This is a genomic window from Pseudarthrobacter sp. NPDC092439, from assembly GCF_044754945.1.
Lineage (GTDB): Bacteria > Actinomycetota > Actinomycetes > Actinomycetales > Micrococcaceae > Arthrobacter.
On record NZ_JBIVQB010000001.1, the window covers coordinates 1 to 115,343 of the forward strand.

99 protein-coding genes, 7 tRNA genes, 1 pseudogene and 1 riboswitch (1 of these 108 running past the window's edge) are annotated in these 115,343 nt (G+C 66.9%); of the genes and pseudogenes, 64 read left to right on the forward strand and 43 right to left on the reverse strand.

Annotated features, from left to right (window positions below):
• Positions 1-92 precede the first annotated feature (92 nt).
• Positions 93-761 (reverse strand): lipoyl(octanoyl) transferase LipB, encoded by a 669-nt coding sequence (lipB, locus tag ACIQCM_RS00005; RefSeq protein WP_400604228.1) that lies wholly within the window; start codon positions 759-761, stop codon positions 93-95.
• A gap of 138 nt (positions 762-899) precedes the next feature.
• On the opposite strand from lipB, the gene ACIQCM_RS00010 reads away from it, so the two are divergent.
• Positions 900-2,597, forward strand: coding sequence for a serine/threonine protein kinase (locus tag ACIQCM_RS00010; protein ID WP_400604226.1), 1,698 nt, complete (start codon positions 900-902; stop codon positions 2,595-2,597).
• A 68-nt stretch (positions 2,598-2,665) separates the two neighbouring features.
• On the opposite strand, the gene ACIQCM_RS00015 is transcribed toward ACIQCM_RS00010, so the two are convergent.
• Positions 2,666-3,562 carry a TIGR01777 family oxidoreductase gene (locus ACIQCM_RS00015; RefSeq protein WP_400604225.1) on the reverse strand — a complete coding sequence of 299 codons (897 nt, stop codon included), beginning with the start codon at positions 3,560-3,562 and terminating at the stop codon, positions 2,666-2,668.
• A 72-nt stretch (positions 3,563-3,634) separates the two neighbouring features.
• Here ACIQCM_RS00015 and ACIQCM_RS00020 point away from each other — a divergent pair, with 72 nt between their 5' ends.
• Complete coding sequence (locus ACIQCM_RS00020; RefSeq protein ID WP_400604223.1) at positions 3,635-7,093, forward strand: S41 family peptidase; 3,459 nt, start codon at positions 3,635-3,637, stop codon at positions 7,091-7,093.
• Between the two features lie 96 nt (positions 7,094-7,189).
• Here the strand turns inward: ACIQCM_RS00020 and ACIQCM_RS00025 are convergent, their stop codons facing one another.
• The 5 genes from ACIQCM_RS00025 to ACIQCM_RS00045 all read right to left on the reverse strand — a co-directional run bounded on the left by ACIQCM_RS00025 (position 7,190) and on the right by ACIQCM_RS00045 (position 13,199).
• Positions 7,190-7,618, reverse strand: a complete 429-nt coding sequence (locus tag ACIQCM_RS00025) for an OsmC family protein (RefSeq protein WP_400604221.1) — start codon at positions 7,616-7,618, stop codon at positions 7,190-7,192.
• A gap of 70 nt (positions 7,619-7,688) precedes the next feature.
• Positions 7,689-8,039 carry a hypothetical protein gene (locus ACIQCM_RS00030; protein ID WP_400604220.1) on the reverse strand — a complete coding sequence of 117 codons (351 nt, stop codon included), beginning with the start codon at positions 8,037-8,039 and terminating at the stop codon, positions 7,689-7,691.
• Positions 8,040-8,191: 152 nt separating this feature from the next.
• Positions 8,192-9,928 (reverse strand): 2-oxoglutarate dehydrogenase, E2 component, dihydrolipoamide succinyltransferase, encoded by a 1,737-nt coding sequence (sucB, locus tag ACIQCM_RS00035; RefSeq protein ID WP_400604218.1) that lies wholly within the window; start codon positions 9,926-9,928, stop codon positions 8,192-8,194.
• Between the two features lie 115 nt (positions 9,929-10,043).
• Complete coding sequence (lpdA, locus tag ACIQCM_RS00040) at positions 10,044-11,426, reverse strand: dihydrolipoyl dehydrogenase (protein WP_400604216.1); 1,383 nt, start codon at positions 11,424-11,426, stop codon at positions 10,044-10,046.
• A gap of 249 nt (positions 11,427-11,675) precedes the next feature.
• Complete coding sequence (locus ACIQCM_RS00045; RefSeq protein ID WP_400604214.1) at positions 11,676-13,199, reverse strand: leucyl aminopeptidase; 1,524 nt, start codon at positions 13,197-13,199, stop codon at positions 11,676-11,678.
• 251 nt (positions 13,200-13,450) lie between these two features.
• On the opposite strand from ACIQCM_RS00045, the gene ACIQCM_RS00050 reads away from it, so the two are divergent.
• From ACIQCM_RS00050 to ACIQCM_RS00065, 4 genes are all read left to right on the forward strand, one after another.
• Entirely contained in the window at positions 13,451-14,389 is a 939-nt protein-coding gene (locus ACIQCM_RS00050) for a proteasome assembly chaperone family protein (RefSeq protein WP_400604212.1), read from the forward strand.
• Between the two features lie 60 nt (positions 14,390-14,449).
• Positions 14,450-15,796 carry a nitrate/nitrite transporter gene (locus ACIQCM_RS00055; protein ID WP_400604210.1) on the forward strand — a complete coding sequence of 449 codons (1,347 nt, stop codon included), beginning with the start codon at positions 14,450-14,452 and terminating at the stop codon, positions 15,794-15,796.
• Between the two features lie 94 nt (positions 15,797-15,890).
• Positions 15,891-17,096: a DUF4192 domain-containing protein gene (locus ACIQCM_RS00060; RefSeq protein WP_400604208.1), complete on the forward strand. Its 1,206-nt coding sequence runs from the start codon at positions 15,891-15,893 to the stop codon at positions 17,094-17,096.
• A gap of 293 nt (positions 17,097-17,389) precedes the next feature.
• Positions 17,390-18,697 carry an RNA polymerase sigma factor gene (locus ACIQCM_RS00065; protein ID WP_400604206.1) on the forward strand — a complete coding sequence of 436 codons (1,308 nt, stop codon included), beginning with the start codon at positions 17,390-17,392 and terminating at the stop codon, positions 18,695-18,697.
• A gap of 175 nt (positions 18,698-18,872) precedes the next feature.
• Here the strand turns inward: ACIQCM_RS00065 and ACIQCM_RS00070 are convergent, their stop codons facing one another.
• On the reverse strand, positions 18,873-19,094 hold the full coding sequence (locus ACIQCM_RS00070) for a hypothetical protein (protein WP_377215535.1): 222 nt from the start codon (positions 19,092-19,094) through the stop codon (positions 18,873-18,875).
• A 191-nt stretch (positions 19,095-19,285) separates the two neighbouring features.
• Between ACIQCM_RS00070 and ACIQCM_RS00075 the strand changes: the two genes are divergently transcribed.
• Entirely contained in the window at positions 19,286-21,394 is a 2,109-nt protein-coding gene (locus ACIQCM_RS00075) for a type IIA DNA topoisomerase subunit B (protein WP_400604204.1), read from the forward strand.
• A 9-nt stretch (positions 21,395-21,403) separates the two neighbouring features.
• Here the strand turns inward: ACIQCM_RS00075 and ACIQCM_RS00080 are convergent, their stop codons facing one another.
• Positions 21,404-22,381, reverse strand: coding sequence for a M56 family metallopeptidase (locus tag ACIQCM_RS00080; RefSeq protein ID WP_400604202.1), 978 nt, complete (start codon positions 22,379-22,381; stop codon positions 21,404-21,406).
• 6 nt (positions 22,382-22,387) lie between these two features.
• A complete protein-coding gene (locus ACIQCM_RS00085; RefSeq protein WP_400604200.1) occupies positions 22,388-22,771 on the reverse strand; it encodes a BlaI/MecI/CopY family transcriptional regulator in 384 nt (127 codons plus the stop codon).
• A 207-nt stretch (positions 22,772-22,978) separates the two neighbouring features.
• On the opposite strand from ACIQCM_RS00085, the gene ACIQCM_RS00090 reads away from it, so the two are divergent.
• Genes ACIQCM_RS00090 through cydD form a run of 3 tightly spaced genes read left to right on the forward strand, consistent with a single transcriptional unit; the run spans position 22,979 to position 29,200 of the window.
• A complete protein-coding gene (locus ACIQCM_RS00090) occupies positions 22,979-24,583 on the forward strand; it encodes a cytochrome ubiquinol oxidase subunit I (RefSeq protein ID WP_400604198.1) in 1,605 nt (534 codons plus the stop codon).
• A 32-nt stretch (positions 24,584-24,615) separates the two neighbouring features.
• A complete protein-coding gene (gene cydB / locus ACIQCM_RS00095) occupies positions 24,616-25,665 on the forward strand; it encodes a cytochrome d ubiquinol oxidase subunit II (protein ID WP_400604197.1) in 1,050 nt (349 codons plus the stop codon).
• Position 25,666: 1 nt separating this feature from the next.
• Positions 25,667-29,200, forward strand: coding sequence for a thiol reductant ABC exporter subunit CydD (gene cydD / locus ACIQCM_RS00100; RefSeq protein WP_400604195.1), 3,534 nt, complete (start codon positions 25,667-25,669; stop codon positions 29,198-29,200).
• Here the strand turns inward: cydD and ACIQCM_RS00105 are convergent, their stop codons facing one another.
• On the reverse strand, positions 29,201-29,719 hold the full coding sequence (locus ACIQCM_RS00105) for a DinB family protein (protein ID WP_400604193.1): 519 nt from the start codon (positions 29,717-29,719) through the stop codon (positions 29,201-29,203). It abuts the gene before it with no gap.
• A gap of 9 nt (positions 29,720-29,728) precedes the next feature.
• Positions 29,729-32,230, reverse strand: coding sequence for a DNA topoisomerase (ATP-hydrolyzing) subunit A (locus ACIQCM_RS00110; RefSeq protein WP_400604191.1), 2,502 nt, complete (start codon positions 32,228-32,230; stop codon positions 29,729-29,731).
• Between the two features lie 76 nt (positions 32,231-32,306).
• On the opposite strand from ACIQCM_RS00110, the gene ACIQCM_RS00115 reads away from it, so the two are divergent.
• The 4 genes from ACIQCM_RS00115 to ACIQCM_RS00130 are packed head-to-tail and all read left to right on the forward strand — an operon-like array spanning position 32,307 to position 37,713.
• A complete protein-coding gene (locus ACIQCM_RS00115) occupies positions 32,307-34,991 on the forward strand; it encodes a GNAT family N-acetyltransferase (protein WP_400604189.1) in 2,685 nt (894 codons plus the stop codon).
• 41 nt (positions 34,992-35,032) lie between these two features.
• Positions 35,033-35,776: a DUF5998 family protein gene (locus ACIQCM_RS00120; protein WP_400604188.1), complete on the forward strand. Its 744-nt coding sequence runs from the start codon at positions 35,033-35,035 to the stop codon at positions 35,774-35,776.
• Between the two features lies 1 nt (position 35,777).
• On the forward strand, positions 35,778-37,010 hold the full coding sequence (locus tag ACIQCM_RS00125) for an alkaline phosphatase family protein (RefSeq protein ID WP_400604187.1): 1,233 nt from the start codon (positions 35,778-35,780) through the stop codon (positions 37,008-37,010).
• A complete protein-coding gene (locus ACIQCM_RS00130) occupies positions 37,003-37,713 on the forward strand; it encodes a thymidine kinase (RefSeq protein ID WP_400604185.1) in 711 nt (236 codons plus the stop codon). Before ACIQCM_RS00125 ends, ACIQCM_RS00130 begins: the two co-directional genes overlap by 8 nt.
• Before the next feature lie 13 nt (positions 37,714-37,726).
• Here ACIQCM_RS00130 and sepH read toward each other — a convergent pair whose 3' ends face one another.
• Both sepH and ACIQCM_RS00140 read right to left on the reverse strand, forming a co-directional pair.
• Complete coding sequence (gene sepH / locus ACIQCM_RS00135) at positions 37,727-39,070, reverse strand: septation protein SepH (protein WP_400604183.1); 1,344 nt, start codon at positions 39,068-39,070, stop codon at positions 37,727-37,729.
• 114 nt (positions 39,071-39,184) lie between these two features.
• On the reverse strand, positions 39,185-39,673 hold the full coding sequence (locus ACIQCM_RS00140; protein ID WP_400604182.1) for a DUF3093 domain-containing protein: 489 nt from the start codon (positions 39,671-39,673) through the stop codon (positions 39,185-39,187).
• 114 nt (positions 39,674-39,787) lie between these two features.
• On the opposite strand from ACIQCM_RS00140, the gene dut reads away from it, so the two are divergent.
• The 4 genes from dut (at position 39,788) to ACIQCM_RS00160 (ending at position 42,236) form a co-directional block, all read left to right on the forward strand.
• On the forward strand, positions 39,788-40,312 hold the full coding sequence (gene dut / locus ACIQCM_RS00145; RefSeq protein ID WP_400604180.1) for a dUTP diphosphatase: 525 nt from the start codon (positions 39,788-39,790) through the stop codon (positions 40,310-40,312).
• 91 nt (positions 40,313-40,403) lie between these two features.
• Positions 40,404-41,117 carry a DUF3710 domain-containing protein gene (locus ACIQCM_RS00150; RefSeq protein WP_400604178.1) on the forward strand — a complete coding sequence of 238 codons (714 nt, stop codon included), beginning with the start codon at positions 40,404-40,406 and terminating at the stop codon, positions 41,115-41,117.
• A 4-nt stretch (positions 41,118-41,121) separates the two neighbouring features.
• Positions 41,122-41,487 carry a hypothetical protein gene (locus tag ACIQCM_RS00155; RefSeq protein ID WP_400604176.1) on the forward strand — a complete coding sequence of 122 codons (366 nt, stop codon included), beginning with the start codon at positions 41,122-41,124 and terminating at the stop codon, positions 41,485-41,487.
• A gap of 95 nt (positions 41,488-41,582) precedes the next feature.
• Positions 41,583-42,236, forward strand: coding sequence for a DUF3159 domain-containing protein (locus tag ACIQCM_RS00160; protein ID WP_400604313.1), 654 nt, complete (start codon positions 41,583-41,585; stop codon positions 42,234-42,236).
• Here ACIQCM_RS00160 and ACIQCM_RS00165 read toward each other — a convergent pair.
• Positions 42,233-42,970, reverse strand: a complete 738-nt coding sequence (locus ACIQCM_RS00165) for a potassium channel family protein (protein WP_400604175.1) — start codon at positions 42,968-42,970, stop codon at positions 42,233-42,235. The two genes, ACIQCM_RS00160 and ACIQCM_RS00165, sit on opposite strands and share 4 nt — an antisense overlap.
• Positions 42,967-43,641, reverse strand: a complete 675-nt coding sequence (locus ACIQCM_RS00170) for a potassium channel family protein (protein ID WP_400604173.1) — start codon at positions 43,639-43,641, stop codon at positions 42,967-42,969. The genes ACIQCM_RS00165 and ACIQCM_RS00170 overlap by 4 nt, the downstream gene beginning before the upstream one ends.
• A 119-nt stretch (positions 43,642-43,760) precedes the next feature.
• Between ACIQCM_RS00170 and ACIQCM_RS00175 the strand changes: the two genes are divergently transcribed.
• The 11 genes from ACIQCM_RS00175 (at position 43,761) to ACIQCM_RS00225 (ending at position 58,672) form a co-directional block, all read left to right on the forward strand.
• Positions 43,761-45,737, forward strand: coding sequence for an APC family permease (locus ACIQCM_RS00175; RefSeq protein WP_400604171.1), 1,977 nt, complete (start codon positions 43,761-43,763; stop codon positions 45,735-45,737).
• Positions 45,734-47,158: a class I SAM-dependent RNA methyltransferase gene (locus ACIQCM_RS00180; protein ID WP_400604170.1), complete on the forward strand. Its 1,425-nt coding sequence runs from the start codon at positions 45,734-45,736 to the stop codon at positions 47,156-47,158. Before ACIQCM_RS00175 ends, ACIQCM_RS00180 begins: the two co-directional genes overlap by 4 nt.
• 163 nt (positions 47,159-47,321) lie before the next feature.
• Positions 47,322-50,147, forward strand: a complete 2,826-nt coding sequence (locus tag ACIQCM_RS00185; RefSeq protein WP_400604168.1) for an aconitate hydratase — start codon at positions 47,322-47,324, stop codon at positions 50,145-50,147.
• A gap of 128 nt (positions 50,148-50,275) precedes the next feature.
• Entirely contained in the window at positions 50,276-52,249 is a 1,974-nt protein-coding gene (gene dxs / locus ACIQCM_RS00190) for a 1-deoxy-D-xylulose-5-phosphate synthase (RefSeq protein ID WP_400604166.1), read from the forward strand.
• Positions 52,246-52,863 carry a DUF402 domain-containing protein gene (locus tag ACIQCM_RS00195; RefSeq protein WP_400604164.1) on the forward strand — a complete coding sequence of 206 codons (618 nt, stop codon included), beginning with the start codon at positions 52,246-52,248 and terminating at the stop codon, positions 52,861-52,863. Before dxs ends, ACIQCM_RS00195 begins: the two co-directional genes overlap by 4 nt.
• Positions 52,860-53,420: a hypothetical protein gene (locus ACIQCM_RS00200; RefSeq protein ID WP_400604162.1), complete on the forward strand. Its 561-nt coding sequence runs from the start codon at positions 52,860-52,862 to the stop codon at positions 53,418-53,420. Before ACIQCM_RS00195 ends, ACIQCM_RS00200 begins: the two co-directional genes overlap by 4 nt.
• A gap of 9 nt (positions 53,421-53,429) precedes the next feature.
• Positions 53,430-54,407, forward strand: coding sequence for an aldo/keto reductase (locus ACIQCM_RS00205; protein ID WP_400604160.1), 978 nt, complete (start codon positions 53,430-53,432; stop codon positions 54,405-54,407).
• A 4-nt stretch (positions 54,408-54,411) separates the two neighbouring features.
• Positions 54,412-55,437 (forward strand): nucleoside hydrolase, encoded by a 1,026-nt coding sequence (locus ACIQCM_RS00210; protein ID WP_400604159.1) that lies wholly within the window; start codon positions 54,412-54,414, stop codon positions 55,435-55,437.
• A gap of 141 nt (positions 55,438-55,578) precedes the next feature.
• Complete coding sequence (locus ACIQCM_RS00215) at positions 55,579-56,397, forward strand: ECF transporter S component (protein ID WP_400604158.1); 819 nt, start codon at positions 55,579-55,581, stop codon at positions 56,395-56,397.
• Between the two features lie 9 nt (positions 56,398-56,406).
• A complete protein-coding gene (locus tag ACIQCM_RS00220) occupies positions 56,407-57,150 on the forward strand; it encodes an energy-coupling factor transporter transmembrane component T (protein WP_400604156.1) in 744 nt (247 codons plus the stop codon).
• 1 nt (position 57,151) lies between these two features.
• Positions 57,152-58,672, forward strand: coding sequence for an ABC transporter ATP-binding protein (locus ACIQCM_RS00225; protein WP_400604154.1), 1,521 nt, complete (start codon positions 57,152-57,154; stop codon positions 58,670-58,672).
• Positions 58,673-58,719: 47 nt separating this feature from the next.
• Here the strand turns inward: ACIQCM_RS00225 and ACIQCM_RS00230 are convergent, their stop codons facing one another.
• The 9 genes from ACIQCM_RS00230 to ACIQCM_RS00270 all read right to left on the reverse strand — a co-directional run bounded on the left by ACIQCM_RS00230 (position 58,720) and on the right by ACIQCM_RS00270 (position 68,680).
• Positions 58,720-60,873, reverse strand: coding sequence for a 3-hydroxyacyl-CoA dehydrogenase NAD-binding domain-containing protein (locus ACIQCM_RS00230; RefSeq protein WP_400604152.1), 2,154 nt, complete (start codon positions 60,871-60,873; stop codon positions 58,720-58,722).
• On the reverse strand, positions 60,870-62,123 hold the full coding sequence (locus tag ACIQCM_RS00235; protein ID WP_400604150.1) for a thiolase family protein: 1,254 nt from the start codon (positions 62,121-62,123) through the stop codon (positions 60,870-60,872). Before ACIQCM_RS00235 ends, ACIQCM_RS00230 begins: the two co-directional genes overlap by 4 nt.
• 126 nt (positions 62,124-62,249) lie before the next feature.
• Positions 62,250-63,584, reverse strand: a complete 1,335-nt coding sequence (locus tag ACIQCM_RS00240; RefSeq protein WP_400604149.1) for an HRDC domain-containing protein — start codon at positions 63,582-63,584, stop codon at positions 62,250-62,252.
• 50 nt (positions 63,585-63,634) lie between these two features.
• The gene (locus ACIQCM_RS00245) at positions 63,635-64,306 is read right to left on the reverse strand and encodes a DUF3000 domain-containing protein (protein ID WP_400604147.1); all 672 of its coding nucleotides are present in this window, start codon (positions 64,304-64,306) and stop codon (positions 63,635-63,637) included.
• A gap of 49 nt (positions 64,307-64,355) precedes the next feature.
• Positions 64,356-65,471 carry a threonine aldolase family protein gene (locus ACIQCM_RS00250; protein WP_400604311.1) on the reverse strand — a complete coding sequence of 372 codons (1,116 nt, stop codon included), beginning with the start codon at positions 65,469-65,471 and terminating at the stop codon, positions 64,356-64,358.
• A gap of 16 nt (positions 65,472-65,487) precedes the next feature.
• Complete coding sequence (locus tag ACIQCM_RS00255; protein WP_400604145.1) at positions 65,488-66,273, reverse strand: SDR family oxidoreductase; 786 nt, start codon at positions 66,271-66,273, stop codon at positions 65,488-65,490.
• Entirely contained in the window at positions 66,270-67,637 is a 1,368-nt protein-coding gene (locus tag ACIQCM_RS00260) for a DUF6421 family protein (RefSeq protein ID WP_400604143.1), read from the reverse strand. The genes ACIQCM_RS00255 and ACIQCM_RS00260 overlap by 4 nt, the downstream gene beginning before the upstream one ends.
• A gap of 138 nt (positions 67,638-67,775) precedes the next feature.
• Positions 67,776-68,174 (reverse strand): peptide-methionine (R)-S-oxide reductase MsrB, encoded by a 399-nt coding sequence (gene msrB, locus ACIQCM_RS00265; RefSeq protein ID WP_400604141.1) that lies wholly within the window; start codon positions 68,172-68,174, stop codon positions 67,776-67,778.
• A 14-nt stretch (positions 68,175-68,188) separates the two neighbouring features.
• Positions 68,189-68,680: a hypothetical protein gene (locus tag ACIQCM_RS00270; RefSeq protein WP_400604139.1), complete on the reverse strand. Its 492-nt coding sequence runs from the start codon at positions 68,678-68,680 to the stop codon at positions 68,189-68,191.
• Positions 68,681-68,755: 75 nt separating this feature from the next.
• On the opposite strand from ACIQCM_RS00270, the gene ACIQCM_RS00275 reads away from it, so the two are divergent.
• Positions 68,756-70,048: an alpha/beta hydrolase family protein gene (locus tag ACIQCM_RS00275; protein ID WP_400604137.1), complete on the forward strand. Its 1,293-nt coding sequence runs from the start codon at positions 68,756-68,758 to the stop codon at positions 70,046-70,048.
• 4 nt (positions 70,049-70,052) lie between these two features.
• On the opposite strand, the gene ybaK is transcribed toward ACIQCM_RS00275, so the two are convergent.
• From ybaK to ACIQCM_RS00290, 3 genes are read right to left on the reverse strand one after another with little or no spacing between them, the layout of a single operon-like run.
• The gene (ybaK, locus tag ACIQCM_RS00280; protein WP_400604135.1) at positions 70,053-70,559 is read right to left on the reverse strand and encodes a Cys-tRNA(Pro) deacylase; all 507 of its coding nucleotides are present in this window, start codon (positions 70,557-70,559) and stop codon (positions 70,053-70,055) included.
• 7 nt (positions 70,560-70,566) lie between these two features.
• Positions 70,567-71,028, reverse strand: a complete 462-nt coding sequence (locus ACIQCM_RS00285) for a SufE family protein (protein WP_400604134.1) — start codon at positions 71,026-71,028, stop codon at positions 70,567-70,569.
• A 43-nt stretch (positions 71,029-71,071) separates the two neighbouring features.
• Entirely contained in the window at positions 71,072-71,989 is a 918-nt protein-coding gene (locus ACIQCM_RS00290) for a sulfurtransferase (protein WP_400604309.1), read from the reverse strand.
• A 214-nt stretch (positions 71,990-72,203) separates the two neighbouring features.
• Between ACIQCM_RS00290 and zapE the strand changes: the two genes are divergently transcribed.
• A complete protein-coding gene (gene zapE / locus ACIQCM_RS00295; protein ID WP_400604132.1) occupies positions 72,204-73,247 on the forward strand; it encodes a cell division protein ZapE in 1,044 nt (347 codons plus the stop codon).
• A gap of 120 nt (positions 73,248-73,367) precedes the next feature.
• On the opposite strand, the gene ACIQCM_RS00300 is transcribed toward zapE, so the two are convergent.
• The 6 genes from ACIQCM_RS00300 to ACIQCM_RS00325 form a co-directional block, all read right to left on the reverse strand.
• A complete protein-coding gene (locus tag ACIQCM_RS00300) occupies positions 73,368-73,622 on the reverse strand; it encodes an antitoxin (RefSeq protein ID WP_400604130.1) in 255 nt (84 codons plus the stop codon).
• Between the two features lie 125 nt (positions 73,623-73,747).
• A tRNA-Val gene (locus ACIQCM_RS00305) sits at positions 73,748-73,819 on the reverse strand.
• 36 nt (positions 73,820-73,855) lie between these two features.
• Positions 73,856-73,928: transfer RNA gene (locus ACIQCM_RS00310), tRNA-Gly, on the reverse strand.
• Positions 73,929-73,983: 55 nt separating this feature from the next.
• A tRNA-Val gene (locus ACIQCM_RS00315) sits at positions 73,984-74,055 on the reverse strand.
• Positions 74,056-74,097: 42 nt separating this feature from the next.
• Positions 74,098-74,168 (reverse strand) — tRNA-Cys (locus tag ACIQCM_RS00320).
• A gap of 48 nt (positions 74,169-74,216) precedes the next feature.
• A tRNA-Gly gene (locus ACIQCM_RS00325) sits at positions 74,217-74,289 on the reverse strand.
• Positions 74,290-74,595: 306 nt separating this feature from the next.
• Between ACIQCM_RS00325 and ACIQCM_RS00330 the strand changes: the two genes are divergently transcribed.
• The 14 genes from ACIQCM_RS00330 to hisF all read left to right on the forward strand — a co-directional run bounded on the left by ACIQCM_RS00330 (position 74,596) and on the right by hisF (position 85,557).
• Positions 74,596-74,667, forward strand: a tRNA-Val gene (locus ACIQCM_RS00330).
• Positions 74,668-74,784: 117 nt separating this feature from the next.
• Positions 74,785-75,645: a cytochrome gene (locus ACIQCM_RS00335; protein WP_400604128.1), complete on the forward strand. Its 861-nt coding sequence runs from the start codon at positions 74,785-74,787 to the stop codon at positions 75,643-75,645.
• Between the two features lie 48 nt (positions 75,646-75,693).
• Positions 75,694-76,299, forward strand: coding sequence for a peptide deformylase (gene def, locus ACIQCM_RS00340; RefSeq protein ID WP_400604126.1), 606 nt, complete (start codon positions 75,694-75,696; stop codon positions 76,297-76,299).
• Positions 76,296-77,216 (forward strand): methionyl-tRNA formyltransferase, encoded by a 921-nt coding sequence (fmt, locus tag ACIQCM_RS00345; RefSeq protein ID WP_400604124.1) that lies wholly within the window; start codon positions 76,296-76,298, stop codon positions 77,214-77,216. Before def ends, fmt begins: the two co-directional genes overlap by 4 nt.
• Entirely contained in the window at positions 77,213-78,727 is a 1,515-nt protein-coding gene (locus ACIQCM_RS00350; protein WP_400604123.1) for an RsmB/NOP family class I SAM-dependent RNA methyltransferase, read from the forward strand. The genes fmt and ACIQCM_RS00350 overlap by 4 nt, the downstream gene beginning before the upstream one ends.
• A 41-nt stretch (positions 78,728-78,768) precedes the next feature.
• On the forward strand, positions 78,769-79,449 hold the full coding sequence (gene rpe / locus ACIQCM_RS00355; RefSeq protein WP_400604121.1) for a ribulose-phosphate 3-epimerase: 681 nt from the start codon (positions 78,769-78,771) through the stop codon (positions 79,447-79,449).
• Positions 79,450-79,488: 39 nt separating this feature from the next.
• Positions 79,489-79,638: riboswitch (FMN riboswitch) on the forward strand.
• 93 nt (positions 79,639-79,731) lie between these two features.
• A complete protein-coding gene (ribD, locus tag ACIQCM_RS00360) occupies positions 79,732-80,883 on the forward strand; it encodes a bifunctional diaminohydroxyphosphoribosylaminopyrimidine deaminase/5-amino-6-(5-phosphoribosylamino)uracil reductase RibD (protein ID WP_400604119.1) in 1,152 nt (383 codons plus the stop codon).
• On the forward strand, positions 80,883-81,512 hold the full coding sequence (locus ACIQCM_RS00365) for a riboflavin synthase (RefSeq protein ID WP_400604117.1): 630 nt from the start codon (positions 80,883-80,885) through the stop codon (positions 81,510-81,512). The genes ribD and ACIQCM_RS00365 overlap by 1 nt, the downstream gene beginning before the upstream one ends.
• Positions 81,509-82,228 carry a 3,4-dihydroxy-2-butanone-4-phosphate synthase gene (gene ribB / locus ACIQCM_RS00370; RefSeq protein ID WP_400604115.1) on the forward strand — a complete coding sequence of 240 codons (720 nt, stop codon included), beginning with the start codon at positions 81,509-81,511 and terminating at the stop codon, positions 82,226-82,228. Before ACIQCM_RS00365 ends, ribB begins: the two co-directional genes overlap by 4 nt.
• Positions 82,225-82,923: a GTP cyclohydrolase II gene (gene ribA, locus ACIQCM_RS00375; RefSeq protein WP_400604113.1), complete on the forward strand. Its 699-nt coding sequence runs from the start codon at positions 82,225-82,227 to the stop codon at positions 82,921-82,923. Before ribB ends, ribA begins: the two co-directional genes overlap by 4 nt.
• Before the next feature lie 16 nt (positions 82,924-82,939).
• Complete coding sequence (gene ribH, locus ACIQCM_RS00380) at positions 82,940-83,422, forward strand: 6,7-dimethyl-8-ribityllumazine synthase (RefSeq protein ID WP_400604111.1); 483 nt, start codon at positions 82,940-82,942, stop codon at positions 83,420-83,422.
• A gap of 105 nt (positions 83,423-83,527) precedes the next feature.
• On the forward strand, positions 83,528-83,791 hold the full coding sequence (locus ACIQCM_RS00385) for a phosphoribosyl-ATP diphosphatase (RefSeq protein ID WP_400604109.1): 264 nt from the start codon (positions 83,528-83,530) through the stop codon (positions 83,789-83,791).
• Positions 83,792-83,880: 89 nt separating this feature from the next.
• The gene (gene hisG, locus ACIQCM_RS00390; RefSeq protein ID WP_400604108.1) at positions 83,881-84,738 is read left to right on the forward strand and encodes an ATP phosphoribosyltransferase; all 858 of its coding nucleotides are present in this window, start codon (positions 83,881-83,883) and stop codon (positions 84,736-84,738) included.
• Positions 84,739-84,780: 42 nt separating this feature from the next.
• A complete protein-coding gene (gene hisF, locus ACIQCM_RS00395) occupies positions 84,781-85,557 on the forward strand; it encodes an imidazole glycerol phosphate synthase subunit HisF (RefSeq protein WP_400604106.1) in 777 nt (258 codons plus the stop codon).
• 89 nt (positions 85,558-85,646) lie between these two features.
• Here the strand turns inward: hisF and ACIQCM_RS00400 are convergent, their stop codons facing one another.
• Complete coding sequence (locus tag ACIQCM_RS00400) at positions 85,647-86,291, reverse strand: TIGR03085 family metal-binding protein (protein ID WP_400604105.1); 645 nt, start codon at positions 86,289-86,291, stop codon at positions 85,647-85,649.
• A 111-nt stretch (positions 86,292-86,402) separates the two neighbouring features.
• Between ACIQCM_RS00400 and hisI the strand changes: the two genes are divergently transcribed.
• From hisI to pyk, 11 genes are all read left to right on the forward strand, one after another.
• Entirely contained in the window at positions 86,403-86,822 is a 420-nt protein-coding gene (gene hisI, locus ACIQCM_RS00405) for a phosphoribosyl-AMP cyclohydrolase (RefSeq protein WP_400604103.1), read from the forward strand.
• 2 nt (positions 86,823-86,824) lie between these two features.
• On the forward strand, positions 86,825-88,387 hold the full coding sequence (locus ACIQCM_RS00410; RefSeq protein WP_400604101.1) for an anthranilate synthase component I: 1,563 nt from the start codon (positions 86,825-86,827) through the stop codon (positions 88,385-88,387).
• Positions 88,387-88,965: a Trp biosynthesis-associated membrane protein gene (locus tag ACIQCM_RS00415; RefSeq protein ID WP_400604099.1), complete on the forward strand. Its 579-nt coding sequence runs from the start codon at positions 88,387-88,389 to the stop codon at positions 88,963-88,965. The genes ACIQCM_RS00410 and ACIQCM_RS00415 overlap by 1 nt, the downstream gene beginning before the upstream one ends.
• 103 nt (positions 88,966-89,068) lie before the next feature.
• Entirely contained in the window at positions 89,069-89,356 is a 288-nt protein-coding gene (locus ACIQCM_RS00420; RefSeq protein ID WP_400604098.1) for an HGxxPAAW family protein, read from the forward strand.
• Positions 89,356-90,177: an indole-3-glycerol phosphate synthase TrpC gene (gene trpC / locus ACIQCM_RS00425; RefSeq protein ID WP_400604096.1), complete on the forward strand. Its 822-nt coding sequence runs from the start codon at positions 89,356-89,358 to the stop codon at positions 90,175-90,177. Before ACIQCM_RS00420 ends, trpC begins: the two co-directional genes overlap by 1 nt.
• Positions 90,178-90,282: 105 nt before the next feature.
• A complete protein-coding gene (gene trpB, locus ACIQCM_RS00430) occupies positions 90,283-91,614 on the forward strand; it encodes a tryptophan synthase subunit beta (protein WP_400604094.1) in 1,332 nt (443 codons plus the stop codon).
• Positions 91,615-91,643: 29 nt separating this feature from the next.
• Positions 91,644-92,441, forward strand: a complete 798-nt coding sequence (trpA, locus tag ACIQCM_RS00435) for a tryptophan synthase subunit alpha (RefSeq protein WP_400604307.1) — start codon at positions 91,644-91,646, stop codon at positions 92,439-92,441.
• Between the two features lie 2 nt (positions 92,442-92,443).
• Positions 92,444-93,598 carry a prolipoprotein diacylglyceryl transferase gene (gene lgt / locus ACIQCM_RS00440; RefSeq protein ID WP_400604092.1) on the forward strand — a complete coding sequence of 385 codons (1,155 nt, stop codon included), beginning with the start codon at positions 92,444-92,446 and terminating at the stop codon, positions 93,596-93,598.
• A gap of 256 nt (positions 93,599-93,854) precedes the next feature.
• The gene (gene gltB, locus ACIQCM_RS00445) at positions 93,855-98,468 is read left to right on the forward strand and encodes a glutamate synthase large subunit (protein WP_400604091.1); all 4,614 of its coding nucleotides are present in this window, start codon (positions 93,855-93,857) and stop codon (positions 98,466-98,468) included.
• On the forward strand, positions 98,461-99,918 hold the full coding sequence (locus tag ACIQCM_RS00450) for a glutamate synthase subunit beta (protein ID WP_400604089.1): 1,458 nt from the start codon (positions 98,461-98,463) through the stop codon (positions 99,916-99,918). The genes gltB and ACIQCM_RS00450 overlap by 8 nt, the downstream gene beginning before the upstream one ends.
• Positions 99,919-99,982: 64 nt before the next feature.
• Complete coding sequence (gene pyk, locus ACIQCM_RS00455; RefSeq protein WP_400604087.1) at positions 99,983-101,467, forward strand: pyruvate kinase; 1,485 nt, start codon at positions 99,983-99,985, stop codon at positions 101,465-101,467.
• 72 nt (positions 101,468-101,539) lie between these two features.
• Here the strand turns inward: pyk and ACIQCM_RS00460 are convergent, their stop codons facing one another.
• Entirely contained in the window at positions 101,540-102,145 is a 606-nt protein-coding gene (locus ACIQCM_RS00460) for an ANTAR domain-containing response regulator (RefSeq protein ID WP_131134321.1), read from the reverse strand.
• Positions 102,146-102,350: 205 nt separating this feature from the next.
• Between ACIQCM_RS00460 and ACIQCM_RS00465 the strand changes: the two genes are divergently transcribed.
• Positions 102,351-102,432 (forward strand) — tRNA-Leu (locus tag ACIQCM_RS00465).
• A gap of 647 nt (positions 102,433-103,079) precedes the next feature.
• Here ACIQCM_RS00465 and ACIQCM_RS00470 read toward each other — a convergent pair.
• The 4 genes from ACIQCM_RS00470 to ACIQCM_RS00485 all read right to left on the reverse strand — a co-directional run bounded on the left by ACIQCM_RS00470 (position 103,080) and on the right by ACIQCM_RS00485 (position 108,112).
• Entirely contained in the window at positions 103,080-104,198 is a 1,119-nt protein-coding gene (locus ACIQCM_RS00470; RefSeq protein ID WP_400604085.1) for a hypothetical protein, read from the reverse strand.
• 56 nt (positions 104,199-104,254) lie between these two features.
• A complete protein-coding gene (locus tag ACIQCM_RS00475; RefSeq protein WP_400604084.1) occupies positions 104,255-105,265 on the reverse strand; it encodes a nucleotide kinase domain-containing protein in 1,011 nt (336 codons plus the stop codon).
• Between the two features lie 82 nt (positions 105,266-105,347).
• Complete coding sequence (locus ACIQCM_RS00480) at positions 105,348-106,850, reverse strand: thymidylate synthase (protein WP_400604082.1); 1,503 nt, start codon at positions 106,848-106,850, stop codon at positions 105,348-105,350.
• A gap of 239 nt (positions 106,851-107,089) precedes the next feature.
• A complete protein-coding gene (locus tag ACIQCM_RS00485) occupies positions 107,090-108,112 on the reverse strand; it encodes a hypothetical protein (RefSeq protein WP_400604080.1) in 1,023 nt (340 codons plus the stop codon).
• 368 nt (positions 108,113-108,480) lie between these two features.
• Here ACIQCM_RS00485 and ACIQCM_RS00490 point away from each other — a divergent pair, with 368 nt between their 5' ends.
• From ACIQCM_RS00490 to ACIQCM_RS00520, 7 genes are all read left to right on the forward strand, one after another.
• Positions 108,481-109,077, forward strand: a complete 597-nt coding sequence (locus tag ACIQCM_RS00490; RefSeq protein WP_400604079.1) for a dTMP kinase — start codon at positions 108,481-108,483, stop codon at positions 109,075-109,077.
• Between the two features lie 78 nt (positions 109,078-109,155).
• Entirely contained in the window at positions 109,156-109,491 is a 336-nt protein-coding gene (locus ACIQCM_RS00495; protein WP_400604077.1) for a hypothetical protein, read from the forward strand.
• Positions 109,484-110,341: a hypothetical protein gene (locus ACIQCM_RS00500; protein WP_400604075.1), complete on the forward strand. Its 858-nt coding sequence runs from the start codon at positions 109,484-109,486 to the stop codon at positions 110,339-110,341. Before ACIQCM_RS00495 ends, ACIQCM_RS00500 begins: the two co-directional genes overlap by 8 nt.
• Positions 110,338-110,718: a holo-ACP synthase gene (gene acpS, locus ACIQCM_RS00505; protein WP_400604073.1), complete on the forward strand. Its 381-nt coding sequence runs from the start codon at positions 110,338-110,340 to the stop codon at positions 110,716-110,718. The genes ACIQCM_RS00500 and acpS overlap by 4 nt, the downstream gene beginning before the upstream one ends.
• Positions 110,711-111,106, forward strand: a complete 396-nt coding sequence (locus ACIQCM_RS00510) for a helix-turn-helix domain-containing protein (protein ID WP_400604072.1) — start codon at positions 110,711-110,713, stop codon at positions 111,104-111,106. Before acpS ends, ACIQCM_RS00510 begins: the two co-directional genes overlap by 8 nt.
• A complete protein-coding gene (locus tag ACIQCM_RS00515; RefSeq protein ID WP_400604070.1) occupies positions 111,096-112,172 on the forward strand; it encodes an ImmA/IrrE family metallo-endopeptidase in 1,077 nt (358 codons plus the stop codon). The genes ACIQCM_RS00510 and ACIQCM_RS00515 overlap by 11 nt, the downstream gene beginning before the upstream one ends.
• Positions 112,169-112,852, forward strand: coding sequence for a C1 family peptidase (locus ACIQCM_RS00520; protein WP_400604068.1), 684 nt, complete (start codon positions 112,169-112,171; stop codon positions 112,850-112,852). Before ACIQCM_RS00515 ends, ACIQCM_RS00520 begins: the two co-directional genes overlap by 4 nt.
• A 59-nt stretch (positions 112,853-112,911) precedes the next feature.
• Here the strand turns inward: ACIQCM_RS00520 and ACIQCM_RS00525 are convergent, their stop codons facing one another.
• The 3 genes and pseudogenes from ACIQCM_RS00525 to ACIQCM_RS00535 form a co-directional block, all read right to left on the reverse strand.
• A complete protein-coding gene (locus tag ACIQCM_RS00525; RefSeq protein ID WP_400604067.1) occupies positions 112,912-113,184 on the reverse strand; it encodes a DUF4031 domain-containing protein in 273 nt (90 codons plus the stop codon).
• A 949-nt stretch (positions 113,185-114,133) separates the two neighbouring features.
• A pseudogene (locus tag ACIQCM_RS00530) lies at positions 114,134-114,229 on the reverse strand (recombinase family protein); the annotation flags it as partial.
• A 332-nt stretch (positions 114,230-114,561) separates the two neighbouring features.
• Positions 114,562-115,343 carry the 3' portion of a hypothetical protein gene (locus tag ACIQCM_RS00535; RefSeq protein WP_400604065.1) on the reverse strand. Its footprint extends 64 nt past the window's final position, so 782 of the gene's 846 nt are visible here — the last part of the coding sequence; its start codon lies beyond the right edge, outside the window; the stop codon is at positions 114,562-114,564.

A 115,343-nucleotide genomic window follows, 5' to 3' on the forward strand; every position in this document is an offset into this window, starting at 1 on the left:
CTTCGCCTTGATCCACTCCGGCTTCCGCTCCACCGGGACAGCCGCGTTACGCTGCTCAATCCGCAGCATCTTCCGGCCCTCAGGTGCCAATGTCACTGTAAAACTCCTTCAGGGGCGGCCACCAGGGCTTCTTCGTGCTTCTTCAATTCCTCGGCGATCCTGTCGACGAGGTCTGCGGGGGCCACATCCCTGCCCGTTTCGCGGGCAATGGTAGTAACACCTGCGTCGGTGATTCCGCACGCGATGATCTGACCATAGGGGGCAAGATCGTTATTGCAGTTAATGGCAAATCCGTGCATGGTGACGCTCTCGTGGACACGGATCCCGATCGCAGCGATCTTGCGGTCCGGACCATTGGCATCAGCCTTGATCCACACTCCGGCCCGGCCCTTGATCCGGTCCGCCTTGATGCCACAGTCCGCCAGGACGGCGATGATCACCGCTTCGAGTCGCTCCACATAGTCACGGATCCCGGCGCGGTTCTTAAGTTTGATGATCGGGTAGCCCACCAGCTGGCCGGGGCCGTGCCAGGTGAGTTTGCCGCCGCGGTCCACGGGGACCACGGGTGTGCCGTCAAAAGGCCGTTCATGGTCCTCTGTCCGTTTGCCGGCTGTATACACGGCTGCGTGTTCCAGGAGGAGGACTGTGCTCGGGGCTTCGCCAGCCACCACTTTGGCGTGGAGTTCGCTTTGGATTTCCCAACCACGGGTGTAGTCGATGAAATCAGGGGCAAGACCGAGCTGTGAAAACTCAAGAGTCATGACTTCAAGCTTAGACCCCCCAGCGTATGGCGCCCGGTTTAGTGCTTAAACTCACCGTGGCCGCGCACTTTACTACGCCGGTCCTGCAGCCTGTGGATAACTTCTGCAGGCGGCCGGGAATTCCGCTAGACATAAGGCATGGATGATGCAAAGGCTCCGGAGGTTCCCGGATTCAGCGTTGACCGGTTGCTGGGGCGGGGCAGCAGCGCCACTGTATGGCTGGTGCGCCAGGAGCAGACAGGACTCAGGTTCGCCATGAAGTGCTTTGACGGCGGTGCCCCGCTTCAGGGTGCCGGGGAAGCTCTTCCGGAGTCATTAACCGCGGACGGGATCCGGCGCGAAATCCGTATACTCTCTGTCCTGGAACACCCTCACCTGGTACGGGCTCACGAGGCGGTCACGGTGATGGATTCCTGCGGTGAACGCCAGGCGCTGCTGATGGATTACGCCTCCGGCGGTTCGCTGGCCTCGCTCGTGTCCGCCCGCGGACAGCTGACCGTGGGGGAGGTGGTCACCGTCCTCACGCCACTCGCGCAGGTCCTTGGCTACCTGCACGGGAAGGGCATGACCCATTCGGACGTCTCACCGGGGAACGTACTGTTCACCGGGCAGGGCAAACCGTTGCTTGCCGATCTCGGTATTGCGCGCATGGTGGGGGAGCCCGGCGGGGGCGCAGGGCACGGCACACCTGGGTTTACGGATCCGGTGCCGGTGGATGCGGTGCGGGCGGGCCTTCACCCCGAGGGCGATGTCTACGCGGCTGCTGCCGTGGGCTGGTTTTGCCTGACCGGCAGCGCACCTCCGCGATCCGCGGTGCGCCCGCCGCTCAGCCTGCTGCGTCCTGAGGTGCCCAGGGAACTGGCCGTGGCCCTGGAATCGGGGTTGAACGAAGACCGCCGGTCACGGCCCTCAGCGACGGAACTTGCCACGGCCATCTTCCGGAGCGCCTCGCCGTTGCCGCTGGACCTCGCTCCGGCGGTCCACCCCACCGTGATCCCCGAGTTGCTGACGCGCCGGCATGTCCCGGCTAGGCGAACCAGCGTGCTGCGGGGGCGATTCGAAGGAATGACCAGGACGTTCACCGCGAGGTTTCCCGGGCAGGACCGCCGTCCGCCGCGAATGCCATTTCCCGCAGCAGGACCTGCCACAGCACCCGTCCGAGGAAGGCACGCCGCGGAACAGCAGGCCCCCCGGGAGCGTGGCCGCGGCGCGGGACGTGCGTCAGGGCTCACCGGCGTGCGGCCATGGGTTGTGGGCATGCTTGGGTTGACGGCCGCCGCCGGCTGGTGGCTCTCCGGCGGAGCGGCGGCGCCACAAGGCGCCCCGGCATCGATCCCCGGCGCCGTGCCGTCGCCGGGGACGGGAATGCCGGAGGAACCAAAGAGGGCCGCAGGCGCCGCGGAAGATAAGGCCATCGCGGAACTGGAGGCGGCCAGGAAGCTTGCGTCAGCGTCGGATCCCTCGGAAGCTGTCCTTGGGCTGGCAGCACTCCGCAGCCTGGCCTTCAGCCTGGGCCGGCCTGAACTGCTGGACGAAGTCAACCGGGCCGGTTCACCCGCGGACGCTGCGGACCGGAAGACGGCACATCGGCTGATGGCCTTGGACACGGCCCTTACGGGCTTTACGACAGCTCTTTCCGCGGTCAGCACCGAAGCCGGCGCCACCGGGACGCGGGCCATAGTCCAGGTGAAGTCCAGAACAACGGCTTACGAGGAACGGGATGCCGCCGGAGCGGTGGTGGGCGTGGGCCCGGCAGGCCGGCCGCAGTCACTGAGGCTGGTGCTGGTCTCCGACGCCGGAAGCTGGCGGGTCAGCGAGGTCCTTTCCGGCCCTTGACCCCGGGACGCAGCTGACTTGCAACCGCGCCCAATCCCGCCGCGGGCACACAGCGCACCTGGCTCCCGTCATCCCTTCCGATTGGCAACCCACGCGGCTGCGGATTCCACGTCCGGGTGCTCCCACTGGAATCCTTGCCTGGCGAGTACGCCCGGCTCCATGCGTTGGCTGGCCAGCAGGAGTTCTTCGGCGAGGTCGCGCATGAGCAGCCGCAGTACCGGAGCGGGGACGCGCAGCGCGGCCGGCCGGTGGAGTGCCCGTCCCAAGGCGCGGACCAGCGTGTTGACGTCGGCCTGTTCCGGGGCGCAGAGGTTTACGGGGCCGCTCACGGGTGCGGTGAGCAGGAACAGGAACGCCGCGGAGACATCCGGCAGCGTCACCCACGGCCAGTATTGCCGGCCGTTCCCCAACGGTCCTCCTACTCCTGCCCGCAGCAGGGGCATCAGCCGGCCCAGCGCTCCGCCGGAACGGCTGAGTACCACGCCGGTCCTGGGGGTCACCACGCGGACTCCAACGGGAGCGGACGCTGCCGCCGCTTCCCACTCGCGGCAGATCCGGGCCAGGGTCCCGGTTCCCGGCGGCGAGGTTTCGCGCAGGACCGTAGATCCGCCGTCGCCGTAGTATCCGGAGCCCGACTGGCTGAGGAACACCGGCGGGGGCGAATCAAGGCGGTGCATCGCCGCCGCCAGGGTCCGGGTGGGTCCAATGCGCGAGTTGAACAGCTCGGCCACCCGCTTGCGCGTCCACGGCCAGTCCCCGATGCCCGCACCGGAGAGGTTCACGACGGCGTCCGCGCCCTGGAGGGCCGTAGCGTCGAGCCGCCCTGCCGCCGGGTCCCACTCAATTTCCGCCGGGCCGGCCGGCTTCCCGCGGACGAGTCGGACGACGTCGTGTCCTGCGTCCCGGAAGGTATGGGACATGTGGGTGCCGAGAAGGCCGGAGGCGCCGGCAATGACGATGCGCATGGTCCATCCCATCACGTTGGGGGCGCAGCCGCGGACGCCGCCGGGCCCGGAGCGGTTGACTATGATCGTACGATGACCTCTTCGAGCTACTTCCGTTTCCCGCATCTGCACGGCGATCTGGTCACCTTCGTGGCCGAGGACGACGTGTGGACCGCGCCCCTGGACGGGGGACGTGCATGGCGTGTCTCCGCGCTGCAGCTTCCCGCACGCAACCCCCGTTTCACCCCGGACGGCAAGCGGCTGGTGTGGACGGTCGTCCAGGGCGCCGCTCCCGAGGTTGTTTCCGCCGAGGTCGACGGCGGCGGGTACCGCCAGCTGACCTATTTCGGCCATGCCACCACCCGGGTGAAGGGCTTCACTGCGAAAGGCGACGTGGTGGTGACCAGCGCCTTTCGCCAAGCGGAAAGCCGGCACACCCATGCGTACAGCGTCCCTGTCGACGGAGGCTCGGCAGAGGAACTGCCGTTCGGGCCCGTCGAGTCCGTGGCCTTCGGCCCGGAATTAGGGGACGAACGCCCGGTGGTGCTGGCCAGCGTGCTCTCGCGCGAGCCGGCCTGGTGGAAGCGCTACCGCGGCGGCACCGCCGGGAAGCTCTGGCTTGATGCGGACGGAAACGGGGAATTCGAGCGGCTCCTCCCTGAGCTGGAGGGGAACCTCACTGATCCCCTCTGGGTGGACGGCCGCATCGGGTTCCTCTCCGACCACGAAGGGTACGGGAACCTGTATTCGGTGCTGCCGAACGGGCAGGACCTGCGCCGGCACACGGACCACCAGGATTTCTACGTCCGCCATGCGTCCACGGACGGAAAGCGCGTGATCTTCGAGTCCGCAGGCGAACTCTGGGTTTTGCCCCACTTGGACGCTGAAGCTGTCCGCCTCGACATTACCCTGGGATCTGCTTCGCAGTCCCGGCGCCCGGCGCTGCTCGACGCCGCACGGCACCTGGGCGACGTCGTCCCGGACACGGCGGGACTGGCCAGTGCCGTCGAATCCCACGGCACGGTCCACTGGGTGCGGCACAAGGACGGCCCCTCCCGGATTATTGAGGCCAGCCCGGGCGTGCGCGCCCGCCTGCCGCGCCCCCTGGGCGATGGCCGGATTGCTTACATAGCGGACCACGGCGGCGAGGAAGCGCTGTACATCAAGGACATTGCGCCCGATCTTCCGTCGGCGGCAACGGCCGTCCGTGCGGCAGCGGCGCCGGCGCCGGCAGGGGATGCGGTGCCGCTGCCGCGGCCCGTCCCGGCTGCCGGATCCGCCGTCACCGCGGCCCCCGTCGTTCCCGTGCCAGATGAGCAACGGGCCGACGTGGCGCCCGGCGACTCCGCTGGCGCAGCGGCAGCCCAGCAGAGCCCATCCCGGGGCCAGCGGATTGCGTTCCCAGGGCCCTCGCGTGCCAGCGCACTGGAGGCCAGCCCCGACGGCCAGTGGATTGCCGTAGGAACCACCTTTGGTGAGGTCTTCCTGGCCAACACCGGAACCGGCGAACTCGGCCTGCGGGCCAGCATCGGTGAGGGGACGGTGTCCGACCTTGCCTGGTCCGCCGATTCGCGCTGGCTGGCGTGGTCGGAGCCGGTGACTTCCTTCGGCTCGCGCAGCCGGCTGCGGCTGGTGGACGCCACCGCCCCGGACAGCGCACCCGTGGATGTTACGGACGGGCGCTTCCGGGACGCCTCCCCGGCGTTCACCCCGGACGGCAAGTTCCTGGCGTTCCTGTCCAACCGGAGCTTCGACCCCGTGTACGACGGGCACTCGTTCGATCTCTCTTTCCCCACTCCCATCAAGCCCTACCTCGTGGCGCTGGCCGCGGACACGCCCTCGCCCTTTGGCCCGGACGTGGACCCCGCCGGGGTAGCGCACCCGGAGAAGGCAACGGAGGAGGCCGACGGCGGTGTGGCGCCGGCCGTGCGGGTCGATGCCGAGGGACTGGCGCACCGGGTCATCACGGTCCCCGTGCCCCAGGGCAACTACACGGCCCTGACGGCCACTGCCGGCGCGCTCCTGTGGCTCGACTGGGCTCTTGCCGGCGTGACCGGCGACGGCAAGGCCAGCCAGGAGGACAAGGATGCCCGCCCGTCGCTGGCGCGCTTCGACCTCGCCCGCCGGAAGCAGACCACCCTGGTGGAGGCGCTGGACAGTTACCGGATCTCCGGCGACGGCGCCACTGTAGTCTTCATCAAGGACAGGCAGGTGACGGCGGTTCCGGCGGACGCGAAGGCGGACGAGGAATCAGGGAAGCTGGTGAAGGTGGACCTTGGCCGCATCCGGGTGATGATGGACCCGGTCAGCGTCTGGGGCCAGGCCTTTGACGAGGCCTGGCGGCTCCAGCGTGACTTCTTCTGGGCTGAGGACATGGCCGGGCAGGACTGGGAGTCGGTCCGGATGCGCTACCGCCCGCTGGTGGACCGGCTGGGTTCCCACGACGACCTGGTGGACCTGCTGTGGGAGCTGCACGGTGAGCTGGGCACGTCCCACGCCTACGTCCGGCCCGCACCCGTGACGGAGAAGGGCAGCCGCGGACAGGGCCGGCTGGGCGCCGACCTGACCCTGACGGCGTCCGGGTGGGAAATCACCCGGATCCTGGCCGGAGAGTCGTCGGATCCCCTCGCAACGTCGCCGCTGACCCGGCCCGGGGTCGGTGCGAAGGCCCGGGACATCCTGCTGGCGATCGACGGCGTCCCGCTCTCCGCAGACGTGACACCGGCCATGCAGCTGGTGGGGGCCGCGGGGCGCGCCGTGGAACTGACCCTGCTCAATGGCCCCTCGCATGGCGATGCTGCAGGCACCCAACGCCGTGTCGCCGTCGTCCCCGTCAAGGACGAAGAACGCCTGCGCTACCAGGAGTGGGTGGCCGGCAACCGCCGGACCGTGCGGGAAGCTTCAGGAGGTACGTTCGGATACCTGCACATCCCGGACATGATGGCCAACGGCTGGGCACAGCTGCACCGCGACCTGGACACCGAGACCGCCCTGGACGGGCTGATCGTGGACGTGCGCCGCAACCGCGGCGGCCACACCTCGCAGCTGGTGGCGGAGCTGATCGGCCGCAAGGTCACCGGGTGGAGCATGCCGCGTGGCGAGAAGCCGCGCACGTACCCGCACCACGCGCCACGTGGGCCAGTGATCATCCTGGCCGATGAGTTTGCCGGTTCGGACGGGGACATCATCACCCAGGTGTCCAAGCTTCGCGGTATCGGTCCCGTCATTGGAACGCGCACCTGGGGCGGTGTGGTGGGCATCGACAACCGGTTTTCCCTCGCCGACGGAACAGGCGTCACCCAGCCGCGCTACGCCACCTGGTTCGGCGGCGGAGTGGGCTGGAGCGTGGAGAACTACGGCGTTGATCCGGACATCGAGGTCATCTTCCCGCCGCATGCCTACGCGGCCGGGCGCGATCCGCAACTGGAGTATGGCATCGGCGCCCTGAAGGAAATGATCCAGGAACTGCCCACGGACCGGCCGCCGGCCCGTGAAGGCTACCGCCTGGTGCGCCCGGCCCCGCTGCCGGCAAGGCCGCACGCGGAGGCATAGCCCCGGGAACGGCAAAGGCCCTGCGGGAACCGGGAGATCCGGTTTCCGCAGGGCCTTTGCCAAACGCAGGAGACGCTGCCGGCGCGGGCACGAAACCTAGGACTGCAGCGTGGCATCCAGCGTGATGTCGATGCTGGCCAACGCGCCGGAAACCGGGCATCCCACCTTGGCGTCCGCGGCGATCTTCTGGAATTCGTCCTCCGAGATGCCGGGGATCCGTGCCGTCATTGTCAGGTGGCTGCCGGTGATGCCGGTGCCGGGGACGAACGTGACGTCAGCTTTGGTGTGGACTTCCTCCGGCGTGTGTCCGGCCTGTGCCAGTGCGTGGCTGAACGCCATGGAGAAGCAGGCCGAGTGGGCGGCCGCGATCAGCTCTTCGGGGCTGGTCTTGCCGCCCGCAGCTTCGGTGCGGGCCTTCCACGTGACGTCGAACGTGCCCAGTCCGGAGCTGTCCAGTGTGGTGCTGCCGGCGCCGTCCATCAGGTTGCCGTTCCAGACCGTGTGTGCGGTACGTACTGCTGCCATGTCCACTCCTTGAATCGATATCCACCGGGCCCCGGCTGGTGCCGGGCCCGCCGCATCCCATCCTAGGCGGTTACTGCCAGATGGTGGCGATCGCGATGTTGAGGAGTGCGAGGCCGCCTACCCCGTGCGCCAGGGCCGCGCTGACCGGTTCGTCCTTCTTGTACTTGCGGCGCCCGATAAAGGCGAGAACGCCTACGGCCAGGGCAATGGCGAACTTGATGCCGAGCTTGAAGTAGTTTGCGTCCATGTCCAAGGCCGGTATCAGGCCCATGAGCACGATCCCCGTGAGCAGCTGGAGCATGGCCCCGTCGAACTGGCGCGGGTGCACGGTCGGCTTCTTCATCTGGCCGATCCAGATGCCGACAATCATGGCCGCGCCGACGATGTGCAGGAAAACCACAATGTTATAGACGATATCCATGGGACCAGTGTAGCCAGTGCTTCTACGCCCGGTAGTAGGCCACGCCCACCGCTACGGGCGCGGTGCCTTCCCAACGCGTTAAGAGCGACGGCGGCCGGGCACCTGGCGGGTTTCCCCGCCAGGCGCCGGACCGCCGTCGTGCAATCAGCCTGTTACAGCCCCAGGTCGGCTTCGAAGGCGCCCTCTTCGAGGCGTGCCTTCAGCGTCTGCAGGAAACGGCCGGCGTCGGCGCCGTCCACCAGGCGGTGGTCGTACGTCAGCGACAGGTACATCATGGACCGGATGGCGATGGAGTCATCGCCGTTTTCGTCAGCAACCACGACGGGGCGCTTGACGATCGCGCCGGTGCCCAGGATGCCCACCTGCGGCTGGTTGATGATCGGGGTGTCGAACAGCGCGCCAACCGAACCGATGTTGGTGATGCTGAACGTGCCGCCTGACAGCTCGTCCGGGCCGATCTTGCCGTCGCGGGTGCGGGAGGCTACGTCGGCGATCTTGCCGGCCAGGCCGGCGAGGTTCAGGCTGCCGGCGTCGGAAATAACCGGCACCAGGAGGCCCTTGTCCGTGTCCACCGCGATCGCCAGGTGCTCGGCGTTGTGGTAGGTGATCTCCTGCTTGTCCTCGTCGTAGGCAGCGTTGAGCTTGGGGTGCTGCTTGAGGGCCTCGGCAACAGCCTTGGCGATGAACGGCAGGAACGTCAGCTTGGTTCCGTTCTGGGCCTGGAAGGAGTTCTTTGCCCGGGCCCGGAGCTTGGCCACCTTGGTCATGTCCACTTCGTGCACCTGGGTCAGCTGCGTGGAGATTTCCAGGGACTCGCGCATGCGGCGGGCGATGACCTGGCGGATGCGGGGTGCCTTCTGGGTGGTACCGCGCAGGGATGACGCTGCGGCGCCGGCTGCTGCCGGCGCGGATGCTGCGGCTGCCGGTGCTGCTGCGGGAGCGGCCTTGGCCTCGGCCGCGGCAATGACGTCCTGCTTGCGGATGCGGCCGCCCACGCCCGTGCCGGAGAGTCCGGCGATATCCACGCCGTGCTGGTTGGCCAGCTTGCGGACCAAGGGAGTAACGTAGCTGGACTCGGTGCCGCCTTCAGCAGCGGCGGCGGGTGCCGGAGCGGCTTTCGGTGCCTCCGCCTTCGGTGCCTCCGCCTTGGGTGCTTCAGGTGCCGGAGCGGGCTTCGGTGCCTCCGTTTGGGGAGCTTCTTCCTTCGGCGCTTCCTCTGCCTTCGGAGCTTCCGTCTTCGGCGCTTCGGCCTTGGGTGCGGCCCCGGAACCGATGACGGCCAGGACGGAGCCCACCTCTGCGGTCTCGTCCTCGTTCACGCGGATTTCCTGAAGGGTGCCGGCCACGGGGGACGGGATCTCGGTGTCAACCTTGTCTGTGGAAACTTCCAGCAGCGGCTCGTCAACCTCTACGGTGTCGCCGACGGCCTTGAGCCAGCGGGTGACGGTGCCTTCGGTGACGCTCTCGCCCAGGGCGGGAAGGGTAACCTCGTGGCTTTCGCCGGACGCTGCCGGGGACTCCTGGGCCGGTGCTTCTTCGGCCGGAGCTTCCTGGGCAGGCGCCTCCTCGGCGGCTGCTTCCGGTGCGGGGGCTTCAGCAGGGGCTTCCTCGACCGGTGCTTCGTCGGCGGGCGCGGCGGAACCACTGCCGGAGCCGTCGCCAATGCGGACCAGGGGAGCGCCCACTTCGGCGGTCTCGTCCTCGGCGACCAGGATTTCCTCGATCACGCCAGCGACAGGAGAGGGGATTTCGGTGTCGACTTTGTCGGTGGAGACCTCGAGCAGCGGCTCGTCCACCTCTACCCGGTCACCTACCTGCTTCAGCCAGCGGGTGACGGTTCCTTCGGTGACGCTCTCACCGAGGGCGGGCAAGTTAACGGATTCAGACATGTCGTCCCCGTTCTCCTTATTGATCTTTAGTGCGGATGGTTGCTGCTTAGGTGGAAGCCTAGTGCACCCGGCATATCGCGCCGGGTGCACCAGGCCCTTTTACTGCTGGGGGATGTCAGCCGTGGAGGGGCTTGCCCGCGAGTGCCAGGTGGGCTTCACCGAGCGACTCGTTCTGGGTGGGGTGGGCGTGCAGCAGCTGTGCCACATCCTCGGGGTAGGCTTCCCAGTTGACGATCAGCTGGGCCTCGCCCACCTGCTCGCCCATGCGGGCGCCGATCATGTGGACGCCCACTACGGGGCCGTTCTTCTGGCGGACCAGCTTGACCAGGCCGGCGGTGCCCAGGATGGAGCTCTTGCCGTTGCCGGCCAGGTTGTATTCCTGCGTCTGGACCTGGTCCTCGCCGAACTTTTCCTTGGCGGCCTTTTCGGTGTAGCCGACGGTGGCGATTTCAGGCTCAGAGTAGGTGACCTTGGGGATGTTGATGTCCTCAACGATGACCGGCTTCAGGCCGGCGATTTCCTCGGCCACGAAGATGCCCTGCTGGTACCCGCGGTGTGCCAGCTGCACGCCGGGCACGATGTCGCCCACGGCGTAGATGTTGCCGACGCCGGTGTGCAGGCGTTCGTTGGTGATGACGAAACCGCGGTCGATCGTGATGCCGGCTTCCTCGTAGCCCAGGTTGGCGGTGACGGGGCCGCGTCCGACGGCGACCAGGAGAAGGTCTGCCTCGAACGTCTTGCCGTCCACCAGGGTGACCTTGACGCCGTCGTCGTTCTGCTCGACGCCCTGGAAGAACACGCCGGTGGAGAACTTGATGCCGCGCTTCTTGAACGCACGCTCGAAGTTCTTGACGATGGTGGCGTCCTCGTTGGGGACCAGGGACGGCAGGCCCTCAACGATGGTGACGTCCACGCCGAACGACTTCCAGACCGAAGCGAATTCGACGCCGATGACGCCGCCGCCCAGGATGATGGCGCTCTTGGGGATGGACTCCATCTTCAGGGCTTCGTCGGAGGTGATGACCTTGCCGCCGATTTCCAGGCCGGGGAGGGTGCGGGAGTAGGAACCCGTGGCCAGGATGATGTTCTTGCCCTTGTAGGCGGTGCCGTCGACCACGATGGTGTCGGTCCCCTGGAGCTTGCCTTCACCTTCGATGACGGTGATGCCCTTGGACTTGATGAGTCCCTGCAGGCCCTTGTACTTGCCGGCGATGATGCCGTCCTTGTATGCATTGACCGCGTTGATGTCGATGCCGTCCAGGGTGACGTTGACGCCGTACTTGGCGGAGTCGCGGGCGTGGTCTGCCAGCTCGGCGGAGTGGAGCAGCGCCTTGGTGGGGATGCAGCCGTTGTGGAGGCAGGTGCCGCCCAGCTTTGCCTTCTCCACGAGGCCGACGGTGAGGCCGAGCTGTACGGCCCGCAGCGCCGCAGCATATCCGCCGCTGCCGCCGCCGAGTACCAGGATGTCGAATTCTTGCGCAGTTGCCTGATCGGCCACTTAGACGCTCCCTCGCGTGAACGATGACGCGGTCCTGCGCATCATCTGGTCTTGGAACCTGAACTGCCGCGATTATGCCAGCAGGCGGGTTTTCTTGCATTTGTGACTACCGTGGTTCACCTTAGCGAACCACTTGTCTATGCTCCACCTTGGCGCCGCTTTTGTGGAGCGCTTGTGTCGAGTGTCACGCGGCGCCGGGGCCGGGAAACCGGGCGGAAGTGCCGCCGGGCTTCCCGGCCCGCGCCGGCGTCAGGCCGCAGTTGCGGCAAGGTCCTCAACGTAGGCCAGCAGCGTGCGGACCGTGCAGCCGGTGCCCTGCTTGTGTGTGTAGCCATAGGGGCTGCCGTTGTTGAAGGACGGGCCCGCGATGTCGATGTGGGCCCAGGGGATCTGTCCGCCCGCTTTGTCCTTGCCAACGAACTCCCGCAGGAAGACCGCAGCGGTCATCATGCCGCCGTGACGTTCGCCGATGTTGGCAAGGTCCGCCACCTGCGAATCCAGGCTGGGCCGCAGTTCTTCCGGCAGCGGCATCGGCCACACGAGTTCGCCCGCGCGGTCCGCGGCGGCCTTGAGGGCTCCGGTGACCTTGTCCGAACCCATGATGCCGGCCGTCCGGTTGCCCAGGGCGATCAGCTGGGCACCCGTGAGGGTTGCGACGTCGATGATGGCGTCCGGGTATTCCTGGCTCGCGGCGACGATGCCGTCCGCCATCACGAGGCGTCCTTCGGCGTCCGTATTAAGGACCTCGACGGTCTTGCCACCGAACATGGTGAGGACGTCGGCGGGGCGCGATGCGGCGCCGGACGGCATGTTCTCTGCGATGCAGAGCCATGCGGTCGCCTTGACCGGCACGCGGAGCCGGGCCAGGGCCAGGACCGTATTGAGGACGACGGCGGCGCCCGCCATGTCGCTCTTCATGTCACCCATGCCCTGGGCCGGCTTGATGGAGATACCGCCGGTGTCGAAGGTGATGCCCTTGCCGACGAACGCCACCTTGGATGCTGCCTTGGCGGGGGAGTATTCCACCTTGACCAGGCGGGGCTGGCGGGCCGAACCCTTGCCCACGCCCATGATGCCGCCGAAGCCTTCCTTTTCAAGCCGTTTTTCGTCCCAGACCGTGACCTTGACGGGCAGCCCCTTCGCGAGCTCACGGGCAGCCTCGGCGAAGGACTCGGGGTACAGGTGGCTCGGCGGCTGGTTGACCAGCGAACGGGTGGCGTTGACCGCCGCGCCCACGACTGCGGCGCGCTCCAGTGCCGCGTCCACCTCTCGGCCGGACAGTTCGGTGAAGATGATCGCGTTGCGGACCGGGTCCTTCAGGCCCTCCCGGGAAGAGCGGAACTCGGTGTAGGCGTAAGCGCCGAGCGCGGCACCTTCGGCAACTGCCGCGACGTCGGCGACGGACGCCGTCGGGAATGTCAGCGTTACGGTGGGCAGGCCGGCCAGTTGCCGGATGGCCGACCCCGCGGCGCGGCGGAGCGCCTCGCCGGTGGCCGCCTCGCCGGCCTCGAGCTTGCCCACGCCGGCGAGGACGAGGATGCCGGCGCCGGTCTCCGGAAGGCCGGGAAGCCGCACCACCTGGTCCGCGGCGCCGGTGACGCCGAGGGCCTTGAGGGAATCGGCCAGGGCCTCGGCGGACTTGGCCGTCAGCGGGTTGTCCAGGAGGACAGGTCCGCCGGCCCCCTGCGCCACCCCGATGACCACTGCGTCGCTGGGCGCCTTCTTCGGGTCCCGCGAGAGGGTACTAAGGTTGATTTCAGTATTTTTGACCACAGGGATGAGTCCTCAATTCTCGACTTCGGTTGGCAGGGAGGCATTTTCGGCTCTCTGCGCAGTGCCCGGATCCTGCCGGTCGGGCACAGTCCGGGGGAGTGCAGGCCGTCGGGCAGCCAATTCCGATCGTAGCCCGTCCGCCCGGCAGGCGCCGGGATTTTTGAGACACGCGACACACGGTGCCCCGGAATGGGCAGCGCCGGATCCGCGTTAAAGACGATGTCCGACTGCGTCCATGAAAGGAACAAGCCGTGCTTGAACGAATTTCCGGCTCCCTGCTGGACCCCGAAGCGCTGTACGCGCGTGACACCGAACTGTTCTACGACCCGTCCCTGCGCGGCCTGGACCTTGTGATGGGCTTTACTGGATTCGCCGACGCCGGGCACGTTGTCAGGCAGATCAATGCCGAGCTGCTCGATTCCCTGGATGCCCGGCCCGTTGCCGTCTTCGATGCTGACCAGCTGATCGACTACCGGTCGCGCCGGCCGCACCTGACGTTCGTCGAGGACCACCTGCAGGACTACCAGGAACCGCGGCTGGCGCTGTACCGGCTGGTGGACGGGCTGGGCAAGCCGTTCCTGCTCCTGGCGGGGTTCGAGCCGGACCTGCAGTGGGAACGGTTTGCCCGGGCGGTGGCCGGCATCGTGGAGCACCTCGACGTCAATCTCGTGGCGTGGATCCATTCCATTCCCATGCCCGTCCCGCACACCCGGCCGGTGGGCGTGACGGTCCACGGCAACCGGCCGGACCTCATCGAGGGAATATCGGTGTGGAAGCCTACCGTGGAGGTTCCCGCCGCCGTGGGCCACATCCTGGAGCTGCGTCTGGCAGAGGCCGGTCGCAGCGTTGCCGGCTACGTCATCCACGTGCCGCATTACCTGGCCGAGGCCGAATACCCCACCGCTGCTGTCGCCGGGCTGGAATACCTGGGCGCGGCGACGTCCCTCATGCTTCCGTCGGACCGGCTCCGCGAAACGGGCCGGGACGTCACCCGGCAGATCGATGAGCAGATGGACGCGTCCGACGACGTCCGCCAGGTGGTCTCGCGACTTGAGGAGCGATACGACGAGAAAGCGGAAGGAACCGTGCGCCGTTCCCTCCTGGCCGACGAGAACGATGAATTGCCCGACGCCGACGTGCTGGGCGCCGCCGTGGAGGCCTATCTGGCGAGGGAAAACCCGCCTGCGTAGCAGGACGCAATAAGCCGTGGCACTGCCGTTCCCGCACCATGGCGCGGGCATAATGAACTGATGACTGCACCCCGCGCCTGGCTCATTTGGACCATCGGCATTTTCGGGTACCTGGTTGCGGTGGCCCAGCGCACCTCCTTCGGCGTGGTGGGTCTCGAAGCCACGGAAAGGTTCCAGGCCGGCGCCTCTGCCATTTCATTCTTCACTGTCCTCCAGCTGCTGGTATACGCCGGGCTGCAGATCCCGGTCGGCCTGCTCGTGGACCGGTTTGGCTCCCGTGCCATGATCGCCGGCGGCGCCGTGCTCATGGGCCTGGGCCAGCTCCAGCTCGCCTTCGCGGACACCGTTCCGGGGGGCGTTGCCGGGCGGGTCCTGGTGGGCGCAGGCGATGCCATGACCTTCATTTCCGTCATCCGGCTGGTCCCCCTGTGGTTCGCTCCCGCCAGGGTTCCGCTGGTGACCCAGCTGACCGGCATGTCCGGCCAGCTGGGCCAGTTGTTCAGCGTCATCCCGTTCGCCTACGTCCTCCATCTGGCGGGGTGGACCGCAGCGTTCCTGATGCTTGCCGGGATGTCCGCGGCCGCCGTCGTGCTTGTCCTGGTGCTCCTGCAGGATGTCCCGCCCGGCACCGCGCGCCCGCAGTCAGGGCAGGGGCTCAAGGCAACCGGCGTTTCGCTGGCCAGGGCATGGGCCCAGCCAGGGACCAGGCTGGGCCTGTGGAGCCACTTCACCATCCAGTTCAGCGGGACGGTGTTTGCCATGACATGGGGGTACCCCTTCCTGATTTCGGGGCAGGGGCTCGACGGCGGAACGGTCGCTGCGCTGATGGCTCTCTATGTGGGGGCCGCCCTCGCCGTGGGGCCGTTCATTGGCCGCTTTGTCTCGCGGCATCCGCTGCGCCGTTCCACGATGGTTCTCCTCATTGCCGGCGGTACGGCCGCTGCCTGGGCGGCTGTCCTGGCGCTGCCGGGGCCGGCGCCCCTCTGGCTGCTGGCCGCGCTGGTGGTGGTGCTGGCCGTGGGCGGCCCGGGTTCCATGATCGGCTTCGACTTTGCCAGGACGTTCAATCCCGCGCACCGCATCGGAACCGCGACCGGAATCGTCAACGTCGGCGGGTTCATCGCCGCCTTGGTAGCCATCTTCCTGATCGGACTGGTGCTGGACATCCTGTATGCCACCGGCTTTTCCGGCGGCATCCTGTATGGGCTGGACCCTTTCCGGATCGCGTTGAGTACCCAGTTCGTCCTCCTGGGATCCGGTGCAGCCGCCATCATTGCATGCCGGCGGAAGGTCCGCAGGCAAATGGCGGAGCAGGGCATTGTGGTCCCGCCCCTGCGCAGCGCCCTGGCCCGGCAGCGCCGCGGGATCCTGGCCCGCCGGCGGCAGGCAGCCCGGTTCGAGGACTGACCGTCCGCGCCTGGCCTGTCCTCCACTGGGCCTTTTGTCCACATAGCCACGGTGCCCCCTCCCGCCGGCTTTGAGCAGCGCGAAAGCTAATGCCATGACAAAGCCCCAGCACCTGAAAGTACGCGGTCCGGAAGACATCCTTGGGTTCATACCCCACTCGCTCGGTTATTGGCCGGCCTCAAGCCTGGTGGCCATGACCATGCAGGGCAGATCCCTGGGCGCGACGCTGCGCGTGGATCTGCCCGGACCGGACGTCCTGGCAGATCCCACCGGTTTCGCCGGTTCCGTCTGCTCCTACCTGCGGGCGGACCGGGATGCCACCGGGACGCTCCTGGCAGTTTTCACGCCCCGGAGCCGGAATTCTGCACCGTGCGGGTACGACGGTCTGCTGGCCCTGCTGCGGGATGTCCTTGGCGATGCGGGGATGCCGGTCCTTGAAGCGTGGTACGTCGGCGAGACGTTCTGGCGGGACGCCCTCTGCCAGGACCTCTCCTGCTGTCCATTGCCCGGACATCCCGTGCAGCAGATCAAGGACAGCACCCTCAATGCCGAGATGGTCTACCTGGGAAGCAGTATCGGCGTGCCTCCGGGAGAGTTGCCGGGTACGGCGCTGCAGGTTCCCGCGGAGTACCGCGAGGAGGTGCTTCAGGCCGAGGCGGCGTGGTCGGCCGACCTGGAACCGCGCCGGGAAAGCAGGGCGCAGTTCCGGGCCGTGCTCCGTACCTGGCTCGAGGTCCTCGCCCGTCCGGCGGGGCCGCCGCTGCGCCAGGTCCCGCAGCGCGACGCCTTCCTGCGGGCCACGCTGCTGGTCCCGGCCTGGCGCGATGCGGTGCTGGTGATGGCAGCGGCCGGAACGGAGGCAGCCGAGGCCGGGGCGGAGCGCTTCGGCTTATTCAGCCGCGGCCAAGACGCGGACGCCGTGGCGCCCGGCGCCGGCGCCGACGCGCTGGACGACTGGCCCGCGGCCGGCAGCGAGACTCCCGGTTACGGCGAGGTGCTGCTGGGTATCGAACCGGCCGTACCGCACTGGGGGCGCATGGAGGCACTCGACGCGGTCCTGGAACAGCTGGCGGCATTCGGCGGGCCCGCGGCCGCCGCCTCCCTGACCGGGCGCGGCTGGATCGCCTGGTGCCGGGGCCGGGGGTCCTACGCCGCCGCCTACTTCAAACAGTCCCTGGAGATCGCTCCCGGGTACAGGCTGGCCGGGCTCCTGCTGGAAATGGCAGGGCGCGGGACGCTCTGCGGCTGGGCGGGGCGGCGGGAGGCGGCATGGCGCAGGTTCGGACCGGACGCTGCCTGACGCCTGCGGGCTGCAGGCGCATGCGCTGGTGCCGGCCGGTGCGGCAGACTTCTTAGCGGCGGGGGAGGCCCCAAGCGGCGAAATCATGAGACAATGGATGCCGAGACCCGGTTGGGTCCGTGTATTGAGTGCCTGGTGGTGTTCCGCAATGGGAACATTATCGCCGCTCCGTCAGTTGTCTCGAGTGACTCTGCCGGGCCGTGGTGGCGCTTGGTTTCCACCACGGACTTGACAGGGTCATAGTGGTGTTGCCCGTATGGTGATTCCACAGACCGCCGCTAGAAAGGTTTTCTGTGACCCCGTCTTCCACGAAGAAGGACCCCGCCGCAAAGGACGAACTGTCCGCTGAGGAGAAGCAGGCTGCTGCCAACGCAAAGCGTGCAGCCACGCGTGCAGCCAATAAGGCTTCCGCCGGACAGGGAGCGGACGAGGGCAAGCGCGAACCGAAGAAGCGCGGGCCCAAGCCCGGAGCCAAGGCTGCCGCCGCAAAGGCCGCCGCCGGGGAAACCGAACCGGATGAGGTCGAGGACGTTGAGGCGGACCTCGACGACATGCCCGTAGACGGCCCCGACGCGGCCGACGACACCGAAGCCGAGGCCGTCAAGGGCGCAGTCGGCAGCGGCAAGGGCTTTGTCTACTCCGACGCCGACGACGACGACGCCCCGGTCCAGCAGGTCATGTCCGCAGGCGCCACCGCGGACCCGGTCAAGGACTACCTGAAGCAGATCGGCAAGGTGGCCCTGCTCAACGCCGAGCAGGAAGTGGACCTGGCGCTGCGCATCGAGGCCGGGCTGTTCGCCGAAGAGAAGATCAACGCTGACGACGGATCCATGGATCCGAAGTACAAGCGCGAGCTGGAATTCATCATCCACGACGGCAAGCGGGCCAAGAACCACCTGCTCGAGGCCAACCTCCGCCTGGTGGTGTCGCTGGCCAAGCGTTACACCGGACGCGGAATGCTGTTCCTGGACCTGATCCAGGAAGGCAACCTCGGCCTGATCCGTGCAGTGGAGAAGTTCGACTACACCAAGGGCTTCAAGTTCTCCACGTACGCCACCTGGTGGATCCGCCAGGCGATCACCCGCGCCATGGCCGATCAGGCCCGCACCATCCGCATCCCGGTGCACATGGTGGAGGTCATCAACAAGCTGGCCCGCGTGCAGCGCCAGATGCTGCAGGACCTGGGCCGCGAACCCACGCCGGAAGAACTGGCTCTCGAACTGGACATGACCCCCGAAAAGGTGGTTGAGGTCCAGAAGTACGGCCGCGAGCCCATCTCGCTGCACACGCCGCTTGGCGAGGACGGCGACTCCGAGTTCGGTGACCTGATCGAGGACTCCGAGGCCGTGGTTCCCGCTGACGCCGTAAGCTTCACGCTGCTGCAGGAGCAGCTGCACTCCGTTCTGGACACCCTGTCCGAGCGCGAAGCCGGCGTGGTGGCCATGCGTTTTGGCCTCACCGACGGACAGCCGAAGACTTTAGACGAAATCGGAAAGGTCTATGGCGTCACCCGCGAGCGGATCCGCCAGATCGAATCGAAGACCATGTCCAAGCTGCGCCACCCGTCGCGTTCACAGGTGCTGCGCGACTACCTGGACTAAGCCGGACGTACCGCAATGCGGGGTCAGTTCCTGCCCGGAAAACCCTTCGGGGAGGGCCGGAGGTGGCCCCGTGTTCGGTTTTAAAGGGAGAGCCGGGACCTGAAGCAGGACAGGCACCCGGCACAGAGAGAAAGGGACCCCGCCGTTTCCGGCAGGGTCCCTTTTCCTGGATAAGCTAGTCGATCTCGACGGTGGCTTTCTCATGCAGCCGGCCCGTCTCGTCGTGCCAGTCGGAGCTCAGCGGCTTGAGCGTGGGCTCCACGGCACGCGCGTGGTGGCCGCAGAAGAGCAGCTCACCCCCGGAGGACTCGAGTACTACCCGGACATATGCCTGGGCCCCGCAACGGTCGCACCGGTCGAGTGCATCAAGTGTGCGGTCTGCCACTGCTGTAGTCATGTCGGCCTCCTTAGTAGATCTGTACGTCTATATAACCAGTATTCGTAACAGATCCATCGCAAGGATGGGGCAAGTTCGCTGTGCGCGTATCTGCAAAGTTTGCTCAAGTTCGGCGCACCCTGCGGGCCGACTATCCTAGAGAAGGCGCTCCCGGCGCCCGCAGTTCCGTCCCCTGAAGGAGTTCATTACCGGTGGCACCCAGCTCTGAGTACACTGCCCGGCACCTGTCCGTTCTGGAGGGACTCGAAGCAGTCCGCAAGCGCCCGGGCATGTACATCGGTTCCACCGACTCCCGCGGCCTCATGCACTGCCTGTGGGAAATCATCGACAACTCCGTGGACGAGGCACTGGCCGGCTTCGGGCATGACATCAAGATCATCCTCCACGCAGACAACTCCGTGGAGATACATGACGACGGCCGCGGCATCCCCATCGACAAGGAACCAAAGACGGGACTCACCGGCGTCGAGGTGGTGTTTACCAAGCTTCACGCCGGTGGAAAGTTCGGCGGCGGGTCCTATACCGCTTCCGGCGGCCTGCACGGCGTGGGTGCCTCCGTGGTGAACGCCCTGTCCGCCCGCCTTGATGTGGAGGTTGACCGAGGCGGCAAGACCTACCGGATGTCTTTCCGGCGAGGGGAGCCCGGCCGATTCAAGGACACCGGTTCTCGGCCCGACCCCGCCGCGCCCTTCACGCCGTTTGTGGACGATTCCGTGCTGGACGTTGTGGGCAAGGCCAAGCGCGGCGTCACCGGCACCCGGATCCGTTACTGGTCTGACCGGCAGATATTCACCCCGGACGCCAGGTTTTCCTACGAAGAGCTCGCCGCCCGTGCCCGCCAGACGTCTTTCCTGGTGCCCGGGCTGAAGCTCACGGTCCGGGACGAGCGCAAGCTGCCGGGGACACCCGGCGAGGCCGGTCCCCACGAGGAAGTCTTCCACCACGACGGAGGCATCTCCGAGTTCGTTGAATTCCTCGCCGCGGATCCCGCCGTCACCGATGTGTGGCGGCTGCACGGCTCCGGAAAGTTCAAGGAGACAGTCCCCGTCCTGGACGAGCGCGGACACAGCCAGCTCGCCGAGGTGGAGCGCGACTGCGAGGTGGACGTGGCACTCCGCTGGGGGATCGGCTACGACAGCGCCGTCCGCAGCTTCGTCAACATCATCTCCACGCCCAAGGGCGGCACCCACCAGTCCGGCTTCGAGCAGGCGCTGGTGAAGACCTTCCGCAAAGCCGTGGAAACCAATGCGCGCAAGCTCAAGGCCGGCAACGACAAGATCGAAAAGGACGATATCTTCGCCGGCCTCACCGCCGTGCTGACCGTGCGGCTGGCCGAGCCGCAGTTCGAGGGCCAGACCAAGGAGATCCTGGGCACCTCTGCCGTGCGTGCCATCGTCGCCAAGGTGGTGGAACGGGAGATCTCGGCCAAGCTGACCTCGTCCAACCGGAATGACAAAGCCCAGTCCGCCCTGCTGCTGGAAAAAATCGTCAGCGAGATGAAGTCCCGCATCTCTGCCAGGGTCCACAAGGAGACCCAGCGGCGCAAGAATGCGCTGGAAACCTCGTCCATGCCCACCAAGCTGGCCGACTGCCGGACGGACGACGTCGAACGTTCTGAGCTGTTCATCGTGGAAGGCGACTCAGCGCTGGGGACGGCCAAGCTGGCCCGGTCCTCGGACTTCCAGGCGCTGCTGCCCATCCGCGGCAAGATCCTCAACGTGCAGAAGGCATCCGTGGGGGACATGCTCTCCAACGCGGAGTGTGCCGCCCTGATCCAGGTGGTGGGCGCAGGCTCCGGCCGCAGTTTTGACATTTCGGCCGCCCGGTACGGCAAGGTGATCCTGATGACCGACGCCGACGTCGACGGCGCCCATATCCGCACCCTGCTGCTGACGCTGTTTTTCCGCTACATGCGTCCCATGATCGACGAGGGCCGGGTCTTCGCCGCGGTTCCTCCGCTGCACCGCGTGGAAGTCATCAACCCTGGCCAGAAGGCCAACGAGATGATTTACACGTACTCCGAGGCGGAGCTGCATACGCTGCTGGCGCGCCTGGTGAAGGAGGGCAAGCGCTACAAAGAGCCGATCCAGCGCTACAAGGGCCTGGGGGAGATGGATGCGGAGCAGCTCGCGGAGACCACCATGGATCCGCGGCACCGTACCCTGCGCAAGGTGGGAATCGACAACGCCAAACAGGCGGAGGAGATTTTCGACCTCCTGATGGGGTCCGACGTGGCCCCGCGCAAGGACTTCATCATCGCCGGAGCCTCCAGCCTGGACCGGGAACGGATCGACGCCTGACGGCCGGGCTCAGGACAAAAGTCCCGGCACCACCAGCAGTGCGGTGGGAAGCGCCAGGAGCAGCAGCGAACCGGACAGGACGAGTCCGCGGACCGGCGCCGGAAGTTCCGGTTCCGAGGAGAGCAGCCGGCTGACCCGGGACGCGGTAGTGCGGGCGGAGTCCGCCCCGGAGGTGCCGGACAGCGCATCGGGCCCGGCAGCTGCCTCCTGGAACCCCTGGTCCTTTGGGCCGGGCCGGGAGCCGCTGGCCACGATGGCGATTGCCTTGATCAGCGTTGCTTTTCCCTCGGTCTTCAAGGCGGCGTCGTCCGCGAGCATCTCGATCAGCGAGCTCACCGATTCCTGGGCCAGCCGGGTGGTGGGGAGCCACGGGAGGGCTTGGCGCCACGCGGCAAACGCCCACAGCAGCAGATGGTGCCGCTGGCTGAGGTGTGCGTTCTCGTGGATCACGACGGCCCGGAGCTCGGCGGGTTCCAGGGCGGCCATCAGTCCGTCCGAAAGCACCGTGACCGAGCGGGCGCCGCCGGGAAGGCAGTAGGCCACCGGGGAATCGTGGTTGATCACCAGGGTTCCGGCATTCTGCCCTGACGGGGAGGCCAGGAGCGCCAGGAGCTCACGGTGCCGCCGGCGCTGGCGCTCAATCCGGTAGTAGGTCAGCAGCAGCGTGAACACCAGGTGCGCGGTGAGCAATGCGGCAGTGGACAGCGCGAAGATGTGCCAGAAGCCCAGGGCGGTGGTGGGCGCGTTGAAAAGGACCATGCCGGTCAGGGCCCGAAGGCCGGCTATGAGGTTCTCGCCTATGGGCTCCAGTCCGTACACCAGCATGGCCCCGATCATGGAGAGCCCGCCCGCGAGCGCGATGGCCTGCCACAGGACCATGGCAGTGAAGGGGGAGCGGGCCGGCCACCGGGCCCGCGACAGCAGGACCGGCACCGGCCACGCCAGGATGATCGCCAGGAGCGCCAGGAGGTACGAGGCCCAGAACATGGGCTGCTAGGAGTGGCCCAGCAGCTTGCGCAGCGTCGCTGCTTCACCCTCGGAGACGGAACCGATGAAGCGGGCCAGCACGGCCTCGCGGTCCGGGGCTGACCCCAGGACCTCGTGCATCAGTTCAGCAGTGTGCTCTTCGCGGCTGGAGACGGCCTGATAGCGGTGCGGGCGTGTGCCGCGTTCGCGCTCCACGAGCCCCTTCTTTTCCAGCCGGGACAGGACGGTCAGCACCGTGGTGACCGCCAGCTCCTTGCCCTCGTGCCCGGCGCCGTCCTGTGCGCCCGAGGTCCGGGCCAACTGGTCCCGAAGGGTGTTGGCCGTGGCTGCTTCCTGGCCCGCCCAGAGCAGGTCCATCACTGCCCGTTCCAGTTCACCAAGACTCGCCATTGCACTTTTCCTTTGTCGTTTTCCCGCGTTACCCGCCATAGAGCCGGTTTACGTGCGGTGCTGCTTCAACTACGCCTACCAATTTACCCCGAAAACGCGCGAGTTTCTACGTCAGGTAGAACACGTGGCGCGTCGTGTTCTACACTCGGTAGAAGTTACTGTTCTACCGCACGTAGAAAAACCCTTCGGCCAACAGTAGGGACCGCCTTGGACGCCTTGGAAATCGCACGCTGGCAATTCGGCATCACCACCGTCTACCACTTCATGATGGTCCCGCTGACCATCGGGCTGGGTCTGGTGGTGGCCGTCATGCAGACCGTCTGGCACCGCACCGGTAACCCGGAGTACCTCCGGATGACCAAATTCTGGGGAAAGCTGTTCCTGATCAACTTCATCATGGGGGTGGCCACCGGCATCGTCCAGGAGTTCCAGTTCGGCATGGCCTGGAGCGAGTACAGCCGGTTTGTGGGGGACGTGTTCGGCGCCCCGTTGGCGCTGGAGGCGCTCCTTGCCTTCTTCGTTGAATCCACGTTCCTGGGGCTGTGGATCTTCGGGTGGAAGCAACTCAAGCCGCAGATCCACCTGGCCTGCCTGTGGGTGGCGGTGGCGGGGTCGATGTTCTCCGCGTACTTCATCATCGTGGCCAACAGCTGGATGCAGCACCCCGTCGGCGTGGAAATGGTGGACGGGCGCCCGGTGATGACCGATGCGTGGGCCGTGTTCACCAACAACACCGCGCTGGTGGCGGTCCCGCACACCCTGTTCGGCGCTCTGGCCGTCGCCGGCGGCTTCCTCCTGGGCATCGCCTGGTACCACCTGTGGCGGAGGCGGCGCGACGGCATCGACACCGTGGATCCGGACGGCATGGTGGTTCCCGGGGCCGCACCACACATCCCTGGCCGCGACCGCACGGACCACCGCGTGTGGATCCGCTCCCTGCGCATCGGCGCCGCGGTGGCGATGATCTCGTTCGCCGGCACCGCCGTCACCGGAGACATCCAAGGCAAGCTGATGTTCGAACAGCAGCCCATGAAGATGGCGGCAGCGGAGGCAGCGTGCCACGACGGCACCGGGTTCTCCGTCCTGAGCATCGGCAACCTGGGCTCGCAGGACTGCGATGACATCGTTGCCGTGGTGGAAGTGCCGGGCATCCTCTCCTTCCTCGCCAAGGGCGACTTCAGCACCGAAGTCCCGGGTGTGAACACGCTCCTGCCGCAGTACCAGGAGAAGTACGGCACGCACCTGCCGGACAACCCCATCTACGGCGATCGCGCCGGCCAGGAAATCGAATACCTGCCGGTCATGGAGGTCACGTACTGGGGCTTCCGGATGATGATCGGGTTTGGAGCCCTCGCGGCCCTGGCCGCACTGGTGGCACTGTGGCTGACGCGGAAGGGCACCGTGCCGCGGTCCCGCTGGCTCATGCGCCTGGCCGTCTTCGGGATCCTGGCACCCTTCGGAGCCAATGCAGCAGGCTGGATCTTCACGGAGATGGGCCGCCAGCCGTTCGTGGTGGCCCCGAACCCGGACCCCAACGGCATCGACCAGGTCTTCATGTTCACGGCCGCGGCAGTATCCCCCGGGGTCTCGGCAGGGGAGCTGCTGGGTTCCCTGGTCACCCTGACCGCCGTCTACGCTGTCCTGCTGGTGGTGGAAGTCAGGCTCCTGGTGAAGTACATCCGCGGCGGAGTTGCCTCGGCCATGCCTGAACTTGCCCACGCCCCCGTGGACGAGAAAGAAGACGCGACACCCGGCGATGACGGACCAGGCGGCACGACGCACGCCGACGACGTCCTGGCCTTCGCCTACTAGGCGCACAGAACAAAAAGCAGAGGAATCGAAAAATGGAACTGCTGCCAACCATCTGGTTCGTCGCCATCGCGGTGCTGTGGACGGGGTACCTCTTCCTGGAGGGTTTCGACCTCGGCGTGGGAATGCTCATGAAGGCCTTCGCCCGCAATAACACCGAACGCCGCGTCCTGCTGAACACCATCGGCCCGGTGTGGGACGGCAACGAAGTGTGGCTGCTGACGGCCGGCGGCGCTACCTTTGCGGCCTTTCCGCTGTGGTACGCCTCCCTCTTCTCCGCCCTCTACCTTCCGCTGCTGGTGGTCCTGGTGGCGCTGATCTTCCGCGCCGTGGCCTTCGAATACCGCGGCAAGGTGGACACGGACAGGTGGCGCTCCACCTGGGACTGGGCCATCGGCCTGGGCTCCTTCTTCGCAGCCTTCGGGGTAGGCGCCGCGCTGGCGCTGACCACGACGGGCCTGCCCCTGAACGCCAACGGCGACCGCGTGGGCGGGCCGATGTCCTGGTTCAGCGGCTATGCCGTGCTGGGCGGGCTGGCAGTGGTGGGCTTCTCCCTGCTCCACGCGCTCGCCTTCATCGCCCTGAAGACCGACGGCGGCATCCGCCACCGGGCGCGGCGCTGGTTCGTGCAGCTGCTTCCGGTGTTGCTGTTGCCGATCGCCGCCTGGGCGCTCGCCATCCAGTGGCAGGCGGGCAAGACCTGGACCTGGGCAGCGGTGATCCTGGCCGTTGCTGCCGCCGCGGCTGCCTGGCTGCTGGCGCGTGCCGGTGCGGAAGGGCGGGCATTCCTGGCGCTGGGGACCTTCCTGGTACTGGGGACCACTGCCATCTTCGGCGCCGTGTTTCCCGTGGTGCTGCCCTCCACCATCGACACGGCCTTCAACCTTACGGTCACCAACGCCTCCTCCTCGGACTACACCCTGGGCCTCATGAGCGTCGTGGCCGCCATGGGACTGCCGTTGGTCATCGCCTACCAGGCCTGGACGTACTGGGTGTTCCGGCGCAGGGTCAGCGCAGCCCACATTCCGGATGCGCACAGCTTCCTGCCCGCGGTGGCCGCCAGGGCCCTGACCACGAGGGGCTGACATGCGCCCCGAGTTCCCCTCCGGCCCGTCGACCCGCGCCGCCCTGTACCTGCTGGGTCTCCTCGCCGCGCTTAAGGCCCTGTCCCTGGTACTGATCGGAGGGGCGCTCGCATCCGTGCTGGCCGGCCTCTCCGCCGGGGACCCCGCCTGGGGCGAGGGCATTGCGGCAGGCGCTGCCGGCGTCGTCCTCCGTTCCCTCACGGTGTGGGGGCAGGCGGTGGCCGCCCGGCGTGCGGCGCTGGGGGTCAAGGAGGAACTGCGCTCCCAACTGCTGGAGCGGGCGCTGCGCAACGGTGTCCGCAGCGCGGGACCGGCGGACGGCGGGCTGGCCGTACTGGCCACCCGTGGACTGGACGCGCTGGACAGCTACTACACCCAGTTCCTGCCGGCCTTGGTGAACTGCGCGGTGGTTCCGCTGCTGCTCGGCGCCAGGATCCTGTTCGCGGACTGGGTAAGCGCCTTGGTGGTGGTGCTCACCGTACCGCTGGTGCCGCTGTTCATGGTCCTCATCGGCCGGTACACCGAGGACCGCGTCCGCGAGGCCCAGGGGGCGCTGGCAAGGCTGTCCGCGCACATGCTGGAGCTGGCCAGGGGCCTGCCGGTCCTGGTGGGGCTGGGCCGTGCCGTTGCCCAGCGGAAGGCCCTGGAGGAGATCTCCGGGGAATACCGCTCGCGCACCATGGGAACACTGCGGACCGCCTTCCTGTCCGCGCTGGCGCTGGAACTCATCGCCACCATCTCCGTGGCCGTCGTGGCCGTGTTCATTGGCGTCCGGCTGGTGCACGGCGACATGCCGCTGGAAGCCGGACTGCTGGCCCTGATCCTGGCGCCGGACTGCTACCTTCCGCTGCGTGAGCTCGGCACGGCCCACCACGCGAGCGACGACGGACGGGTGGCGCTCGCCGAAGCGAACGCCGTGCTGGACGCCCCGGAGCCGGCTCCGCTGGCCGTATCAAGGGCCACCGCAGCAACGTGCGACGGCGGCACGCCGGCCGGGACGGTCCGTGTCAGCGGCCTTACGGTCACCTACGGAGGGAGGGCCGCCGTCGGCCCGCTCTCCTTCGTGGCGCCCGCCGGCAGGATCACCGCCCTGGCCGGACCCAGCGGAGCGGGCAAGAGCACCGTGCTGGGTGTCCTTGCCGGGACCGTGGGCGACGGGGGAGGCGCCACTGTCACCGGCGCCATCACCGGCCTGGACCGGAACGCGCTGGCGTGGGTGCCGCAGCATCCGGCAACGGTGGCCGACTCAGTGCTCGGCGAGGTTGAGCTCTACTGCCCGGCGGCACCTGAAGGTCCGGACCAGGATGCGGCGGTGCGGCCGGCTGCCGACGTCGCACGGGAATGCCTGGAACAAGCGGCGGCAGGGCACCTTGCAGGCAGGCGCCCCGCCGAACTGAGCCCCGGAGAACTGCGCCGGGTTGCCCTGGCGCGGGGCCTCGCGCGGGTGGCGGCCGGAGCCACCGTCCTGCTGCTCGACGAACCCACAGCCCACCTGGACCAGGCCTCCGCCGTCGTCGTCGAAGAGGCAGTGGCGCGGCTGCGGGGCCGGGTCACCGTGATCCTGGTGGCCCACGAGGACTGCACCCGCGCGCTCGCCGACCACATCGTTACGGTGACCCAGGCTGCGCCGGGGACCGCCGCGGCCCCGCTCACGGCAGGCAAGTCCGGGACGGCCGGGGGACTGCCGACGCCGGTGGCCCCTGAAACCCCCGGGACTGCGGGGGCCCCGGCCACGACCGGCGCAAGCGGCGGACAGGACATGCCCGTCCCGCCTGCACCGGGCCGCCTGCTGGCAGGCATCCTGTCCCCGGTCCGGGGCACGTTCCTGGCCGCAGCGGTGGCGGGGACACTGGCCGCGGTGTTCGCCGTGGCACTGTCCGGACTGTCCGGCTGGCTCATCATCCGGGCCAGCGAACAGCCGCCCATCCTGTACCTGCTGACCGCGATCGTTGGCGTCCGCTTCTTCGGCATCGGCCGTGCGGTGCTGCGCTACCGGGAACGGCTCCTGCTCCACGATGCCGTCTTCGCCGCCCTGACCCGGCTGCGCGGGCGCCTCTGGGAATCGCTGAGCCGCAGGGCCCTCGCCGTGCGGCGCCTGCTGCAGGGCGGGAACGTCCTGGGAACCGTCATCGACGACGTTGATACCGTGCGCGACCTGCTGCCCCGGGTGCTCCTGCCCCCGGTTACGGCTGTTGCAGTGACCGCACTGGCCCTGGGCGCCACCGGAGTCCTCGTCCCGGCCGCACTGCCGGCCGTCGTCGCCGCAGGAGCCGCCAGCCTGTTGCTGGCCCCGTTGCTGGCGCTGTGGGCCGACCGTGCGTCCGCTTCCGCCGAACAGGCACTGCGCCGGGACGTCCTGGGACGCGCTGCGGCAGCACTTGAATCCCGGGCGGACCTCCACGCCAACGGTGTGGCGGCCCGGGTGCTGGCCGGCCTTCGGCGGCGCGACCGCCAGGCCACCGCAGCGTCCCGCCGCTCCGCCTGGGCGGACGGGCTGGGCCATGCAGCAGCCACGGCCGCCTGCGGCACTGCGGCCCTCGCTGCTGCCTGCCTCGCGGCTCCCGGCATCCTCTCCGGAGCGACGGCACCCGCCACGGCGGCCGTCGTCGTCCTTTTCCTGCTGGCGCTGGTGGAACCTTACGCAGCGATGACGACGGCGGTGCGCCAGTTCCCGGCGCTCCGCACCGTGATGGGGCGGATAGGGGAGTCCGGAGTGCTCGGCAGCACCGAAGACGGCGGCGCGGAAGAACCGCCCGCGCGCCGGAAAAGTGCCGGGTCCGAATCGGCCTGTGACGGCCGCTTCCCCGTGCCGGAGCGCGCGGGCGGCCGGGCCGGCGTCGAACTGGTTGGCCTCGCCGCTGCGTGGCCAGGTGGACCGGAAGTCTTTTCCGCACTGGATGCGGCTGGGGAGCCGGGACGCTGGCTCGCCGTGACCGGGCCGTCCGGCTCCGGAAAGTCCACGCTCCTGTCCGTCCTGCTGGGCTTCCTGCCCGCCGCCCGAGGCGAGGTCCGGGCCACCGGCAATGTGGCGTGGTGCCCGCAGGAGGCGCACCTGTTCGATTCAACCATCCGGGGAAACCTGCTCTTGGGAAGGCCGCAGGATGGAAGGGCACGGGCAGGACAGGCGCAGGGCGGAAATGCGCCCGGGGACATGGACATGCGCCAGGCCCTCGCCGCCGTCGGACTCGCCCCGCTGGTGGACCGGCTGCCGGCCGGGCTGGACACGCGTATCGGCCCCGGCGGGGCATTCCTCAGCGGCGGGGAACGCCAGCGCCTGGCCGTGGCCCGGACCCTGATGACGGGCGCTGAGGTGATCCTGCTCGATGAGCCCACCGCGCACCTGGACAACGAATCCGCTGCGGCCATGATGGCGGACCTGCGGGCGGGCCTCCGGGACCGGACCGTGGTCCTGGTGACCCACCACGCGGCGGACATCAGGCCGGAGGACGCCCGGCTGGCCCTTGAGTCCGGTGCTGAGGATACGGCCGCAGAAAACACGGGCGTCCGCGGCTGGGCGGGAGCCGCTGCGGGATAGTCAGCCGTCCACGTCGTGCAGGTGGTGGACCACGTCGTGCAGGAAATAGCGGGCAAGGGTGAGCACCGTGAACTCTGAACCGTTGCTGCGCAGGCCGGTGCGGCCCCAGTCGGACTCCCGCACGGCGGCAAAGGAGTCCGCCACCTGCTGGCCTTCTGCGGTGAGCTCGGCGCTGACCACAGCGGGATCGGCAGAGGCGTAGTCCTTCTCCACCGCGGTGCGGTCCTGGTCCCAGTCAGCGAACCGTGCGTCGTCCTGTTCCAGCATCAGGTTCAGCCGCTGGTCGAAAAGGCTGAACACATCCCGGACATGGCAGGCGTATTCCAGCGGCGACCAGGTACGGTCATCCGGGCGTTCAGTGGCCCCCGGGCGGCGCAGGACCGCCCGCCAGCGCGGCAGCATGTTCGCAATGGTGCCGGGAACGGTGGACGGTGTGGCCGTGCCGGAATCAAACGAGCATTCGGGGCAGGGCCGCGTCAGGACCCAGGTCCAGTCCTTCTCATCAGGAACGATAGGCATGCCAGCAGTCTAGGCCTGATCGGGCCACGCCATGGCGGGCCCCACCGCATCCACCGCCTGCGAGAGCGGTACGCCCGAACCGTCCCGCCGGCCGTGCTCCTGGGGCAGCGAGCGGGCCACCCCGGCGGCCGAGGACGCCTTGGCAGGACCGTGTCCGGCCCAGGCCAGCAGGAGGGTGTCCTCGCCCTTTAGGAACCGGTGCGCGCGGACCCCGGCCGTGGCACGGCCCTTGGCCGGATACTCCGCGAACGCGGTCGCCTTGGCGGTTCCCGGGGCGGTACCCGGCAGGGCGCCCACGGTGCCGGCGATGGTGACCACGACGGCGGTCCCGTCATTGGCCGCCACCACACCGAAGGAGATGACGCGGTCACCGGCGGCGAGCTTGATGCCGGCCATGCCCCCGGCGGTGCGGCCCTGCGGACGGACGGCGGCGGCCGGGAACTTCAGCAGCTGCGCCTGGGCGGTGACGAACACGAGTTCCGCATCATCCGCCCCGGCCGGAGCCACGCCCACCACGAAGTCCTTGTCCTTCAAGGAGATGATCTCCCAGTCCTCGCGGTTCAGCGGATAGTCGGGCTGGACGCGCTTCACCACGCCCTGGGCCGTGCCGATGGCCAGCACCTCATCCAGCGGAACGAACGCCACCAGCGACTCGCCCTTGAGCAGCGTCAGGAACTCCTTGGCCGGAACGCCCCCGGCCAGGTTGGGCAGCCCGGCCACCGGCGGCAGGACCGGCATGTCCATGACCTGCAGGCGCAGCATCCGGCCCAGGGAGGTGACGGCCGCGATTTCGCCGCGCGCCGTAGTCTTCACCACGGAGGCATAGACGTCATGCTTGCCGCGCGGGCCGGCCTCAGCCAGCGGTTCCCGGTTGCTGGTGCGGGCCACCTGGCCCGAAGCGGTGAGGATTGCCCAGCAGGGATCGTCGGCGATCTCCAGGGCCAGCGGCGTGGCCTTGCCCTTCTTGGCACCGGCAACCTCGGCAGCGACGGTGGGGGAGACAGCTTCGGACTCCAGCAGCACGGTGCGCCGCGGGCTGCCGTGGGCTTCGGCGATGGCGGCGAGCTCGTCGGACACCAGGGTCCGCAGCCGTTCATCGGAGCCCAGGATCGCCTCAAGTTCAGCGATTTCCCGCCGCAGTTCGTCCTGTTCCTTCTCCAGCTCGATCCGGGAGTATTTGGTCAGCTGCCGGAGCCGCAGCTCCAGGATGTAGTTCGCCTGGACCTCGGACAGGTCGTAGATGGACATCAGCCGCTCGCGGGCGGCGGCGGCCTCGTCCGAGGACCGGATGATCTGGATGACCTCGTCGATGTCCACGATGGCAATGAGGAGGCCCTCCACCAGGTGCAGGCGGTCCTTCTTCTTCCCCAGCCGGAACACGGTGCGGCGGCGGACCACGTCAAGGCGGTGGTTGACGTAGACGGTGAGCAGCTGGACCAGCCCCAGGGTCTGCGGCTGCCCGTCCACCAGCGTGACGTTGTTGATGCCGAACGAGTCTTCCATCGGCGAGTACCGGTACAGCTGCTGCAGGACCGCGTTCGGGTTGAAGCCGTTCTTCAGCTCGATGACCAGGCGCAGGCCGTGCTTGCGGTCGGTCAGGTCCACGATGTCGCTGATGCCGGTCAGTTTCTTGGCGTTGACGGCGTCCTTGATCTTCTCGATCACCTTCTCCGGACCCACCATGTAGGGGAGTTCGGTGACCACCAGGCCGGTGCGGCGGGCCGAGAGCTGCTCGATCTCCACCTTGGCGCGGGTCTTGAACGAGCCCCGGCCGGTTGCGTACGCGTCGCGGATCCCGTCGAGGCCGACAATCCGGCCGCCGCTGGGCAGGTCCGGCCCCGGCACGAAGCGCATGATGTCGTCCAGCGTGGCATCCGGGTGGGCGATCAGGTGCCGGGCGGCATTGATCACTTCCACGAGGTTGTGCGGTGCCATGTTGGTGGCCATGCCAACGGCAATGCCGGTGGCCCCGTTGACCAGCAGGTTGGGGAATGCCGCCGGGAGGACATCCGGCTGGGTCAGCTGGTTGTCGTAGTTGGGGACAAAGTCCACCACGTCCTCGTCGAGGTGGTCCGTCAGCGTCAGCGCGGCAGCCGCAAGCCTTGCCTCGGTGTACCGGGGAGCCGCCGGGCCGTCGTCGAGCGACCCGAAGTTGCCGTGCCCGTCGATCAGCGGGAGGCGGAGGGAGAAGTCCTGGGCCATCCGGACCATGGCGTCGTAGATGGCGGTGTCGCCGTGCGGGTGCAGCTTGCCCATGACCTCGCCCACCACGCGGGCGCTCTTGACGTGCCCGCGGTCAGGCCGCAGCCCCATGTCGCTCATCATGTAGAGGATGCGCCGCTGCACCGGCTTCAGGCCGTCCCGGGCATCCGGCAGCGCCCGGGAGTAGATCACCGAGTAGGCGTACTCCAGGAAGGAGCCTTCCATTTCGGAGGTGACATCGATGTCCACGATGTTCTCCGTGTAGGGAGTGCTGTCCACGGGAGGGGCTGAAGATTGGCGGCGTGCCATGGGGCTGGTAAATCCTTCTTGGGGGAGCTGTGCAGGCCACGGGTGCGCTGCGGAAGTTTTTGGCTAGGCTAAGCCTATGGTGGATCGGCCCGGGGACGGCGAATATCCGGAACATTGGGAGGCCGATGTCGTCCTGCGTGACGGCGGCACGGCCCACTTGCGGCCCATCCATCCATCGGACGCGGACGCCGTCCAGGCATTCCACGCCGGGCAGTCGCAGAACTCAATCTACATGCGGTTCTTCGCCTTCAAGGCCCGGCTGTCCAGCAAGGAGCTCAAACGCTTCACGGAAGTGGACTACAGGGACCGGGTGGCGTTCGTCATCACCATCGGCAGCGCCATCATCGGCATCGGCCGCTACGACCGCCTCGACGATCCAACCGAGGCGGAGGTGGCCTTCAACATCGCCGACGCCCATCAGGGCCGCGGAATAGGCTCCATCCTGCTGGAACACCTGGCCGCGGCGGCGCACGAGAACGGGATCCGGAGGTTCAGCGCGGAGGTGCTGCCGGAAAACCGCAAGATGCTGATGGTCTTCGCCGATGCCGGCTACGACGTCAAGCGCCATTTCGACGACGGCGTCGTCAGCCTGGAGTTCAACATCGACCCCACGGAGAAATCCCGGGCCGTCATGGAGGCACGCGAGCACCGCGCCGAGGCCAGGAGCGTACGGGACCTGCTGACGCCGTCGTCCGTCGCAGTAATCGGTGCCAGCCGCAAATGGGGCACTGTGGGGTACCAGCTGCTCGAGCACATCATCGAAGGGCACTTCCCCGGCCGGATCTACGCCATCAATCCCGAAGCGCTGGAACTGGCCGGCATGCTCTCCTTCGGCAAGCTGGCAGAGGTTCCCGAACCGGTCCAGCTGGCCGTGATTGCGGTGCCCTACGAAGAGGTCGCCCAGGTGGTGGCCGAGTGCGCGGCGGCCGGCGTGAAGGGGCTGGTCATCGCCTCCGCCGGTTTTGCCGAGGACGGCGAACGGGGCCTCGCCCGGCAGCGGGACCTGGTACGGCAGGCGCGGGCCAGCGGCATGCGGGTGATCGGTCCGGCGTCGCTGGGCATCGTCAACACCCATCCCGACGTCTCGCTGAACGCGTCCATGGCCCCGGCACTGCCCGCCCGCGGCGGCCTGGGACTGTTCAGCCAGTCCGCTGCCATCGGGGTGTCGCTGTACGCGGCCTCCAGCCGCCGGCAGCTGGGGCTGTCCACGTTGCTCTCCGCGGGTAACCGGGCGGACGTCTCCGGCAACGACATGATGCAGTACTGGGAGGACGACGCCGATACCACCGCCGTGGGGCTCTATCTGGAGTCGATCGGGAACCCGCGTAAATTCTCCCGGCTGGCCCGCCGCCTGGCCCGCACAAAGCCGGTCATCGTGGCCAAGTCCGATGCCATGGGCCTGCGTCTGCCGCCCGGACATGCCGTGCGCACCACGCAGGCACCGGCCGGCGCCCTGGACGCCATGCTCCGGCAGTCCGGCGTGATCCGGGTGGAAACCATTGAACAGCTCGTGGACGTTGCACAGGTGGTCTCCGGGCAGCCGCTGCCGGCGGGCCCCGGTCTGGCGCTCTTCAGCAACTCGGACGCTCTGGGCAAGGTGGTGGCGGACAGTGCGGCCGCGCACGGGCTCACCGTGGCCCGGCTGCTCGCGGGCATCGACCTCGACGCCGGCCAGTCAGTGGCGCTGCCTGCGCTGCGCGCGGCGCTCAGCGGCGCCCTGGCGGATCCAGCCGTGCACGCGGTAGTGGCCGCGCTGCTGCCTGCCCGCGGCCTCACCGTGGACAGCATTGCCGGGGTCCTTGCCGAATGTTCCAAGGCCGCCGGCAAGCCTGTCCTGGCGGCCTTCACCGGCATCCTTGACCCGTCCGTATACGTGGAAGGCATGGTGGGTCCGGCGGGCAACGCCATCCCGTGCTTCTCCAACCCCGGCGCGGCCGTGGCCGCGCTGGCATCCGTGGTGCGGTACGCGGAGTGGTCCGCCCGGGACCACGGACACTTCGTGGAACCGGCCGGCTGCGACCCCGCCGCCGCGTGGGACGAACTGCAGGTGCTGCTGCGGGACGTCAGGGGCGAGCAGCTCAAGCAGCTGGACCCCGCGGCGGCGGCCTCCCTCCTTGGCCACTACGGCATCACCGTGCTGCCCTCCAAAGGCTTCACCACCCCGGATGAAGCGGTGGAAGCCGCCAACGCGCTCGGCTGGCCGGTAGCGCTCAAGACCACGGAACCGGCCCTGCGGCACCGGCTGGACCTGGGTGGCGTCCGCCTGGACATCCAGGATGCCGGCTCGTTGCGGCAGAACGTGGTGCAGATGCGCCGCGCGCTGGCGTCCTACGGGGAGGCTGCGCTGGAAGTCCAAAGCATGGCGCCGGTGGGACAGGCCTGCACCTTCCGGGCCATCGAGGACCCGCTGCTGGGGCCGGTGATCTCCTTCGGGCTCGCCGGGGACGCCGTCAACCTGCTGGACGACTGGGCGCACCGGGTGCCGCCGCTGTCCGCGGCCGATGTCCACGACTTTGTCCGGGCACCGCGGGCCGCCCGGAAGCTTTTTGGTTACCAGGGGCTGCCCGCGGTGGACATCGCGGCGCTGGAGGACCTGGCAGGCCGGCTGGCCTGGCTCAAGGACAACCATCCGGAGATCGCCCTGGTGGAATTCAACCCGGTACTGTGCGGCACCTCGGGGGCCACCATCCTGGCCGCAGACGTCCGGATCGGCAATGCCGCCCAGCGGACGGACAGTGCCAGGCGTGCCATGCTGGGCTGAAGCGGTTAGCAAGTCCCCGGCCGATCTGTGAAAATGGGGGAATGAGCTCCCAGCCTCCAGCATCGGCGCCGCAAACGCCCGGCCACGAAAACCAGGCAGTCCGCCACCACAGCTCACACAGCCACAGTGAACAGGGCCAAAGCCTGGACGGCGCCCTCCAGAAGGCAGGCTTCTACCCGCGCCTGGTGGCCGACGTCGTGGATGATGCGCTGGACGGCCGGGACTGCGTGGCTCACCTGGTCCACCTGGAAACACACTTCGACCGCGCCGAGGTGCGCCGCCACATCACCGTCCTGGTCCTTACCGCCGACATGCTGGTGATCACGCACGTGGACGACCAGCAGCTCGACGAGGCAGGCGAGCAGATCGTCGCCCAGATCTCCACCGAATCGGTGCCGGTGGCGCAGATCCGCTCCGTTGTCCTGAGCTACATGTACGCCCAGCCCCAGGACTACAAGCCGTCCGATCCCGTGCGGGAGATGACCCTTTCCATCGCATGGTCGGGCGGGCAGCGCCTGGACATGGGCCCTGCCACCTGCGGCGACCCGCAGTGCGAGGCGGACCACGGCTACAGCGGCACCATCAGCCAGGAGGACATCGTCCTGCGGATCAGCGCCGAAGCGGACGGCCTGCAGGCTGTCCAGGACGCCAAGCTGTTTGCCCGGGCCCTCCGTGCAGTCAACACCGGGTCGGCCGCACCGGCACCGCGGCCGCAGTCCCTGCCGCCGCGGCCCCGCGCCGGAGTATTCGGCAACCGCCTGAGCCGCGGCCACCAGCAGCGCTGAGATGCCCGCAGACCAACACGTTGCCGGCGGCGCCACTGCTGCGGCGAAAAACCATACTCCGGCCCTGCCTCCCGCCCCCGCCTACGGACGGCGCTCGGTCGCCGAGGTTCTCTCCAGCTCCGCCGCCAGCGTGGGCGTGCCCGGGTTCGCCAACGTCCTGGGCCTGCCCGCCGCCGCCCGGGTGTGCGTTGTGGTGGCGGACGGGCTGGGGCGGAACCTCCTAAAGCAAAAGACCGCCCATACCCCGTTCCTGCGCTCCATCATGCAGGGCGGCCAGGGGGAGGTTCCCGTCTGGCTCGATTCGGCCTTTCCCACCACTACGGCGGCGGCGCTGGCCAGCCTGGGCACCGGGCTTCCCCCCGGGCAGCACGGCATGGTGGGCTATGACGTCCTTGACCCGGCCCAGGACAAGGTGGTCAACCTCCTGGGCAACTGGGACCCCGGCGTGGACCCCTTGGACTGGCAGCCGTTTCCCACCGTCCTGGAACGGGCCGCTGAACACGTGGCCGTTACCACGGTCAGCCTTCCCCAGTTCGGGGACTCTCCCATGACCCGCGCCGTCCTGCGCGGGGGCGCCTTCGTGCCAGGGACCACCGCCCATGCCAGGACAGCAGCCGCCGCCGAAACGATGGCGGCTCCGGGTCCATCACTGATGTACTTCTACGTGAACGAGCTGGACAAGGCGGGGCACCGCTACGGCTGTCAGTCCGCCCAGTGGGAACACCAGCTGGAGGAGCTTGATGCCACCCTCAAGCGGCTCCACGCCACCCTGCCCGCCGGTACCACGGTCCTCCTCACCGCGGATCACGGGATGCTGGACGTGCCGGAGCAGCAGCGGCTGGACTACTCCACCGACCCCGCCCTGATCGAAGGCGTCCGGCACACGGCAGGGGAGCCGCGCATGGTGCACCTCTACCTGGAACCGGGCGCCCGCCCGGGCGCGGCCGCCCGCCTCGCGGAGGCATGGCGTGCCCGCTTCAGAGACCGGATCTGGGCGTTCACCCGGGCCGATGCCCTGGCCGCGGGCCTCTTTGGACCAGTGCGTCCGGAAGCCGCCGGCAGGATCGGCGACGTCCTGGTGGCGGCCCGGGACGCGTTGGCCTTCTACGACACCCGACGCGTCCGGCCCGCCGCCATGGAAGTGGTGGGCCAGCACGGCTCGCTGACCAAGGCTGAACGCGAGGTCCCCCTGCTCTGTTTCCAGGTCCCGGGCAGGACTGCGCGGCGTGGCTGAACTGGTTTTCTTCTCTGGAACGATGGACTGCGGCAAGTCCACGCTGGCACTGCAGATGGACCACAACCACCGTGCCCGCGGGCGCGGCGGCGTGCGGTTCACCCGCAACGACCGCGCAGGCGAATCACGGATTTCCAGCCGGCTGGGCCTGCAGACGGACGCGGTGGAGGTCCTGGACGGCACCGATTTCTGGGATGAGGTCATGCGCCGCCGCACCCAGGGACAGCGGGTGGACTACCTCATCTGCGACGAGGCGCAGTTCTACTCGCCGGCGCAGATTGAACAGCTGGCCAAGGTGGTGGACGAAATCGACGTTGATGTCTTCGCGTTCGGGATCACTGCCGATTTCCGCACCCGGCTGTTTCCCGGCTCCCAGAGGCTCGTCGAACTGGCGGACCGGGTGCAGGTGCTCCAGGTGGAGGCGCTGTGCTGGTGCGGCCGCCGGGCCACGCACAACGCCAGGACGGTCGACGGCGTCATGGTCACCGAAGGAGCCCAGGTGGTGGTGGGCGATGTGGACATGGACGGCCCCGCGGCGCGGACAGCCGCGGAGCACGTTCCGGTGGTGGGATACGAAACGCTGTGCCGCCGGCATTACATGCGCCGCGTGACCGCGCACGGCGCCACGCTCATGGCCGGGCAGGACCAGTTGCTGCCATTCGACGTCGACGCGTGCCTGTGGCGGGGCTCCGGCGCGCTTTAAGGCGAAAGCAGGCCTAGTCGCTGCGGGTACCGAAGACGATCTCGTCCCAGGACGGGACGCTGGACCGCTTGGGCCGGGCCGGCTGCCGCTCCGGCACCTCAGGGTCAAGCGGGGACGGTGCGCCGGAGGAATCGTCGTCGTTTCGTGGAGCCGGCCTGCGCTGGCTGCCGCCGAGCAGCTCATCCAGCCCCGCGCCGCCGGAACTGCGGCCCGTGCCTCCCGGGGAACCCTTTTGGGGGGACGCCACGATGGTGATCTCGCGCGTGGCGGTGCTGACGCCGTCGTGCAGCCGCAGCGAATCGTCCAGCCCGTCGTCCTCCGCCGTGTCGCGCAGCGGCGGGATGAGGCTCAACCGGGACAGCATGGACGGCCGCGCGTCGCGGCGGCGAATGAAGGATTCGCCGCGGCCCGCCGGAACTTCTTCCGGTTCTTCCGGAAGGTCCGGCTCCTCTTCCTCTTCTTCCTCAGCCACCACTTCGGAGGGCCGCGGGTGGGCGGCGGGAACCCCGTGGGTCAGGAGGAGCGCCAGGGCGTCGTCCGAATCTTCGTCGACACCCAGCCGTTGGCCGCGGCGTGAGCGCAGCATATCCAGCAGCTCATCCGGTTCCGCTCCGGCTGCCGGCTCCTCCCCGGCTGCGGGGACAGGGTGCGGGCCTCGGGCAGGACGGGCGGCGTCTGCGTCCGTCTCGAAATCGAAGGGCCGGTCCGAGACGGCGGACAGCCGGCGGGCCGGAAGCGGTCCGTCCAGCGGCTCCAGCTCGCTCAGCTGCTGCGCCCAGCGGTTGGCATTCTGCAGGGATTTACGGGAAGGGATGAAGGTCCACAGGGCCGGCGGCTCTTCGCCGATTCCGGCGGTGCCGGTGCCGGCTTCGAAGCTGGCGGACACGGTCCAGGTTCCGTCCTGGCGGCGCCAGGAGTCCCACTCCACGCCGGAGGGGTCGATGCCGTGGGCGGAAAGGCGGTGCCCCACCATGTCGGCCAGCGTGGCGGGGCTGTCGCCGAACGCCGCACGGTAGGCATCATGTCCGGGAGCGGGAGCCGCCACCTCGACCTTGCGGGCCTGCTGGGCCACGTACTCCCGTTCGGCCAGCACCGGCCCCTCGTAGCGTTCCACCTTGGACAGCGGCAGCCCGGAAAGTTCCGCAACGTCCGCTGCCGTGGCACCGGCCCGGATCCGGGCCTGGATGTCACGCGGAGACATCGGGACGGACGGCCGCTCGGCCGCCTTCCTGGCAGGAGCGCGGCTCGCCGCCCGGAGTGCTTCGTCGATCGGCAGCTGGAACATCTCGCCGCCGGCACCGCTCAACAGGAGGTGCGTCCCGTCGTCGTGTACGCCTACAAGCCGTAGATCCTGCATGCAAATCCTCCACCCTGGCATTACTATCAATCGAAACTCTGCCACCCTCGCGCCGGGAATTGGCTCAAGGTACAGGGCGCGCCGCGAATTAGCGGCAGTCCGGGCGGGGAGGTGCTAGCGGCGCGAGAGTGCGGCGGTCAGCCGCTCAGGGTGCCGCGTGGACGTGAGCCAGTAGGGCGTGCGGTCGGCGGGGTCCGTGATCCGGATCCTGACCACCGGATCGATCCAGCCACGGATGCAGAGGTAGGCAAGCCCGTTGAGCCGGGTCCCGCGTTCGGCTGTTGCTTCGGAACCACGGAAGGCCTCCGCCTCGCCTACGAAGCGGCGTTCGATGGTGGCCCGCCCTACCGTCAGCGTGTCCCCGGTGACCTCGATGGCGGGTGTGGACGTCAGCAGGAGCACGCTGATGATGGCGAACAGCACTCCGGCGGCGGTAAAGCCTGCCGCCATGCTGATGGGGGCAAACACCAGGATCCCTGCCCCGGAGATGCCGGCCGCGATGATCCAGATCCACACGCCGGGCCACAGCTTCTCCCGGTAGATCACCCGGGTGCCGGCTGGCGGAGTGCTGGGAACGGGCGCGGCAGGGCTGGATTCGGGCATGGGGACAGCTTTTCATCTTTGGCCCGCTATTTCATCCCGGCTCCCGCCTGACCGATCCGATGGCCGCCCCCGCGCCTAGGTCAGGCGCAGGGGCGCGGGTTAGAGTGAGTGACTGTGACTGACCTTTCCGCCGCACCAGGCACCGTTATCAACGCAACCCCCGCCGGAGACGAAGCATGGGCGCCTACCCTTCAGGTCGGGCTGAAAATGCTGGATCCCGGGTTGGAAGCGCCCTCCTATGCGCATCCCGGTGACGCCGGAGCCGACCTCCGCGCCCGCGAGGACGTCGTCCTCCAGCCGGGGGAGCGCAGGATGGTCCCCACGGGTGTTTCGATCGCCCTTCCTTTTGGCTACGTGGCGCTCATCCACCCCCGCTCCGGCCTGGCCACCAAGCACGGCCTCACCATCGTCAACGCCCCGGGAACAGTGGATGCCGGATACCGCGGCGAAATCGCGGTCACCCTCCTTAACACGGACGCCTCGCAGGCCATAGAACTCCGCCGCGGCGATAGAATTGCCCAAATGGTCATTCAGCGCGTGGAGTACGCACAGTTTGTTCCCGTGGATGAATTAAGCGGATCGGTGCGCGGCACCGGCGGATTCGGCTCCACGGGCGGATTCATCCAGCCCGGGACCTGACTATCCCGGTTTTCGTTACGGCGGCAGCAACGCACGACGGCGGCACCCGCCACGGGCGGGCCCGCGCACCTCACACTAAGGAGACAGCCCCATGGTCTTTGGGCTCGGCAGGAAAACCAAGAAGGAACAGGTCACTGAGCCGGAGGAGTCCCTGACTGCCGCGGAGCTTTCGGACACGGCGGCCGAAGGCGACCACCGGCGGGCCGGCGGCCCGTTCGACGAGTCCGAGGTGACGGGCCGGGATGGCTACGTGGACCTGGGCGCACTGCTGGTTGCACCCTCCGAAGGCCTGCAGCTGCGCCTCGAAGTCGAGGAAGCAACCCAGCGCGTGGTGGCCGTGACCCTTGACCTCAATGGCTCCAGCCTCCAGCTGCAGGCCTTCGCCGCGCCCAAGACCGAGGGGCTCTGGGATGAGATCCGTGGCCAGATCGGCCAGTCCGTCGGCGCGCAGGGCGGACAGGTCGAAGAAATCGAGGGGCCATTCGGCACCGAGCTCATCGCCAGGCTGCCCGCAGCGGCCGCCGACGGCAGCCAGGGCTACCGCGTGGCCCGCTTCGTCGGCGTAGACGGCCCCCGCTGGTTCCTCCGCGGTGTCCTGGGCGGTGCCGCTGCACTGGAACGCCCCGCTGCGGAACCGCTCGAGGCGCTGTTCCGCCAAGTGGTGGTAGTCCGGGGCGACAACCCCATGCCGCCGCGTGACCTGCTGCAGCTTCGGCTTCCCAAGGACGCAACCGCAACACCTCCGGCCGCCGCTCCTTCCCTGCAGGAGCCCGAGCGCGGTCCGGAAACCACACAGATTGGCTGACCCGATGGACACCGGACGGGGAGCCGCGCCGCCGGACGGCGACGCCGGCTGCCTGTCCCCGAACCGGCTGCCGGCCAAGGGCCGGGTGCTGTGCCGCGGCCGGATCGAGTCGGTGACGTACGTTCCGTCGGGGGAAGCCCCGGCGTTCACCGCCATCGTGACGGACACCGCAGCCGGCAGGACCGGCAGGCCAGCCCGGCCGGGCGGGGAGCACGGCCGGCTTCGGGTCGTGTGGCTGGGCCGCCGCCGGGTCGCCGGGATCGGGCCCGGCACGGAACTGCGGCTCGAGGGCATGCTCTCCCACAGCCGCGGCCTGCCCACCATGTTCAATCCGCGCTACGAAATACTGTCCCGCCAGGAGAATGAATGACACCGTCCCAGCCCGGGCCGACGCCCGGCGAACGCCGCAATGCCGCATCGGGAGGCAACCACACGGGCGCCGGTGACCAGCAGGAAGGGACTCCCATGGCGGACATTGCCGCAGGCTACGCAGCCAAGGCCGGCCTGCACCGCACCCACGATGGCCGCGTGGATGTGCTGCGCAGCGCCGGCGGTGTCCAGGGCATCGCCGAGAGCATCCTGCCTGGCCTGGTGTTCCTGGTGGTCTTCACGGTCACCCGGGAGCTGACCCCCTCACTGGTGGCGGCCCTGGCAGGCGCCGCGGTGTTCACCGTGGTGCGCCTCATCCAGCGGCGACCCCTGACCCAGGCCCTGGCCGGTGTGCTGGGCGTGGGAATTTCGGCGTGGCTGGCCAACACCACGGGCAAGGCCGAGGACTTCTACCTGCCCGGCTTCTTTACGAACGCCGGCTACATCGTGGCGATGGTCATTTCGATCCTGGCCAAGTGGCCGGTCGCAGGGCTGCTTTTCGGCTTCATCCGGAACGAAGGCCTCGACTGGCGGAAGGACCCGGCGCGGCTCAAGGCCTACCGGCTGGGCACCTGGATCATCGTTGCCGTCCTGGCGCTGCGGCTCGCTGTGCAGGTGCCGCTTTACCTGATGGGCCCGGACGGACTCACCGCCCTGGCCACGACGCGGCTCATCATGGGCGCGCCGCTGTACATCCTGGGCGTGTGGGTGGCCTGGCTGGTCACCAAGCCGGCACCTGCCGCCGCCTAACCGTCGAAACCGTCATCCTCCAGGGCCTGCTGCGGCGCCGCCTGAACCGCCGTGCCGGGAGCTGCGGCTTCAGCCGGTTCCGCTGACAACAGCGCCCGCAGCTCGTCTTCCGCAGCGATGGTGGTCACGAAGAACAGCTCGTCGCCGCCGTCGATGACGTCGTCCCGGCTGGGGGTGATGGGCGCATGGTCGCGGAGGATGGCCACCAGGGTGGAATCCTCCGGCCAGCGGATGTCGCCTACCGTCTTGCCGATCACGTGCGAATCGTGCGGGACGGTGAACTCCACCAGCGATGACACGCCGGTTTGCAAAGTGAGGAGGCGGACAAGGTCGCCGATCTCGACGGCCTCCTCCACCAGTGCGGTCATGAGCTGCGGCGTGTTGACTGCGACGTCGACACCCCAGGAGTCGTTGAACATCCAGTCATTCTTGGGGTTGTTCACCCGCCCCACGGTCCTGCCCACGCCGAACTCCGTCTTGGCCAGCAGCGAGACCACCAGGTTGACCTTGTCGTCACCGGTGGCGGAAACCACTACGTCCGCTTCCTCGACCTTGGCGCCCTGCAGGGTGCTCAGTTCGCAGGCATCACCAACCAGCCAGTGTGCGCCGCGCAGCCCGCTGCGGCCGATGACCTCCGGTTTTTGGTCGATCAGCAGGATCTCGTGGCGGTGGGCCAGCAGTTCCCTGGCGATGGACGAGCCGACGCTGCCGGCGCCAACAATCACGACTTTCACTGGAACTCCTTGGCGGGTGCTTTGGCCAGGACCTGGGCAACCTGGGCGCTGCGGTCCACATGCAGCATGGCATGGACGGTGTCGCCGTCCTGGTAGGCGGTTCCGGCGTCCGGCAGCATGCCCTCGCCAAAACGGGTCAGATACGCCACCCGGATACCCGCGGCCGCCTCGATGCTGCTGATCCGGTGCCCCACCCAGGCGGCGTCCAGGTCCAGTTCGGCCAGGACCAGCCGGCCGGACGGTTCGCGGAAGTCGCCGGCCAGGTGCTGTTCGGGCAGGATCCGGCGCAGGACCTGGTCTGCGCTCCAGCGGACTGCCGCGACCGTGGGAATGCCCAGCCGCTGGTAGATTTCGGCCCGGCCGGGATCATAGATCCGGGCCACCACGTGCGGGACGTGGAAGGTTTCGCGCGCCACCCTGGTGGCCAGGATGTTCGAGTTGTCGCCGCTGGAAACGGCGGCGAAGGCGTAGGCCTCGTCAACGCCGGCCTGCCGCAGAGTATCGCGGTCGAAGCCCACGCCGGTCACCTTGCGGCCCGTGAAGCCCTGCCGGAGCCGGCGGAAGGCCCGGTCGTCCTGGTCGATGATGGCCACGGAATGGCCGGCATCTTCGAGCGTGTGCGCCAGGGTTGCACCCACCCGGCCGCATCCCATGATCACGAAGTGCGCCACCGTTTCTCCTCTTCATCACCGACAACGTGCTGCAGCACGAAACTCTACCGGCCCGTCCCCTCATCGCGCCCGGGGCGGGCCGTCATGACATCCCCCGGGAATCAGACTAGCTTTGTGGGGTGCTGACAATATTCAATGCCGCCAAGCGGGTGCTGGTGGGCAGGCCGTTCAGGAATGACCGCCTGACCCACACGTTGCTGCCCAAGCGGATCGCACTCCCGGTGTTCTCCTCCGACGCCTGGTCCTCCGTAGCCTACGCCCCGGATGAAATCCTCCTGACCCTGGCACTCTCCGGCGTCAGCGCTGTCGCTTTCTCGCCCTGGGTGGGCCTGGCCGTCATGGTGGTGCTGCTCACGGTGGTGGCCTCCTACCGCCAAAACGTCCACGCCTACCCCTCCGGGGGAGGCGATTACCAGATTGCCAACGAGAACCTGGGCAGGTACGCCGGCCTGACGGTGGCGTCCGCGCTGCTGGTGGACTACGTCATGACAGTGGCGGTATCCATGGCCTCGGCCGCCTCCTACGTGACAACCGCAATTCCGGCGCTCCACGGCCAGCAGGCTCTCGTGGCGGCAGCCGGCGTGGCGGGCCTGGCGCTGGTAAACCTGCGCGGCGTCAAGGAAGCCGGCACGCTCTTCGCGGCCCCGTCCTACATCTTCATGGTGGCCATCCTGGGCATGACGGCGGTAGGGCTTTTCCAGGCCTCCACCGGCACGCTGGGGGAGGCGCCGTCCGCCGCCTTCACCATTGTTCCCGCCCCAGGCTTTGACGAGGGGCTGGTGGGCCTGGCGGGGGCCTTCCTGCTTCTGCGCGCCTTTTCGTCGGGCGCCGCGGCGCTGACGGGAGTGGAAGCGATCAGCAACGGGGTGCCCAACTTCCGTCCGCCCAAGAGCAGGAACGCCGCCACCACCCTGCTGCTGCTGGGACTGCTGAGCGCCGCCATGTTCGCCGGTGTCATCTACCTGGCCAACGCCACCAAGGTCCACATCGTCCTGGATCCTGCCACGGAGTTCCTGCTGGACGGCAAACCCCTGCCCGAGGGGTATATCCAGAATCCGGCCATCAGCCAGATCGCGCAGACCATTTTCGGCGCGGGGTCCCTCCCGTTCTACCTGGTGGTTGCCGCCACCGGCCTCATCCTGGTTTTCGCATCCAATACTGCCTTCAACGGTTTCCCGGTCCTGGCCTCCATCCTGGCCCAGGACGGCTACCTGCCCCGCCAGCTCCGCACCCGCGGCGACCGCCTGGCTTTCAGCAACGGCGTGCTTGCCCTTGCCGCCGGAGCGCTGCTCCTGATCCTGGTGTTCAACGCCGACGTCACCAAGCTCATCCAGCTGTACATCGTGGGAGTCTTCATTTCCTTCACAGCCAGCCAGCTGGGCATGATCCGGCACTGGGGCAGGGAGCTCAAGCTGGCCCGGGACAAGGCCGCCCGGCTGCGCATGGCAAAGTCGCGGGCGATTAACAGCGTGGGCTTCGGCATGACTGCGCTGGTCCTGGTGATCGTCGTTGTCACCAAGTTCGAGCAGGGCGCGTGGATTGCGCTGATCGTCATGCTGGGCCTGTTCCTGGTGATGTGGAGCATCCGGGCGCACTATGACAACGTGGCCAAGGAACTGGCCGTGGACGAGGATTCCTCCCCGCGGGCCCTGCCTACCCGGGTGCATGCGGTGCTGCTCGTCTCGCACGTGCGCAAGCCTGTGCTGCGCGCCCTCGCTTACGCCCGCGCCTCGCGGCCCTCAAGGCTGGACGCAATCACGGTGGACATTGATGCGGAGGAAACAGCCGGCACCGTGGCTGACTGGGAAAAGCTGGAGATTCCCGTGCCTCTGACGGTACTCGCCAGCCCGTACCGGGAAACGGTGACGCCCATCATGGAGTACATCAAACAGATGCGGCGCGATTCGCCCCGCGACCTGATCGTGGTCTATATCCCCGAGTATGTCGTGGGCAAGTGGTGGGAGCAGCTGGTCCACAACCAGACTGCACTGCGCATCAAGACCCGGCTGCACTTTGAACCCGGCGTCATGGTGGCCAGCGTTCCCTGGCAGCTCAAATCATCCGAAGAAGCCAAGAACATGCAGGACGTGCAATGACCTCCCACAGCCCACAGCCCGCCGGCGCCCGGCCGGAATCTCCCGCCCGGGAACACCGTGAAGCCATCCTGGACATCGGGCCCGTGGCCCACGGCGGGCACTGCGTCGCCCGCGAGGGCGGCCGGGTGGTGTTCGTCCGGCACGGCATCCCGGGCGAAAAGGCCAGAGTCCGGTTCACGGACGCCGCGGAGAACGCCAAATTCTGGCGCGCCGACGTCGTGGAAGTCCTGGAGGGCTCGCCGGACCGCGTGGAGCACTTCTGGCATCCCGCGGACTCCGGGCGCGCCTGGTCCCACGGGCATCCGCCGGTAGGCGGCGCCGAATTCGGCCATATCGCCCTGCCCCGGCAGCGGCGCCTGAAAGCCGAGGTGCTGGCCGAGCAGCTGCGGCGGCTGGCCGGCGTGGACCGCCTGCCATCCGGCGCGGACCTTTCCGCCGACGGCGGGATCGCCGTGGAGGCCGTGGGAGGGGCACACCGGGAGGAAGGGATGTCCGACGCCGGCGCCGGACTCGGGTGGCGCACGCGCGCCAGCTTCTCGGTGACCCCGTCCGGGCGGCTTGGCATGCATGCCCACCGCTCCGACCACATAGTTCCCGTGCGGGAGATGCCGCTGGCCGGCAGTGCCATCAACGCGCTGCGGCTGTGGGACGTAGACCTGCAGGGCATCGAACGGGTCGAGGTGGCGGCGCCCGCCAACGGGAGCCGGCCGCTGGTCCTGCTGGCACCTGCCCAAGGCACCAGGGGCAAGCGGCTCAGCGCCGTCGCCGCGTCCCTTCCGCAGGACGTGTCCGTGGCAACGTTCGATCCAGCCACCGAGGAGGTGCGCCAGGTCAGGGGCCGCACATGGGTGCAGGAATCCGCGGCAGGACACGACTACCGGGTCACCGGCGCAGGGTTCTGGCAGATCCACCGCGACGCGCCCGGGACACTTGTGGGTGCGGTCACAGATTTCCTCGGCAGCGGCGGCTTCCTGCACCCCGGCTCGGTGGTGGCGGACCTCTACGCCGGCGCCGGGCTGTTCACCGCCGTGCTGGCGGACGCAGTAGGGGAAACCGGCTCCGTCCTTTCCGTTGAAGGGTCACCCGGAACCAGCCGCGACGCGCGGAAAAACCTCCACGCCGCACCCCAGGTGGATATCGTCCAGGGCCGCGTGGAGCGGGTCCTCCGCCAGAAACCGCGGAACTTTGACGCCCTCGTCCTGGATCCGCCCCGGGCGGGAGCGGGCAAGGCCGTGGTGGGGCAGCTGGTGGCCTCGCAGCCGCGGGCCATCGCCTACGTGTCCTGCGACCCGGCCTCATTTGCCCGGGACGTCGGATACTTCCGGCAGGCGGGCTGGGAGCTGCGTGGACTGCGCGCCTTTGACCTGTACCCGCACACCCACCACCTGGAGACCGTGGCGCTGCTGACTCCGGCGCCATGATGCCGGGATGGTTTTCGACTACGATGGCCCTAGTAGTCCCACGTCGCGCCCGTAATCACGGCCGGCCGTGTGCAATTTTCGGGCCCGAACTAATTAGGGCGTCCTAACTAGCAGGCGGTCAACCGCGCGACAAAGATGAAACTGTTGCGAGAGGAGTCCTGCGATGAGCACTGTGGACAGCTTCGGTTCAAAAGGCAAACTTAATGTAGCCGGAACCGAATACGAAATTTTCCGGTTGAACTCCGTTGAAGGTGCAGAAAACCTTCCGTTCAGCCTCAAGGTATTGCTTGAAAACCTGTTGAGGACCGAGGACGGCGCGAACATCACTGCCGATCACGTCCGCGCCTTGGCAGGCTGGGATCCCAACGCCCAGCCCGATACAGAAATCCAGTTCACGCCGGCCCGCGTGATCATGCAGGACTTCACCGGCGTTCCCTGCGTGGTGGACCTGGCGACCATGCGTGAAGCGGTCAAGGAACTGGGCGGCGACCCCAAGCGGGTCAACCCGCTGGCACCGGCCGAGATGGTTATCGACCACTCGGTCCAGATCGACGCCTTCGGCAACTCCGGCGCACTGGAGCGCAACATGGAGATCGAATACCAGCGCAACGGGGAGCGCTACCAGTTCCTGCGCTGGGGACAGACCGCGTTCGACGACTTCAAGGTGGTTCCCCCGGGAACCGGCATCGTCCACCAGGTCAACATCGAATACCTGGCCCGCACCGTCATGACGCGTGAAGTGGACGGCGCCCTCCGCGCCTACCCCGACACCTGCGTGGGCACCGACTCGCACACCACCATGGTCAACGGCCTGGGCGTGCTCGGCTGGGGCGTCGGCGGCATCGAAGCCGAGGCGGCCATGCTCGGCCAGCCCGTCTCCATGCTGATCCCGCGCGTCGTGGGCTTCAAGCTCAGCGGCAGCATCCCCGCAGGCGCCACCGCAACCGACGTAGTGCTGACCATCACCGAAATGCTGCGCAAGCACGGTGTGGTGGGCAAGTTCGTGGAGTTCTACGGCGAAGGCGTCGCCGCTGTGCCGCTGGCCAACCGCGCCACCATCGGCAACATGAGCCCGGAATTCGGTTCCACCGCTGCCATGTTCCCGATCGACGACGTCACCCTGGACTACCTGCGCCTCACCGGCCGGTCCGAGCAGAACGTCGCCCTCGTCGAGGCCTACGCCAAGGAACAGGGCCTCTGGCACGATCCTTCCCGCGACATCAAGTTCTCCGAGTACCTCGAGCTGGACCTGTCCACGGTTGTTCCGTCCATCGCCGGCCCCAAGCGCCCGCAGGACCGCATCGAACTGACCGAGGCCAAGGACGAGTTCCGCCACGACCTCAAGAACTACGTTTCCCACGAAGCGGACGCCGGCACCCTGGACGAGTCACTTGAGGAATCGTTCCCCGCTTCCGATGCACCGTCCTTCACCGCCGGAGCCACCCATATCTCCGACACCGACCGTGAACCGCCGAAGTATTCGGCAGCGCACGGCGGCGCGGGACGCATCTCCAAGCCCGTGCCGGTCAAGATGGCGGACGGGCGCGAGTTCGAGCTGGACCACGGAGCGGTAACCATCGCCTCCATCACGTCCTGCACCAACACGTCCAACCCCTCTGTCATGCTGGCCGCCGCAGTGCTGGCCCGCAACGCCGTCGAGAAGGGCCTGACCGCCAAGCCGTGGGTCAAAACTTCCGTCGCCCCGGGCTCGAAGGTTGTCACCGACTACTACGAGAAGTCCGGCCTGACCCCCTACCTGGAGAAGCTGGGCTTCTACATCGTGGGCTACGGCTGCGCCACCTGCATCGGCAACTCCGGGCCGCTGGAAGCCGAGATCTCCGAGGCCATCCAGGCCAACGACCTTGCCGTTTCGGCCGTCCTCTCGGGCAACCGCAACTTCGAAGGCCGCATCAACCCGGACATCAAGATGAACTACCTGGCCTCCCCGCCGCTGGTCATCGCCTACGCCCTGGCCGGATCCATGGACTTCGACTTCGAGACCGATGCGCTCGGTAAGGACGAGGCCGGCAACGACGTCTTCCTGAAGGACATCTGGCCCAACCCGGTTGAGGTCCAGCAGGTCATCGACTCCTCGATCGACAAGGACATGTTCACCAGGGGTTACGAGGGCGTTTTCGAGGGTGACGAGCGCTGGAAGGCGCTGGACACCCCTGCCGGTGACACCTTCGCCTGGGATCCGAACTCCACCTACGTCCGGAAGCCCCCGTACTTCGAGGGCATGCAGGCGCAGCCCGAACCGGTCAAGGACATTACCGGTGCCCGCGTCCTGCTGAAGCTCGGCGATTCTGTCACCACCGACCACATCTCCCCGGCCGGTTCGTTCAAGTCCGACACCCCCGCCGGGCAGTACCTGCTGGCCAACGGTGTGGAGCGCAAGGACTTCAACTCCTACGGTTCCCGCCGCGGCAACCACGAGGTGATGATCCGCGGAACGTTCGCGAACATCCGCATTAAGAACCAGATCCTGGACGGCGTCGAAGGTGGCTACACCCGCGACTTCACCCAGGAAGGCGGCCCGCAGGCGTTCGTCTACGACGCCGCGCAAAACTACCAGGCAGCCGGCACCCCGCTGGTGGTCCTGGCCGGCAAGGAGTACGGTTCCGGATCGTCCCGTGACTGGGCCGCCAAGGGCACCGCGCTCCTGGGCGTCAAGGCCGTCATCGCCGAGAGCTACGAGCGCATCCACCGCTCCAACCTCATCGGCATGGGCGTCCTGCCGCTGCAGTTCCCGGCCGGCGAGTCCGCAGCCAGCCTCGGCCTGAGCGGCACGGAGACGTTCTCCGTTGAGGGCGTCACCGCCCTGAACGAAGGCACCACCCCGAAGACGCTCAAGGTCACGGCAACCGCCGAAGACGGTTCCGCCACCTCGTTCGACGCCGTCCTGCGCATCGACACCCCGGGTGAAGCGGACTACTACCGCAACGGCGGCATCCTGCAGTACGTGCTCCGGCAGATCTCCGCCAACTAGCGGGTCCTGCCAGCAGGCACCATTTCACCGAAGCCCCGGCCGGTCAGTGACCAGCCGGGGCTTCGGCTTTGCACCCAGACCAACGCGTTAGAGTTAAACGGCACGTCTACCACCCGAAGGAGGGGTCATTGGGAATCTTGGACACCATCCGGAATCCGCAGGACCTGAACGAGTTGACCGAAGAACAGCTGTCGCAGCTGGCTTCGGAGATCAGGGAGTTCCTGATCACGAACGTCTCCCAGACGGGCGGGCACCTCGGACCCAACCTGGGCGTGGTGGAACTGACGCTGGCCGTGCACCGCATATTCGACTCCCCGCGGGACAGCATCGTCTTTGATACCGGGCACCAGTCCTATGTGCACAAACTGCTGACCGGACGCCAGGATTTCAGCACCCTCCGCCAGGAAGGCGGCCTTTCGGGCTACCCCTCGCGCGCCGAGTCGGAGCACGACATCGTGGAAAGCTCGCACGCCTCCTCCTCTCTCTCCTGGGCAGACGGCATCTCCCGCGCCCGCCAGCTCACCGGCCAGGGCGACCGGCACGTGGTGGCAGTTGTGGGCGACGGCGCCCTCACCGGCGGCATGGCCTGGGAAGCGATCAACAACATCGCGGCGGACAAGAAGCGCCGCGTAGTGATCGTGGTCAATGACAACGGCCGCTCCTACGCTCCCACCGTGGGCGGCTTCGCCGACTACCTCGCGTCGCTGCGCCCCACCATTGATTCGTTCCGTGCCGCTCCGGCGTACGAGGTGGCCCTGGACTGGTGGAAGAAGAAACTCCAGAACGGCGGCCCCGTCGGCCAGTTCACCTACCGCAGCCTGCATGCCATGAAGAAGGGCATCAAGGACTGGTGGGCTCCCCAGGGCATGTTCGAGGACCTCGGCATGAAGTACATTGGCCCCGTGGACGGGCACAACCTCCAGGCCATGGAGCATGCCCTGTCCACGGCCCGGAACTACAACGGTCCGGTCATCGTGCACGCGATGACCGAGAAGGGCCACGGCTACGCTCCGGCCCGCGCCCATGAGGCTGACCAGTTCCATGCCGTCGGCATCATCGACCCCGAAACCGGGGAACCCACGGGCAGCGGCGGCGCCCAGTCCTGGACGTCCGTCTTCGCAGACGAAATCGCGGACATCGCAGATGAGCGCGAAGACGTCGTCGGCATCACCGGTGCCATGCTCATCCCGGTGGGCCTGCACAAGTTCGCCGCCCGCCACCCGGACCGGGTGATCGACGTCGGCATCGCCGAACAGCATGCCCTCACCTCAGCTGCCGGCATGGCATTTGGCGGACTGCACCCCGTGGTGGCCGTCTACGCCACCTTCCTGAACCGGGCCTTCGACCAGCTGCTCATGGACGTCGCGCTGCACAAGGCCGGCGTGACCATCGTCCTGGACCGGGCCGGCGTCACAGGACCGGACGGGGCCAGCCACCACGGCATGTGGGACATGGCCATGGTCCAGATCGTGCCCGGCCTGCACCTCGCCGCGCCCCGTGACGCCAGCCGGCTTCGGGAAGAGCTCCGCGAGGCGATGGCCATCAACGACGCCCCCACCGTGGTCCGCTTCTCCAAAGGATCGGTCGGCGCAGAAGTCGAAGCGCTCGAGCGGCTCAGCGACGGCGTGGACGTGCTGGCCCGCCGTCCCGCCGGCTCCACCGACAACGACGTCCTGATCGTCAGCGTGGGCGCCATGTCCGAGCTGGCGCTGGATGTCTCCAACCGGCTGGGCGCTCAGGGCATCAGCACCACCGTCGTCGACCCCCGCTGGGTCCTGCCCGTGCGGCGTTCCATCGTGGCGCTGGCCTCGCACCACCGCCTGGTGGTCTGCATTGAGGACGGCGTGCGTGCCGGTGGAGTGGGGTCGCGCATCCGGCAGGAAATGCGTGCCGCCGGGGTGGACACCGCCCTGAACGAGGTGGGCCTCCCCGTCGAGTTCCTGGACCACGGCACGCGCAGCCAGGTCCTGGAGCGCGTCGGCGTCACCGCACAGCAGATTACGCACGACGTCGTTGCACAGGTTTTGGGAACAAAGGTCCCCTTTGCGCGTCCCCTGCCCGGCCAGCAGCACCCCACCACCGGCAGCCTTCCCATCCTGTGAGGGGCGAGGCGGAACTCAAATACCCCGGGGTGCTGGGCGAGCCCGCCGGCCCCGGGCACCCCGGCGCCACGCGGGTTCCGGAGGGCCTGCGGCCCGGCCAGCTGGTGGTGGCACGGAACCGCAAGTGGAACGGCAAGGCGCACTGGGTGGTACCGGGCCGCTACCTGGGGGAGGACCGGCACGGCTGGTGGATCTTCCAGGGCACCAACGAGTTCTGTTCCCGACCGGGTGCCGCGTTCTACACGCGGTCAGATGCCGTGCTGCTGATCCCGCGCGAGGGCCAATGGGTGGCGACGTTCTACGATGACGCCCACCCCGGCGGAGTCCGCGTCTACATCGACCTTGCAGTCGCCCACGAATGGCACCCCATCCGGCGGGACGTCACGGAATTCCACGTGATCGACATGGACCTTGACGTGGTGCGCACTGCGGACCGCGGCGTCTTCATCGACGATGAGGACGAATTCGCCGAGCACCGGGTGGCCATGGATTACCCGCAGGCGCTGGCCGGACAGCTCGAGGCCGCAGCAGACCAGCTTTTACACGCCGTCAAGGCACAACACGCACCGTTCGACGGCAGTGACGCCGAATGGTTTACCAAAGGACGCACATGAGCGGCATCATCAGGGTTTACCGGCGCGACGACGAAGGTGTCCTCCACTTCCGGGAGGCCTGGTTCGATGAGGACTACAGCCAGTTCGTGATGAACTATGGCGTGGTGGGCCACCAGAGCAAGACCGAAGAGACCGACGTGCCCGATTCCGGCGCCGCGGAGGGCCTGCTGGACGCATTCGCGGCACAGTGCGCGGAGGACGGCTATGCCGAGATCCCGGACGAGGAGCAGTCCTGGGTGGTTGCCCAGTTCGCCCTGAAGACCCGGGAGGGCACGGACCGCGACCGCTACCTCCAGGAAAAGGCCACCGATGCGCTTATCAGCCACCTGGCCTGGCGTGGCCTGGGCACCGTGGAACGTTCGGAATTCACGGACTACAAGCTGAACATCTTTTGCCTGTCTCCGGAAGTGAACAAGGCCGTGAACGCCATCAAGGTGTGCATCCGCGGCGAGGACCTGGATTTCACCAAGCTCAGCATCGGCGCCGCACCGTTCGGGCAGCCGGACCGGTTCAAGCTCAAGCACTCGGCCAAACCGGCAAACAGCTTCAGCCTTTAGGAGGGTTCCGTGACCTCGTACCGACGCGTCGGCAAATCCGGACTTACTGTTTCCGCGGTGGGCCTGGGCTGCAACAACCTGGGCCGTGCCAACACGGCCACCGAATCCCAGGCCGGCACTGATGCGGTGGTCCACGCAGCCCTGGACGCCGGCATTACACTTTTCGACGTCGCTGACACCTACGGCCGCGAGCCTGGCCTGAGCGAAACGATGCTGGGCAGGGCCCTGGGCGGACGCCGGGCCGAAGCGGTGCTGGCCACCAAGTTCGGCATGGACATGAAGGGGGCCAACGGCGCCGACTACGGCGCGCGGGGTTCGCGGCGGTACATCATCCAGGCCGTGGAGTCCTCCCTCCGCAGGCTGGCGACAGACTGGATCGACCTTTACCAGTTCCATACGCCGGATCCGCTCACGCCCATCGACGAGACCCTCGCAGCCCTGGACGGCCTGGTCCGCAGCGGCAAGGTCCGCTACATCGGCCACTCCAACCGGGCCGGCTGGCAGATCGCGCAGGCCGAATACGTTGCCCGCGAACTCGGCACCACCCGCTTCATCTCCACGCAGAACCACTACAACCTCCTGGACCGGCGCGCCGAACTGGAGGTCACACCGGCCGCGGAGGAATTCGGCCTCGGGGTGTTGCCGTACTTCCCGCTGGCCAACGGGCTGCTGACCGGGAAATACGCTCCGGGCCGGGCTCCGGAGGGATCCCGCCTCAGCCACACCCGGACCCACATGGTGGAAGACGCCGACTGGGACCAGCTTGGCAGGTTCAGCCTGTTCGCACGGGAACGAGGGCTGACCGAGGTGCAGGTGGCCTTCGCCTGGCTCGCGGCCCGGCCGTCCGTGGCCAGCGTCATCGCCGGCGCCACGAGCCCCGGGCAGGTACGGGAGAACGCGGCCGCCGCAGGGTGGACACCGTCGGCGGAGGACCTCGCGGAACTGGACACGATCTTCCCGGCCGTTCCCAAAGTGGCCCCCTTCTAGCCCGGTGGCCGCCTTCCTGCTGGACGTGGACACGGGCATCGATGATGCCCTGGCCTTGGTGTACCTGGCCGCGCTGCCGGACACCGAATTCGCCGCCGTCACGGCCTCGCCCGGCAACGTGGACGCGGACCAGGTGGCCCGCAACACCCTTGCCCTGCTGGAGCTTTGCGGGCGGCCGGACGTGGAGGTGGCCATCGGGGCCCGCGCCCCCCTGTCCATCCCGTTGCTCACCACCCCCGAAACCCATGGGCCGCAGGGCATCGGCCATGCCGTCCTGCCGGAACCGCAGGGAAGGCTCTCGCCGCGAAACGCCGTCGACCTTTGGATTGAAAAGGCCCGGGCGCGCCCGGGGGAGCTGACGGCGCTCATCACCGCGCCGATGACCAACTTCGCCCTGGCCCTGCGGCAGGAGCCGGACCTGCCGGAACTGCTCGCGGGGGTGGTCATCATGGGCGGATCCTTCTACTACCAGGGCAACACCACGCCCACAGCGGAATGGAACACCCACGTGGACCCGCACGCGGCCAAGGAAGTCTACGCCGCGTACCGCGGCCGGCCCGTGGACAGGCTGCCCGTCGTCTGCTCCCTGGACACCACGGAGCGCATGGAACTTCGCCCGGAACACCTCCGGCTGCTGGCCGAAGCCGCGGGCGCCTCGGTACCTGAGCTGGTCCTGCCGGAGCAACCCGAAGGGCAGCGCAGCACCTCGGACAACATGGTTATCCGCCACCTGTCGGACGCCCTTCGGTTTTACTTCGAGTTCCACCGGCTCTACGACCAGGGATACCTGGCCCATGTCCACGACTTCTTCGCTGCGGGTGTGGCAGCCGGCACCCTGGAGTATTCTGCCCGGCCCGCGACGGTGGATGTGGAGGCGGATTCGCCGCTCCTGGCCGGCACCACGGTGGCTGACTTCCGCGGCCTGTGGGGAATCCCGCCGAACGCCCGGATCGTAACGGGCAACAATCCCCGCCAGGCCTTCGCTGAACTGGTGTCAACGGTCGGCCGCCTGGCGCGGGAACGCGGCTGAGCGGCGGCCGGAGCCGGCGGTAGAATGGGGGCGGTCCGGCCAGGCACTGCTGCCCGGCCGCCGCTGCCGAGGTGACATAGGCGGCGTTCCCCAGGGCCCGGAACCTCCGGGCCTCCCGCGCCTGCACCCAAAGGAAACCGCATGTCATCGCCCTCCCTGACGTTGCCGTCCCCGGCACCCGCCGCCGCCCGCCGGCGCCGCCTGCTCGAGATCCTCGGCGCCGTGGCCATCGCCGGCACCTACATCTACCTCGTCCTGAACCAGCCGGCAGATATCACAGGGGGCCCCGGCAGCGCCTCGGCGCTGATTGCGCTCTCCGGTTTCCTGGCCGGGGCCGTCCTGCTGATCATCGCCGTCCTGCCCACCCTGCCCACCTCCACGCTGGTGCTGATCCCGGTTGCGCTGGTCCTGAACATCGTGCTGGGCCAGTTCGTGGGCAGCACCCTGGTGCCGTTCTACCTCGACGCGATAGGCACCGTGCTCATCGCGGTCCTCGCCGGCCCCGCCGCCGGTGCTGCCACGGGTGTGCTCAGCAGCATCGTCTGGTCCTTCTTCAACCCCACGGTCCTGCCCTTCGCCGCCGGCGCCGCGCTGATCGGCTGCCTGGCCGGGCTGGCCGCCCGCTACGGACTCTTCCGCCGCTTCTACCTGGCCCCCGTGGCCGGCTTCGTCACCGGCATCCTGGCCGGCGTGGTCTCGGCCCCGGTAGCCGCCTTCGTATTCGGCGGCACCTCCGGCGTTGCCACCGGTGCCATCGTCAGTGCCTTCCGCGCCATGGGCGATTCGCTGCTGACCGCCATCACCAAGCAGGCCCTGATTTCGGACCCGATGGACAAGGCGATCGTGTTCACCGTCGTGGCAGTCCTGGCATACGCGCTGCCACGCCGGGCCCGCCTGCAGTTCCCGTTCGTGCGCCGCCACCGCGTGCTGGCCGGCAAGGTGCCCGGACAGGACGCCTAGGCCACCTGCATGCGCCTTCACCCGCTGACCTCACTGGCAGCGGCCGGCAGCACCGCGGCCATTACGACGGCGGCGGCGAGCCTGCCGCTCTCACTGGCCGTGACCGCCGGCTGCGCTGCCCTTGCCCTGCGGGGCGGGACAGCGCGCCGGGTCCTTCCCGCGGCGGCAGCCGTCCTGCTGCCGCTGGCGGTGTCGCTGCTGATGGTGCACGGGCTCTTTTTCCCGCAAGGACGTACCGTTTTGGCGCACTGGGGACCTGTGCTCATCACCGCCGAGGGCCTGGCCTTCGCGCTGGAGCGGACTGCCCTGCTGGGCGCCGTCGTGGTGTGCCTGCTGTTGTTTTCCTTCACCGTCAAAATGCCGGACCTTGTGGCTGCCCTGTCCGCCCGGGGCGTCCGGGGCCGGGTTGCTTTTGTCCTGGCCTCCACGCTGACACTGCTGCCGGCCATTACGGCCAGGACCGCAGTGATCCGGCAGGCCCAGGAGGCCCGGGGCCTGGTGATCCGCCGGGGGCTGCTGCACCGGGTGCCGGCGTTCCGGCTGCAGGCGGTACCACTGGTTCTGTCGCTCATCGAGGAAGCCGGCGTCCGCGCCGCAGCCCTGGACGCCCGCGGCTTCAGCAGCACCGGCCCGCGCACCAGCTACCGGGAAGTGCCGGACTCCAACGGGCAGCGAATCCTGCGCGCCGGCCTGGTTCTGGCGGCGGCGGCCGCCGTGGCCGCCCGGCTCTGGACTACCGCGGCTGGAGGCTAGCATGCATGCCACTCCCGTCCCGGCCCTTGCCGCCGGGATCCGGTCCTTTGCCTTCCATGGGGAGGGCACGCCCGCGCTGAACGGGGTGGACGTTTCCTTTGCGCCAGGCTCCTGCACGGCGATCATCGGGGCCTCCGGCAGCGGCAAATCCACCCTGGGCCGGCTCCTTGCCGGCTGGCTCAGCCCCGGCAGCCACGGCACGTTGCACGGCCACCTGGCCGCGGCAGGCACCGTGCTGGAATTCGACGGCGGCCCCGAAGACCCGCGGATCGACCCCGCCGCGTGGGGCCGGCTGGTGGGCTTCGTTCCGCAGGACGCCGCCGCGGCCGTGTCCACCGTCCGCGCCACCGTGGCGGAGGAACTGGCCTTCGGGCTCGAGAACGCCGGCGTGGAGCGGGCAGCAATGGCCGCGGCCGTGGACCGCACGGCGGCGCTGGTGGGCCTGGATGCCCTCCTGGAACAGGACCCTGCCACCCTCTCCGGCGGACAACTCCGCCGCCTGGCCATCGGCTGCGCAGTGATCAGCGGACCGCCCGTGCTGGTGCTGGACGAGCCGGCCGCCTCGCTGGACAGCGAGGGCCTTGCAGAACTGGTGCGGCTGGTAGGGGACCTGTCAGCGGCGGGCACCGCCGTCGTGATCCTCAGCCAGGCGGTGGACGAACTGGTCCTGGCCGCCCCCGACTGGGTTGTCCTGTCGGCGGGCACGGCCGCCGCGCGCGGGCACCGGGATGAATTCCTGCAGGGGGAGGCGTTGCTGCCCGCCGCGGTCCGCAGGCCGCTGTTTGGCAGGCCCGGCTCTGCGCCCCGTGCAGTCCCCGCTGCCCATCATGCGGAATCCGGGAAGCCGTCCGCAGCCGCGCTGGAATTCCGGGCCGTGGCGTTCAGCTATCCCGGCGCGCGCACCAAAAGTCCGGCACGTCCTGTCCTTGACGGCGTTGACCTGACGGTGCGGCCGGGCGAAATCGTGGCTGTCACGGGCGCCAACGGCGCCGGAAAATCCACGCTGCTGCGCCATGCCAACGGGCTGCTGCAGCCGGACCGGGGCACCGTCCTGGTGCAGGGGCGCGGCATTACCGGCAAACCCGTAGGGGAGGTGGCGGCGTCCGTGGGATTCCTGTTCCAGCATCCGCGCCACCAGCTGTTCGAACGGTCCGCCCTGCGCGAGGTCAGATTCGGCCTGGAGCGGCTTTTCCCGGCCGCGGAAGCGGACCGGCGCGCCCGCGCCGCGCTGGAGGCCGTTGGCCTGTTGGCGGCGGCGCATCTCCACCCGGCCGAGCTCCCCGGGTCCCGGCAGCGGTTGCTCGCCCTGGCCACCGTCCTGGCCCGCCGGCCGGCGGTGCTGGCCCTTGACGAACCCACCGTGGCGCTGGACGCGGATGGCCTGGCCGTCCTGGACGCGGCGGTGCGGTCCGCTGCGGCGGAGGGCGCCGCCGTCGTACTGGTCACGCATGACCTGGATTACGCACGGACGGCGGCCCACCGTGTCGTGGCGCTCGAGGACGGCCGGCTGGCAGGCAGCTAGGTCCCCGCCGGCCGGCACGCCACCCCGCCAGTGCCGGGTGGCCCCGGTTACACCGCGCCGGGCCGGGATGCGGTGCCGGGCGGCAGGAAGCGCTTGCCGTTGACGCGTTCCGAGGCGCCCACCCTGTCCAGGTATGGAGTGATGCCGCCCAGGAACACGGGCCAGCCGGCGCCCAGGATCATGCATAGGTCGATGTCCTCCGGACCGGCCACCACTCCTTCGGAGAGCATCAGCCCGATCTCCTCCGCCAAGGCGTCCTGGGTCCGCCGCAGCACCTGGTCCGCGGTGGACGGGGAGCTGCCCAAGGACAGCAGGGACATGGTGGAATCCGGAATGGACCGCGTCCCGTCCTGGCCCTCCACCCACAGGGTCCGCACGCCGTTGTCGATGAGCTTCTGCAGGTTGGTGCTGACCGGGAAGCGGTCGCCGAACGCGTCGTGCAGGGACTCCTGGACGTGCTGCGCTACGGGAAGGCCCACCATGGCGAGCAGCGTGAACGGTGTCATCGGCAGGCCCATGGGACGCAGGGCATTGTCCGCCACCTCGGCGGGGGTTCCCTCGTCGAACGCCGCCGTTACCTCACCCATCAGCCGCAGCAGGATCCTGTTGACCACAAAAGCCGGCGCGTCCTTGACCAGTACACCGGTCTTCTTCAGTGCCTTGGCCAGTTCGAAGGCCGTGGCCAGGACGGAGTCGTCCGTGCGCGGGGCGCGGACGATTTCCAGGAGCGGCATCACGGCCACCGGGTTGAAGAAGTGAAAGCCCACCAGCCGCTCCGGGTGCCGCAGGTCCTCTGCCATGGCGGTAACGGACAGCGAGGACGTGTTCGTGGCCAGGATGCAGTCCTCGGCCACGATTGCTTCCAGCTCGGCGAAGACCTGCTTTTTGACGGCCAGTTCCTCGAAGACGGCCTCGATCACGAAGTCCGCGTCCACGAAGGCCTGTTTCGACACCGAACCGGTGACCAGTGCGCGGGTGCGGTTGGCTGCGTCCTGGCTGATGCGCTTCCTGGCCAGGAGCTTGTCCACCTCGGCGTGGACATATGCCACGCCCTTGTCCACGCGTTCCTGGTCGATGTCCGTGAGGACCACGGGAACCTTAAGCTGGCGGGCGAACAGGAGCGCCAGCTGGCCGGCCATCAGCCCGGCACCCACTACGCCGATCTTGGTGACCGGGCGGGCGAGTTTGCGGTCAGGAGCCCCCGCCGGACGCTTGGCGCGCTTTTGGACCAGGTCCAGGAAGGCATAGACCGTGGACCTGAATTCGTCCGTCTGCATGAGGTCTGCCAGCGTTTCGCACTCCAGGTCGGCGGATTCGGCCTGGCTCAGGGCGCGGCTGGCTTCCATGACATCCAGCACCTTGGCCGGTGCCGGCGCGGCGTTGGAGGTCTTGGCCTCAACGAAGGCACGGCCGGCCTCAATGGCGGCGGACCAGCGGGCGGCCACCTCCGGGGACAACGGGTCCACGGCCTTGGCCCTCTCCGGGACCACCTCGCCGGAGATGACCTTCGCGGCCCATGCCAGGGACTGTTCCAAAAAGTCCGCGGGCTCGAACAGGGCGTCCGCGATGCCCAGGTCAAAGGCCTGGGGGCCGGAGAGGGTGCGGTTGTTGCTGAGCGGGTTCTCGATCATTACCCGCACCGCGTTTTCCGGACCGATGAGGCGCGGCAGGATATAGACGCCGCCCCATCCCGGGACCAACCCGATGAATGCTTCGGGCAGGGCCAGGGCGCCGGCGCCGGAGGAGACGGTCCGGTAGGTGGACTGCAGCGCAATCTCCAGGCCGCCGCCCAGCGCGGCGCCGTTGATGAATGCGAAGCTGGGGACCCCCAGGCTCGCGAGGGTTGAGTAGACGTCGTGTCCCAGCTGCGCCATCAGGCGGCCTTGTTCGCGTTCCTCCAGCGACTTCACTGCGGAGAGGTCGGCCCCGGCCACCAGGTAGTACGGCTTGCCCGTGATGCCGACGCCGACAATTTCGCCGCGGGCTGCACGTTCGCGCAGTCCCTCCAGGACCGTGCCCAGTTCCACCAGGGTGTTCGGCCCCAGGGTGGTGGGTTTGGTGTGGTCCAGGTCGTTGTCCAGGGTGATAAGGGCGAAGGTGCCGCCGGCCGCAGCGGGAAGCTGAATATCCTGGACGTACGAGTGGGTGACCGTCTCGCCGGGAAAGAGGCCGGCGAATGTGGTGAAATCTGCTGCGCTCATGCCATGGCTCCTTCGGTGGCGGTTCCGCTATAGGCGGGGTGGTGCGGGTTTTCCCAAATGACGGTGGCGCCCATGCCCAGTCCAACACACATCGTGGTGATGCCGTACCGGACCGACGGATCTTCCTCGAACTGGCGGGCCAGCTGGATCATCAGCCGGACACCGGAGGATGCCAGCGGGTGGCCCACGGCGATGGCGCCGCCGTACCGGTTGACCCGGGGGTCGTCGTCGTCGATGCCGAAGTGCTCCAGGAAACTGAGCACCTGGACGGCGAACGCCTCGTTGATCTCGAACAGTCCAATATCCCCGATGGAGAGGCCGGCGTTCCTGAGTGCCTTCTCCGTGGCCGGGACCGGACCGATGCCCATGACGTCCGGCGCGACCCCGGCGTAGGCATAACTGACCAGCCGCATCCGCACCGGCAGGCCCATGGCCATGGCGGTGTCTGCGGAGGCCAGCAGCGCTGCCGTGGCGCCGTCGTTGAGGCCCGCGGCGTTGCCTGCGGTGACCCGGCCGTGGGCGCGGAAGGGAGTCCGGAGGGACGCCAGGTCTCCCATCGTGGTGTCCGGCCGGGGCGGCTCGTCCACGCTGTGGACGGTCCAGCCCTGGCCCGGCTTGCGGGCCGCGACGGGGACCAGGTCCGGCTGGATCCGGCCGGCGCTGTAGGCTGCCGCCAGCTTCTGCTGCGACGCCACGGCATAGGCGTCTGCGCGTTCCTTGGTGATGGAGGGGAACCGGTCATGCAGGTTTTCGGCCGTGTTGCCCATGTTCAGCGCGGCCGGATCCACCAGGCGTTCGGACATGAACCGCGGGTTCGGGTCCGCCCCGGAGCCCATAGGGTGGTTGCCCATGTGTTCCACGCCGCCGGCAATCACCACGTCATAGGCGCCGAAGCCGATGCCTCCGGCCGTTGAGGTGACCGCTGTCAGGGCGCCGGCGCACATGCGGTCGACGGCGAATCCGGGCACCGTGCGGGGCAGCCCCGCCAGCAGTGCCGCGGTGCGGCCGAGGGTAAGGCCCTGGTCGCCGGTCTGCGTGGTGGCGGCTATGGCAACCTCGTCGACCTTTTCGGGCGGCAGTGACGGGTTGCGGCGGAGCAGTTCGCGAAGGCATTTGACGATCAGGTCGTCTGCGCGGGTGCCGGCGTAGATTCCTTTCTCACCGGCGCGGCCGAAGGGGGTGCGGAGGCCGTCGACAAAGACGACGTCCCGGATCGTGCGCAGTGGTGCGCCGCTTCCGTGGTGGCTCACGTGTAACTCCTCATTGAGACGTAGGCGCCGGTTGCATGCAGCGGTACGGCAGGCGGGCGGCAGTAACCCCGATGTTACTCGTGAGTAACTTAGCCCGCAAGGGCAGTCCCAATGTTGCCGCGCGGGTTACGCCCCGGCGGCCGCTTCCGGGTTCTTCGGCTCCTTGGGGGGCAAAGGCTGCGGATCGAGGAAGGCCCGGGTGATCAGCGGTGCAGTGAGTTCAACCTGCCACTCGCGCGCTCCCAGGCTGCGCAGCTCGGCCGCAATGGACGCCTCTCCCAACTCCGTGGGCGGCCGCCACGCCACGCGTCGAAGGTGGTCCGGGGTGAGGAGGTTCTCCAGCGGCAGGTTCAGCTGGTCGGCCTTCTCCTGCAACAGCGGGCGGGCGGTGGCCAGGCGGGCTGCGGCTTCCGGATCCCGTTCAGCCCAGACCCGGGGCGGAGGCGGGGCATTGGTGGGCAGGTGCAGCGGAGGCAGGTCCTCCAGGTCCCGGGCGGCGGCAATGCAGCGCAGCCATCTGGGCGCCTCGCGCTGGGCCGCACGGCCGTGGAACCCCTTGGTGCCCAGCAGTTGCGGCACCGTGGTGGGCATCGCCTTGGCCGCCGCGACCAGTGCGGAGTCCGGAATGAGCCGGCCGGGGGCCACATCGCGCTTTTGCGCCAGGGCGTCGCGTTCGAGCCACAGTTCGCGCACGGCGGCCAGTTGTCTGCGGTCCCGGATCTGGTGCAGCCCGGACGTCTTCCGCCAGGGATCGGCGCGGGGCGGTGCCACCCCGGCCGCCAGGATGGCCGCGAACTCCTGTTCTGCGTACTCCAGCTTTCCGTCCGCCTGGAGGAGTTCGATGAGTTCTTCCCGGAGTTCGGTGAGCACTTCAACGTCCAGTGCGGCGTAGCGCAGCCACGGTTCGGGCAGCGGCCGGGTGGACCAGTCGGCCGCGGAATGTTCCTTGGCCAGCCCGAAGCCCAGCAGCTGTTCGATCACGGCTGCGAGGCCCACCCGGGGCAGGCCGGCGAGGCGTGCGGCCAGCTCCGTGTCGAACAGCCGGTCCGGCCACATGCCCAGCTCCAGGAGGCACGGGAGGTCCTGGCTGGCAGCGTGGAGGATCCACTCGACGCCGCTGAGGGCATCGTTGATGATGTCCAGGTTCTCAAAGGGTTCGGGATCGATCAGCCACGTGCCGGATCCCTCCCTGCGGATCTGGACCAGGAAGGCCCGCTGGCCGTAGCGGAACCCGGAGGCGCGCTCTGCATCCACCCCGGCGGGGCCCGTGCCGGCGGCGATGGCGGCGGCGCAGCGTTCCAGGCCGGTTTGGGTTTCGATCACCAGGGGCACACCGTCGCGGGGTGCGTCGAGGTCGATGACGGCGGGGATGGGGCTGTCGAAGCCCTCAACGGTGATGTGGGGTGCGGTGTCAGCAGCCGGAGCGCCGGCCGTGGTGTTTTCCGGAATGTCAGGGGTCATGGTGCCCTCCAGTTTACCCGGCGGCGGCTTCCGGGCTCCGTTCCTGCCCGTCATTCGGGGCGGGTGCCCGGGTTCCGGCGGCGCTGGGGGAGTGCCGTCACACCGTCAGGCAGGGGTGGCAGGCCGGCGAAAGTACAGACCATGTCGCACCAGGCTTCCAGGTGCGCGGTGACGTCGGAGGATGCCGGTGTCCACGACGCGCGCAGCTCGATGTCGATGGTCCCCGGGCGCTCGGCCAGGGTGCCAAAGCTTTCCGAGAGCACGCGGGTGGCGGTTCCGCCGGCCGCCCGGTAGGCGGCCCTGTGGCTCTCCAGGGCTTCCACGAGCCAGGTCCAGGCCACCGAACCGAGCATTTCATCGTTGCCCATGTCCGGCTCGAGCTCGGCCCGGATGTAGGTGACGATGCGGAAGTCGCCGTCCCATACCTCCGAGCCGGCGGGATCGTGCAGGAGGATGAAACGTCCAGTGGCCAGTTCAGATTCTGAATCGTCGCCCGTGGCAGAAGCGGCCGCAAGCGCCATCCTGGCCGGGCCATGGACGGCCGCTGCGGGGGTTCCCGCACCCGGGGCGAGGACCTCTGCGCCCAGTGCGACAGCGAAGGGTGCCAGCCGCGCAGGCGCAGGAATTTCCGCAAGCCGGAGCTCCCGGCGGCTTTGGGCTTTCCTGAGGGCTCCCAAGGCGTCCAGAAACGCCGGGGGAACCTGGTCAAGTGCGTTCACCATCGCAGATTACGCAAATCCGCCGGGCAAGCGGGGAAGGCTCGCCGTCGGCTCAGCCCGCCGTACTGCCCGGGGTGCCGTCTGCAGCGCCGCGGCCCTGGAGCTCGCGCCGGATCACCGCGGCGAAGGCGTCGATGTCCTCTTCGGTGGTATCGAAGGAACACATCCAGCGCACCTCGCCGGTGGCCTCGTCCCAGTCGTAGAACCGGAAGGATTCGCGCAGCCTGTCCGCAACGCCCGGCGGCACTATGGCGAAAACGCCGTTCGATTCGGTCTTCTGGGTGGGCCGGACGCCCGGAACGCCTTCGACGGCGGCGCGCAGCCTCGTGGCCATGGCATTGGCGTGCGCCGCTGACCGGAGCCAGAGATCACCTTCGAGGAGCGCGATGAACTGGGCTGACATGAAGCGCATCTTCGAGGCCAGCTGCATATTCATCTTGCGAAGGTAGACGAGGCCCTGCGCGGCGTCAGGGTTCAGGGCCACCACCACTTCGCCGAAAAGCAGTCCGTTCTTGGTTCCGCCGAAGGACAGGATGTCCACCCCGGCGTCACGCGTGAAGGCCCGCAGCGGCAGGTCCAGGTGGGCCGCCGCATTGGCCAGGCGGGCGCCGTCCATGTGCAGCTTCATGCCCCTGGCGTGCACGTGGTCGGCGATGGCCCGGACTTCCTCCGGCGTGTAGCAGGTGCCCAGTTCCGTGGTCTGCGTGATGGACACGGCCAGCGGCTGGGCGCGGTGTTCATCGCCCCAGCCCCATGCCTCCCGGTCGATCAGTTCCGGGGTGAGTTTTCCGTCGGGGGTGGGGACCTGCAGCAGCTTCATGCCGCCGATGCGCTCCGGCGCGCCGTTCTCATCCATGTTGATGTGGGCGGTGGCGGCGCACACCACCGCACCCCAGCGGGGGAGCAGCGACTGCAGCGACAAGACGTTAGCACCGGTTCCGTTGAAAACGGGGAAGCACTCGATGCCAGGGCCGAAGTGCTGCTCCATGACCTCCTGGAGCCGTGCGGTGTACTGGTCTTCCCCGTAGGCCACCTGGTGGCCTTCGTTGGCGGCGGCCAGCGCCGCGAGGATTTCCGGGTGCACGCCCGAATAGTTGTCGGAGGCGAATCCGCGCACCGACGGGTCGTGGAGGCGCAGGGCGGTGCCGGCTTCGGCAGTGGTTGTCATGGTTTTGCTCACACTTTCAGTGTAGGTACTGCGGCGGGGCCGCGGGTTGCGGGGCCCGCCGCGCCGCTGCTGACGGTTCCAGGCGTACGCGTGTCCCGTTCAGTCCCGCTGCGGGCTGGCCAAACAGGCGCACGACGGCGCCCGCCAGGTCGGCGACGTCCGTCGCCCCCGGGAAGGACCGTTCCGGGTGGCTGCGGCGCAATTCATCATCCACCAGTGCCTTGACCACCAGGACGACGGCGGCCGCTTCCCCGGCGCCGGACTCGGCGGCACGTCGGAAACCGTCGGCCATGGCCATGGTCCATGCCTCGGCCGCGGCTTTGGCCGCGGCGTAGCTGGCCACGGCGGCTGTAGGCTTTTCCGCCATGGTGGAGGACACGATGGCGAACCGGCCACGCGGGGAAGCGGCGACGTCCTCGAAGAAGGTCCGGGACACATTGCGCAGCGTGGTTATGGAACCGCGTTCCAGGAACTCCCAGTCGTCGTCGGACTGGTCCGGAATGCCCTTGGCGCCGCGCCAGCCGCCCACCAGGTGGATAACAGCGTCCACCGGCCCGGCGGCTGCGGATACATCCTTACGCAGCCGCCGGACGTCGTCGAGGCCCGCAAGGTCGCAGACCAGGGGTGTGACGCCGTCGCCCGCCTGGTGTGCGGCTGCCTCGATCCGCTGCCGGTCGGAACCGACCGTGAAGACCCGGCAGCCTGCCGCGCTAAGCGCACGGGCCACCGCCACGCCGGAGGCCCCGCTGCCGCCCGTGACCAGGACGTTCAGCGGGGATTCTTCGGCCCGAAGGCTGCTCACAGGGCGGACCTGCCCGTGATGCCGGCGGTGGACTCGATGACGGGACGCATTTTCTTCTCCAGTGCTTCGTAGAACATGGACAGCGGGAACTCGTCATCCAGGACCTGGTCAGTCAGTCCCCGCGGCGGACCGGCCAGCGGCAGCGCGTCCGGGCCTTTGGCCCAGACTGATGCCGGATTCGGGGTGACCGTGGCGGCGATCAGCTGGTAGGCCGCCAGCCAGTGCGCGGTCTTGGGCCGGTCGATTGAACGCCAGTACAGGTCATCGATTTCGGCCCCCAGGGCGATGACGGCGTCGGCAACCTCGTCCCAGTCGATGGTGAGCCGGGTATCGGTCCAGTGGAGGACATGGTGCTGGTGCAGCCAGGCGAAGAGGAGCTGTCCGCCGAGGCCGTCGTAGTTGCGGACACGGCTGCCGGTGATGGCGAAGCGGAAGATGCGGTCGAAGATGATGGCGTACTGGACCAGCCTGGCGTGGCGCCTGGCCTCGGGGGCTGCCTCCTCGTCCTTTTCGATCCGCACCGACTCACGGAACGCGGTGAGGTCGCACCGGAGCTCTTCCAGGGAGTACAGGAAGTAGGGCATCCGCTGCTTGATCATGAAGGGATCGAAGGGCAGGTCACCGCGCATGTGCGTCCGGTCGTGGATGAGGTCCCACATGACGAAGACGGACTCCGTGAGGTCCTGGTCTGCCAGCATTTCCGCGGCATCCCCGGGGAGCTCGAGTTGCGTTGTGGCCGAGGCGGCCTTGAGCACGCGGCGGAACCGGGCCGCCTCGCGGTCGGCGAAGATGGCGCCCCAGGTGAATGTGGGGGTGCTGGACACGGCCACCGTCTCGGGGAAGAGCACAGCGGAGTTGGTGTCGTAGCCCGCCGTGAAGTCGAGGAACCGGATGGGGACGAACAGCTTGTTGGAGTAGTCACCGGCCTCCAGCCCGGCAATGAACTCGGGCCAGACCACCTCGATGAGGACCGCTTCGACCAGCCGGTTGCTGCTGCCGTTCTGCGTGTACATCGGAAAGACCACCAGGTGCTGGAGGCCATTGACGCGCTGCTCCTGCGGTTGGAAGGCCAGCAAGGATGCCAGGAAATCGGGGACGCCGAAGCCCGCGGCTGCCCAGGTCTGGAAGTCGGCGCAGGCTGCCTCGAGGTAGGCGGCATCGTGCGGAAAAGCCGGGGCCAGGGCCCGGATGCTGTCAACGATCACGCCAACGTGGGCTGCGGCTGCGGCATGGGTGCCGGCGTCCGGAACGGACCCGTCCTGCGCCTGCAGCGGCTGCAGTGCGGCGGCGGCGGACTTGAGCCGGAGCCAGTCCTTGTTGTCCGCGGAAATGCGGGTAGCTGCGGTGGTCAGGGTTGCGGTCATCGTCGGCTGCCTTTCTGTTGCTGTGCTCTGATTGCGAGCGTAGCAAGCCAACAGCATGACTAACTCAAATTCGACGTAAGCATAAGAAGGACTGTTGCTTAGGGTGGCCCCGGCGAGGTTGAGGACCACCCTTGGCAATCAGTCCTCCCGCGGGACCAGCCTAAGTGAAACCGAGTTGATGCAGTACCGCTGGTCTGTGGGCGTCCCGTACCCTTCGCCTTCGAACACGTGGCCCAGGTGGGAGTCGCAGTTGGTGCACCGGACTTCGATCCGGTCCATGCCGAGGGTGCGGTCGTGGATGTAGCGGACCTTGTCCTCGGCCAGCGGCGCCCAAAAGGATGGCCAGCCGCAGTGCGAGTCGAACTTCTCGTTGCTGGTGAACAGTTCCGCCCCGCACGCCCGGCACTGGTACACCCCGGCGGTATGGGTGTCCCAGTATTCGCCCGTGAACGGCCGTTCAGTGCCCGCCTGCCGGAGGACGTGGTACTCCTCAGGGGTCAGTTCTTCCCGCCACTGTGCATCTGTCTTGCTGTCCATGGTTGTTCCAACGCCTACGAGTCGCCGATAAATCCCGAGCCGGCATAAAGATGGAGGACGGGAAGGCCCAACTGGTCCTGCGCCTTGTTGGCCCAGTCTGTGTGGAAGGTGTCAGCTACCGCGTGCGGCCGGGTGATCACTACCGCCTGGGATGCTCCGGTCTCCCGGACCTTGGCTACGAGCCCGTCCACTGCCCCGCCTTCTACTACCTCTCCGGCCACGCCTGAACCAAGGCCGGCCAGGGCGCTGAGGGAGGTGGCCAGTGTCTCGGCAGCGTGGGCCCGCTCGGTGGTGGGATCGGGCGCGTGGGCTGTCAGGTCACGGAAGGCCTTGGCGACCTCCAGCATGGAAAGGTTTTCCAGGAAGTCCACCAGAAGGTGCCGCTCGGTGTTGGCGGGAACCAGGACGAGCAGTTGGGTGTCCGTCCCGTCCACCAGTCGTTCGATGTTCAGGCGGTCGTCCGCCCCCAGCGGTTCTTCGGTCAGGATGACGATGGGATCACTCATGGCCTTAGCCTAGTCCCGCGCCTGCCCGGCCGCACCAATTCGGGCTTCCCCGTGCGCGGCGGTAAGAATAGTGCCATGGCATTCCTGCAGCGATCCCGCCCGGCGCCCGCCCCTGTCCCGGAACCGGGCCGGATGTCCCTCCGCACCAAGTGGGCCGTTGGCGGCGCCATCGCGGGCGGCGGCATTGGCGGGCTCCTGGCCACGGGATCATCCGCCCTGGCCGTGTATTTTGCCCGCCGCGTGATTACCCCGGCGCGCCAGCGCGCGTCGGACCAGGAAGTCCTGGCCGTGATCCGTGACGGAAGCAGCCTGCAGGTCATTTTCGCTGCCACCGACGACACCACGGTGGACGGGACGTATGGCTTCTTTTTCGACAACGGCAAGGGGCACGCCCGCATCGGCCGCATCGTTTCCTACTCACCGGCGGACCGGACAGTGCAGCGCGAGGTCGAGGCCGTGTACGCCGGGGACCTCTCGGCCGCCCGCTGGGGCTGGTGGAGCGGTGCGCTGTACCCGGACCCGGCCGCCGTCGGGCTTCCCGCCGAAGACGTGCTGATCGATGTGGAACGAGGGCAGGCTCCGGCCTGGCTGGTGCGGGCCGGCGGGACCGCGCGCACCTGGGCCGTCATGGTGCACGGCCGCGGCGCCACCCGGCAGGAGGCGCTGCGCGCCGTGGGGCCGGCGCTGGAGCTCGGGCTCACCAGCCTGGTGGTGTCCTACCGCAACGACGGCCTGGCACCGTCCGCCGATGACGGGCGCTATGGGCTGGGCTCCACGGAGTGGCGCGATGTCGAAGCGGCCATCGCCTACGCACTGGCCAACGGCGCCGAGGAAATCGTCCTTTTCGGCTGGTCCATGGGCGGAGCGATCTGCCTGCAGACGGCGGACCTGTCCCGGTACCGGCACCTGATCCGGGCCATGGTGCTGGATGCGCCGGTCATCGACTGGGTCAACGTCCTGGCCCACCATGCCCAACTGAACCGTATCCCTTCCCTGGTGGGACGCTACGGGCAGCTGATGCTGGGGCACCCGCTGGGGCGCCGGCTCACCGGACTCTCCGCTCCGGTGGACCTGAAAGCCATGGACTGGGTGTCCCGTGCGGTGGAACTCCGCACGCCCACCCTGATCATCCACAGCGTGGATGACGAGTACGTGCCGTACGAACCGTCCGCGCTGCTTGCGCAGCGGAACCCGGAGATGGTCACGTTCGAAACCTTCGACCGCGCGCGGCATACCAAGGAGTGGAACGTCGACCCCGAGCGCTGGGAACGCCTGGTCAAGGCCTGGCTGCGGGGCAGGCTGGCGCCCCGGGCAAACCCGGGCGGTGTCATGGCGCCTGTCGGGTCGACCGGCGGGGAGCCCCGCTAGGCCGTCACAGCTGGATGGAGCTGATCGCCGCCGTGACGGCGTTGGTGAGGCGGACCAGGTCTGCAGGCGACAGTTCGATGTCCAGTCCCCGCCGGCCGCCGGACACCAGCATGGTCTCGAGCGCCAGCGCGCTGGCGTCCAGGACAGTCGGGGAGGGGAGCCGCTGGCCCAGCGGCGAAATGCCGCCGAGTACATAGCCGGTGCGCCGCTGCGCCGCCGCGGGGTCAGCCATCGCCGCCTTCTTGGTGCCCATGGCGGCGGCGAAGGCCTTGAGGTCCAGGGTGCCGCTGACCGGGACGATTCCAACAGCAAGCCGGCCATCCACCTCGACCATGAGAGTTTTGAAGACGCGTGCGGGGTCGATGCCCAGGACAGCCGCGGCCTCCGCACCGTAACTGGCCGCCGCGGGGTCGTGGTCGTAGGGGTGCAGCACGAAGGGAACCCCGGCGGCCGCCGCTGCGGCCGTTGCCGGGGTTCCATGTGCAGATGTTTTGGCGCTCCTGCGTGCCATGCTTCGCCTAGGAGTGCGCTGCCGGAATGGCGGCCACCTTGCGCTTAATGCGGCCCAGCATTGCCGTCATCCCGCGCATGCGCAGGGGCGTGATGGCCCGCGTCAGGCCCAGCAGTTCGGGCATGTCGTCCGGAACGGCGAGGATGTCCTCCGCCGGGAGCCCGTCCAGCCCTTCATGGAGCACCCCGGCAAATCCGCGGGTGGTGGGCGCCTCGGCGGGTGCCTTGAAGTAGAGCCTGACCGCCGGGGAGGAACCGTCGTCGTTCTTCTCCGCTTCGATGGTGAGGAACAGCGGCGACTGGCATTCCACCACCTGTTCGAGCAGTTCCGGGTGGTCCCGCAGCCGCTCGGGCAACTCCGGGAGCCCCTGGGAAAATTCCAGCAGGAGCTGCAGGCGCTCGGGTTCGGAGACGGCCTGGAAGTCGTCGACGATGGCCGCCAGGGCGGAAGGCAGGGCTTGGGTACTCATCGGTCCAATTCTACGCGGAACTGGTTGCGGCGGGCCGGGGCGCTCAGGCCGGCAGGGTGAGCGCGCCGCGCTCGGCACCCTTGACGATCGGTACGCGGACGGCGTTGCCCCATTCGGTCCACGAACCGTCGTAGTTGCGGACGGTATCGAAGCCCAGGAGGTACTTGAGCGCAAACCAGGTGTGGCTGGAGCGTTCGCCGATCCGGCAGTAGGCCACCACGTCGTCGCCGGGCGCCAGTCCGGCCTCGCCCAGGTAGAGGGCCTCGAGCTCGTCGCGGCTGCGGTAGGTGCCGTCCGGGGCGGCGGCGCGGGCCCAGGGGATGGAGGCTGCGGTGGGAATGTGGCCGCCCCGGAGCGCGCCTTCCTCCGGGTAGGCGGGCATGTGGGTGCGCTGGCCCGTGTATTCCTCAGGGGAGCGGACATCGATCAGCGGCTTGCCCAGGTGCGCCAGGACGTCATCCTTGAAGGCCCGGATGGGGGCATCGTTGCGCTCAACCACCGGGTAGTCGCGGCGTGCCGGGGAAGGCCTGTCCGTGGTGAGGCCGCGGCCTTCGGCGATCCACTTGTCGCGGCCGCCGTCCAGCAGGCGCACATCCTCGTGGCCGAACAGGGTGAACACCCAGAGGGCGTAGGCCGCCCACCAGTTGGACTTGTCGCCGTAAATGACCACCGTGCTGTCCCGGGAAATGCCCTTCGACGCCGCCAGTTCGGCGAAGGCCGCACCGTCCACGTAGTCGCGGGTCACTTCGTCATTGAGGTCGGTGTGCCAGTCGATCTTCACGGCGCCGGGAATGTGGCCGGTTTCGTACAGCAGCACATCCTCGTCGGATTCCACCACTACCAGTCCGCCGTTTTCCACCGCGCCGCTCTCAAGCGCGGCGGCCAGCCAGTCCGTGGACACCAGGCGCTCCGGATGGGCGTAGGCAGCGAACTTCTCGTTCTGTTCAACCGGGTAGGGCATGGTCATGGCCTTTCATTGGGTGCGCGGGCAGCCGCGGGACGGGCAGGGAACTGCTCCCACCCTAGCCAGCACCCGGGAGGATGTCCGTATTCCGTTAACAGGAGGAAATGTTGCGTTCCTCACGCCGGGCGGCTCCGGCGGCGCCGGAAAGCCGGGCCCCCGCTCCTTTCCCGGTATCCTTTCTGGGGACCAACCCCCAGCAGAACGGACCACCTTGGTACAGATCGAACAGCTTGCCGCCCGCACCCCGGCAGTCTCGGTGGATGAGCTCCTGAAGGGTTTCTACCCGTCGCCGCGGTTTGGCCAGGTCTCCTTTGCCAGCTACCGGCCCGACCCCAAGCAGCCCAGCCAGGCTGCCGCCGTCCGTGCCCTGGAGCATTTTGCCGGCGGCGTGGGAGCCGGCAACGGGGGCGGCGGCCTCTTCAGGAAGCTGTTCGGTAAGAAGGACGACGCCGGGCGGGCCGGCATCTACCTGGACGGCGGCTTCGGCGTCGGCAAGACGCACCTCCTGGCGTCGCTGTGGCACGCTGCTCCGGGTCCCAAGGCGTTCGGCACGTTCGTGGAATACACCAACCTGGTGGGTGCACTGTCCTTCCGGAAAACCGTTGACGCGCTCAGCAGCTACAAGCTCGTGTGCATCGACGAATTTGAACTCGACGACCCAGGGGACACCGTGCTGATGTCCCGGCTGATGCGGGAACTGGCCGACGCCGGCGTGAAGCTGGCTGCCACCTCCAACACCCTGCCCGGTTCCCTGGGCGACGGCCGGTTCGCCGCCGTCGATTTCCAGCGGGAAATCCAGGTCCTTGCCGACCAGTTCGAGGTGATCCGGATCGACGGCGAGGACTTCCGCCACCGCGGCCTGCCGGCGGCGCCCGCGCCGCTGAAGGACAGCGACCTCCCGGGCCGCATGAAGGCAGAGTTTGACGGCAGGACCGTGGCGCAGGACGAGTTCGGCACCCTGATCCACCACCTTGCCGGCGTGCACCCCAGCCGCTACCGCCAGCTGATCGACGGGATCGACGCCGTAGTGTGGCGCAACGTGGAAACCATCACCGAGCAGGCGGTGGCGCTGCGCTTCGTGGTCCTCGCCGACCGGCTGTACGACAAGGACGTGCCCATCCTGGCCAGCGGTGTTCCATTCGACAAACTCTTCACGGAGGAAATGATGACGGGCGGCTACATGAAGAAGTACTTCCGCGCCGTGTCCCGGCTCACGGCGCTGGCCCGCGAAGGCCAGAACCACGAGCCGTCCTGAAGCGCCCGACCGCGCAGCCCTTGGCCGGCGTCGTCCTTAAGTGCCAAAGGCGCGGGCGCCGCCTCCCGGCGGGACCCGCGCCCCGTTGACGCGTAGGGGCAAAACCCCGTCTGAATCCTGTTACGGAGCCCTGTCTGCCGGCGGAACCGGGCTAACAGGCGCCTGCGGATCCTGCACTGCGGCGGGATCCTGGCTTCCGTGCTGGTCTACGAGCCGGGAAGCACCATCCTGGACCTTGTCGACGTGGCCGGAGTACTTGCCCCCGGTCTTGGTGTCGACCAAATCACCGGCTTTGGTGATGCCGTCCTTGATGGCCTGCTCGTTACCGTGGATCAGACCCTGAGCCTTGCCCTTTAGATCGTCAATCAGTCCCACGAGCACCTCCCTTCAATCCCGGAGCCAGGTCGCTCCTTGCGCATTCGATCCTATGCGTCGGGGCCCTCCTTGCCAAGGAAACGGCGGGCAAACAAAAAAGCAGCTCCGGAGAGCTGCTGTATCTGTGGGCGATACTGGGATCGAACCAGTGACCTCTTCCGTGTCAGGGAAGCGCGCTACCGCTGCGCCAATCGCCCGGAACCGGAAGACCGGTGCTATGGGGTAAACAAGAGAGCGGACGACGAGATTCGAACTCGCGACATCCACCTTGGCAAGGTGGTGCTCTACCAGCTGAGCTACGTCCGCGTGCAGTGGAATCCGGCAATGCCGGGAACTGCTGAAGGCAAGTGAACTTGCCGAGTGGGCGATACTGGGATCGAACCAGTGACCTCTTCCGTGTCAGGGAAGCGCGCTACCGCTGCGCCAATCGCCCATTTTTATCCGGATGCTCTCCGGAAAACCATGGTTTTCACCGAGGTGGGTACGGGATTCGAACCCGTGTATACGGCTTTGCAGGCCGCTGCCTCGCCTCTCGGCCAACCCACCGTGTTAGCGTCGGTCCCGAAAGAACCTATGCCGTGACAGTGTCCTGCGAGCGGACGACGAGATTCGAACTCGCGACATCCACCTTGGCAAGGTGGTGCTCTACCAGCTGAGCTACGTCCGCATTGTTGAGGCTTGATTCGCTGCCGTTCCCGGCATTTCCTCGCGTTCCAACGAGTAAAAACAATATAGGAGGTTCCGGGATTCTCCAAATCGGCTCCTTCGGCGTCAGTTCCAATGGCCCTGCTTCCCAGTAACGGCAAGGGTTTGGCCAAGTTACAGGCCTGTAATTTACGACGCCGTGAGCGCGGCTTCCGACGGCGGGGGCGCCCCGGGCGGGGACGGCGCCGGGGCGGCCGTCCGGGTGCGCAGGGCCGCCGCGGCCGATTTTTGAATTGGCAGCAACGTGGGCTAGCATTCAAATGCATCGGGGCGATTGGCGCAGTGGTAGCGCGCTTCGTTCACACCGAAGAGGTCACTGGTTCGAACCCAGTATCGCCCACGCACAAGGGTCTGTTTCCGCTCATCAGCAGCGGAAACAGACCCTTTCTTCATGTCCGGCCGTTCCCGGGAACCAGCCGGACCTGTGATTGTCAGCCCCCTGTGAAAGAGTCTTTCCATGACCGATCCACTGCTCGCCCACGCCACGGAATACGGCCGGATGTACGCGCGGTCCACCACCGCCCCGTTCTCCGTACCTTCCATCACCACCGTGATCAGCCAGCAGCCGCACGGGCTGGACGGCTGGTTCGGCTACATGGGCGCCAGCAGCCTGGCGAAGGACCCGCTGCTGGCCGACTGCCTGGGCAGCCCCGCAAAGATCCGCCAGGCCGTGAACCGTGCCGCCAAGGCGGCAGAGGCCTACCGCGATGAGGCAGCGCAGCGCGGGGACCGGGTCCATAACTACTGCGAGCAGGTGGCCCTGCGGGCACTGGGCCGTCCGCACAGCATGAAGGAAGCCCGCGAAGCCCTCGCAGCAAACGGCGAAGAGGCCTTCGCCGTCCGGTTCGACGAATGGTGGGAGCTCTACCGGGTGGAGCCCATCGCCCCCGAGATCACGGTGTGGAACGACGCCGTCGGCTACGCCGGCACCCTGGACCTGGTGGCCCGGATTAACGGGCGCACCTGCCTGATCGACTACAAGACCAAGGGCACCACGCGGGACGGCCAGGTCAAGCCGCTGGACGACAAGGTGGTCATGCAGCTGGTGGCCGGCATGAAGGCCGAGGAAAGCCTGGTGGATCCCCGGGAAGGGACGTGGGAACCATGGGCGCACGGCGCGGACCCCGTCCTCCTGGCCGTCGCCATTGGTGAAACGGAAGTGCGCCCGGTGCGGGCCAACCCGGAGGTCCTCAAGCACCACTGGTGGAAGTTCTGCGCCCTGCGGCGGGTCTGGGAGCTCTCCGCCGACACCCTCAGTGCCGGCCCGGCGCTGCTGCCCGTCGCACCGCCGCCGCTGGCACAGGCACGCACCGCCTAAACTGGAGCCATTCCCCTTGTTGCCGCCAACCGTGAGGACAAAACCCGCATGGCAATTCTGAATATCCGCATCATCGGAGACCCCGTGCTGCGCACGGTCGCCGATCCCGTGACGGAGTTCGGGCCCGAGCTGGCCAGGCTGGTCGCCGACATGACGGAGACCATGGAGGACGTGGAAGGGGCGGGTCTGGCCGCCCCGCAGGTGGGCGTGAGCCTGCGCGTCTTCACTTACCGGATCGATGGCGTCGAAGGACACATCATCAACCCGGTCCTCGAGAACTCGGAGGACTACCAGCCGGACCAGTCCGAAGGCTGCCTCTCCATTCCCGGCCTGGCGTTCCCGGTGCGGCGCTTCCGTTCCACCCGCGTTACCGGTGTGGACGTGCACGGCAACCCCGTCACTGTTGAGGGTGAAGGGATGCTGGCCCGCTGCTTCCAACACGAAAACGACCACCTGGACGGCATCCTGTACACGGACCGGCTGGAGGGAGAGGACCGCAAGGCGGCCCTGCGAGCCATCCGCGCCGCGAACTACGAGTCCGTGACGGAACGCACGACGTCGGCCCGCGCCAAATCGGTCGGATCCAGTTTCGGCGGTTCCAGCTTTGGCGGCTCCGGCTCGGGCTCCGCTTTTGGTGCAGGCGCCGCCGGGTGAGGGTGCTCTTTGCGGGGACTCCCGCCGTCGCCGTCCCTTCCCTGGACGCCCTGGTCGGCGCCGGCTTTGACGTCGTCGCCGTCCTGACCCGCCCCGACGCGCCGCTGGGACGCAAACGGGTGCTCACGCCGTCGCCCGTTGCCGCCCGTGCCGCCCAGCTGGACATCCCGGTGATCCGCGCCGCCAGGGTGGACGCCGAAGCGACGGCGGCCATTGCCGCCGCCGAACCCGACGTGGCGGCCATCGTGGCATACGGCGGGCTCGTCCCGCCTGCTGCCCTGGCCGTGCCACGTCACGGCTGGATCAACCTGCACTTCTCCCTTCTGCCGTCCTGGCGCGGTGCGGCCCCCGTCCAGCGTTCAGTCATGGCCGGCGATGATGTGACCGGCGCCGTGACCTTCCAGCTGGAGGAAGGCCTGGACACCGGCCCGGTGTTCGGGACGCTCACGGAAACCGTCGGACCCGAGGACACCGCCGGCGACCTGCTGGACCGGCTCTCCCACAGCGGCGCCGTGCTCCTGGCCCAGACGCTCTCCGCCGTCGAAACCGGCAAGGCCGTGGCCGTGCCACAGTCCGGGAACGTCACACTGGCGCCCAAACTGACCCTCGAGGACGGGCACCTCAACTGGAGCCATCCGGCTCTGGCTGTTGGGCGGCAGGCCCGCGGCGCCACTCCGGAGCCCGGCGCCTGGACCATGCTGGCCGGCCAGCGGATCAAGCTTGAACCCGTCCGCCTCCGCCCGGACGTGGCAGGCCTGGCGCCGGGGGCGGTGGAGCTCCGCGGCAAGAGCGTCCTGGTGGGCACCGCATCGCATGCCGTGGAACTGACCCGGATCCAGCCCGCCGGAAAGAAAATGATGGCCGCAGCCGATTGGGCGCGCGGCATGGCTTCACTGGAAGGCGTGGTATTCGAATGAGCAGCACCGGCGGACGCGGCAAGGGCGGTCCCAAGGACACCGGCCGGCGCAATGCCCAGGGCAGGGAACGCAACCGCGGACCGCGCACTTACACCGGCCAGGCACCCTCCCAGCGCACCCGGCGGGCCGATCCGGCGAGGCTGGTGGCCTTCGAAGTGCTGCGGGCAGTAGCCTCCGAGGACGCCTACGCCAACCTGGTGCTGCCGGCGCGGATCCGGCACCACGGCCTGGACAGGCGCGACGCCGGGTTTGCCACCGAACTCACCTATGGCGCCCTGCGCGGCCAGGGAACGTACGATGCCATCCTGGCCCGCTGCGTGGACCGCCCGCTGGACCAGCTTGACCCTGCCATCCTCGACGCCCTGCGCATCGGCGCCCACCAGCTGCTTGCCATGCGCGTTCCCGCCCACGCCGCCCTGGACCAGACGGTCGGCCTGGCCCGCGCGGTCATCGGCGCCGGCCCGTCGGCCCTGATTAACGCCGTGCTTCGCAAAGTTTCCGCGCACAGCCTGGACGAATGGCTGGACACCCTGGTGGCCGGCGAAACGGACCAGACACGGATCGCCGCGCTGCGCCACGCGCACCCGGAATGGATTGTGCGCGCCATGCGCCAGTCCCTGGTGGCGCACGGCCGCCCTGCCACGGAGATAGACAGCCTGCTCGAAGCGGACAACGCAGCGCCGGTGGTCAACCTCGTGGCCCTGCCCGGCCTGGGCAACCTGGACGAGGCGCTTGAAGCCGGAGCAGCCCGGGGCGAACTCGTGGAGGGATCCGCGCTGTCCAGCGGCGGAGACCTCGGCCGGCTCGCATCGGTCCGAGAAGGCACCACCCGGGTCCAGGACGTGGGCTCCCAGCTGGTGGCCCGCGCCATGGCCGGGCTCCGGCTGGACGGCGGCGCTGACGGGGGAGGCACCGAATCCTGGCTGGACCTTTGCGCCGGCCCCGGCGGGAAGGCGGCCCTCCTGGCCGCCCTCGCCAGTGAACGCGGCGCCACCCTGCTGGCCAACGAGCCCGCACCGCACCGTGCAAAGCTGGTGGGGCAGGCCCTGGCGGCCGTGCCGCGCAGCGCCTGGCAGGTCCGTACCGGCGACGGCCGGGACCTGGGAACAGAACAGCCGGAGAGGTTCGACCGCGTGCTGGCGGACGTGCCCTGCAGCGGACTCGGTGCCCTGCGGCGCCGCCCCGAATCCCGCTGGCGCCGTTCGCCTAAGGACCTGGCGGACCTCGGTCCACTGCAGCGCGAACTCCTGGCTTCCGCGATTGCCGCCGTGCGTCCCGGCGGTGTCGTGGCCTACGTGACGTGCTCTCCGCACCCCGCGGAAACCACCGCAGTGGTGGCAGACGCGCTGCGCAAGCGCGACGACCTGGAACTCCTGGACGCCGGCGCTGCGCTGGACGCCGTGAGCCTCACCGGGGACCTTGGCGCCGGATACGAATCCACTGCCCAGCTCTGGCCGCACATCCACGGCACGGACGCCATGTTCCTGGCGCTCATCCGGAAAAAGGCCTGACAGTCCCCGAACCCTGCCAGTACCAGTGAAAGGCGCACCCTGTGACGCAGTGCTGCATCAACCCGAGCATCCTGTCCGCCGACTTCGTCAACCTCGAGGCGGAACTGCACCGCATCGCCACGGCCGACGCCGTGCACGTTGACGTCATGGACAACCACTTCGTTCCCAACCTGACCATTGGGCTTCCGGTGGTCAAACGGATCCAGGAAGTCAGCCCGGTGCCGCTGGACGCGCACCTGATGATCTCGGACGCGGACCGCTGGGCCCCCGACTTCGCCTCCGCCGGCCTCGCATCCGTCACTTTCCACGCTGAAGCCTCCATCGCCCCGGTCAAGCTTGCGCGGGAGTTGCGGGCCCGCGGCGCCAAGGCAGGCATGGCGCTGCGTCCCGCTACTCCAGTGGAGCCCTACCTGGACATGCTCCCGGAACTGGACATGCTGCTGGTCATGACCGTGGAGCCCGGCTTCGGCGGCCAGGCCTTCCTGGACATCACGCTGCCCAAGATCCGGCGGGCCCGCGCCGCGATCGACGGCTCCGGCATCGGGGTGGCACTCCAGGTGGACGGCGGCATTACGGAGGAAACCATCACCCGGGCTGCGGAAGCCGGGGCCAATGTCTTCGTGGCCGGTTCCGCCGTCTATGGAGCGGACGACCCCGCAGCGGCCATCGACCGGCTCCGCGCCGCCGGCAACCGGACGTTACGCACTGCCTCGGGGGAATAGCCGGAGGCTGCTGCCGGTTGTGGCACAATAACAACACACATACGTGCTCCGGGGTCGGTGTAAGTCCGAACCGGCGGTGACAGTCCGCGACCCGCGAGCCGGCAAGCTTCCCAGGAAGACTCCGGCGGACGGTTGAACCGGTGGAATTCCGGTACCGACAGTTAAAGTCTGGATGAGAGAAGCACGTACAGCTGTATCTGCGGCGCCTGGCGGTGCCGCAGCCTTCTGCTGTCGTATACCCCCGGAGCCATCTTGGCCCTAGAGGGAAGGAACGACACGGGAATGAACCCCACGCGGTGGCCGGCGGCAGCCGAAAATCCCGCCCCAGGGGCAGTTACTGCCTTCAGCGCCGGTGAGACGCGCGCGATGGACGCCGCCCTCGAAGCAGCCCGGCGGGGGCCCCGGGGAGCAAACCCCCTGGTGGGCGCCGTCGTCGTCGACTCCGAAGGACGGCACCTGGTGACCGGGTACCACCGCGGCGCCGGCACCGCGCACGCCGAGGCGGACGCCATCACCCAGGCCTCGGCGGCAGGGCTGGACCTCACCGGCTGCACCATGCTGGTGACGCTGGAACCCTGCAACCACGTGGGCCGCACCGGACCCTGCGCCCAGGCGATCATCGCCGCCGGCATCACGGACGTGGTGTACGCGGTGGACGACCCCCACGACCCCGCCGCCGGCGGGGCAGCCACCCTGCGCGCTGCCGGTATCCGCGTCCGCAGCGGGCTTGGCGCCGATGAAGCCCTGGACCTCAACCGCCAATGGTTCGAAGCAGTCACGGCACGGCGTCCGTTCGTTACCCTCCACATCGCGCAGACGCTGGACAGCCGGATTGCGGCAGAGGACGGCACCAGCCAGTGGATCTCCAGCCCCGAATCGCTGGCCGACAACCACGGGCTGCGGAACCGCATTGACGCGATCCTGGTGGGAACCCAGACCGTGCTTGTGGACAATCCGCGGCTCACCGCCCGGGACGCGGACGGCAACCCCGCCGGAAAACAGCCGGTACGCGCCGTGATGGGACTGCGGGACGTCCCGGAAGACGCCGCCGTACGGGGCGACGACGGACTCATGGTTCACCTGCCCACCCGCGATCCCCGGGAAGCGCTGTCCCTCCTGTACGGCCAGGGCATCCGTCACCTCATGGTGGAAGGCGGCTCGCGCATCCTGAGCACGTTCCTCACCGCCGGACTGGTGGACGAACTGATCGTCTATCTGGCCCCCACACTTCTCGGTTCCGGCACACCCGCGCTGGACGGACTGGGCATTACCACGCTGGCCGACGCCCAGCACTGGGACTGGGACGAATCCGACGGCGGCGCCGTGCGCCCGCTGGGCCGGGACCTCCGCCTGCACCTCAGGCCGCAGCGCATTGTTGCCCTTGATCCACAACCATCCCGCGCCACGGCGGAGCAAGCCCAGGAAGGCTACTGATGTTTACCGGAATTATTGCCGAACAGGGACGGGTGCTCTCCGTAGAGCGCGACGGCGATGCCAGCGCCACCGTCCGCCTCCACGCGCCCGGCAGCACCGACGGACTGGCACTGGGCGGCTCCATCGCCGTCAACGGGGTCTGCCTCACGGCCACCGCCATCGACGGACGCGACTTCAGCGTGGATGTCATGGGCGAGACGCTGGTCCGCAGCACCATCGGCGAATTGGCGCCAGGGGACGCCGTCAACCTGGAACGCTGCGTTCCGGCCGGAGGCCGGCTGGACGGCCACGTGGTCCAGGGCCACGTGGACGGCGTGGGCACCCTGCTGGAGCGAGAGCCCCAGGGGAACTGGGAGAGGCTGCGCTTCGGCGTACCCGCCAACCTGGCCCGCTACATCGCCGAGAAGGGCTCCATTGCCATCGACGGTGTCTCCCTGACGGTCACCGCTGTCAGTGATGCCGGCGAACAGGACCCCTGGTTTGAGGTGGGTCTTATCCCCACCACACTGGCGGAAACGGGGTTGGGCGCCAAGGCAACCGGCAGCAGGGTGAACCTGGAAGTGGACGTCCTGGCCAAATACACGGAACGGCTGTTGGCCTTCCGCGGCACGGCAGGAGAAGCACGATGAACGCCGCCGTCCGCATGGAAGCCGGGGCAGGGGTTGTGCCCGGGGCCGCGGGGGAGAAGCTCCTGGACACGATCGAGGATGCCGTGCGTGCCATTGCCGCCGGCCGGCCGGTTCTGGTGGTGGACAACGAGGACCGCGAAAACGAAGGCGACATCATCTTCGCCGCGCAGTACGCCACACCCGCGCTGATGGGCTGGACCATCCGGTACAGTTCGGGCGTGATCTGCGTGCCGCTGCCCGGCAGCCGCGCGGATGCGCTGGACCTGCCGCCCATGACCGCCGTCAACCAGGACTCCAAGGGCACCGCCTACACGGTTTCCTGCGACGCGGCAGCGGGAGTCAGCACCGGGATCTCGGCCACGGACCGTGCCGTGACGGCACGCGTCCTGGCGGACCCGCAGGCAGGACCGGCGGCCGTGACCCGTCCCGGGCATATTTTCCCGCTGCGCGCAGTTGTCGGAGGTGTGCGGGAGCGTCCCGGCCACACTGAGGCCGCGGTGGACCTGTGCCGCCTGGCGGGTCTGGAGCCGGTAGGCGTGATTGCAGAGGTAGTGTACGACGACGGTGAGATGATGCGCCTGGACGGACTGCGGGCGTTTGCCTCGGAACACGGGTGCCCGCTGGTGTCCATCGAGGAACTGGCAGCCTATCTCGCCGCGGGGGAGCGCCCGGACGGCAGCCCAGCGGCTGCGGGTGGAATGAAGGAGAATTCATGACGGCATCTGTATCCGGCAACGGCAGGCAGCAGGACGGTGTCCACCCCGTCAGCGGGGGCCCGGTGGTGCAGCTGCCCACCGCTTTCGGCGATTTCGTGGCGCAGGCGTGGACGGACCTGGTCACCGGCGTTGAACACCTCGCCGTCAGCTCACCGAACCCGCCCAAAGATGGCAAGGCGCCGCTGGTGCGGCTGCACTCGGAATGCCTCACAGGGGACGTCTTCGGCTCCTACCGCTGCGACTGCGGTGAACAGCTGGCCTATGCGCTGGAACTGATCCAGGAACACGGCGGCACCCTGCTGTACCTGCGCGGACAGGAAGGCCGTGGCATCGGGCTGGCCAATAAGATCAAGGCCTACGCCCTCCAGGAAGCCGGTTTTGACACCGTGGAAGCCAACGAGCAGCTGGGCCTTCCCGTGGATGCCCGCTGCTATAAGGCAGCCGCACAGGTCCTCGCCGAAATGGGGCTGCACGAGGTCCGCCTCCTGAGCAACAACCCGGACAAGCAGAACAGGCTGGCCAGTGCCGGTGTGACGGTGGTGGAAATGGTTCCCACCGAAGTTCCGTCGCGGGAACAGAACATCCGCTACCTGCAGACCAAGAAGGACCGCATGGAGCACCGGCTGCAGCTGGATACCCACGTGGCCGCCCTGCCGGTCACTGCCCCCGATACCTTTAGCCACGAACAAGATTGAACGGAACAAACCACCCATGAGCGGACACGGCGCCCCCAGCATCGACCTGACCACCCTCGACCCCGAAAAGACCTCCCGGCTCAAGCTGGCCATCGTCGCGGCCAGCTGGCACACCCAGATCATGGACGGCCTCCTGGACGGCGCCCTCCGGGCCGCCAAGGACGCCGGCATCAGCGAGCCCACCGTGCTCCGGGTGCCCGGCAGTTTTGAGCTGCCCGTTGCCGCCGCTCGCCTGGCACCGCACTTTGACGCGGTGGTGGCGCTCGGCGTCGTCATCCGCGGCGGCACCCCGCACTTCGAATACGTCTGCCAGGCCGCGACGGCGGGACTCACCGACGTCAGCGTGACAACCGGAGTGCCGGTGGGCTTCGGCGTGCTGACGTGCGACAACGAACAGCAGGGACTTGACCGGGCGGGCCTGCCCGGATCCAAGGAAGACAAAGGGCACGAGGCCGTGACCGCGGCCCTGGCTGCCGCCGTCGTACTCAGGCAGTACTGACGACCCCGGGGACCGGGCGGGTGCGGTGTGTAATCCCTCACATCGCGCCCGTCACGTCCGGGCCCGGTGAGCGCCCCGCGGGCCGCACCAAGTAGTCTGGAAGGCGTGAAGAATTTCGAGACGCTGTTCGCTGAGCTCAGCGAGAAGGCAGCCACCCGCCCGGAAGGCTCCGGCACCGTCGCTGAATTGGATTCCGGCGTCCACGGCATCGGCAAGAAAGTCGTGGAGGAAGCGGCCGAGGTCTGGATGGCTGCCGAATATGAGTCCGATGAAGCCGCGGCCGAGGAAATCTCCCAGCTGCTGTACCACCTGCAGGTCCTCATGCTCGCCAAGGGCCTGACCCTGGAAGACGTCTACAAGCATCTGTAGCCACCGGCCGGCGCGCCGACCAGCCGCCGAGCCCGCAGTGGCCCGCATTGCCTGACCCCAAAAGACCTCTTGAACCAGAAAGACTTTCCATGCTGCGAGTAGCCGTCCCCAACAAGGGATCCCTGTCCGAAGCCGCCTCCGCAATGCTCACCGAAGCCGGCTACCGCCAGCGCCGCGACTCGCGCGAGCTGGTCATGGTGGATCCGGATAACGACATCGAGTTCTTCTTCCTCCGCCCGCGGGACATCGCTGTATACGTGGGGCAGGGAACACTCGACGTCGGCATCACCGGCCGCGACCTCCTCCTGGACGCGGAGGTGGAGGCAGAGGAACTGCTTCCGCTGGGCTTCGCGGCCTCAACGTTCCGTTTTGCCGGTCCGGTGGGTGTTTTCTCCGCGGCTGAGCAGCTCGAGGGCAAGCGCCTGGCGACCAGCTATGACGGGCTGCTGCGGGGCTACCTGGCCGAGCGCGGCATCAACGCCAAGGTGGTCCGCCTGGACGGCGCAGTGGAGTCTTCCGTGCGCCTCGGCGTGGCCGACGCCATCGCCGATGTGGTGGAAACCGGGAACACCCTCAAGGCCGCCGGAATGGAAATCTTCGGCGACCCCATCCTGAAGTCCGAGGCCGTGCTGATCCGCCGCACGGGCAACGGGTCGGCCAACGGCACGGCCAAGGAAATCGAGGTCCTGATCCGGCGCCTGCAGGGCGTCCTGGTGGCGCGCCAGTACGTCCTCATGGACTACGACATCCGCAAGGAACTCGTGGAGAAGGCCGCAGGCCTGACGCCCGGGCTGGAATCGCCCACCGTGTCCCCGCTCCGGGACTCCGACTGGGTCGCGGTACGGTCCATGGTGCCCAAGCGTGAAACCAACCGCATCATGGACGAGCTGTACGACCTGGGCGCCCGCGCCATCCTGGTCAGCAGCATCCACGCCTGCCGCATCTGACCCGCTCTCTTCGCATTACCGCAAGCATTCCAGGAGTTTTCCATGGCAGTAGCAGTCCGCGTCATTCCCTGCCTTGATGTCGACGCCGGCCGCGTCGTCAAGGGCGTCAACTTCGAGGGCCTCCGCGACGCCGGCGACCCCGTGGAACTGGCCCACCGCTACGACAACGCCGGCGCCGACGAACTGACCTTCCTTGACGTCACGGCGTCCTCCGGCAACCGCGAGACCACTTTCGACGTGGTCCGGCGCACCGCGGAAGAAGTCTTCATCCCGCTGTGCGTGGGCGGCGGCGTCCGTGGCGTTGCGGAGGTGGACAAGCTCCTCCGGTACGGTGCGGACAAGGCAGCCATCAACACCGCCGCCGTGTCCCGGCCGGAGGTCATCGACGAAATCACCCGGCACTTCGGATCCCAGGTGCTTGTCCTGTCCGTCGACGCCCGGCGCACCCGTCCCGGGTCGCAGCCGACGCCGTCGGGCTTTGAAGTGACCACCCACGGCGGGCGGACCGGAACAGGCATCGACGCCATCGAATGGGCGCGGGAAGCGGCAGACCGGGGCGTGGGGGAGATACTCCTGAACTCGATCGACGCCGACGGCACCAAGGACGGCTTCGACCTGGAACTGATCCGGCTGGTGCGCGCGGCGGTCAAGGTTCCACTGATCGCCTCCGGCGGCGCGGGCGAACCGGCGCACTTCCCGCCGGCCGTGGCGGCAGGCGCGGATGCCGTGCTGGCTGCCTCGATCTTCCACTGGGGTCCCGACGACATGATCAGCCGGGTCAAGGACGAGATCCGCGCGGCCGGCTTCGAGGTCCGCTGACGCTGGTGGTTGAGCCTGCCGGAATCTAAGCCTGTCCTCGCATCAGGGCCTTCAAGGTTCTGATGTGCGGACAGGCCCGGGAAGAGGGCTCAGAGGCCTACTTCGGCTGACTGGAGAAGCGCGACGGCGTCCGGCTGGCCTTCGAAGGTGACGAGGGCGTGGCGGGTCCGTCCGTGCGCGTGCATCAGCAATTCGCCCGGCTCGCCCACAATGGCAACCGAGACGGGAGCGCGCTTGGCGACGTGGCGGGGACCCGAGGGCCGGACCAGGACAATGCCCAGATCCACCCCGCGGTACAGGATGGCTGCGCGCTTGACGAGCTCATCCCACAACGCGTCCGAGTAGCCCTCATCCAGGGCCCTTGGCGCCCACCGGTCCACCGCGCGGCGGACGTCCTCAGTGTGCACGAAGTATTCGATGAGGTTGGAGCTTTCGTCCAGGGCCTTGATGTTCATGGGGGAGAGGGGCGGCGGCCCCGCCCGGAACGCGTTGACCAGGTCGGCGTAGTCCTCGGCGGTCTTGAGCCGCCCGGCGAGGCGGGCAGTAGCCTGGTCCGAGGCCTTGGCCAGGCGCTTGAAGATCAGCCCGAGTCCCACGGCGGCTTTCCGCTCCCGGAGGTAAAGGTGCGCGGCGAGGTCCCTGGTACGCCAGCCCTTGCATAGCGTGGGCGCGTCAGGGCCGGCCGCCAGCAGGGTTTCGGCCAGGACTTCTCGGGACGGTTCGACGAAATGCATCACTTGTGAAACTAGCACGACACTCGCGCACTTGGGCACCATGACCGCAGCGGTTCGCCCGCGGCTGTTCACATCCGGTCCGGCCGGGCGGAAGGCACTAGACTGGACCCGATGTCTGAGCAGCCCACCCCCACGCACATGTCCGGATCCGCCGTGCCCGGGAGCCCCCTTCCGGCGGAGCTTTCCGCCGCCCTGAAGCGTGACGGCGCAGGCCTGGTGGCCGCCGTCGTTCAGCAGTTCGACACCAATGAGGTGCTCATGCTCGGGTGGATGGATGACGAAGCGCTGCACCGCACGCTCACTACCGGCCGCGTGACCTTTTACTCGCGCTCCCGGCAGGAGTATTGGCGCAAGGGCGACACCTCCGGGCACGTGCAATGGGTCAAGTCTGTGGCGTTGGATTGCGACGGCGACGCCCTCCTGGTGCGCGTGGACCAGGTAGGCGCCGCGTGCCACACCGGCACCCGGACCTGCTTTGACGGCCGGGAACTCAGTGCCACCACAGGAACAAGGACAGGCGGAACAGCTTAACCATGCAGGACCTTGGAATCATCAGCCCCGGACTGGACGAGTTCCGCGAGCTGGCACGGCACCGGCGGGTCATCCCCGTCACGCTAAAGGTGCTCGCGGACGCTGAAACGCCCATCGGCCTGTACCGGAAGCTCGCGCAGGGCCAGCCCGGAACATTCCTGATGGAATCCGCCGCGGTGGGCGGTGCCTGGTCCAGGTACTCCTTTATCGGTGCGAAATCCCGGGCAACCCTGACCACGAAGGACGGCCAGGCGCACTGGCTGGGTGAACCGCCGGCCGGGGTGCCCGTGGACGGCAGCCCGGTCGATGCCATCAGGGACACGGTTGAAGCCCTCCGCACCGACCGTTTCGAGGGGCTCCCGCCCTTCACCTCAGGCCTGGTCGGGTTCCTCGGCTGGGAGACCGTCCGGCATTGGGAGCGGCTGGTCAGCCCGCCGGAGGACGACCTGCACCTGCCCGAGATGGCGCTGAACCTGGTGACGGACATGGCTGTGCACGACAACGTGGACGGCACCGTGCTGCTGATCGCCAACGCCATCAACTTCGATGACAGCTCCGAGCGCGTCGATGAGGCATGGGAGGACGCCGTTGCCCGGGTCAAGGCCCTGCTTAACCGGATCAGCACCCCCACTGCCCACCCGGTCTCCGTTCTTGAACCGGCGGCCCTGGACTTTGCCTCCAGCGTCCAGGAACGATGGGACGAGTCCGAGTACCTGGCGGCCCTGGACCGCGGCAAGGAAGCCATCGTAGACGGCGAAGTGTTCCAGGTGGTGATTTCCCGCCGCTTCGAAATGGACTGCGGCGCCTCGCCGCTGGACGTCTACCGGGTCCTGCGGAATACCAACCCCAGCCCGTACATGTACATCTTCAGCCTCGCCGATGCCGAAGGGCGCGAGTACTCGATCGTCGGATCGTCCCCTGAGGCCCTGGTGACCGTCACAGGTGAAGAGGTCATCACCCATCCCATCGCAGGCTCCCGCCCCCGCGGCAAGACCGTCGAGGCCGACAAGGCCCTGGCGGAGGAACTCCTGGCGGACCAGAAGGAACGTGCCGAGCACCTCATGCTGGTGGACCTGTCCCGCAACGACCTCTCCAAGGTGTGCGTCGCAGGGACCGTGGACGTCACCCAGTTCATGGAAGTGGAGCGCTTCAGCCACATCATGCACCTGGTCTCCACGGTGGTGGGCAGGCTCGCCCCCGACGCCACGGCCTATGACGTGCTGAAGGCAACCTTCCCGGCAGGCACTCTCTCAGGCGCACCGAAGCCGCGCGCACTGCGCCTCCTGGATGAACTGGAACCGCACCGCCGCGGCATCTACGGCGGAGTAGTAGGTTACCTGGACTTCGCCGGGGACATGGACATGGCCATCGCTATCCGGTCAGCCCTGCTCCGCGAGGGCCGGGCCTATGTACAGGCCGGTGGCGGCATCGTGGCCGATTCGGTCAATCCCACCGAAGCGCTGGAAACAGTCAACAAAGCCGCGGCCCCGCTCCGCGCCGTGCACACCGCGGGCTCGCTGCACAATGTCTCCGCCGAGTCCCTTCCCGGCGGGAAAGAGTCCTGATGCCAGCGTGGGCCCGCAAGTCCACGGTGGTCCTGCTGATTGCCGTCCTCGCACTGGCGGTCTTCGGCACCACCACCCAGACCTGGCTGTCCGTCTCGCTGGATCCGGCGCAGTCCGGCGCCGGGGGAGATGCCCTTGAAGTGCAGGGCAGCAAGGCCGCGACGGCGGTGACGGCACTGGCGCTGGTAGCCCTTGCCGGCGGCCTCGCGGCGTCGATCGCCGGCAGGATCGCGCGCTGGGTTATCACCGTGATCATTGTGCTGGCCGCGGCGGGCATTGTGGCCGCCGCCGCCACCGTGCTGGCCGACCCGCTGGCCGCCGCCCAGGGGTCCATCGCTGCTGCCACGGGAGTGTCGGGCGGCCAGGCCCGGGTGGAGGCCACCGCTTTTCCGTTCATCGCGGTGGGCTGCGGCGGCCTTCTGGCCCTGGCGGGCCTGCTGGTGGTGCCCGCCGGCCGGTACTGGAAGGCGCGGACCAAGTATGACGTCGCGGGCCGCGGACCGGCAGCGGCAACAGCCGGGCCCGTGGACGAGATCGACAGCTGGGACCGGCTTTCCCGCGGCGACGACCCCACCTGACCGGCGCCAGGCCGGGAAGCGGTCACCGCCGCCGGACCCGGATACGCGGACGGTGGCCAAAAATGGCAGAATGTAAGCAGTATTTACCCCTGAGGAGATTTCAATGAGCAAAGCACCCGCGTCCGTTTCCAATTCCGGCACCCGCGTTGTGGCCCCCGGCGCCATCGACCACAGCCAGGAACTCGGCCACGGCAACAGCCCCGCGGCCTGGACCTGCGTCATCGTGATGCTGGTCGGCGCGCTCATTGCCTCCATTGCCTTCGTCATTGCCAGCACCCCCATCTTCATCGTGGGCGGCGCCATCATGGTCCTCGGCCTGATCCTCGGTTACGTCATGCGCAAGGCAGGTTACGGCGTCGAAGGCAGCAAGCTGAAGAACTCCGGCCACTGATGGCAACTGTTCTCGATGACATCAACGCTGGTGTCAGGGAGGATATGGAAGCCCGGAAACGGCTCGTTTCCCTCGCCGAGCTGAAGGACCGCGCGCAGGCCGCGCCGGCCGCCCGCGATGCCTGGGCCGCCCTCGGCGGCACCTCGCCGGTCCGGGACCAGCTGAAGGTGATCGCGGAGATCAAGCGCCGCAGCCCCTCCAAGGGTGACCTGGCCGGCATCTCGGATCCCGCGTCGCTTGCCCGGCAGTATGCCGACGGCGGTGCCTCCGTGATCAGCGTCCTCACCGAGCAGCGCCGGTTCAACGGGTCCCTGGCGGACCTCGACGCGGTGCGGGCCGCCGTCGACGTGCCCTTGCTGCGCAAGGACTTCACGCTGGACGAATACCAGATCTGGGAGGCGCGCGCCCACGGCGCGGACCTCATCCTGCTCATCGTCGCCGCCCTTTCCGATGCCCAGCTCGAGGACTTCAGTGCGCTGAGCCACGAACTCGGCATGAACGTGCTGGTGGAGACACACACGGAAGAGGAAATCGAGCGGGCCGCCGCCGCCCGGGCGCGCATCATCGGCGTCAACGTCCGCAACCTGAAGACGCTCGACGTCGACCGTTCAGTTTTTGCCGCACTGGCAGGCCGCGTTCCGGCCGGCGCGCTGGTGGTCGCCGAATCCGGCGTCCGCGACGTCGCCGACGTCACCCACTATGCCGCCAGCGGCGCCAACGCCGTGCTGGTGGGCGAGGCCCTGGTCAGCCACTCCACGCCGGCGGACCGCATCGCCGAATTCACCGCCGCAGGGGCCGCCGCTATCGCCGCCCGCGGCTGACGGCAGCGGTCCGGTCCCCGGCGCGGGGGTCCGGCATTGACTGCCGCCCCGGAGTACGCCCCGGGGAACCCACTTTTGCCCGAACAACTGGAACAGGACGGACTGATGGCCCACGCACCCTCCGGCGAAGCCCACAACGATGCCGATCACAATGCCACGGAAGCCTTCCTGCAGGGCGGCTCCCTCCGGCACGCACCGGGGCCGTACTTCGGCAACTACGGCGGGCGCTGGATGCCGGAATCCCTCATCGCCGCCCTGGACGAACTCGAAGAGACGTTCAACCAGGCCAAGGACGATCCTGAATTCCGGGCCCAGATCGCGGACCTCAACAAGAACTACTCGGGCCGCCCCTCGCTGCTGACCGAAGCCAAGCGGTTCTCCGGCCACGCCGGCGGAGTCCGGATCTTCCTCAAGCGCGAAGACCTGAACCACACCGGCTCGCACAAGATCAACAACGTCCTGGGCCAGGCGCTCCTGGCCAAACGCATGGGCAAGACCCGCGTCATCGCCGAAACCGGTGCGGGCCAGCACGGCGTCGCCAGCGCCACCGCGGCGGCCCTGATGGGCCTTGAGTGCGTGGTGTACATGGGTGCCGAGGACTGCCGCCGCCAGGCGCTGAACGTGGCCCGCATGGAGCTGCTCGGCGCCACGGTCATCCCGGTGACCAGCGGTTCCCAGACCCTCAAGGACGCCATCAACGACGCGCTCCGCGACTGGGTTGCCAACGTGGACCACACCCACTACCTGCTGGGCACCGCCGCGGGCGCGCACCCCTTCCCGGCCATGGTCCGCTACTTCCATGAGGTCATTGGCGATGAAGCCCGCGCCCAGATCCTGGAGCAGGAAGGCCGGCTGCCTGATGCTGTATGCGCGTGCATTGGCGGCGGATCCAACGCCATCGGCATCTTCCACGGCTTCCTGGATGATCCGTCGGTGAAGATCTACGGTTTCGAGGCAGGCGGCGACGGCGTGGACACCGGCCGGCACGCGGCCACCATTACCCTGGGCAAGCCCGGCGTGCTCCACGGCGCCCGCTCCTACCTCATGCAGGACGACGACGGCCAGACCATCGAATCGCACTCCATCTCCGCCGGGCTGGACTATCCGGGGGTGGGCCCGGAGCACTCGTACCTGGCCGATATCGGCCGAGTCAGCTACGAGCCCATCACGGACAGCGAAGCCATGGACGCCTTCCGGCTCCTGTGCCGGACAGAGGGCATCATTCCGGCTATCGAGTCCGCCCACGCACTGGCCGGAGCCATCAAGGTGGGCCAGCGGCTTGCCGCGGAGGACCCCGCCGCCGCTGCCGGGAAGATCGTGATCGTGAACCTGTCCGGCCGTGGCGACAAGGATGTTGCTACCGCGGCTGAATGGTTCAACCTGTTGGACAAGGGTTCCGCCGAGTCGGAAATCGGTAAAGAGGGTGAGCAGCTGTGAGCGGCGCAGAGACGGCAAACGGGGTACAGATGACCAGCAAGGCGGCGGCCGCGATCGACCGGGCCCGCGCCGAGGGCCGTGCCGCCCTCGTCGCCTACCTGCCCGCGGGCTACCCCAGCGTGGAGGAGTCGATTGCCGCCGGCGTCGCCGCCGCGCGCAACGGCGCAGACCTCATCGAGGTGGGCATCCCCTACTCCGACCCCGTGATGGACGGCCAGGTCATCCAGGCTGCCACCACGCAGGCCCTTGCCAACGGCTTCAAGGTGGGCCAGGTGTTCGACGTCGTGGCCGGGATTACCAGCCAGACCGATGCCGCGGTCCTGGTCATGACGTACTGGAACCCGGTGGTGCGGATGGGTGTGGAGGAGTTTTCCCGCCGCCTCGCAGAGGCCGGCGGGGCGGGACTCATCACCCCGGACCTCATCCCGGACGAAGCTTCCGAATGGATGGCGGCCTCTGACAAGTACGGCCTGGACCGGGTGTTCCTTGTGGCCCCGTCCTCCACGGCAGAGCGCATGCAGCGCACCGTGGATGCCAGCCGCGGGTTCGTGTACGCCGTGTCCATCATGGGCGTCACGGGAGCCCGGACGTCCGTCAGCACGGCTGCCAAGGACGTGGTGGCGGCCGCACATGCTGCCGGAGCGGAACGTGTCTGCGTGGGCCTGGGCGTGTCCAACGCAGACCAGGTCCGCGAGATCGCCGCGTACGCCGAGGGCGTCATCGTAGGCACGGCCCTGGTCAAAAGCCTGGGTGACGGCGGCGTCGACGCAGTGGGCGCGCTCACCAAAGACCTCAGCACCGGCCTGGCCAGGAAAGAAGAAGCCTAGCAATGCAAACACTCCTGCAGGCCGCCGCCCTGGTGCCGGCCAGTATCCCCAGCCCCGACTGGTCCGGTTTCGACATCCCCCTGCCATGGGGCGCGCTGCGCATCCACGCCTACGCGCTGTGCATCCTCGCCGGAATCATTGCCGGCCTGTGGCTTACGTCGGTCCGCTGGGCAAAGCGGGGGGCACCCGAAGGCAGCGTGTGGGACATCGTCACCTGGGCCATCCCCTTCGGGATTATCGGCGGACGGCTCTATCACGTGTTCTCGTCCCCGGACGCATACTTCGGCCCGGGTTTTGACGGGACGGGTGACCTTTCACTGATACCGCAGATCCAGCGGGGCGGGCTGGGTATCTGGGGAGCGGTGCTGCTTGGCGTGATCGGTGCCTGGATCGGCTGCCGCCGCAGCGGAGTCAAGCTCACCGCGTTCCTCGATGCGGCTGCTCCCGGGCTGCTGCTGGCCCAGGCCATCGGGCGCTGGGGCAACTACTTCAACCAGGAACTGTTCGGCGGCCCCACCACGGTGCCCTGGGGCCTGGAAGTGGACGCGGACAATCCCAATTTCCCGGCGGGAATGGCCGAGGGCACGCTGTTCCACCCCACGTTCCTGTATGAGTCCCTGTGGAACGTTGCGGGCGTCATTATCCTGCTCGCATTGGACCGCCGGTTCAACTTCCGCCGCAGCCGTCTGTTCTGGCTGTACGCCATGTACTACACGCTGGGCCGCGTCTGGATCGAGGCGATGCGCATCGATGATGCTGAGCAGATTTCCCTGTTCGGCATCACCACCCGGCTCAACGTCTGGACCAGCATCTTCGTCTTCGTGGTGGCCCTGGCCGCCTTCGTGCTGCTCGGGCTGAAGGGCCGTCCGCAGCCGGACACGCCCTACCTGCCGGGCAGGGAGCCCGCGCCGGTGGCCGCAGGCGCGGAAGATGCCTCTGCCGCAAATGACGTCCGTGATCCGGACTCTGTTGTCTCAGATAGTGAATCGCGTGATAATCTCCGTGATAACCAAAGCGGTTCCCGGCCTGCTTCCGACCCCACGGAAGAAGCCGCGGCGGCACCGTCCGGCCCCAGGCCCGGCACGGATGCACCTGCCGCCGGAACTTCCGGCAGCACAGCCACGGGATCCGCTCCAGAGGCCGGCGACAGGAAGTAGCCGGCCGGAAGGGCATGTGAGCCACCGCTCGAACAGCCCACCAACCACAATGTCGTGGCATGGGATCCGCCGGATCAGCGTACAGCTGCTCTCCGGTGCGGCCCGGGGCAGGGGCCTGCGTAACTCTTCGTTCAGCAGGCCGAGCTGACCTACAATTTCCTGTAAATAACACTTTGTTGTGCCCATCACACGGGGCCCACGAGTGGGGCCAACGGTGTCCCTTCCATACGCACGATCAGGAGGAAGGACGTCTCCCATGACCCAAACTCTTCACACTCCCAGCTGGTCCGAACCGGATCAGCCTGAGGCTGCCATGTCGCCCTTCAAGCGCTTCGCGGCCCTCCCTGACGCGGGCGGACTGTACAACCCCGAGCAGGAAAAGGACGCCTGTGGGCTGGCGATCATCGCCACCCTGCGGGGCGAACCGGGCTACGACATCGTGGATGCGGCCCTGACCGCCCTGCGCAACCTTGAACACCGCGGCGCCGTGGGTGCTGATGAGGGAACGGGCGACGGCGCCGGCCTCCTCATGCAGATCCCGGACGAATTCTTCCGCGCCGTCACGGAGTTCGAACTGCCCGCCCCCGGCCAGTACGTGGCCGGCACGGCGTTCCTGCCCGCGGAACAGCGCGAAGCCGACGCCGCCCGCGCCGGCATCGAGGGCCTGGCCGCGGACGAGGGCCTGAAGGTCCTTGGCTGGCGCGAGGTGCCGGTCGTCGCCGACCTCGTCGGTGCCATGGCCCGAGCCTGCATGCCGTACTTCTCCCAGCCCTTCCTGGCATCGGCCACCGGCGAGGAGCTGGACCGGAACGAGCTCGACTCCCGCGCCTGGCGGATCCGCAAGCGGGCCCAGAACAAGTTCGGCGTCTACTTCCCCTCGCTGTCCTCGCGCACCATCGTGTACAAGGGCATGCTCACCACCGCCCAGCTGGAGCCGTTCTACCCGGACCTTTCGGACAAGCGGTTCAAGACCAAGCTGGCCATTGTCCACTCGCGTTTCTCCACGAACACGTTCCCGTCGTGGCCCCTGGCGCAGCCGTTCCGCACCATCGCGCACAACGGCGAAATCAACACCGTCAAGGGCAACCGGAACTGGATGCGGGCCCGCCAGTCCCAGCTTGCCAACCCGCTGCTGGGCGATTCCCCCGAAGAGCTCTACCCCATTTGCACCCCGGGCGCTTCCGACTCCGCCTCCTTCGACGAGGTCGCGGAGCTGCTGTGGCTGTCCGGCCGCCCCATCACGCACTCGATCATGATGATGATCCCCGAGGCGTGGGAAAACCACGCCACGATGGATCCCGCCCGCCGCGCGTTCTACGAATACCACTCCCTGCTGATGGAACCGTGGGACGGCCCCGCGGCGGTCTCCTTCACCGACGGCAACCTGGTTGGTGCCACCCTGGACCGCAACGGGCTCCGCCCTGGCCGCTACTGGATCACCGAGGACGGACTGATCGTCTTCGCCTCCGAGGTGGGCGTGATCGACGTCGAACCCGCCAAGGTAGTCAAGAAGGGCCGCGTCTCTCCCGGCAAGATGTTCCTGGTGGATACAGGGGCCGGCCGCATCATTGACGACGAAGAGGTTAAGGCAGAAGTCGCTGCGGCGAACCCGTGGGCCGAATGGGTCAAGGACAACCTGATCGACCTGAACGAGCTGCCCGAGCGCGAGCACGTGGTGCATACCGCTGCCTCCGTGAACATCCGCCAGCGCACGTTCGGGTACACCACCGAGGAACTGAAGATCCTTCTGGGCCCGATGGCCCGCACAGGTGCCGAGCCGTTGGGCGCCATGGGCTCCGACACCCCGGTGGCGGTGCTCTCCAAGCGGCCCCGCCTGCTTTTCGACTACTTTGTTCAGTCCTTTGCGCAGGTCACCAACCCGCCGCTGGATGCCATCCGCGAAGAGCTGGTCACCTCGCTGACGTGCGCCATCGGCCCCAACGGGAACCTGCTGGACACCAAGCAGGTCCGGCAGCCGCAGGTCCAGCTGCCGTTCCCGGTCATCAACAATGACCAGCTGGCCAAGATAGCCAACATCGAGGACGCCGACGGCAACCGCGTCGCCATGAAGGTCCGGGGCCTGTACCGTCCCGAGGGCGGCGAGAACGCCCTGCGCGCACGCCTTACCGAAATCTGCGAACAGGTTTCGGGCGCCATCAACCGCGGCGTGCAGTACGTGGTGCTGTCCGACCGCGACTCGAACGCACAGTGGGCGCCCATCCCGTCCCTGCTGCTGGTCAGCGCCGTGCACCACCACCTGCTCCGCAGCGCCAACCGCACCAAGACCGCGCTCGTGGTGGAGGCCGGCGACGTCCGCGAGACCCACCACGTGGCCGTGCTGATCGGCTACGGTGCCTCCGCCGTGAACCCGTACCTGGCCATGGAGTCCGTGGAACAGCTGATTGCGGCCGGCGACGTCACGGGCGTCACCCCGCAGGACGGCGTCTACAACCTCATCAAGGGCCTGGGCAAGGGCGTCCTGAAGATCATGTCCAAGATGGGCATCTCCACGGTGGCCTCCTACACCGGCGCCCAGACGTTTGAGGCGCTGGGCCTGGGCCAGGAACTGGTGGACGAATTCTTCGCCGGCACCCACTCCCAGCTGGGCGGCGTTGGCCTGGACGTCATCGCAGCCGAAGTTTCCGCTCGCCACCAGATGGCCTACCCGGAGGGCGGCATCGAACAGCCGCACCGTCCACTGCTGGGCGGCGGCGAGTACCAGTGGCGCCGCGACGGTGAGCCGCACCTGTTCAACCCCGAGACCGTTTTCCGGCTGCAGCATGCCACCCGCGAACGCCGCTACGACATCTTCAAGGCATACACCAAGGGCGTGGACGACCAGTCGCAGAACCTGATGACGCTCCGCGGGCTGCTGAAGTTCAAGAATGAGCGGCCTCCGGTTCCCCTTGAGGAAGTGGAGCCCGTCTCCAGCATTGTCAAGCGTTTCTCCACCGGCGCGATGAGCTACGGGTCCATCTCCAAGGAAGCCCACGAGACGCTGGCCATCGCCATGAACCGGCTGGGCGGCAAGTCCAACACCGGTGAGGGCGGCGAAGACGTGGAGCGCCTGCTCGATCCGGAGCGCCGTTCCGCGGTCAAGCAGATAGCGTCCGGCCGTTTCGGCGTGACCAGCCTGTACCTGACCAACGCGGATGACATCCAGATCAAGATGGCCCAGGGCGCCAAGCCCGGCGAAGGCGGCCAGCTGATGGCGCAGAAGGTCTACCCCTGGGTGGCCCGGACGCGTCACTCGACCCCCGGCGTCGGGCTCATTTCCCCTCCGCCGCACCACGACATCTACTCCATCGAGGACCTCGCCCAGCTGATTTACGACGCAAAGCGTGCCAATCCCTCGGCGCGCGTGCACGTGAAGCTGGTGTCCGAAGTGGGGATCGGCACCGTGGCGTCCGGCGTGACCAAGGCGAAGGCCGACGTCGTACTTGTCTCCGGGCACGACGGAGGCACCGGGGCATCCCCGCTGAACTCGCTCAAGCACGCCGGCGTTCCGTGGGAGCTCGGCCTGGCCGAGACGCAGCAGACCCTGATGCTCAATGGCCTGCGGGACCGCGTGGTGGTGCAGGTGGACGGGCAGCTCAAGACCGGCCGCGACGTTGTCATTGCCGCCCTGCTGGGCGGCGAGGAATTCGGCTTCGCCACGGCTCCGCTGGTGGTGGAAGGCTGCATCATGATGCGCGTGTGCCACCTGGACACCTGCCCAGTGGGCGTGGCGACGCAGAACCCCGAACTGCGCGCACGGTTTACCGGCAAGCCCGAATTCGTGGTCAACTTCTTCGAATTCCTGGCCGAGGAGGTCCGCGAAATCCTGGCGGAGCTTGGCTTCCGCAGTCTCGAAGAGGCCATCGGCCACGCAGAGGTGCTGGATACCCGCGAGGCAATCGACCACTGGAAGGCCGAAGGGCTGGACCTGGACCCGATCCTGCACGGCCTGGAGTTCGACGACGACGCCCCGCTGCGCAACCTGACAGGCCAGAACCACGAACTGGACAAGCACTTCGACCAGCGGCTGATCACCATGGCCGCCGAGGCGCTGACGGACCGCAGCCCCGTAAAGATCGCTGTTGACGTGATCAACACGGACCGCTCCGTGGGCACCATGCTGGGGCACGTCGTCACCAGGACCTTCGGGACCGATGTGCTGGCGACGGACACCATCGACGTCACGCTGAGCGGCACGGCGGGGCAGTCGCTGGGCGCGTTCCTGCCCGCCGGCATCACCCTGCGGCTCTACGGTGACTCCAACGACTACGTGGGCAAGGGCCTCTCCGGCGGCCGCATAGTGGTGCGCCCGGACCGGACCAACGTGTTCAAGGCCGAGGACAACGTCATCGCCGGCAACGTGATCGGCTACGGCGCAACCAGCGGCGAACTGTTCCTGCGCGGCCACGTGGGCGAACGCTTCCTTGTCCGCAACTCCGGCGCCACGGCAGTCGTCGAAGGCATCGGCGACCACGGTTGCGAGTACATGACGGGCGGCCAGACGCTGATCCTGGGCCGCACCGGCCGCAACTTCGGCGCCGGCATGTCCGGTGGAACCGCGTACGTCCTGGACCTGCGGACCACCCGTGTCAACAAGGAAGCCCTGCAGTCCGGCGAGCTCCAGCTCCTGGAGCTGGACGCAGAAGACCGCGACATCGTGCACGGCCTCCTGGTCAAGCACGTCGAAGAAACCGATTCCCAGCTGGCCGCCCGGCTCCTCGAGAACTTCGATGACACCGCTGCCCGCATTACCAAGGTGCTGCCGCGCGACTACGCGGCGGTGCTGCAAACCCGTCTCGACGCCATCGAAGAGGGCCTGGACCCCGACGGCGAAGAAGTATGGTCTCGAATCCTGGAGGTGACCGGTGGCTGATCCACGCGGATTTCTGAAAGTACGCCAGCGTGAAACCCAGCCACGCCGTCCCGTTCCCGTCCGCATCATGGACTGGAAGGAAGTCTACGAGGCACAGGAGAAGGGCACCCTCAAGGCCCAGGCGGGACGCTGCATGGACTGTGGTGTGCCGTTCTGCCACCAGGGCTGCCCGTTGGGCAACCTCATTCCCGAGTGGAACGACCTCATGTGGCGGGACAAGGGCGAGGAAGCGATCGAGCGGCTCCACGCCACCAACAATTTCCCCGAGTTCACCGGCCGGCTGTGCCCGGCACCCTGTGAAGCGTCCTGCGTGCTGGGGATCAACCAGCCCGCGGTGACCATCAAGCAGGTGGAGGTCTCGATCATCGACGAGGCGTGGGACAACAACTGGGTCCACCCGTTGCCGCCTGCCCGCCTGACCGGCAAGACCGTTGCCGTGGTGGGTTCCGGCCCTGCCGGCCTGGCCGTGGCGCAGCAGCTGACCCGGGTGGGCCACACCGTTGCGGTGTACGAGCGGGACGACAGGATCGGCGGCCTGCTCCGCTACGGCATCCCCGACTTCAAAATGGAGAAGGAGCAGGTGGACCGCCGTATCGAGCAGATGAAGGCGGAAGGCACCCGCTTCCGCACCGGCGTGAACGTGGGTACCGATGTGACGTGGGAGCAGCTGCGGAGGCGCTATGACGCCGTCGTGATCTGCACCGGCGCCACCGTGCCGCGCGACCTGCCCATCCCGGGCCGCGATCTGGAGGGTGTCCATTTCGCGATGGATTACCTGGTGCCGGCCAACCGCGCCGTGGCGGGGGAGACGGTGGAGAACCAGATCCACGCGCAGGGGAAGCACGTTGTCATCCTTGGCGGCGGCGACACAGGCGCGGACTGCCTGGGCACTGCACACCGCCACGGTGCGGCATCGGTGACCACCCTGGCCATTGGCAAGCAGCCGCCGGCTGAGCGTGCCAGCCACCAGCCGTGGCCGACGTTCCCCACGCTTTTTGAGGTGGCCAGCGCGCACGAGGAGGGCGGCGAGCGGACGTACCTTGCGTCCACCGTCGAGTTCGTGGGCGAGAATGGCAGGCTCACCGGCGTGAAGGTGGCCGAGACGGAGTTTGTGGACGGCAAGCGCCTGCCCAAGGCCGGAACCGAGCGGGTCATTCCGGCGGACCTGGTGTTCCTGTCCCTGGGGTTCACCGGGGCCGAGCCGGCGGGCATCACCGAACAGGTGCACGCCGAATTCGATGGCCGCGGCAACGTGTCCCGCGACGGGTACTACATGACGAACACCGAGGGCGTGTTCGTGGCAGGCGACGCCGGCCGCGGCCAGTCGCTCATCGTCTGGGCCATCGCGGAAGGCCGCGCCGCTGCCGCTGCCGTGGACCAGTACCTGATGGGCACAACGATCCTGCCCGCGCCGGTCGCTCCGACGGACCGGGCCATCGCCGTCCTGTAACGGTGCACCGGGGGTTCACCTGCACGACAACTTAACCAATGCAAGAGACCAATAGGGTAGGTATATGAGACGCGCAAAAATTGTGGCCACATTCGGCCCGGCAATTGCCAGCTACGAAAACACCCTCGCAGTGCTGGAAGCAGGTGTTGACGTCGCGCGCATGAACATGAGCCACGGCGACTACTCCGTGCATGACAACACCTATGAGAACGTGCGCAAGGCAGCAGCTGACCTGGGCAAGGCAGTGGCCATCATGGCCGACCTGCAGGGCCCCAAGATCCGCCTGGGCCGTTTCGTGGACGGTCCGCACGCCCTCGCCGTGGGTGACACTTTCACCATCACCACCGAGGACGTTCCCGGCACCAAGGACATTTGTTCCACCACGCTGAAGAGCCTCACCGAGGACGTCAACGTTGGCGACGCCCTGCTGATCGACGACGGCAAGGTGGCCCTGCGCGCCATCGAGGTTGATGACGTCAAGGTTGTCGCTCAAGTGACTGTGGGCGGCATGGTGTCCAATAACAAGGGCATCAACCTCCCGGGCGTGGCCGTGAATGTTCCGGCGCTGAGCGAGAAGGATGAGGACGACCTCCGCTGGGCCATGCGCCGCGGCGTGGACCTGGTCGCGCTGTCCTTCGTCCGTGACGCCTCGGACATTGTCCGCGTGCACGAGATCATGGACGAGGAAGGCCGCCGGGTTCCGGTGATCGCCAAGATCGAGAAGCCGCAGGCAGTGGACCAGCTGCATGAGATCGTCGACGCGTTTGACGCGATTATGGTGGCCCGTGGCGACCTGGGCGTGGAGCTTCCGCTGGAGGAAGTGCCGATCGTGCAGAAGCGCGCCATCGAGCTGGCCCGCCGCTGGGCCAAGCCGGTCATCGTCGCCACGCAGGTTCTGGAATCCATGATCGACAACCCGCGCCCCACGCGTGCTGAGGCTTCGGACTGCGCCAACGCGGTGCTGGACGGTGCGGATGCAGTCATGCTCTCGGGTGAGACCAGTGTGGGCAAGTACCCCATCGAGACGGTCAAGACGATGGCGCGCATCATCGAATCCACCGAGGAGCACGGCCTGGAGCGCGTCCCTCCGCTGGGGACGAAGCCCAAGACCCGCGGTGGCGCGATCACCCGTGCCGCCGTCGAAATCGCCGACCAGCTGGACGCGAAGTACATCTGTGCATTCACGCAGTCCGGCGACTCCGCACGCCGCCTGTCCCGCCTCCGGCCGGTCAAGCCGGTCTTCGCGTTCACCCCGGTGGAGCAGGTCTGGAACCAGCTGGCCCTGACCTGGGGCATCCAGCCGGTGCTGGTGCAGATGGTGGACCACACCGATGAGATGACGGCGCAGGTTGACCGCAGCCTGGAGGAAATGGGACTGGTGGAAGACGGCGACCTGGTGGTTATCGCCGCCGGTTCCCCTCCCGGAAAGGCCGGTTCCACCAACTCGCTGAAGGTCCACAAGGTGGGCGACCTCGCCGACTCCACCCGCGGCGAGTCCGCTGCGGCGCGCGAGAAGCTCGGCCCGTGGCCGGAAAAGAAGAAGAAGTAGGCCTTAGACAGGAACGAAAAGGGAGGGTTCCCGCCGTTTGGCGGGAACCCTCCCTTTTGCTGTCAGGGCCCGTCAGTTGACCTGGTTGATGATGGTCTCGGCGACCTCGCGCATGCTCAGGCGGCGGTCCATGGAGGTCTTCTGGATCCAGCGGAAGGCCTCGGGCTCGGTGAGGCCCATCTTGGTGGTGAGGAGGCTCTTGGCACGCTCGACGAGCTTGCGGGTGGCGAACTGCTCCTGCAGGTCCGAGACTTCGCTTTCGAGGGCCTTGATTTCCTCGTGGCGGGACAGGGCGATTTCCAGGGCGGGGATGAGGTCCGCCGGCGTGAAGGGCTTGACCACGTAGGCCATGGCGCCGGCGTCCCGGGCACGCTCCACGAGTTCTTTCTGGCTGAACGCGGTCAGCAGGACCACGGGGGCGATGCGGGCCTTGACGATCTTCTCCGCAGCGGAGATCCCGTCCATTACCGGCATCTTGACGTCCATCAGGACCAGGTCCGGCTTCAGTTCTTCGGCGAGCTGGACGGCCTTCTCGCCGTTGTCCGCCTCGCCGACCACCTCGTACCCTTCACCGCGCAGGATCTCGATGATGTCGAGGCGGATGAGGGTTTCATCCTCGGCAACGATGACGCGGCGCGCCGGCTGGGACGTGGGTTTTGACTCCGTCTGTTCAGTCACGGGATCTCCTTGGAAAAGGTACGGCGGGACAGCTCCATCTTAGGTGCCGCGCCCGGCTGTACTTGGCCTGCATGGTCGATTGCGGCGTCAGCGGCGCGATTCTGGAATTCAGCCTATCTGCATGTAGAGTAATTGCGCGTACGTGAAGCGATCGCGTTCCTCACAGTAAGCTGTGGGCGTACTTCCTCGCCTCCCGTAAATCCGCGCCCGAGTGGCGGAATTGGCAGACGCGCCGCACTCAAAATGCGGTATCGAAAGGTGTGTGGGTTCGAGTCCCACCTCGGGCACAGTGTTTCCGCAGGTCAGGAGCTTTTTGTCTTTTTGCTGTTGACAAAGCTTGACATCTCAGAGTTTTCCTGTTTCGTCACTCGTCAAGACAACGGAATGGCGGGGGTAGTATTCACAGCCCATAGCCGCTAGTAACGGGCCAGGTCGCATGCAACTTGAGGGCTGAACATGAGGCAATTTCGATCGTTATGAGTGCAGCAGGGGCTTTCGTCCTAGGCAACGAAACGTCGATACCGTTTCCTCGGGTTGCAATAGGCACCCCCTGATGCGTTCTGAAGCGGTGACAGAAGCTACGTACAGCGACCCACCTGGACATCGTCGTTATGGCGATACCAGTCGATGAGCCCTTCGTAGCCTGGGTGCCGGAACTACTGGTGGTGGACGACGACGAAGGTTTGCAGCAACCCGTCACACTCGGCCTGTGTCACCTTGAAGAAGGAGGTCCCTTTGGCGGAGCTTGGGACGGTTCTATTTCTGGCAAGCACGGGCCATCCTAGTCTCCTTCGCTTGGACGGCCGGGGACCCAAGGCTAAGCACAAGAATTAACACGGAATTGCTCGGCAACGGAGACTGGACGGCGGCATGAGGCCGCCAGTACATCCGCCCGCGACGGCCGATTCAATCGCAGCTCGTGTACGCTGTTCCACTACGGCTGATTGTCGATGAGGCGATTCGTCAGTTCCACGGTTGAAAGGTAGTTCCAGAAGATCCAGTCCTGGAATTCTTCGCCATATGCCTCGTATTGCCTTCCGTCCCTGTGTCGGAGGTCGAATTTGTTGGCGAGGCGGAACAGTTGGTCGGCGTCCCCGTTTAGAAGACTCTTTCTCACGAGCCTTTCCCGTGCTTCGAAGACACGGGCCAGGGCAACGCATGCGCTCCTCTTGTCTTCCCGTGTCGCACCTCTTTTTCGGAACAACGCAATTGCGTGTTCGACGTCATTCGTTGTGGTCGGATCCGTTGTTACAGGGGCAGCCTCAAGGAGCTCTCGGCGCGGGTCATCGAAGTTGCGAACGAGGCGTCCTCTGTCCTCGCCTTCTTCAGCGAGCCTGTAGGGGCTGCTGGACTCTTCAAGTAGTTGATTGACCTTCCACCGGTAGATTGCCTGCCCAGTTGCGAGGGATCCTTCGAGGTAATGTCCTCGGCACCCGTTGAAGTCATGACTCGTTCTAAGACGGGGTCTTGCAGCTAGGTCGTGGAGAACTTCGACGAGGGAGTAAAAGACGTTATCGTCTCTGTAGTCTGCCAGAATGTGCCTGGGCGGCCACAGGTTGCTTATGTGCAGGCGCCGCGTGATAGCCCTGGAGAGAGCAGCATTTACATCAGCAGAACTGTCTCCATCAGGACATTCGTAGCCGGCGACTTTGGCAAAATACCCTCTGGCGAAGAGTTCCGAAACGAGAATGATCCAATCGTTCTTGAAGGAACGGTTCTGGGGGTGTTGCTCGACGCTGGTGGGTGCATTGCGGCTAGACCAGTAAGGTGTTGGGCGGGATCTGTCTGCTAGCCGTGGCCCATGCTTAACGAGGTCGCGGAGATGGGTACGTTGGGCGGCGTCTCGCGGGTTGGAGAACAAGGATAGCCCGGCCCCATAGACGCTGTTGAAATCGTCGCAGGGTTCCCTCCCGGCAAAGGCTTCCTGTAGCAGCAAGGATCCATGTTCGCCGATCGCACCCGGCAACGAGGCGATCGCTGTAGCTTCGGCACCGAAAATGTGATGCGGCCAAACCAATTCGTAATCCGGGCTGATGTTGTCGAGATCAAGCATCTTTCAACACTATCGGGCAGGATGATATTGAGTTGCCCGGCCACGCGAGTTCGTGCCTATGCAAAAGCCAGCTGCTTTTCGTTCGTCTTTCCGAGAACGGGGTGCGACGGGAGGGCATGGTTGATTCCCCATTTGGGCGGGAAAAACAGCGTTAGAGGCTCCGTTGACTCGGAGTACTTGGACTTGATTCTGGTTCTGGCGCTGGTCAGACCGGGCATAGCCTCGCGGCAATACTTGTCGGTCTCGCAGAAGAGATTTTGAGCATCGATGGCCTGAATCGGACGCCCCCAAAGTCCGGTGAAGTCCAGCTCCAGTCGTTTGAATGCTTTGTCCTGATTGTCTACCATCCACATGACAACTTCGCTGGGGGAGAGCCCGTTGGTGTCGTAAAAGACTTTCTTGATTCCACGAAGTGCGCCGGGGCCCGGCTGCGTAAAGTCATTTTCCGAGAAGTTCACAAGGTTGGAATAGTTGAGGTCGATAGCAGTTTGATACGACATGAAGTCGCCCATTAACGGGTAGGCGTGCAGTAGATTGTAGATTGCCTTCAGCGACGGAGCCGCCAGGATCTCATCCGCAAGACGGGTCTGCACAAACATGTCTTTGAACAGTTCAACGTGATTCAAATGTTTGAGCCCACGACCGTACGCGTTAGTGGCACAGAGGATGAAAGCACCCGTGTAAAGTCCACCATTTGCTGTTTTTGATTGTTCGAGGGCTAGTTCGAAACGGCCGGTTCGAAGGTCATCCACTCGCGGATTGCGACCGAGGAACGCGCACAGTGAGTCCCAGGTGCGGGTGTTGCTGAACGTGCGGAAAGCGACGATCTGAAAGATGCGGTCCGCGGGGGCGTTCACTTCGTCTGAGTAGCAGACGTTCCTGATCAGGTACTGGCTGACTCTGTCCGCGGCCCGATAGACGTTGCAGAACTTGTAAGTCCGGAGAATGGCGTCCTGGGTCCAGGGGCCGGGTTTACCCTCGACACGGGCCTCGAAAATGCGCTGGCGTTCAAAGGCAAATTTCCAGTAGATATCATGAACTTCGGGGCGAGGTCTGGGGTGCTTCATTGTATTCTTTCCTTCGCTCATGATTGCCTGGGCGTCTCGTTTCGACGCCAAAGCTACGTCAAGGGTAGAACACCTTTTCCTTTTAGCTGGGCGCCGTGCTGATCTCTCGTGTGAGGTGTCTTGTCTGTACCGGGTGTTGCTGGCATAGGGCGAGCAGCAGGTGCCTTGCGCGCACTGAGAGTTTTTCGAGAGCGGTTAGATCGGATGCATGATCCTTATCAGTCCATTGGTAGCCGCGCTCAAGGAAGCCTTCTTCCTGCAGCGCATCCAGTGCCGTCCGCAGGTTTTCTGGGTGCGCTGCCTGCCGCGGTGTTGCTGATCCGGGGCGGTCTTTTGCCGGAGTGTCACCGGCATTTTGATGGACATTTGTAGGGTCCAGTTGGCTGGACTCCTTCAATTTTCGGGTAAGCGTGATGACGTCCGCTGCTGCTTCGAAGAGTTCAAACACCGCACTGGATTCCGCCAGCTGCAACCGATTTGTGGCATTCGTCAAGAGTCTTCGCGTGGACGACCGGCAGTTGGGGCTGCCGCCGGCTGTAGTCGGTGGGGTGCGTCGGTTAAGGTACTCGTTAAGTTCGTTCTCGGTCAGCGGCGTGACCGTGATGCGTTCGGTGTCGCCCTGGGGTGCCGGGGTCATGGCTTTCCATTCGAAGTACGTTAGTCCGGCTTCTGCCATGACCGAGTCGGTGACTTCGGCGAGGAGGGCTCGGGCTTCGGCAGTCCTGCCTGCGTGGAACGCCCAGTAGGCCTTCAGCATCGCCAGAAAGTCGTCAAGGAGTGGATCGCCGCTGCTGGTGCGTCCGGTGCCTGAAAGGCTGCCAGTGCGTATTTCCTTTTCCAGATGGAACCACAGTTGAAGGCATTGGGGGAGGTCGTCGAAGGAGGTCTGGAACCGGCTCGTGGCGGGGGTCAACCTGTACGGGTCGTGGAAATGTGGGGCGGAGAGGATCTCAGATGCCCTGTTGAAATGCCTTGCGTAGAGGTGCAAGGAGGAGATGAAGAACGTTGCGGTGCCAACCTTCTTCCCTAGCCAGTGGGCGACCATTTCCTGGAGGACGCTCCACTCGAAGGTGTTGATGCCGGAGAACCCCCACATGAGGTCATTGCTGCGGACGGTGATGCTCATGTTGAGATATCCGTCCCGCACCGTGAAGTGGAGCCAGTTGGTGCAGGGGATGTCGTTGCTCTCTTGGTAGTCCTGCTCCGGGTCGAAGAGGGACATTACTGCGCGCCGTGATGATTCCGACGTGGATAGTAGCTTCAGGACCTCCGCGACTTGATCGACGGTGCCCTTCCAGGAGCGCAGGCGTGGGCCGTAGCCCGCCCGCCAGGTCACCCCGCCGTCGTCGGAGAAGTCTGCGGACCTGGGCAGGTAATGGGAGAGGAAGTCGAGATCATTTCGTCCTGCCATGACCCAGACGGTTTCCGCGATGGTGGCGAAGATGTTGTTACGCCGGTTTGGGACAATTACGCAACGTTCGAGGGGATTTTCGAGGATCACTGTTTGGTGGCATAGTTCCCGCGTTAGTGAACCACGAACCTCGGATTCCTCGCCGTGGACAGCAATGTCGGCGAGCTTAGTCATGAACGCCTGTGTTGCGTTTCTGTATCGCATTCCTACTCCAGGAAAATGGTACGGCAGAGGCTGGTTCCCTTGCTTGGACGCAGCAGGGGTCCTGGCGAGCCATTGTCCCCGTTTGGGATATTTTACGGTCCTTTCCTGCACTTTTTGTTCAGGGCAAGTTGGTGCTTATAGAAGTGGTGCGAATCAGTATTGCTGGGGTTCTTCGCGCGCTGCCGGTGCATGGCCGGGATGAGATGCGGTCACAGGTCGCGGAACCGGAAGAGAACACCATCGAGCCCAACCGATGTGGAGTTGCTGGAGTAGGACTCGAACTTCGGTGCCAAACGCTCGACAAGCGGTGCGAGATCAGAGCTAAGGGTGTCAAGGACGTCAAAATTTCCCGGACGGTACCCGCTTTCTTCGAAGGCGGCCAAAATGGGTGCGGGAATTTCGACTTCGACGATGTCGTCTTCCGTTGAGAACTTCACACGACCGTTCTGGGCTTCTTCACGACGGGCATTAGGATCGTAGGCGAGGTCGATAATTCGTGCGTAGTGGGCGGCGATGACCAGCGACCTGGGTACGGCAAAAGACGCACCGGTCGAGGGAGGGTCGGCCACGTGAGAGACCCATGCGTCGTTATTGTCGAAGTAGGCAAGGGACGCTAGAGACAGGGCAAGGGGGACGCCCTGCACGACGGGAAGTTTTTGTGCCTGGCCCTTAGCGTCCGAAACTACTTTGCTGCTAAAGCCCCCGGACCTTCCTTTGGCTTCGATAGATACCGCCATTGTTCCCGCTGCGTCAACGCCGAGAAGGTCAGGGCGGCTCTTTCTGCGCAGTTGGATGTTCAGGGCTGTCATCACAAGATCAAGGTGGGCTGTATACGCAATGCCCAGTGTTTTCTCGGCGATGACGGTGGCCTGGGTCATTCCGAGGAAGTAGCTGACCGCGGATTTCTCAGACGGGTCGAGGCGGTCGTACGCGGGGGACCGGTAGATGGCGGACCTGGTCACAGACAGATTTGCTGCCACAAGGTGAGACCGCCATGTTAACTGCGGGAATGTGAGCGGCAGCAACTGGATTTGCCCTCTGCTTGTCGCCGAAATGACCTGCAGCGGGCTGGCACCATACGTCATGGCAGCCCGGCGGATGTCTGCGGGTGTTAGTTGTAGGGCGCCGCTGGCGTCAGTCAGTCCCGCAGTTGTCGCACGTCGTTGAAATGACGCAGGGAATGCAGAATATCCGCCCGGAAAACTGGTGAGATGTACGCGAATATTGGTCATGAATTCCCCTTGGGCTGGTTAAGCTTTGTTGGTTGCCGGGAGCTGCATGACGTGCCTTCTTCCGGAACAGCAAAGATAACCGCGAAGCCCCCAGATAGAAGTGTAAGGGGGACGTCGCCTGTTCCCTATCCCAAAGAGCCACGTAGGCAAAAATACAAAAACAAAGCAGGAAAATCATCGTGTGGCGGCAAGCAGAAGGTTTCAGTGCCGGGTCTCTACCGGGCTTGTGAACCTAGGCTGAAGAAAGTTTCGGACGCGGACGGCTTTGTGCCACCCGAAGGAAACTACAAAGCCTGCTCCGGGAATATGATGAACAGCACAGCGGTGAAGCCGAAGAGCTAAGGAACTTCAGAAACAACGGGGGATACGTGGATAACATTTTCAGCATCAAGCGCGGCTCTTTGGTCGTCTTCGAGGGCCTTGATAAGGCGGGTAAATCGACTCAGGTTGATCGTTTCAAAGCGCTTGCCTGGGAGCATCCTGCCCCCCAGTTTGCGCACATGCCGTCGGGCCTGACTTCGTTGACGGGCGCTGTTTACGAGCTGTTGGAGAACGTGAAGCCAGAATCGCAGTTGGCCCGGCAACTCCTGCACCTCGCCTGCCATGCGGAGAACGTTCCCGAAATCATCCGGCAGCGTCAGGACAGCGCTGTCATTTTGGATCGTTTCTGGTGGTCCACTGTCGCCTATGGGTGGCATGGCGGACGGATAGGTGAATCTGGCCTGGAGTGGTCTGCGTTCATGAATCTTGTTGATGCCATTTGGGGGCAGCTTGCGCCGGATCTTGTTTTTCTGTTCATCAATGCCTACGACGATGACAGCAACAACAACGATCAGGTGGAGCAGGGATACCGTGCCCTGGCGAAGGAGTTTGAGGAGCGCACCGTGCTTGTTCCGCGCCTGGCCAAGGAGCAGACGACCAGATTTATCGTCGACGAGCTGACCCGTAGGGGAATCGCCGCCTGATTTGGGTTGACCCCTTGACGGCAATGTCGGATTATCCGACAATAAAGTCATGAACGACGACATGGGGGGTTTGAGCCGATGACTGCAGCGACCTCAAAAACAGAGCTGGGCGTTCCGTCCACACAAGAAGGCATGTACGGCCTTTCCCTCGAGGACATGACAGAGATATGTGGCCGTGTGGCCGGCTTCGTCGCAGCCTGGGACGACGATCTCAAGACGCAGTTCGAGCACGAGCAAGGCGACATGATCATCGACAGTGCCATCGGCTTGTTCGTTCTGACCCTGTTGACGGAGGAATTCCCACAGGACCTCATCGACTTCACCGCGATTGACCCCGGCCAGTGGCAAACACTGGGCGGGGTTGCGTCCATTGTCTACGAAGCCGTTCAGAGTTACCGCGCCAGTCATGAGTGAACTCTGCCAGCGTGACTCGATGAGCGATGCGTGGCTCGAGACGTTGCGCGTAGTGAACAAGCAGCAGGACGGGAAGATGGTGCACGTCCTCACTGCAGCATCTCAGCCGGAGTTGCCTGAAGATGTGGAGATCAGGGCGGCGCTGGACAGGATCCTGACACCTTCGCTCCGGCGGCCCAAGCTGCAGTCCGTGGCCACCATCGCCAACACCATTTTCCCGTATGCTCTTTACCCTGATCCCGGCCTGTGCTGGTCCCCGGAATCGGGAGCAGACAACACTGCGGTGGATGAAGCGGCAGAACGGCTGTACAAGAACTACGCCACCATCTTCGCTAACCTCGGCCGGGTCCACAGCGAGAACAGAAAAGGCACGTACTTTTCCCGCATGATGTCTTGGCCAGGCAAAGACATGGGTGGGCTCAACCAGCTCGAAAAGCGTATTGAGCACCTCAGGAGCATGAAAAGGTCGGGGAAAACCGCCTTCAACGCCAGCGACCTCGCCATGGGTGATCCCGCAAGCGATGATGGAGGCGACCTGGGGCTCAGTATTTACGCGTCGAGCGACAACCGCACCAGAAGCTTTCCGTGCCTCGTGCACGTCGACATCGGCGTGTATCAGAACAAGCTGAACCTTCTCGGTGTCTACCGCCACCAATACCTGATTCAAAAGGGGTACGGAAACATGCTGGGCCTGCACCGTTTGCAGAAGTTCCTCGCCCAGCAGTCCGGCTACGGTGTGGGCGAGCTCGCCGTGCAGGCAACTTTTGCCACCGCGGAGCATGATGTATTCGGCAAGCAAAACGTCGACCGGCTTGCCGTTGTCAAGCTGCAGGAGGAGCTGGCCTTTTGAGCGTCACCGTGGGAATTGACGCTGTGGAGGTACGGCGAATCCAGCGAATGCTGCTGCTGTCATGCGGCCGTTTCGAGCAGCGGGTGTGGACCGAACGCGAAGCGGAGTACTGTGATGGCCGCAGCGACCGGTATGCCGCGCGCTGGGCTGCCAAGGAAGCGGTAATGAAAGCGTTGGGGCTGGGTTTGGCATCGCTGAACCTTCTTGACATCGAAGTGGTCTCCAGCGAAGGGAAGCGCCCTGTTCTTCTCCTCCATCGTGATGCGCTGAAGGAAGCTGACAGACAGGGGATCGAGTCGTGGTCCTTGAGCCTGACCCACGAAAACGGTATGGCTATGGCGATAGTTGCTGGAAATAGGAGATGCGGTCATGAGTGAAGTAAACCCGGAGCAGCCCGCTGCGGATGCGGATCCCACCAAGGTTGTCGCCGCGCGGCTAAGGGAAGCTCGTGATGTGGCTGGCCTGACCCAGGGGGACGTTGCCGCTGCGCTGGGGATTCCTCGAACCAGCGTGGCCGCGTTCGAAGCGGGGACCAGGAAAGTGTCCGTTGTCGAGATCAAGCAGCTTGCTTTGCTGTACGGCCGCTCATCGGCCTGGCTTATCGGCGAGGAGGAATCCCCAGACCTCACCGGACAAGCTCTTTACCGTGCAGCAAGGAACCTGTCGGCGAAGGACCGGGACCAGGTGCTCAAATTCGCTCAGTTTCTAGCAGCATCGCCTACTGATGCGGCACCGGGGCAAGGCCAGGCAAGACGTGGCGATTAACATCTTCCGCAAGCACACGATCACCCACGCTGCAACGCGCCTGCTCACCCGTCTGGGGGCCCAGCTGACGCAGCAGATTGATGTTTTCACATTGATACGGGATAGCGGCGTGGTGCTGCGATTCATGGAACTCGACAGGCTCCTCGGAGCGTTCGTTCCGGGCGCCAACCCAGGCATCATTGTGAACTCCCGGTTGCCCTCAGATCTGCAGAGGTACACCGCCGCCCACGAACTGGGTCACTTCGTACTCCATTCCGAGGCTTTCGCCCTCGATGGAATGAGCGAGGTTGAAGGGCGTACCCCGGATAATTTGGAAGCGGAAGCGCAGCTGTTCGCGTCTCATCTGCTCATGCCCCTGCCACTGGTCTCCCGGGCGGCCCGCGATGTCGGAATCAGGAAGGAGGTCGCTCCAACCGCCGACCAAATTTACGCGATCGCCGGCATTATGGGCGTGAGTTATTCCGCTGCCCTGGTACAGCTTCGGAACTTCGGCATAGTGTCATACCGCCATGGGCTCCGGCTACAGGACACCCGGCCGGTAAGTGTTGAGGTGCAGCGCACGTTCGGTGAGAGGATTGCCGATCCGGGTACGCATGTGTGGTCCCAGGATGAGGTGGCCGCGGGGAAGTTGAATGATCTTTATGTTGGTGACCTGATCGCCGTGGACCTGCCGGAAAACCGGACTACAGGGTTTCGTTGGTTTCTTTGGGGCGCTGATGCCGCTGGCGGTGACTCACTTGTTGAACTGGATGGACCGCAGGACCTGACCGCGTTGGACAGGTTCCAGGTTAGTGATCGGGCAGCCGGGGAGATAACGCAGGCTGGGGCAGCGGGTGCGGCCGCTGGACCGGTTGTGGGTTCGGGTGGGCGCCGTCAAATGCTGATCCGGGCCAACAGCGAGGGGGAGTGGAAAGTAACTTTGTCGTACGCTCCCGTTCACCGGCAGGGGAGCCCTGTCGATTCGGTGGTGCTTGAAGGGCGTCTGCACTTGAGGCCGAGCCAGGAGCAACGGCGGATCCTTCTCGAGAATTACCGCACGCTTACCGAGGGCGGCGAGCGGGCGTGACAGAAGACGTTGTTGCAGGGCAGTGGGCTCGCCCTGCTGATATTGACCTGACCGCCGGTTTCGTTCCCTTCAGCTTCTCGCAGGGCCCGAGGCCGCTGTGCCTGGCGTTTGCAGCGAGTTCCGCGCATAAGTTGCTCCGCGCTCAGGGGGACGACTTTAGCCCGGAGGCCCTTTGGCGCACGTGTTGGGAGAACGGGCTTACTAGCGAGGGCGGGACAAGCATAGGGGCGATGGGGTTTGCTCTGAGTTCGCAGGGGCAACCTGTACTTAGTGTGTGGCCCTACAATGACGCTCTGGGGCACCAGTCCGAGGCGGTGCCCCATACAGCCCAGAACGCCCACTGGCACACTGCCGTTCTGACCCCCGTTCCTTTGTCGCCGGGCGGTCAGGAACACATCGAGGCGGCGCTAGCGTCTGGAGGGCCTGTAGTGATTGCCATCGAGGTGTCAGACGAGTTTTCCTTTGTGACCGGTTCGGACGTTGTTGAAGTGCCAGACGTTATCCCCTACTTCCAGGGATACCATGCCGTCTTAGTAGTTGGAGCTACCTGGAAAGAGGGAACAGGGAGGATATACCGGATCTTGAACAGTTGGGGGACTGACTGGGCGGACGGAGGGTATACGTGGCTTCCAGTCGGCTATGTCGACAAGTACGCGGCAGGCGCGGCAGCTATCGGCTAGCGGTGCGGGTTGATTGCAGCACGGCTTAGCCGGGCGGCCGTCGATTTGGGTGGTGAGTCCTACACCAGGGGCCCACGTTTACGAAGAAGAATTCCGATTTCCCTCATGCCGATAGGAATAGCACCTTTTTCGATTGCCTTCCGCCGGATCCGTTCAGTAATGTCGTAATGCTCCCGGAAAGTACCAGGAAACTGGACCCAGTCTGGGTTTAGGGACAGCAATCGGGCGAATACCTCGAGCTCTGCACTGCTGTCTGCTATGAGATGGCTCCATCTGCCGCGAGTCCCGTTGATAATAACGCACGCGCGCATGTCATCGACGTAGACAGACAAGTCGCCTCTCCTTTCGCTCGATGCCCGCGCCTAAGCTCGGCCATTGTGCGCCCGGGGCTTTGGTTGCCTTCGCCCCGCTCTCTCTTGACCGATGGAACGCGTCGATCTGGTTGACATGCCCCACGTCGTTCATGCTGGATGCCACGATAGGCTGTCGGTGTTTCGTCTCCTACACCGTTTCTCGTTATCACTCCCAATCCGTCAGGGGCACGGCCACAGACAGCAAAGGTAGATAGGGGGAAGAATGTGGTCGAATAATAGATGTTGACTGTGTCAACGTTCTTGACGGCGGACTGGATGGTAGAGCCTCCGGATTGCCCCGGATCCCGCATGTTTTTGGGGCTTCCCTGTGTTTGAAAGGCCGGGAATGTAGTTCGAGTCCCACCTCGGGCACAGCACATTCCCTCGTCAGAGGGATTTTTGCTTTAAGGTGTGGACATGGCTTGTGGTGGCGTCCCTCTGACGCTAGGTGCGCGGGCTGTAGCCTGGCCGCCGCGGTGGCCTATTCAGGTGTGTGGGAGGCGGGATCAAGACCCTGGCTAGTGGGCCTTCCGCCTGCTGGGGTTGGGTTCCTGCGTAACCTTCTTTGGATTCTGTCGGGTTGGCGGTGGTGGCCTACATCTATTCATGCCGCGGGGGAGTGGGGACAACATGACCTGTACGCACCTGCTCTCTTGTGCTGCCGCAGGCCGGTCTGAAGGACCGGTAGAAAGGGTGGCCCGCGTGCTTTTGTCCTGTCAAACGGAATGTGTACAGTGTCCACACCTATATCTGCTTTTTCGAGGACGAAGTTTTTGAGCTTGCGCAATCCCTGACAGTTCTGATGACTGCACATGCCGTCCAGCTCATGAACAGCTAGGGCCTTTAGTTCGCAGAGCCTTTAATTATTGCGAACCGAGCCAGAGTACGTGCCGGCACTCAGCGTGATTGTCGTTGTCAGGCCGAGCCCGTCGACGCGACAGACCCCGGCCGCGACAAGCGCGTCGAGCTGCAGCTGCGCGTCCTGGCTGGATGAACTGACCCGTGTATAGTCAAGGTGTCTCACGTTGCCACTGGGGCTCGAAAAGGCCTCTTGAAGGCACGGCTGAGACCTCCCTCGCTGAGACGGCATAGCGAGACGTCAGGAAACACGGTATGACGCAGAACCCTATTCCTTTGATTGGCCGTAAAGGGGTGTCTTGAAAGGCTTTTGCTTTCTAAGACATCAGCAGCTCAACCAGATAGTTTGTCAGTGCTCTCGCCGCGGTGGCGCCGGGACAGCGAACTGACTTCCCAGAGGGAAGGAAGAGCTGTTTCTCGGGGTGTCCTAGGCCCTGGTTCTCTATCCAGAGGCGGCATGCCTGCCCTCGGGCTGTCGCTGCTTTCGGGGTAGCGAGCTTAGGCGAGTCCTACGATTTGTCGGAGTTCCTTCACTGACGGCGAGTAACCGCGCCGGTTCATCAATGCGAGGGTCTTCAGTCGTGGAAGGCCTGCGATGGGAGTGAGGTCGTTATCCAGGATCTTGGTGGATCCGTATAGGTACAGTTCCTCAAGCTCAGTCAGCCCCGCCACTGGCTTCAATGACTCAATGTCGCCGCTCTCGGCGATGTTAAGCCGGCGTAGTCCTACGCATTCTGCGAGGTCGTTGATATTCCTCAGTTTCTTGCACGAGTCCAGCTCAAGCTCTCGAATCTCGGAGCGGCCGCGGAGCTCAGAGATGTCGTCAAGCCGCGCGGTGAGATATATGCCGAGGCGCTCGATCCTGGGCAAGCAGGACAGGCCAGCCAGAGAGCGCAGTCGCGGGCGATCTTTCATCCGGAGGGTTTGAAGACCAGCATGTTTAGATAGCGGTTCGAGATTCTCAGGCGTGTAGGCCAGTAGGAATAAGTTGTGGAGCCCGGAGACTTGGCCGATGGTGTCACTTACCTGGGACCAGGATGCCCCGAGATTGCGGAGCTTGGGGAGTTCGCTGAGCCTGATCGTCAGATCGGGATGGGTGGTCACGCGCAGCGACTCCAAGGTAGGGGCAAGCGAATAGATTGGCTCCAGGGTGTCCAGGCGCCGGTCGATAATCTCCAGTTCACGGATTGGAAGCCCGCGAAGGAAATCGAGATTTGGCTCGTCGAATCCGAGGGCGTAGTTCAGTACCAGCCTGTGGGCGCGACCCTCTTCAAAAATTC

Coding starts and splice junctions, on each gene's coding strand:
- sucB (WP_400604218.1), bottom strand. CDS start 9,928: ATGTCTGAATCCGTTAACTTGCCCGCCCTCGGTGAGAGCGTCACCGAA.
- ACIQCM_RS00110 (WP_400604191.1), bottom strand. CDS start 32,230: ATGGCACGCCGCCAATCTTCAGCCCCTCCCGTGGACAGCACTCCCTAC.
- ACIQCM_RS00105 (WP_400604193.1), bottom strand. CDS start 29,719: ATGCCTATCGTTCCTGATGAGAAGGACTGGACCTGGGTCCTGACGCGG.
- ribD (WP_400604119.1), top strand. CDS start 79,732: ATGAACCCCACGCGGTGGCCGGCGGCAGCCGAAAATCCCGCCCCAGGG.
- ACIQCM_RS00025 (WP_400604221.1), bottom strand. CDS start 7,618: ATGGCAGCAGTACGTACCGCACACACGGTCTGGAACGGCAACCTGATG.
- cydB (WP_400604197.1), top strand. CDS start 24,616: ATGGAACTGCTGCCAACCATCTGGTTCGTCGCCATCGCGGTGCTGTGG.
- ACIQCM_RS00245 (WP_400604147.1), bottom strand. CDS start 64,306: ATGGTGAACGCACTTGACCAGGTTCCCCCGGCGTTTCTGGACGCCTTG.
- ACIQCM_RS00510 (WP_400604072.1), top strand. CDS start 110,711: ATGAGTGAAGTAAACCCGGAGCAGCCCGCTGCGGATGCGGATCCCACC.
- ACIQCM_RS00230 (WP_400604152.1), bottom strand. CDS start 60,873: ATGAGCGCAGCAGATTTCACCACATTCGCCGGCCTCTTTCCCGGCGAG.
- trpA (WP_400604307.1), top strand. CDS start 91,644: ATGACCAGCAAGGCGGCGGCCGCGATCGACCGGGCCCGCGCCGAGGGC.
- ACIQCM_RS00030 (WP_400604220.1), bottom strand. CDS start 8,039: ATGGATATCGTCTATAACATTGTGGTTTTCCTGCACATCGTCGGCGCG.
- ACIQCM_RS00500 (WP_400604075.1), top strand. CDS start 109,484: ATGAGTGAACTCTGCCAGCGTGACTCGATGAGCGATGCGTGGCTCGAG.
- ACIQCM_RS00125 (WP_400604187.1), top strand. CDS start 35,778: ATGCCCGCAGACCAACACGTTGCCGGCGGCGCCACTGCTGCGGCGAAA.
- ACIQCM_RS00335 (WP_400604128.1), top strand. CDS start 74,785: ATGACCGATCCACTGCTCGCCCACGCCACGGAATACGGCCGGATGTAC.
- ACIQCM_RS00085 (WP_400604200.1), bottom strand. CDS start 22,771: ATGGCGAGTCTTGGTGAACTGGAACGGGCAGTGATGGACCTGCTCTGG.
- ACIQCM_RS00055 (WP_400604210.1), top strand. CDS start 14,450: ATGACTGCACCCCGCGCCTGGCTCATTTGGACCATCGGCATTTTCGGG.
- ACIQCM_RS00260 (WP_400604143.1), bottom strand. CDS start 67,637: ATGACCGCAACCCTGACCACCGCAGCTACCCGCATTTCCGCGGACAAC.
- ACIQCM_RS00270 (WP_400604139.1), bottom strand. CDS start 68,680: ATGAGTGATCCCATCGTCATCCTGACCGAAGAACCGCTGGGGGCGGAC.
- ACIQCM_RS00495 (WP_400604077.1), top strand. CDS start 109,156: ATGACTGCAGCGACCTCAAAAACAGAGCTGGGCGTTCCGTCCACACAA.
- cydD (WP_400604195.1), top strand. CDS start 25,667: ATGCGCCCCGAGTTCCCCTCCGGCCCGTCGACCCGCGCCGCCCTGTAC.
- ACIQCM_RS00060 (WP_400604208.1), top strand. CDS start 15,891: ATGACAAAGCCCCAGCACCTGAAAGTACGCGGTCCGGAAGACATCCTT.
- ACIQCM_RS00480 (WP_400604082.1), bottom strand. CDS start 106,850: ATGACTAAGCTCGCCGACATTGCTGTCCACGGCGAGGAATCCGAGGTT.
- ACIQCM_RS00410 (WP_400604101.1), top strand. CDS start 86,825: ATGCAGGACCTTGGAATCATCAGCCCCGGACTGGACGAGTTCCGCGAG.
- sepH (WP_400604183.1), bottom strand. CDS start 39,070: ATGCAGGATCTACGGCTTGTAGGCGTACACGACGACGGGACGCACCTC.
- ACIQCM_RS00285 (WP_400604134.1), bottom strand. CDS start 71,028: ATGAGTACCCAAGCCCTGCCTTCCGCCCTGGCGGCCATCGTCGACGAC.
- ybaK (WP_400604135.1), bottom strand. CDS start 70,559: ATGGCACGCAGGAGCGCCAAAACATCTGCACATGGAACCCCGGCAACG.
- lipB (WP_400604228.1), bottom strand. CDS start 761: ATGACTCTTGAGTTTTCACAGCTCGGTCTTGCCCCTGATTTCATCGAC.
- def (WP_400604126.1), top strand. CDS start 75,694: ATGGCAATTCTGAATATCCGCATCATCGGAGACCCCGTGCTGCGCACG.
- ACIQCM_RS00200 (WP_400604162.1), top strand. CDS start 52,860: ATGAGCGGCATCATCAGGGTTTACCGGCGCGACGACGAAGGTGTCCTC.
- ribB (WP_400604115.1), top strand. CDS start 81,509: ATGAACGCCGCCGTCCGCATGGAAGCCGGGGCAGGGGTTGTGCCCGGG.
- ACIQCM_RS00350 (WP_400604123.1), top strand. CDS start 77,213: ATGAGCAGCACCGGCGGACGCGGCAAGGGCGGTCCCAAGGACACCGGC.
- hisI (WP_400604103.1), top strand. CDS start 86,403: ATGTCTGAGCAGCCCACCCCCACGCACATGTCCGGATCCGCCGTGCCC.
- ACIQCM_RS00010 (WP_400604226.1), top strand. CDS start 900: ATGGATGATGCAAAGGCTCCGGAGGTTCCCGGATTCAGCGTTGACCGG.
- ACIQCM_RS00250 (WP_400604311.1), bottom strand. CDS start 65,471: ATGACAACCACTGCCGAAGCCGGCACCGCCCTGCGCCTCCACGACCCG.
- ACIQCM_RS00155 (WP_400604176.1), top strand. CDS start 41,122: ATGGACACCGGACGGGGAGCCGCGCCGCCGGACGGCGACGCCGGCTGC.
- ACIQCM_RS00225 (WP_400604154.1), top strand. CDS start 57,152: ATGCATGCCACTCCCGTCCCGGCCCTTGCCGCCGGGATCCGGTCCTTT.
- ACIQCM_RS00400 (WP_400604105.1), bottom strand. CDS start 86,291: ATGCATTTCGTCGAACCGTCCCGAGAAGTCCTGGCCGAAACCCTGCTG.
- pyk (WP_400604087.1), top strand. CDS start 99,983: ATGAGACGCGCAAAAATTGTGGCCACATTCGGCCCGGCAATTGCCAGC.
- ACIQCM_RS00220 (WP_400604156.1), top strand. CDS start 56,407: ATGCGCCTTCACCCGCTGACCTCACTGGCAGCGGCCGGCAGCACCGCG.
- trpC (WP_400604096.1), top strand. CDS start 89,356: ATGGCAACTGTTCTCGATGACATCAACGCTGGTGTCAGGGAGGATATG.
- lgt (WP_400604092.1), top strand. CDS start 92,444: ATGCAAACACTCCTGCAGGCCGCCGCCCTGGTGCCGGCCAGTATCCCC.
- ACIQCM_RS00015 (WP_400604225.1), bottom strand. CDS start 3,562: ATGCGCATCGTCATTGCCGGCGCCTCCGGCCTTCTCGGCACCCACATG.
- ACIQCM_RS00160 (WP_400604313.1), top strand. CDS start 41,583: ATGGCGGACATTGCCGCAGGCTACGCAGCCAAGGCCGGCCTGCACCGC.
- ACIQCM_RS00180 (WP_400604170.1), top strand. CDS start 45,734: ATGACCTCCCACAGCCCACAGCCCGCCGGCGCCCGGCCGGAATCTCCC.
- ACIQCM_RS00140 (WP_400604182.1), bottom strand. CDS start 39,673: ATGCCCGAATCCAGCCCTGCCGCGCCCGTTCCCAGCACTCCGCCAGCC.
- ACIQCM_RS00070 (WP_377215535.1), bottom strand. CDS start 19,094: ATGACTACAGCAGTGGCAGACCGCACACTTGATGCACTCGACCGGTGC.
- ribA (WP_400604113.1), top strand. CDS start 82,225: ATGACGGCATCTGTATCCGGCAACGGCAGGCAGCAGGACGGTGTCCAC.
- hisG (WP_400604108.1), top strand. CDS start 83,881: ATGCTGCGAGTAGCCGTCCCCAACAAGGGATCCCTGTCCGAAGCCGCC.
- ACIQCM_RS00485 (WP_400604080.1), bottom strand. CDS start 108,112: ATGACCAATATTCGCGTACATCTCACCAGTTTTCCGGGCGGATATTCT.
- ACIQCM_RS00080 (WP_400604202.1), bottom strand. CDS start 22,381: ATGTTCTGGGCCTCGTACCTCCTGGCGCTCCTGGCGATCATCCTGGCG.
- gltB (WP_400604091.1), top strand. CDS start 93,855: ATGACCCAAACTCTTCACACTCCCAGCTGGTCCGAACCGGATCAGCCT.
- ACIQCM_RS00290 (WP_400604309.1), bottom strand. CDS start 71,989: ATGCCCTACCCGGTTGAACAGAACGAGAAGTTCGCTGCCTACGCCCAT.
- msrB (WP_400604141.1), bottom strand. CDS start 68,174: ATGGACAGCAAGACAGATGCACAGTGGCGGGAAGAACTGACCCCTGAG.
- ACIQCM_RS00365 (WP_400604117.1), top strand. CDS start 80,883: ATGTTTACCGGAATTATTGCCGAACAGGGACGGGTGCTCTCCGTAGAG.
- ACIQCM_RS00475 (WP_400604084.1), bottom strand. CDS start 105,265: ATGAAGCACCCCAGACCTCGCCCCGAAGTTCATGATATCTACTGGAAA.
- ACIQCM_RS00150 (WP_400604178.1), top strand. CDS start 40,404: ATGGTCTTTGGGCTCGGCAGGAAAACCAAGAAGGAACAGGTCACTGAG.
- ACIQCM_RS00115 (WP_400604189.1), top strand. CDS start 32,307: ATGGTGGATCGGCCCGGGGACGGCGAATATCCGGAACATTGGGAGGCC.
- ACIQCM_RS00215 (WP_400604158.1), top strand. CDS start 55,579: ATGTCATCGCCCTCCCTGACGTTGCCGTCCCCGGCACCCGCCGCCGCC.
- ACIQCM_RS00420 (WP_400604098.1), top strand. CDS start 89,069: ATGAGCAAAGCACCCGCGTCCGTTTCCAATTCCGGCACCCGCGTTGTG.
- ACIQCM_RS00020 (WP_400604223.1), top strand. CDS start 3,635: ATGACCTCTTCGAGCTACTTCCGTTTCCCGCATCTGCACGGCGATCTG.
- ACIQCM_RS00275 (WP_400604137.1), top strand. CDS start 68,756: ATGGCATTCCTGCAGCGATCCCGCCCGGCGCCCGCCCCTGTCCCGGAA.
- trpB (WP_400604094.1), top strand. CDS start 90,283: ATGGCCCACGCACCCTCCGGCGAAGCCCACAACGATGCCGATCACAAT.
- hisF (WP_400604106.1), top strand. CDS start 84,781: ATGGCAGTAGCAGTCCGCGTCATTCCCTGCCTTGATGTCGACGCCGGC.
- ACIQCM_RS00415 (WP_400604099.1), top strand. CDS start 88,387: ATGCCAGCGTGGGCCCGCAAGTCCACGGTGGTCCTGCTGATTGCCGTC.
- ACIQCM_RS00470 (WP_400604085.1), bottom strand. CDS start 104,198: ATGCTTGATCTCGACAACATCAGCCCGGATTACGAATTGGTTTGGCCG.
- ribH (WP_400604111.1), top strand. CDS start 82,940: ATGAGCGGACACGGCGCCCCCAGCATCGACCTGACCACCCTCGACCCC.
- ACIQCM_RS00185 (WP_400604168.1), top strand. CDS start 47,322: ATGAGCACTGTGGACAGCTTCGGTTCAAAAGGCAAACTTAATGTAGCC.
- ACIQCM_RS00240 (WP_400604149.1), bottom strand. CDS start 63,584: ATGACCCCTGACATTCCGGAAAACACCACGGCCGGCGCTCCGGCTGCT.
- ACIQCM_RS00120 (WP_400604188.1), top strand. CDS start 35,033: ATGAGCTCCCAGCCTCCAGCATCGGCGCCGCAAACGCCCGGCCACGAA.